Genomic DNA, 115,343 nt, shown 5'->3' with positions numbered 1-115,343 from the left:
ATTCTGTATGGCATAGAAGGGTCATTGGTGCTTTGTATCTCTATGTGTAGAATGGTATTATCTTCCAATTTAACAACCAAGTCAGCTTCTCTGGTTTTAACTATTTTAAGGTCAGTATCTTGAAGGAGCTGCCAGTTTACTTTTTTACCGAGGATTATCTCTATGAGTTTTGTTGCTGGGTTTTTAAATAGGTGTTTTAGTAATAAGTCGGTTTTAATTTTTTCCCTCTGTTTTGCTCTTGTAGGATTTTTTCAAAGATGATAGCATTATTTGTGTTAGTCTGATGTGTTTTTTATCTTACTTTCCAATAAAAAATAAATAATATGATAAAATATATTTTTACTATTGCACTTAGAGGTCTTTTATGCCAGAGAGACTTTATCAAGAAGAAAAACAAAGAGCTGTAAACGTTTTAAACGATTTAAAAATAAAACTCTACAACAAAGGCTGGTTTCCTGCAACAAGTGGAAATCTTTCCTACAAACTTCACGATGACCCTCTTATTTTTGCAGTTACAACCTCAGGAAAAGACAAAGGAACAGTTAGCCACGAAGATGTTATGTTTGTTGATAAAGATGGAAAACCCATAGAAAAAACAAGAATGAAACCGTCAGCTGAGACAATGATACACTCTTACATCTACAAAAAGACCGACGCAGGTTGTATTATCCACATACACACTCCAAACAACAACTTTATATCTTACGTATACGCTCAAGATTCAAAAGTGAAAATAAAAGATTTAGAGATGATAAAAGCATTAGATATATGGGAAGAAAACTCGGAGATAGAAGTTCCAATAGTAGAAAATTACTTTGATTTAAACAAGTTAGCCCAAGAGACAGGGAAAGTTATAAATCCAAAAGTTCCGGCAGTCTTAATAAAAACCCATGGTATCTACTGCTGGGGAAGAAACGAGTTTGAGGCAAAAAGACACGTAGAAGCCTTTGAGTTTATGTTTGAACTTATGAAAAATCTTATACTATTTAAATCAACTAAAGATATCTGGTAAGGAGGTTTATATATGGCAAAGTTAGTTTTTAGAAAAAGTGGTAAAGTTATAGAAAATCCAGAAGAGATAAAAACATTTTTAGAAAGGTACGGAGTAATTTACGATAGATGGGGAATAGACAGACTCGATGAAGAAGTAAGAAAAAATTACGATATAGACGAAGAAAACCAAAGAGTAATAATTGAAGCTTACAAACCGGAGTTAGATGAGTTAAAACAGAGGATGGGATACATAACAGAAGATATAGTTGTCCTATCAGAAAAAACACCAAATTTAGATGCACTTATGGAAAAGTTTAAAAGAGAACACCACCATATAGATGATGAAGTAAGGTTTGTAGTTGATGGTAGTGGAATATTCCCTGTAAAAATAGAAGACGATATAGTAGATATTCACGTAGAAGCCGGAGAGTTGATAGTCGTACCAGCGGGAGCAAGACATTGGTTTGAACTTGATGAAAATAAAAAAATAAAATGTATAAGAGTCTTTAAAACACCTGCAGGTTGGGAAGCAATATACAACGAAAACGAAAAAGCAACTATGGGAAGTTAAATGACGATGGAGGAAAGGGAAGAGCTACGGCTGTTTGTAGGTAAAAACGCAGATTACTATATAGCAAAATGGGAAGAGTTAGGAGAAGAAAATAAGATAAGCTGGAACTGGTCAGCCTTTTTCTTTGGACTTCTTTGGTTTGCTTATAGAAAGATGTATCCCTATGCCTTTGGTTTTATAGTGTTTAGTCTTATACTTCAATATATACAGATAGTTATGAAAACCCATCCTTTAGTGATAGGTATAACCAATATTTTAATATCTATATTTATAGGAATGTTTGGAAACTACCTTTATTACCAGTATGCAAAGTCAAAGATAAAACAGATAAAAGAAAGTATTCAAGATGAAAGACAAAAAACAGTGGAGATAGTCAGAGCTGGTGGAACAAGCCTATCAACTGCTATAGCTATAGGACTTATGTACCTTATAGCCTCATCAATTATTGATTACGGTTTACAGGAGGACAACAGTGAAAATTTTAGAGAACAAAAAAGCATTAATCCTTGGAGTAGCTAACGACAAAAGTATAGCCTACGGTATAGCAAAAGTATTTTACGAAAATGGAGCTACTTTAGGGTTTAATTACTTAGATGAAAGGATAGAAAAAAGGGTAAGACCAATAGCACAAGAGTTTAACTCAGACTTGGTTGTAAAATGTGATGTATCAAAAGATGAAGACATTACAAACTTGGTAAATACCGTTAAAGAAAAGTGGGGAAGTGTTGATATAATTGTCCACTCTATCGCTTACGCCAATAAAGAGTATTTAAAAGATTACTACTACAAAGTAGATAGACAATCATTTTTACAAGCTATGGATATAAGTGTTTACTCTTTTACAGCAATAGCAAGGGAGTTTCTTCCTGTGATAAACGAAGGTGGAAGTCTTCTTACTTTATCTTACTACGGAGCTGAAAAAGTAGTTTACAACTACAACGTTATGGGAGTTGCAAAGGCAGCTTTGGAAGCTTCTGTTAAGTATTTGGCAAGGGACTTGGGAGTGTTAAAGAAAGTTAGAGTAAACTGTATATCTGCAGGACCTATTAAAACCTTAGCTGCAATGGGAATATCTGACTTTGGAGATATTCAAAAGGTTGCTATAGAAAGGTCTCCTTTAAGAAAAGCTGTAAGTATAGAAGAGGTAGGAAACGCCGCACTATTTCTATGTTCAGACCTTGCTTCAGGAATAACAGGAGAAATATTATACGTAGATGCAGGTTATAACATCATAGGAATGTGAGGGTTTAAAATGAAGTTAATAGTAAACGGTGTAGAAAAGGAGTTTAATAAAGAGGAGTTGACAATTACAGACCTTATAAAGATACTAGAGATAAAATCTCCTGCTATTGCTGTGGCTGTAGGTTACGATGTAATACCAAAAGATCAGTTTAACACATACAAACTAAAAGAAGGAGATAAAGTAGAGATAGTCCATTTTGTAGGTGGAGGATAAATTGAGTAAGATACAGAAAGTCAGAGGATTTCAGGATATCTACGGAGAAAACGCAAAAAAGTATAGGTACATAGTTGACACATTTAGAGAAACTTTTGAAAAGTACAACTTTAAAGAGATAATACTTCCCTTTGTAGAGGATATATCACTTTTTAAAAGGTCAGTAGGGGAAGCTACAGATATAGTTCAAAAAGAGATGTACGTCTTTTTAGATAAAGGTGGTAGGGAAGTAGCACTACGTCCTGAAGGAACTGCAAGCTGTGTAAGGGCTTACATAGAAGAAAAGATGTACGCAGAAGGAGGATACCATAAACTCTTTTATGAAGGAGCTATGTTTAGGTACGAAAGACCTCAAGCAGGAAGATACAGACAGTTTCACCAAATAGGAGCTGAGATATTTGGAGTATCTTCCGTTTTAGCAGATACAGAGCTTATAAGTATGGTTTATAAAATCTTAAAAAAATTAAAAATAGATTTTAAACTTGAGATAAACTCTCTTGGAGACTTCCAATCAAGAAAGACTTACACACAGGAGCTTATAAAATATTTAAAACAGTATGAAAATGGCCTATGTGAAACATGTAAAAGCAGAATAAACACGAATCCCTTGAGAGTCTTAGACTGTAAAGTAGAAAGCTGTAAACAGATAACAAAAGATGCACCCAAAATAATAGATTATCTCTCAGAAGAATCAGAAAAAAGATTTACACAGTTAAAAGAGTATTTAAAAGCCTTAAATATAGATTTTGTAGAAAATCCAAGACTGGTAAGAGGACTTGATTACTACACAGACACTGTTTTTGAGTTTACAACAGACCAGATAGGAGCTCAAGGGACAGTAGCAGCAGGAGGACGCTACGACAACCTTGTAGAACAACTTGGAGGACCTCCTACACCTGCCTTAGGTTTTGCAGCTGGTATAGAAAGACTTATCTTACTTGTAAAAGATTTACCTTCAGAAAAACCTCTTATAACTGTAATACCTCTAACACCTGATTACAACATCCAAGCACTTTCTTTTTCAGAAAGTCTTAGAAACAGTGGAATAAAAACAGAAACTCTACTAAAAGAGGGAAGTTTAAAGTCCATGATGAAAACTGCAGACAAACTCAAGTCTGACTATGTAGTTTTCATATCAGATAAATACGAACTTAAAGAGATGAAATCAGGAAATCAAGAAATCTTCTACACTCCAGAAGATACTTTAGAAGCTGTAAAGGACAAAATATAGAGAATGTTTAAATTTCAACTTATAAAAAAAGAAGGTAATGCACGACTTGGAAAGATATACACACCTCACGGTGAGATAGAAACACCTATATTTATGCCAGTAGGAACTCAAGGAACTGTTAAAGCCATTACTGTTAAACATCTTGAGGAAGATATAAAAGCCCAAATCATTTTGGGAAATACTTACCATCTTTACCTTAGACCTGGTTTAGAGGTTTTAAAAAAGTTTAACGGACTTCATAACTTTTCTTCTTGGAAAAAACCTATCTTAACAGACAGTGGAGGTTTTCAAGTATTTTCCTTATCTATTGGAAAAGAAAAAGAAGGAAAACAAAAAGCACAAGTTGTAGTAACGGAAGAAGGAGTAAAGTTTAAATCTCATCTTGATGGGTCTTGGCACTTTTTTACACCTGAGTTTGTAGTAGAGATTCAAGAAATTATAGGTAGTGATATAATGATGCCCCTTGATGAATGTCCTCCTTACCCTTGTAGCCATCAGTATGCAAAAGAAAGTCTGGAAAGAACCGTTAGATGGCTAAAAAGGTCTAAACAAGCCAAGAAAAATCCAAATCAAGCACTTTTTGGAATAATTCAAGGATCTGTGTATGAAGACTTAAGGAAAGAAAGTACATTAAAAACCGTGGAACTTGATATGGACGGTTATTCTATAGGAGGTTTATCTGTAGGAGAACCAAAAGAGTTTATGTACTCTATGACAGAGGTGGTAACATCTTTACTTCCTGAGAATAAGCCCAGATACTTAATGGGAGTTGGAACTCCAGAAGACCTTCTTGAAGCTATAGACAGAGGCATTGATATGTTTGACTGTGTGATACCAACCAGAAACGGTAGAAATGGAACACTCTTTACCCACTTTGGAAAGATAAATATAAAATCAGCAAAGTACAAATTTGACGATACTCCTGTAGACCCCTTATGTGATTGTTATACCTGTAAAAACTTTTCAAAAGGATATCTACGACACCTTTACAACGCTGAAGAAATAACGGCTTACATTTTAGGAACAATACACAATCTAAGATTTTATCTAAAATTGATGGAAGATGTAAGAAACGCTATAAAAAATGAAAGTTTTTCAATATTTAAGAAAGAGTTTTTAGACTTATATAATTCAAATATTTAAACATTGTTATAATTGAAAATTGGCATAGATTGGGTTATACTATTTGAGCCTAATAAATTTTATTACAGGAGGTTTGTTATGAAGGTAAAAGTATCAGTTGACAAAGATCTCTGCACAGCATGCGCTCTTTGCTATGATGAAGTTCCAGAAGTATATGAAGATTCTGGAGACGGTATAGCTCAAGTTAAAGCAGAAGTAGGTGGTGATGGTGCTATCATAGAAGGAGATTTAGCTCAAAGAGTTCTCGAAGTAACTGAAGAGTGTCCATCTGGTGCATTAGTTACAGAAGTAATAGAAGAGTAATTATTTGACATAAATGGGGGCTTTAAAGCCCCCTATACACTATATTTTATCAGCTGGAATAGTTACTCTAACCACTCCTCTAAAATCACCTTCTTTATATCCTACAGCCTTATCGTTAGGATAAAGAGTTTTAATTTTTTCTAACAACTTCTTATCCATTAGGTTAGGGTCTCCGTGGCATGTTAAACAAACCCCTTCAACTTTTAAAGGTTTGTAATACCTATATACAACCTTTCCATTTTCGTTTAACGCCTGAATGTAGTAAGATGGCATTTTACCTTGCTTTATGCTTTCTTCAAAGTATTTTAGAGCTTCAGCTTCGTATTTATCAGGAGCATTAGATGGATTTCTGTACTTAAAAGTAGTTCTTTTCATTGAGTATCCTGTTTCTTTTTCTACTTGAGAAGTAATTTCCATAGCTTTTTTGTTACATACAGTTACAGCTTCATCAAGACCTCCTTTCTGCATAGCATTCATCAGCTCCATTCTTAAACCTTTAAGAAGTTTCATAGAAGCTTCTTCTCCTACTTGAGCTATTTTCTGTTCTTTCTCTTTTGGTACTTCTACCTTTTGAACTTGACTACAACCAAGTAGTAATCCTACCATTGCAACAACTGATAATCTTTTCATGTTTCTACCTCCTACAAAAATTTTTTACGTATTGTATTGCTTCTTCTTTTGTTTTTACTTCTCCTTTAAGTTGAGCTAAAATTAATTTTTCTTTTATAATTCCTACTTCTTTGGAAGGCTTTAAATCTAAAATTCTCATTATCTCACTTCCTGATAAAAGGGGTTCATCTACCACTTTACCTAAGTAATTTTCAAAATAATGTTTTTGGATATTGAGAATAAAGTCTTTAAATTGAGATTTAACAGCTAAAACCATTATAAAACTATAAATTGCCACATCTTTGTAATTATACCAAAAAAGGTTCATTTGAAAAAAGTCTCTATACTGACCTTTTAAAATTTCTACAGCTGCCTTCCTTGTACTCTTCATAAACTTAAATGGTTTTTCTGGTAGAAGTAATTTCTCCTTACACACTTTTTCAAACTCATTTTCATCAAGGTTAAACAAAAGTGCGTTTAACTTTAAAAAGGTTATATCTGTAAAATTTTGATAAAAGTAAATTTTTCCAAAATCTTCTTTAAGTCTTTCATCTATAAAATCAAGTTTTTTTTTAAGATTTCTTCTACATTTTTGTAGGTTGACAGTTCTTCTAAGCCTTGAGAAACTACTTTTGATAAAACTTTATTTTCTTTAAGTTTTTCTAATGTAGAGTAAGAGTTTTCATTTGATACTATTTTTAGAAGTTCATCTCTGATACGTTCTTTTGGGCTTTTTTCTAAAAGGTCTACATTATTTTTTACAAACTTTTCAAACTCTTTATCTAACTTAAAGTCTAACTCTAATGAAAGTCTATATCCTCTGAGTATTCTTACTGGGTCTTTTACTATATTCTCTAAAGATATCGGTCTTACAATACCTTCTTGAATATCTTTAAAGCCGTTTGAAGGGTCTATAAGGGTAGTATGGGAAGCACTGAGTCCAGAAGTATCATCAAAGTTAACAGCTATTGCATTTATAGTAAAATCTCTACTAAGTAAGTCTTGAACTAGTCTATCTAATATTTTTTCTTCCTTTTCTTCATAACTTAAATCAGATGAGATAATGTCTGATATATCAAGGTAAGAAAAATCAAATCTGTAGTTGTAGTCGTTCTCTTGAAAGATGAAGCTAACAACTGTTTTTTCTTTCTCAAACTGAAAGATAGAGCCGTTTATGTATTTTTTTAAATTTTTTGCTACTTCCATTGGAGGTGCTGTTACTATAAAGTCTATGTCTATATTTTTTCCAAGTGGTCTGTTGATAAGTCTGTCTCTTACCCATCCTCCTACTATAAAACAGAAAGAGCCTCTTGGAAGGGCTTTTGATAGAATATCAAAGTATGAGTTATAAAATATAAGACCATGTATGTAGTTTTCTTTAATCTGTAGGTCTAAATCTTCTTCTTTTTTCTTACTAAAAATCTTTTGTAAAAGCCTATCTATACCAAGCATTAAACTGCCTTGTATATATCAATTTCTCTTTTGAGGTTTTCTATAAATGAAATTAACTTTTCTGCTTTATCAATCCATCCTTGTATTATTTGACTTGTTTTTGGGAAGGCTTCTTGGAGCTCTCTATACTGGTTTATCTTTGAGTTTGTGTACTGAATTAGTAAATCTAAAAATTCTTTCATTTTGTCTATCTGTTTAGAGTAGTAAAAAAGGTCTTTTAACATCTCTCTTCTCTCTCTAACTGGAACATCAACTCCCAAAGTTAAACCTATATTTCTAATATCAAATCTTGATAGATATATTCCACTTCTTGAAGGAACTGTAAGAATTTTTAGTATTCTGTCAAACTCTCCTTCTTCTTTTAGAAAGTCAAACTGCTGTGCAAATTTTTCATTTGTCATAAAAGGATTTTTCATTAAATCTTTATCGTTTAGCATTTTAATACCTCTCAAATTTTTTATTTAACAATTATAACTTTTTATGGGAGTTTATCAAGTTTAAAAATTCTTCCCTTGTTTTTTGACATTCAAGGAATCTTCCTGTCAATTTACTTGTTACTGTAACTGAATCTGGATTTCTTACTCCCCTCATAGCCATACACAAATGAATAGCTTCCATTACAACAGCAACTCCTTTTGGTTGCAACTCTTTTTCTAAGAATTCTGCAATTTCTGCTGTTAGTCTTTCTTGAACCTGAGGTCTGTATGAAAATTTATTTACAACTCTAACTATTTTAGACAACCCACAAACTTTTTTATCAGGTATGTATGCAACGTGGGCTTTTCCAAAAAATGGTAATAAGTGATGTTCACAAAATGAGAAAAACTGTATATCCCTAACAACAACCATCTCATCATAACTTCCTACATCTTCAAATACGGTCATATTAAACTCTCCGTGGCTTTCAAACTCTTCCCACATTTTTGCAACTCTTTTAGGTGTATCTCTAAGACCTTCTCTGTTTGGGTCTTCTCCTATTCCTTCCAAAAACAATCTAATTGCTTGCTCAATCTTATTTTTATCTATAGCCATCTTTCATCTCCTACTTTCTTAGTAATCTTTGACATTCTACTTTCATACATCTATCGTAAATAACGTTATAACCTAAATTTGATAACTTTTCTGCAATTTCTGGGTTATATGTTCCAGGTTGAAACCAGAATGTTTTAAAACCTTTCTTTAATGCTTCCTCGGCTGTAAAAACAACATCTGCAGGCCTTCTAAAAACATCTACAATATCTATCTCGTCTGGAATATCTAGTATTGATTTGTAAACCTTCTCTCCTAAAATCTCCTGCCCTTCGTATTTAGGGTTTACAAAGTACATTTTAAAGCCGTAAGATTTAACCACTTCGCTTACAAAATAACTTGGTTTAGATGGGTCATTTGATATGCCTACAACTGCAACATTTTTGCTACTTTCTAAAATATTCTTTATCTCCTCATCTTTAGTTAGTATCGGCATAGCTATCTCCTATAGTAGCTAAATTATCTTCTCTTTCATAGCCTACTTTTGTAAGTTTAGATTTTACTATTGAGTTTAAAGGCTGGTCTGTTTTTATTTTCGCGTGGATATAGTTTCCTGTAAGTCCTATTTTGTAATCTTCTTTTTCCGTTATGATTAAAAACTCCATATCTTTACCTAAAAACTTCTTTCTAAAGTCTATACTTTTTCTCTCTCCTATCTCCCTTAGTATCTTTGTTCTCTCTTTTTTAACTTGAGGTGAAACTCTATCTCCAAACTTTACTGCTGATGTGTTATCTCTCATAGAGTAGGTAAATACGTGAATGTATGCAAATGGTATCTCTTCTACATTTTTTACAGTGTTTTTAAATGCTGTTTCATCTTCTGTAGGAAAGCCTGTTATTATATCTGTCCCGATAGCTGTGTCTGGTCTGTTTTTTAAAATCTTTTCAACCTTTTCTACATACTGTTTTACTGAGTAGTTTCTTTTCATATCTTTTAACACTCTGTCGTCAGCTGACTGGATAGACAGGTGAAAATGTGGAGCTATTTTTTCTTGGGTTGTTAAAAAGTCTATTAAATAATCGTCAAGCTCGTTTATTCCCATAGATGAAAGTCTTATCCTATAAAGTCCCTCAACATTCACAAGCTGTTTTAAAAGGTCTAAAAGATAACCTTCTTTATGGTCGTATCCAAACTGAGACAGCTGGGTTCCTGTTAAAACTATCTCTTTATATCCTTTGTCTACAAGGAATTTAACTTGATTAACAATATCCTGTATCTTTGCACTTCTTACTTTTCCCCTTGCAAAAGGGATTATACAAAAGGAGCAGAAACTGTTGCAACCTTCTTGGACTTTTAGTATAGGTCTTGACCCTTCGTAAAAGGTTGATATAAAGAATGTTTTAAAGTCGTTTTCTCTAAAAATGTTGTCTATAAAGACTTTATTCTCAAACTTTTCATTTATGTAATTTTCTACAATTTCTAAAACAGCTGTTTTATGGGAATTTCCTATAACTAAATCTATCTCTGGTATTTTCGCAAGTTCTTGGGGAGAGACTTGAGCATAACATCCTGTTGCAACGACGATAGCGTTAGGATTTCTTCTTTTTGCCTGTCTTAAAGTTTTTCTTGAGGTTCTATCTGCATCGTTTGTAACGGTGCAGGTGTTTACTATGTATATGTCAGCAACAGACTCAAAGTCCGTAATATCATACCCTTTTAAGCTAAACTGGTCTTCCAATGCGGATGTTTCAAACTGATTCATACGACAGCCAAGGGTTGCAAAAGCCACCTTTAACTTTCTACTTTCCAATCTCATCTACCGCTCTTTCTAAATCTCCATGTTTTAAAATCTCAATAAGTTTATGCTCATCAAAGGCTTTTGTCAATCTCTCTCCAGTTTTTAAATCAAATATGTAAAAAATCTCCTCTCCATAACTTCCTACAAAGTAAGTCCCTCTTCCTAGAATTACTCCTGCTAAAACAGATGACTTAAAATCCTCTGTAAGTTTTTCTCCAGTGTTTACATCATAAATAGCAAACTTCCCGTTTTTCTTTCCCCAAAAGTAATTACTCTCTCCTGTAAGAGCTCCTCTATCTCTTATCTTTTCAAAGAATTCTGTCTTTTGACCTTGTAAAGTAAAGAGAGCTTCTTTACCACCTTCTTCAACTTTATAGTAAATTGATTGGCCTTTTACCAGTCCAGCTGTATGTATCCAGCTGTGGTAATCTGTCTTTCTTTCAAAATTTTTATCGTAAATAGCCCACTTTACATTTTTTAGATGTTTTAGATAATCTATTTTGTCTTTTACAATCTCTTCTGTTGCTAAAAAGTATTCAGACTCTCCCTTTGGTAATCCTACATTAAAAACATATCCAAAATCTCTTGACTTTTTGCCATCGTATTGAAAATAAAAAACTAAATCAGTTTCTATAAGCTTCAACCAATACTCCTTTAAGGGTTTTAAAAGATTTTACAATCTTTACAGTCTAAAAAACTATGTTAAAAAACAGGTTTTAAAAATCAAAAGGAAGGGTAAAGGTTAAATCTACTGATTTTGCTTTGTTATCGTACAGTCTTAAAACAAAGGAACTTCTTTCTGTTAGTCTGTATCCTCCTTCGTAAAATCCATACTGGTTTATAATAGTTGTAGTAGAGAGAGGTTTTGAAAAACCTAAGTATATCTTCCTTGTAAGGTATTTTTGAACGTAAACACTAAAAGTAATACCTTGTACAGGGTTGTACGTTGGCAAAACATTTACGTTAAATCCTGTTCCAAAAAGTCCTTCTTCTTCTTCCCCTGAAGCTTTAAACGGTACAAGTAGTTTTGCCACGTTTCCAACTACAGAAAAAAGTCCAGATGATGCGAGTTGCTCAGGAGTTTTTTTAATAAGCAGTAAAGATAGTATCTCATCTTTTGATTTTGGTGGAGTAGAGAAAAAGTCATACTTTAAGTTATCAGCTGGTCCAGATACGTTAACGTATATGTAAATACCTGCTACATTAGTTGACAGTTTTCCGTTTACGTAAGTTTTACTGTCTGTAAGTTTTACATCTATAAAATCAATGTTATACTTGTTTTTGAGAAAGTCTACCTTACCGTAAGAAATTCTAAAATTACCGTTAACTATAGGTTTGTCTGCAGTTCCCTTTACATCAAATCTCCCTTCTCCGTAAGCCCTTCCCCAGCTTCCTTCCATAAATATAGGTGATAAAGTAGAAACTTTTAAGTTAAGATTTATATTTTTTAAAAATTCAGGTTTACTTCCTGCTTCTTTATTAAAATACTCAGGTTCTACTTTTGCTTTACCTGTTGTAAGTAGATTAGAGTTTATATAAACTTTATCTTGGACAAGCTTTATATCAGTGTTAGTAGAGACAACACCGTTGTATATGTTTTCATACTTTACAGGGAGAAGTTCAGAAAAGATAGAGATATTACCCTCTCTTTTCTTTAAGTTGTATTTGCCTGTTATTGTTATACTACTATCTCCGTAATATGACCTTGTACTGCCTTTTATGTCTATTAAAAGGTTGTCTTTTAAGGTTATATCAAATTTATCAAATGATATCACGTTTAAAGTGTAAGGTGTTCTAACACGTATATTATCTCCATAGAGTTTAAAAGATGCTTTTTCAAGGATGTCTTCAGGTTTACCTTTATATGCCATTACAAACTTAACTCTTCCATCTAAGTTTACATACTGAATAATCTGAGCTACATAATTTTTATCCATCTCTCCACTTACTGCAATCTCTAAAAGGTTATTTTCTAAATCAAATAAAAACTTTTCTACAACCCCTTTAAACGTTCCAGTAAAGACCTGTTTATCTGTAAAAATCTTCTTATCTAAGTAGTTAATCTTTAAATCGGAGAAGTTAAATAAAGTTATCTCTTTTTCTTTTACAAGAATATTTTTCAAAACAGCCACAGCAGAGCTTTTTTGAATGTCTTGTTTGTTAAAGTTTACTGTGAGTATAGACTCTCCCATATTAAAATTTAAGTCTTTATGGGAGATTTTAACATCTTTACCGTAAGCAACAAGCCTATCTTTATTTCCTTTAAAATCGTAGATAAGATTTACCTGTTTTTGATTTTTGATAATTGTAGATAATTTACCTTTGTAGTCGTTAAGGCTTCCTTCTGCGCTTAAATCTGCTTTAAGCTGTAGATTTTCATTTTCTAAGTTTGATAATACAGACAGATTAAAAATCTCTTTATCTAAGTTGTAGCTTCCAGAAGCTGATAAGTTAAATCTCTTATATCCTTCCAGTCCTTCTCCTTTTAAGGAAAATTTAAGGTTCTTGTTTAGAAGGTTTACATTTCCTATAATCTTTTTTAATGTATAGTTTTTAAATGTTAAGTTATCTTTGTTAAAGTTAACAGTAAGATTTATATCTTTTTCGTTTAGCTTTCCTGACAGATTACCTTCAATTGAGTTCTCAATATCTTTTAAGTATGCTTGGTAGTAGTTTAAGTTTAAATCTACGTTCCAATCTTTTTTAACTGATGTTATGTAAATACTTCCTTCTGCTGTTTTAGGAAGTACTCTTTCAAAAACTTCCTTAGAGTGTTTTAATAAAAATGGATATATTGGCGTAAGATCAAACTGTCTGTTTACGTTTAAAGTTAGATTTAGTTTTTCATTTTTTAAGTCGTATGTAAGGTTAGATTTTAAAGCTTCTCCGCTGTTTGCATTAACTTTAATTAAATCATTCTCAAAAGAAAAATCGTATGTTAGATTCTTAAGGTTTATGTCTTCGTAAGAGAAAGTTTGAGCATTACCGCTAAGTTTTATATGTAGATTACTTGAATCACCGTAAATCCTTCCGCTTGCGTTTAAGTTAGCTTTTATAGGAATGTCTTTTAGGTATGAAAGATTTTCAAGGATAAAGTTTGTTGTATTAAGATTAAAATCGTAAGATAGATTTTTTAAATCGTGAAAATTCTTTAAACGTCCTTTTACACTGATAGTCTGATTTTTACTCAAACCCTTTAAATCTGCGTCAATAAAGTAATCTTTTAAAGAGATATTCACTTTTCCAGATAAAGAATCGTAATTTAGACCTAAGACTGTAAAGTTTTTAGAATTAACCTGTATATCTGAAAAACCTTTATCTATAAAGTAGTCAGCTGACAGGGTAAGTTTACCGTCTAATGAATCTAAGATTTCATCTTTTTTTACCGGTAAAACGGATAAAACTTTTTTAATTGAAGGGATGTCAGCTTCTAAGTTTAATTTTTTGATTTTATCAATGTATTCAAAATCTCCAGTAGCTAACTTTAAGTCATACCTTCCTTTTAGTACAAGCCCGTCTTTATCTTTTATATCAGTAAATAAGGACAAATCTTTAAGTTCAATACCTTCTGACAGTAGAGACTCTATATTAACCTGAGCTTCACCGTCTAACTTTCCTTCTTTAAAATTAATTTCTCCTTTAAATTTACTGTTTAAAAGTTTTGTGTTTTGGTAATTCAGCTGAGTTAAAAATCCATTAAATTTTAAGTCTGTATCCTTTTTAACTTTAAGGTTTAAGTCCGCTCTCAATCCCGACAAGTTAATATTATTATAAGAATAACTTGGAGTATTTAAACTTGCTGATAGATTAATAACTTTATTTTCAAAAAGAGAAATATTTTTTACATCTAAATAGATAGAATCGTATGAAAGTTTTACATTTTCAACAACCATTTTTTTAGGAAGAATTTTTAATTGATAGCTTCCTATAGATGTAAGGGTTAGGTTGTAGCGACTACTGTCTTTAATAAGTATTAAAGCTGGCTGAGATTTAAGATAGACAAGATTTTGGTTGTTGTAGAGGGATATATTTTTTATATCTAAGTTTAAACCTTTTTCTACATTTTCCACAAAAAAGTTTCCATCTTTTAAATCAAGATTTACATACGATGTAAAAAGATATAGAGGAAATATAAACTTAAAACTTTCAGAAGGGGGAGCTGTCAAATCATTTATATACTTTCCTGTAAGTTTATCTACCTTTAGATTAACAATAGGTTTAAATTTTAAAAAATTGTAAAAATTAAACTCCCCATTAATATTTTCAAGTTTTACATCGAACTCTTTTTTATCTGTAATGTGTATAAAACTACATACTAATCTACCTTCTTCTACTTTACAATTATCTTCAACGTAAATACCAAACTTTTTCAGTATATCCTGATAACTTGATATAACATAAAAAACAGCTAAAACTATTAGAAAAAAGAGAAACACTACGAAAAAGGTTTCTATAGATACTTTAAGTAAAATTTTTACAAACTTATTGTTTAAGACTTTTTCTTTAAAAGACTTTCCCATTTAACTTAAATTTTAACATAAAAATGTGTTATCTTATATAAAACTACAAAAGTAAGGAGGCATTAACTATGACTTCAGCAGGTGAAGCTTACCATCTTCTTAACAAAGCCATCTACCACTATGAAAATGAAAATTTTGAGATGGCTATCACTCTTTTAGATGAAGCTCTTCTTCTTAATCCTGACATTCCAGAAGTTCACTTTTGGAGAGGGAAGGTTGCAACCCATGATCTAAACCAAGAAAGCCTTGAAGTAGCAATAGTTCACCTTTCAGAAGCTATAAGACTAAAACCTACCTATGCAGAAGCTTACTTTGAAAGGGGAAAAGTTTACATCCAAAAAGGAGAGTTTGAAGAAGCAAAAAAAGACCTTGAAGAAGCTGTAAAGATAGACCCCAAAATAAAAGAAGCCTACTCACTTTTAGCCCAAATAGAGCTTATGCACGGAAACGACCAGAAAGCAATGGAATACCTTAATAAAATATCAGGACAAGAAGGAGATGACAGGTACTACTACTCATTAGGAAAAATATTTTACAACGCAGGAAAGTATCAGCAAGCCATAGAACAGTTTAACAAGGTTATAGAAAAAAACAAGTATTTTGTAGATGCATACGTTTACAAAGCCCACTCTTTAGCCCATTTAGGACTTTATGAAGATGCAATAGAAAATCTAAAAAAAGCCGTTATACTTGTTCCAGAAGAGATAGAATACTTTTTAGACATGGCTAAATACCACTTTGAACTTGCAAAGAAACAGTTAAATGAAGGTAAAAAAATCCAAGCAGCTGAGAACTTTATAAAAGGACTACAAATAGATTACAACCTAAAAATAGAACCTAAATATATACCTGTGCTTATAGAAGCTGCAGAAGAGTTAATTGAGAAGAAAAACTTTAAAGAAGCAAACGACATAATAGACCAACTTGAACTTTTAGTAAAAGAGCCAGAATATCAAGAATACAAAGAACAGTTTGAAAAACTCAAGAAAAAGTTTATGAAAGTTTTACCTTTAAAAGATAAAGTGATAAAATTTATTACAGATATATACACAAAGTAAGGAGAGAAAATGCTGGATATAAGACTAATTAGAGAAAAACCTGACTTTGTGAAAGAGAGACTATCTACAAGAGACCCTTCTTATGCTCAGATGATTGATAAACTCCTTGAAATTGATGAAGAAAGAAGAAAAATAAAAAAAGAGATAGATGATTTAAGAGCAGAAAGAAACGAAAAATCTAAACTTTTCCCTATTTACAAAAAAGAAGGAAAAGATACAACCCAGATACAGGAGAGAGTAAAAGAAATAGGAGAAAGAATCAAGTACTTAGAAGAAAAGTTAAACACTGTAGAAGAAGAGTTTAACAACCTAATACTTTACATTCCAAACCTTCCTGCGTTAGATGTCCCTATTGGAAAGGATGAAAACGATAATGTAGAAGTTAGAAGATGGGGAGAGTCAAGGAAGTTTGATTTTGAACCACTGCCACACTTTGAGATAGGAGAAAGGCTTGGAATCCTTGATTTTGAAAGAGGAGCTAAACTCTCTGGCTCAAGATTTACTGTAATGTTTAAAGAAGCTGCAAGGTTAGAAAGAGCATTGATAAACTTTATGCTTGATGTACACACCAAACAACATGGATATACAGAAGTCTGGACACCTTTACTTGTAAAATCTAAAACATTACAAGGAACAGGTCAGCTTCCCAAATTTAAGGAAGACCTATACAAGATAGAAGATGAAGATTTATACTTAATACCAACAGCAGAAGTAACACTTACAAACCTACATGCCGACGAGATTATCCCAGAAGACCAGCTCCCTAAATACTATACAGCATACACACCTTGTTTTAGAAAAGAAGCTGGCTCCCACGGAAAAGATGTAAGGGGTATTTTAAGACAACACCAGTTTGATAAAGTAGAACTTGTAAAGATAGTTAAACCAGAAGACTCTTACAATGAACTTGAAAAGTTAGTCAACGAAGCAGAAAAGATACTTCAACTTTTAGAACTTCCATACAGGGTTGTATTACTTTGCACCGGTGATATGGGATTTTCTGCTGCAAAAACATACGACATAGAAGTTTGGATACCTTCCCAAAACAGGTACAGAGAGATATCTTCTTGCTCAAACACAGAAGATTTTCAAGCAAGAAGGGCTATGATTAGGTATAAAGACAAAGAAGGTAAAAACCACTTTGTACATACGCTAAACGGATCAGGACTGGCAGTAGGTAGAACCTTACTTGCCATTATAGAAAACTATCAAAAACCGGACGGTACTTTTGAAGTACCAAAAGTTTTAAGAGACTACCTGTGAGAGTTTTTTATTTAACTTTTCAAAACTTTCCTTTAGGTTTAGATTTTGAGACAGGTTAACTATATCTTCTAAGTTTTTTATAAAGTTAATATCACGGCTGAGGTTTAGATACTTCAAGCCGTGATAAAATGCTCTTTCATAATCTTTAAAAGAAAAGTATAAATCAGACAGGTATTTGTTAGCTTTGATGTTAAACGGATTTAAATCGTAAGCTTTTAAAAAGCTTCTAAAAGCATCTTCCATATTTTGATTTTCATAGTAGTACTCTCCAAGGTCTGTGTAAGCTTCACTACTTTGGTGAATAGTTGCCACTTTTTTTATAACTTTTAGAGCTTCTTTTTGATTCTCATCTTTAAGAATTCTAAAAAGTACTCTTCCTATATTTTCACCTTTTGTTTCATTCCAGTGATCTTTGACTATCTCTTTAAAGTAATCTCTATCTTCATTTGATAGTATATAACTTTCTAAATCGGAAATTACTTTTTCTTTGTAGCTTATATAATCAGAAATAACACCATATATTTTAGAAGTTTTATCTATAGATAAAATAAAGTTAATAAGACTCTCTACAGCTTTTTTAGTATCTTCTTGAGCTTTGTAAACTGTATAAAGTAAAAAATGATAATCTGGGTAAAACTTATCTATATTTAAAGCATCTTCTAACAACTTTTCAGCTTCCTTGTAGTTTTCTAAAGAGATATAAGTTCTTGTTGCATAAACGTAAAAATGTTTTTTAAAGGTGCTTTCATTTGGAATATTGTCTTTATATCTTAAAAATTTTTTTATGTACCTTAAACTTTTCTTGGAGTATTTTTTCAGATCAATAGCAGCTGCTAAAACACTGTAAGATTGGATAATGTAAAAGATGTTAACATAGTATTCTTTTTCGTTGTCTTTACAACTTTTCAACTCTTCAAAAAGTAGTCTTAGGTTTCTCTTTGCTTTCTCAATTTGGGTGTTAATTTCAGCGTATCCATAATGTAAAATATGAACTTTCATAGGAGGTATTAAAATAGTACTTGTCTTTTTATTTACTACCCTCTCGTGAATCTTCCCTTCCCAGACTATATCAGGATGTTTTTTATGAATGTGGACTGTAGAAGAGAGACTTTTTATGTTTCCATCTAATCCTAAGTTTTTGTAAACAGTGCCTATTCCTTCATACTCTGGATGGTCTTTTATGAAAAGTAGTATCCTTTTAAATCTTTCATACTCTTCTTCTTCTAACTCTGTATCTGCATCAAAAAACCATATCCAGTCTCCACTGGCCATATCTACAGCGTACTGCCTTGCATCTGCAAATCCGTTCCACTCTCTATGATAAACCTTTGCACCGTAAGACTTTGCTATCTCTACTGTTTTATCTGTTGAGCCTGTATCTACTAGCACTATCTCATCAAACTTCCCTTTAATACTATTAAGTAATCTTGGTAGATTTTTCTCTTCGTTTTTTGCTATTATACAAGCTGATACTTTTATATCCATATTTAAACCTTAGATTTCTCCAAGTATTCTTTTAAACAGTCCTTTAACTTTTTCTTGTTTACCGAGCATATTAGCCATATCTGTTAGATTATGAATTATATTCTCATCTATAGGATTCATTGTTGCAGCTTTGTAAAAGTACCTGTATGCATTCTCTTTATTACCACCGTAAAACTCTATAACTCCTAAGATATTATAAACAGGAGCTCCAGAGTAGAAAGATGCCACATCATTAATAGATACCATCACTTCTTGAGCTTTCCCTTCTTCTATAGCTTTTTCTATAGCTGTTATTAATTCTTGAGTTTTGTCTATCTGATAAAGTAAGTCTTTTATTTCATCTTGGGAAAAACCTTGGTCTTGTGTTAAAAGTTTTTTAGCTTCATCAAATAGTCCCATGTTGTAGTAAGTATTTACAAGCTTGAACATAGATACTTTGTTGTGAAGACTTAGAGCTGCCTGTCTGTAGTGCTGTGATGCATTAAAGTAATCTAAGTAATCTGATAAAATGTCTCCTATAGACGTGTAAGCAGTTGCTAATGCTAAATTTTCATTTTCCCAGTTGAGTCTTGGGAAAAACTTTTTTAAAGGATACTTTTTAATAGCTTTTCTCAGTGCATAACTTCTATAGGAAGTATCTATAAAAGTCTCAGGGTAATGGATAACAACATAGTTAAACTCTGAAAGTTTTAATCTAAGGTTATCTATATTTTGATACAAAAAGTTGTAAAACTCATAATCTTCAAACTCTTCATCAAACTTTCCAGTTTTGTTAAATAAATCTTTTTTTGTTATTATTCCGTATTCAGGAAAGTAATTTTCAATCTTTAAACTCATAAGCAAGTCAGTTTCTTTTTTATAAAGGTCTTGAAGGATGAACGTTGACTCTAAACCAGTGTTATCAACTATTACCATATTTGGGTACACTATATCTGTATCTTCGTAATCTTCAAACTGCTCCATCATCTCCGGAATCATATCAAACTCTAAAACTGTTGTATCCGATATCCAAAGAATGTAATCATTCTTTGCATTTTCTAATATGGCGTTTCTCATTACTGCTTTATTATCAGTCTCTAAATTTAGACACTGGGCTTGTATATCCGAATCTTCAAAGAAGCTCTCATCACCTGTAAATATGATTTGGTCAAAATACTCTAAGTTATCCTGAATACCCTCTAAAACTTCTTCTTTAACAGGGTTTTCTCCTTTGATTGTGTTTAAAATTCCAAGTGTAATTTTCATAAAAACACCTCCCTTTATATCAGTTTTAAAAATTTTTTATTTAAAATTTCACTTACAAATTCTAACATAACTTTTTGATTTTTTGGTTTTAAATATGCTTTTAAAAATAGATAATCAAACTTTGTATCAGAATTTACTTCTTTTAGAGAAGATTTTTCTAACTCTTTTAATCTATCTTTTACTATTTTCTTATCTAAAAAAATGTTTTCTTGTTTTCCTTTTATACCTTTATGATAGTCATAAACTGCCTTTAAAAAGCCTAATGAGTAATCAGTTCCCAAATTTATTGAGTTTATAAGCTCATTATGTAAGTAATAACTTAATGTAATATAATTACCAAACCCGTCTTTTTCATAATTATCGTATATATACAACTGATTTCTACAGATGTAATAGTAACTAACAGGGTTATAGTAGTATCCTTGTGTAGTTCCTCCTATTTTATGTCTTATAAATGTGAAAGGTGTATATACAACTTTTACACCCCTTTTTTGCATTTCAATAAACAGCTCGTTGTCTTCAAAGTATAAAAAGTACTCTTCGTTAAAAAGTGGATTTGGAAGTTTATCTAAGATTTGTTTTTTTATAAATATGTTTGAACCACTTAGTGCAGAAGGTATAAAAATACCGTAATCTTGATTGTTATCAATACCTTGAGTATAAACTCTCATTCCGTTGTACTGAATTTTGTCGTTGTCATACATTAAAATCTTACAAGTTGCAACATCAGAGTTTGTATATTCTACCGTTTTTATCAGCTCCAAAGGTGTGTTGTAGGATATAACTGTATCCGGATTTAGTATCCATACGTACTGTGTTTCAGGGAGATTTTGTTTTACAAACTCTACTCCAACATTGTTTCCGCCAGCATAGCCCGTATTTTTATTTTTTATTAGATAAAACTTTTTTGTAGTTTCATTTTTAAAAACATCTTTAAGAGTTTGGTCTAACTTTGAATACTCTACTTCATCCTCAGAGTTGTCAACTACTACAAGGTTTATATTTGGATAAGGATTTTTTACTATAGATTTAGCCAGATTACCTAAGTAATCTGAAGAAAAGTAGTTAACTGTTATGATTGTTATATACGGTTTTCTTTTAATTATATTTGCTTTCTCTTTAAAAAAGTTTTCATTTTTACCTTCATTGAACAAGTCAAAAACAAATCTGTATCTTCCATCTGATAAAGGAAAAGCATAAAAAGGTTGATTTCTTAATCCAACATCTTTAAAGAATAACTCAATAGGGGTTGGGACATTGCCGTATCCGTATGTTTTTACCAGTTTTTTTATAAAGTTGTATAAACTAATTTTATTTAGGTTTTCTGCGTTTTTCTTGTCCGTCTCAAAGGATTTGTGATTAAAATGTTTTACATAAACAGCCGGTAAGACTATCTGCTTTAAATTAGCGTTCTGCATCTTTAATGAAAAATCAAAGTCATCAAAACCTAAAATTAGATTTTCATCAAACTTTCCAAAGTTATAGAAAGTATCTTTCTTTATACCAATACAAAACCCCGATAGCAGCTCCGTTTCTATTTCTTTATTAGAGTAAAAAAGTTTTAAGTGTTTTTCAAGTGTTTCGTCATTTAACATATTTAAAAAGCTTGTATATACATTTACATTGTTTTTATACATAGCAACATCAGATACAGCTCCGACCATACCTACATCTTTATTCTTTAAGACATTATAAAACTGATTTAACCAGTCTTTGGATATGACTTTTGCATCAGGATTTAAAAAAACTAAATACTGGTTTTTAGATAGGTCTGCAGCTCTGTTTACAGCCTTTGAGTATCCTATGTTTTCCGGATTTTTAACTAATTTGATGTTAAGTTGTTTGTTTGATTTAATATAGTTTTCTACTATCTTTACTGTTTGGTCTTTTGAGTTATTATCAAATATAATTATCTCATCTTCTGTAGTTAGGAAGCTGCCATTTATAGAGTCTAAGCATTGTAATATAGTTTGACTGGAGTTATATGTAATGATAATTATACTAAATCCCGGTCTTGGTAAGTCTAAGTATTTAATATTTTTTAGAAAGTTTTCTTTATGGAAATCTAAGACATAATCAAGATAATCTCTCTTTGTTTCTAATATAACTTTTTCTATGTTGACTCTTCTTTCTATCTTACTTTTGTCTATACCTAAATCTTCCAAGAATCCTGTAGATAAAAAGTATAAGAGTTCTTTTTGTCCTTTAACATTTGTAGATAGTTGTAAATTGTCTTGAGCTTGATGAATCCTATACATATTTGTAAATTCATCGTATAAAAATATATACCCATCTTTTATTAAGCTCATCCACAAAAACCAATCTGCATTCGCTACAAACTCAAAGTCTTTATGTTTAAATAGTTCAAAGTTTACATCTTTTTTTCTAAACATAAATCCAGAGAATGAACCTAAAGCATTGGCAAGGATTTTTAAACTGTACTCTATAAATTCTTTTCCATTTACTTTTTGATTTTTAAAGTATTTTTTCTGGATTTTATAATGATTTAAAAAGACAGGAAAGTTAACAAGGTTTAAATTCTCATCTACGAATAAAGTCCTGCCGGCTGACACTTTTACTGTAGGGTCTTCCACTAAAGGTTTAACTAAAAGTTCTAAAGTTTTAGGACTTAGAATATCGTCATCTCCAAGAAAGTGAATAAAATCTCCTGAAGCAAGATAAAAAAGATTTTTATAATTCCCAGCTGGTCCTAAGTTTTTCTCGTTTTTATGATAAATCACAAATGGATACTTTTCTGAAAATTTCTTTACAACTTCATAATTTTTCTGACTTTCTTCGGGGTTTAGGTTATCATCTGCCACTATACATTCATAAGGTTTCAAAGTCTGATTTACAACACTCTCCAAAGCCTGCTCTAAAAAGTAAGGTCTGTTATATGTTGGTATTAAGACGGATATTTTTGGTATTTGCTCCATCTAAAAACTCCTTAAATAACTATATTACATTTTCTTAGTACTGAAATATATTCTTTAAATCCTCAATAAATCTTTTTGGTCCGTTTCTAATCACTTGCCTATAATAATCAAAATCCTTATATCTTTCTTCAAAGTTTTCAAAGCAATCCTTTATTTTTTTCACAATTTTTGGTATATTTTCTTCTTTATCCTCAAATTTATACTTGTCTGGGATTGATACATCCTCAAAAAATGCAGCTGAACCTCTTTTCCCAGTAATTACACAACAACCCATCATTGCAGCCTCTTTTGGAATTCTTTCTGGACCTGGAAAGAAACCAAAATCTATGTAAACCTTTGCTTTTCTAAGAGTTTTTATTACTTCTTCTCTTTTCATGTTTTCTATAGGTATAAATTGAATACTTTTGTCAAAATCTATTATTTTTTTTGTAAAAAAGAATCCTTTTTTGGGATTATAAACAACTATATTTTCTTTTTTGCTCAATTCTACATTAACTGATTCTTCGATAAATTTTAAGTTTATGTAATAGTCAGGTAAATAATAATTTGGCTCCAAATCTTTAAACCAAAGCATTCCTCTATAGGAGTTATTTATATAAAAGTTGGCTAACTTTAACAAATCATCATTTCTATAATCATACTTTTTTGCCAATTTTTCTAATTTATATTCTAAATATATATCTGAGAAAGAAGACCCCTTCTTACTTTTATTAAAATAACGATATTTACTGATGTAATAATAATCTACGCTTAAAAACCACACACCTTTCCTAATTTTTTTATATTTGGGAAGTAATAAAAGAGTTTCTATAACTTCTGGTACAATTAAAATATTAATTTTATCATCATCTTTGTCATCTATTTTTAGTACATAAGGAACATTATACATTTCATAATCAGGATGAACTGGAGTTTTAAACATATTTTTATCATAATTGAAATAATACATGTAAGCATCAACCTTTAAATCATTTATAAGATGATATACTAACTGATGTAAAATCTCAGGCCCTCCTGATGCAAAATTAGCAGGGTATGCTACAAAAATTTTAGTTTCTAGAAAAAGTTTTACACTCACTTACACCTCTCGTATACATACTTATTATCGAAAACTTTATAAAAAGTTTTAATCCTAAAAAGAAAAAAGTGCCTTCATCGCTTAAATTCCAAGTTAGAGTTTAGCTTCCTATCCAAGACATGATATATTCATAATCGGAAAGAAAATCTTTATCAATTTCACCAGATGACGATACGCCTGATCTTCTATATACAGCTATAGCTTTGTTAAGGTATTTTGGGTTAGAAACTTTCCAAAATCTAATATTTCTTTCATGGTCTGCCCATATCTTATATTTAGTATTATAAAGACCGTAAGTTCTAAACAGTTCTGATTTATAAAAAGTAGCTTGATGACATAAATTCTTAAAACGCAACTTATAGGATAAAAACTTTCCATCATAAATTTCTGCACTATCCCTAAAGATTGCATTACCATAAATTAACTTGCTGTTTTTTATATTATCTATTTCTTCAATGAAAATAGATGAAAATACAGTTTCTAGAATAACTTCATCGTCTGATCCTAAGAAGTAAAGATAATCTCCTAAAGAACATATAATTCCTTTATTCATCGCATCGTATATTCCTTCGTCTTTTTTGCTTACCCAATAGTCTATAAAATCTTCATATTTTTTGATAATATCAATTGTACCGTCAGTAGAACCACCATCAATGATTATATACTCAATATTAGGATATATTTGATTGATAACACTTTGTAAAGCTTTCTCCAAATGCTCTTCTGCGTTAAAAGTTGCTAATATAACGGTTATAAGAGGTAAATTTGTAATGTAAGGATGTATAGATTTCTTTTTATTTTGAATTTTTAACTTCAAATCAAAGGGAACATTCTTTTCATAATAATCTAAGTAAGTGTTTATAAAATTATTTATATCTTCTTCAAGCTCCTTTGGAGCTGTCATAGTAGGATTACCTTCAAGGTCTGTAATCCACCACTTCCCTTCATTCCATACATAGCTAAACTTGAAATATCCCTTTGTTCTTAATCCGCCTTCTTCTTTTCTACCTTCACCTTCTAAAAGAAAGAGTGTAGTTTCATATTTATCCTCAGGTTTTTTAATAAGTTTTGAGTTTTGGATTTTTAGTTCTGGAAGGTTAATGTTAAACTTGTAATCTGGTAATATTTTTCCGTCAGCTCCTAAAAATCTATCTTCTAAAAGCTTGACTTTAAGCTTAGTATTCATATTTTTTTACCTCATTTTTAATCTTTATAGGTTTACTCATATAAAAATCACTTACCTTTCTTATACCTAACTTTTTAGCATCGTTTTTATACTTAAAAAGATGAAACAGTAAAAGAGAATTTAATTTAGGTATTAAATCTGGTCTATAATTTTCAACGAAATAAGCTTTTGCAATATCGTATAAAAGTGCTAATATACCCTCTTCCGTTTTTATTGTAATAGAATCATTGTGAGCTCTGAAAAAAGATAACTTTTCGTTAATAAAAGCAAACTTAGTATATCTTGTTGCTGTAATAAGATAGATGAGTACATCGTTTCCTATGGCATGCATTGAAAAATCACTGTTAATTTTGTTTGGTATGTTTATGACTAAACTTTGTTTTAAATCTTTTAGTCTAAAAAGTGCACATCCAGGTGAAACTGGATAGTTTGAGCCAAACAACACACCTTCAATATAATTATCAATATCATAAATTCCTGTTTCCCCTATAAAATAAGCATTCATTTTATTACTCGTTCCGTCTACAAAAATCTCTGTGCCTGTAAACACAAAACCAACATCTTCATTCTTTAGATGAGGAACAGTTTTTTCTAAAAATGTTGGAGCAATTAAATCATCAGACCATAGTATTTTTCCATAGTCTCCTGTAGCGTACTCTATACATTTAAGCCAGTTTCTAACCGGACCTATATTTTTATCATTTCTGTACAGTTTAATATTTTCATATTTTTCAGTATAATTCTTAACGATTTCATATGTACGGTCTGAACTATTATTGTCAACCACTATAATCTCAAAGTTTTTATACGTTTGATTCAATGCGCTTTGGATTGTTTCCTCTATTAAATTTTCTCTGTTGTAAACAGGAATTAATATACTAACTTTTTTACTTTCATTATTCATAAAACAACTCCAAAAAATTATTTACTATAAGCTGACTCTATCCATTCAACCATTAACTTAATTCCTTCTTCCTTTGAGACTTTTGGTTGCCAACCTATTAGTTTTTTAGCTTTCGTTATATCTGCTACAAAAACTTTTTGGTCACTTTTTCGTGGGAAAAGTTTTTCATAATTCATTTTAATATCCAACATTTTTTCCAACACATCAAGAAGCTCTATCAAAGATAAACTATTTTCAATACCACCACCTATATTAAAAGCTTCACCCTTTACTTTTTCAATGTTCTCTACTGTTTTGAAATACAAAGATACCATATCCCGAGCGTGTAAAACATCTCTAACTTGTTTTCCATTTCCATGAATTGTAAAAGGTTCTTTTAACTTAGAGTTTTTAATCTCAATAGCCTTTAAACAAAACCAGCCAATCCATCCTTGGTCGTAAGTTGAAAATTGTCTACCCCCATACATAGAAGAATGTCTAAAAACAACAGTCCTTATTCCATAAGTTTTATAAAAGTCAAGTATATACTGGTCTGCAGCACCTTTTGAGCAACCGTACGGTGTACGAAAATCAAGAGGAATACTTTCAGGAAACCTATTGGGAAAATCTACGGCTATATATCTTGTTTCTGTCTCTTCATATTCGACCCACTCTAAATCCCCATAAACTTTATTAGATGAAGAATAGATAACTATACTTTCCGGAGAAAATTTTCTTACTACATCAAGTAAGTTAAAAGTTCCCCATGCGTTAACTTCAAAATCTAATCTTGGATTTTCTAATGAAGTTGTCATAGCTACTTGGCCTGCTAAGTGAAAAATTACATCTGGTTTTTCGTTTTTAATCAAAACTTCTATATCTTCTCTATTTCTTACATCACCGTGAATAAACTTAAATTCTCCTTGTGTTTTTAGCCATTCTAAGTTTGCATAAGAACCTACTCTGTAAAGATTATCAAATATAATCAACTCTTCATTTCTTTTTAAAACTTCGGCTGCTAAGTTAGACCCTAAAAATCCACATCCACCTGTAATGAGATATTTCATTTAACCATAGCTCCTTATAAACTTTTTGAATGTGTCAATAATGTATATTATATCTTCCTCTTCTACTCCGGGCCATACACCTATCCAGAAGGTGTCGTTCATTATTTTTTCCGTGTTTGGTAATAATCTGTAGTGTTCTTCTGATAATTCATTTGATATTATTATACCAGAGTCTCTAATTCTTAATTTTATACTACTTTCTGTAAATATAGGCTGCCTTAATATATTTCCTGCAAATAACTGCCTTGTACCTATTTTATTTCTTTCTAAATATTTAATAAGGTCTAATTTAGAAAAAGGTAGATTTTCTCTTAGAGTTATAGGAAACCCAAACCACGAAGGGTCGCTTTTTTCTGTAGCTTTAGGAAGTATGAAGTATTTTTCAAGATCTTTTAATCCTTCGTATATGAGTTTAAAGTTTTCTTTTCTTTTTTGGACAAACTTAGGTAATTTATTTAATTGTGCCAAGCCTAAGGCTGCTTGCCAGTCTGTAATTTTGAGATTATAACCAAGGTGTGAGTATGTGTATTTGTGGTCATAACCCTTAGGAAGTTTACCTAACTTCCACTTGAATCTTCTTCCACAAGAGTTATCCTTACCGGGTGGACACCAACAGTCTCTTCCCCAATCTCTAAAGGACATAATTATCTTATAAAGTTCATAATCGTTTGTTAAGACAGCTCCTCCTTCTCCAATGGTTATGTGGTGTGCAGGGTAGAAACTCAAGGTTGATATATGTCCAAATGTACCTGTAAACTTTCCATTGTAGGTAGACCCAAGTGCATCACAGTTGTCTTCTATAACCCATAGGTTATACTTTTGAGCTATTTCTAACACTTTATCTACGTTAAACGGGTTTCCAAGTGTATGAGCTACAAAAATAGCTTTTGTTTTTTCTGTGATAGATTCTTCTACTTGATTTACGTCTATATTGTAAGTTTCTATCTCTACATCAACAAAAACCGGAATTAGATTATTTTGAATAATTGGTGCAATGGTAGTTGGAAAACCTGCAGCAACAGTAATAACCTCATCTCCTTCTTTTAATTTTCTTTCTCCTAATTTGTAAGAAGTTAAAGATGATATGGCAAGTAAATTTGCAGAAGAACCGGAGTTAGTGGTTAAGGCATACTTTACACCTAAAAAATCTGCTATTTTTTTCTCAAATTCGTCGTTAAATCTTCCAGCTGTTAACCACATATCTAAAGAAGCTTCTATCATATTATAAACTTCTTCTTCATCTAACACCTTTCCTGAAGGTGGTATGTAATCCTTATTTTTTTCTTTTTTACAGAGTTGAAAATACAATTTGGCAAGTTGTTTTATGTTGTTCCTTAAAATTTTATCTAATTTATCTTTATCTTTTATATCTTTTAAATTTTTTATCTTTTCTTCATTAAGAAGATTAAGGTAGTTTTCCATGATCAACTCCTGTTGCCCAAATTAGATTTTCTTTTTTTGCAGAGTTAATGTAGTTATAAAGTTGTTTCAATGTATAATTATAAATATTTTCGGGATTATTAAAATATTCTTTGTACCAGTTTACAGTTTCTTTTAAAGCAATTTCTATGTTATAAACAGGTCTCCACTTTAGGTAAAAACGAGCTTTACTTGTATCTAACTTTAATAACTTTGACTCGTAAAACTTTTTATCTAAAATTACTTCATACTCTCCTTCTCCCCATAGGTGTATTACTTTTTTAACAATATCTTCTACAGTAAGTATATTCTCATCATCAGGACCAAAGTTCCAACCTTCACTATACTTTGTTGGGTTAATCCACAATAAAGCTCCAAGCCAAAGATAACCAGATAAAGGTTCTAATATGTATTGCCACGGTCTAATAGCTTGTGGGTTTCTTATATATATTTTTTCTTTTTTAGATAGTGATCTTATACAATCAGGAATAAGTCTATCCGCTGCCCAGTCTCCACCTCCAATAACGTTTCCTGCTCTAACAGATGCTAAAGCTACACTGTGTGTTTTCCCATAACCTTCAGGATTGAAAAAAGAATTTCTGTATGCAGTTGTAAGAAGTTCGGCACATCCTTTACTTGAACTGTATGGATCATATCCACCCATAGGGTCGTTTTCTCTGTATCCGTAAACCCATTCTTTATTTTGATAACACTTATCACTTGTAACATTTATAATCACTTTTACACTGTCAGTTTCTCTTACAGCTTCAAAAACATTAAGAGTACCTATTACGTTTGTTTCATAGGTTTCTTTTGGGTTAATGTAAGAGTATCTAACTAATGGTTGAGCTGCCATGTGTATAACGATTTCTGGTTGGTACTTTTTAAATGTTTCTTTTAGTTTTTTTTCATCTCTTACATCTCCTACAATGTGGATTATTTCTTTTTCTAGTTTTAATGTTTCAAATAAACTTGGATTTGTAGGTGGATCAAGAGAATAACCTATTATATGAGCACCCATTTCTTTTAACCACAAGGCCATCCATGACCCTTTAAAGCCGGTATGTCCGGTAATTAAAACTCTCTTGTTTTTGTATACACCGTTAAATAAATCTTTCATTTAAGTTTTCCTTATACCACTGTACCGTTTTTTTCAGACCTTCTTCTAAAGAGTAATAAGGTTTCCAGTTAAAATCTGTCTGTAGTTTTGATATATCTGCTTGTGAGTACATTACTTCATTCTCTCTATAAGGAATGGCACCAAAGTTTAAGTACGTGTTTTCGTTATTTGTTAATCTTTTTACTATCTGAACAAACTCTCTTATCTCAATTGCTTTTCCACTTCCAACTTCATACTCATAAAAACCTTTATTAAACTTATCACTGTTGTTAAAAATGGTATAGTAAGCATTACATACATCTTCAACATAAATAAAATCTCTTTTTTGTTTTCCTTCTGTAAGTTGGATTTTTTTATGATTTTTTAAAAGGTTGACTATTAACCAAGGTACAAATTTTGTAGTATCGTCTTTCTCACCGTACATATGCTCAAGTTTTAAGTTAAAAATTTTTATATCTTTAGAATAAACTTTAAGCCAATCTATTAACTGTTTTTTTGAAAGTGTGTAACGATTTAAATAACCAAATAATGATGTGTCTGTATTGAAAAATGTGTCTGTATTGAAAAATGTGTCTGTATTGAAAAATGTGGCAATTTCTAAAAGTTTTAGAGGAAACAATAGATTTGTATATACTATATCAGATGTTTTTTCATTTTTTCTACCGTATAAAGTTGCAGTGTGAATTATAGCATCAATTTTGTTTTCCTTAAATGGAGTTTCTAAGTCAGTTTTATCTATGTTGTAAAATAATATTTCTTGCTTCAAATTATGAAGTCTCCATAGATTTGAAAAACTTCTTTTTAATACTATAACTTTATGACCCTCTTCTATAAATTTTTTTACTAAAAAACTCCCTAGAAAACCTGTACCACCTGTTATTAATACCGTCTTAGATGGGATTTTCATCTTACTCCTTTTAATCTTCCCATATTTTCCACGGTGGGTTTCCAGACTGCCATAGAAGTTCTAACTCTCTTTTGTCCCTTAGTGTATCCATAGGTTTCCAAAAACCTGTATGTTTGTATGCCATAAGCTGACCGTCTTTTGCCAAGTTTTCAAGAGGCTCTTTTTCCCATATCGTCTCGTCTCCTTCTATATAATCAAAAATTTGAGGTTCTAAAACAAAAAAGCCACCATTAACCCAAGCACCATCTCCTTTAGGCTTTTCTTCAAACTCTTTAACTTTGTCTCCTTCTAAGTGTAATGCACCAAATCTTCCAGAAGGTTGAACAGCTGTTAAAGTTGCATATTTCCCATGACTTTTATGGAATTCTAAAAGTTTTTTAATATCTATATTTCCTACACCATCTCCGTACGTTAACATAAAAGTTTGATTTTCAACAAATGGCTTTATTCTCTTTATTCTTCCACCTGTCATAGTGTTTAATCCAGTGTCTACAAGTGTAACTTTCCAAGGCTCAGCTTTTACACTGTGAACTTCTATTTTGTTGTCTTTAAGGTCGATCGTTACATCAGATGTATAAAGAAAATAGTTTGCAAAAAACTCTTTTATAATGTATCCTTTATATCCAAGGCAAATTATAAAATCATTAAATCCGTATGAAGAGTAAATCTTCATAATATGCCATAAAATTGGCTTTCCACCTATCTCCACCATAGGTTTTGGTTTTATATCTGTCTCTTCACTAAGTCTTGTACCAAAACCACCAGCAAGTATAACAACTTTCAAGATTTTACCTCTATTATGTATTTTTTATGTAAAATTCATACGTCCTTTTTATCCCCTCTTCCAAACTCGTCTTATATTTCCATCCAAGCTGATTTATCTTACTCACATCTAACAGTTTCCTTGGTGTACCATCCGGTTTAGTCCTATCGTATACTATATCACACTCAGCTCCTACAATATCTCTTATCATAACCGCTAAATCTTTTATCTTTATATCCTCTCCTGTTCCTATATTTACAAAATAATCTGCACAAAGTTTTTGCATATCTTTCGCATCTATATTCTCCATCAGGAAAACACAAGCATCTGCAAGGTCGTCAACGTATAGAAACTCTCTGTAGACTTCTCCACTACCCCATAAAGTTATTTTTACTTTTCTACTGTCTGTGTAAGTTATACCAATCTGAGATAGTATTTCTAATACTGATTTGTCGTCGTTGAAATCTATTTTTTTATCAAGACCAAAACCAATGGTGTGTTTTTTAAAGTCTTTCTTTATTCCTTCTATATCTCCTTCTTTTAGTAGTTTTGCTAAATGAAACTTCCTTATCAATGCTGGTAATACATGAGATGTCTCTAAGTTAAAGTTATCTCCCGGTCCATATAGATTGCTTGGCATTGCTGAGATAAAGTTGGTTCCGTATTGCTCGTTATAGTATCTACAAAGTTTTATTGCTGATATCTTTGCTATAGCATATGGCTCGTTGGTTGGTTCTAATGAGTCTGTTAGTAGATACTCTTCTTTCATAGGCTGTGGTGCATACTTTGGATATATACAAGATGAACCAAGGTTTAAAAGTTTTTTCACTCCGTATTTGTATGCTGAATGAATCACATTCAGTGCAATTGATAGATTTTCGTATATAAAGTCTGCTTTGTAAGTGTTGTTTGCAAGTATTCCTCCTACCTTAGCAGCTGCGAGGAATACATACTCTGGCTGGTAGTCTTTAAAAAATTTTTCTGTTTCTAACTGGTTTGTAAGGTCAACTTGAATGAGCTTTATTTTCTCAAAATTGGGTTTTCTACTTTTGTATGTACCAATTATATTCTCATAACCTTTTTCAATAAGTTTTCTAACTATAGCTCCTCCAACAAGTCCGCTTGCTCCTAAAACTACTATCTTACTTTCTTTATCCATGCTACTAACTCTGGGCGTTTTCTGTGTTTGGTATGTATGTTACATCATGATCTGTATAACCAAAGCCTTTATCTTGGCTAATTTTTATACCTTCGCCAACTGGTTTTAGATTAAGCCTTTTTAGGTCATAATCAACCATAATCATAATTAATTCTTCAAATGTAGTTCTTGGTTGCCAGCCAAGTTTCTCCTTGGCTTTTGTAATGTCTGCTTGTAAGTGTTCTACTTCTGTAGGTCTAAAGTATTTAGGATCTATCTCTATAAGTACATAACCCGGTTTTAAGATAGTAGTCTTTAGTTTTTCTAACATAGGTGGTTGAATAGTTGATAATATTCTTTCATCAACAGATACAACTATTCCTTTTTCTTCAACTCCTTTTCCATGCCACTGTATATTTATACCGACGTAGGAAAAGGCTTTTTCAACAAATTCTCTTACTGAGTGGGACTCTCCCGTTCCAACCACATAATCATCTGGTTCTTCTGCTTGTAGCATGAGCCACATCATCTCTACATACTCTGGGGCAAATCCCCAGTCTCTTTTGGCGTTAAGATTTCCAAGGTAAAGTTTATCTTGTTTTCCTGCAAGTATGTGGGCAATAGCACGGGTAATTTTCCTTGTTACAAAGGTCTCACCTCTACGAGGGCTTTCGTGGTTAAAAAGTATGCCATTACATGCAAATAGGTTGTATGCTTCTCTGTAGTTTACTGTCATCCAGTAGGAGTAGACTTTGGCAGCTGCGTAGGGACTTCTTGGGTAAAAAAGTGTTTTTTCGTTTTGTGGGGGTGGGGAAGCTCCAAACATTTCTGAAGAAGAGGCTTGGTAGAATTTTGTTTTAATTCCACTTCTACGAACTGCTTCAAGGATACGAGTTGTTCCAAGGCCGGTTATATCTCCTGTGTATTCTGGAATATCAAAGCTTACACGGACATGGCTTTGGGCACCAAGATGGTATATCTCATCTGGTTGGATGTTATATATTAAATGCGTTAATTGGCCTGAGTCTGATAGGTCTCCGTAGTGAAGGAATAGTCTTGCTTTTGGGTCGTGAGGGTCTATGTAAATATGGTCTATCCTGTGAGTGTTAAAGGTACTTGACCTTCTGATTATGCCATGCACCTCGTACCCTTTAGACAGTAAAAACTCGGCTAAGTAAGACCCATCCTGCCCTGTAATACCTGTTATAAGAGCCTTTTTCATAGTTTATCTCGAAAAATATTGCCTTTATTTTTTAAGATAAAGGCCGGGGTGGGAATCGAACCCACGTATAAGGGATTTGCAGTCCCCTGCCTTACCACTTGGCTACCCGGCCATTTAAGATTAATATATTATAGCATAGTTTTTAAAAAGTTCTAATCAGATTTTATCTTTTTTATTTTTACTTCTAAAACTCTTCTTTTTTCTATCTTTAAGACTTCAAACTGGTAATCTCCGATATGTATAACCTCGTTTTTCTTTGGCATTCTTCCAAGTATATAGGTTATCATTCCATTTACAGTCTCATAGTTTCCTTGTGGTAAATCTATATCTATAAGAGTTTTTAACTCTTTTACTTCCATTAAACCATCAACTACTATCTCATCTACCGATTGTCTTTTTAATTTTGGTTTTTCCTTTTTTACAAAGTCATCTTTTATCTCTCCAACTATCTCTTCTAAAACATCCCTTAGTGTTATTATGCCTATAGTAGCTCCTCTCTCATCAACAACAACGGCTATATGGTCTCTATAATGTTTAAAGCCTTTTAAAACATTAGGTAAGCTTGTAAACTCTGGAATGTACCTTATACCTTTTATATACTTTGTTATGGGGTCATTTGGTTTTGCAAGGAGGAGGTCGTAAGACCTTACAAATCCTATTATCTGGTCTACTCTTTTCCTATAGACTGGTATTCTTGTGTATCCTGACTCCTTAAATACAGGAACAACTTCCATTACTTTTTTATCGTCAGAAACAGCAACCACGTCAGATAAAGGTATTACAATCTCTGATATTCTCCTTTCACTAAATATAAGAATATTTCCTATGATTTTCTTTTTGATTTCATCTATATCTTCTATTTGTAGTAAAAGGTCAAGTAGTTCTTCTTTTGTGTAATACTTATCTTGTTTAGATTTTATTCTAAATAGAAAGAAAACTACTTTATTTATCCCTTCAGCAAACCATAGGAAAGGTTTAAAAACTTTCCTAAAAAATTCTAAAAACTCAACTATTATATAAATTAGTTCATCTGCATAGTGTTGGAAAACACTTTTTGGTATTATTTCTCCAAACAAAAGTGTAATAATCACTATAGCTTCTGCGAAGATTTCTTCTTTACTTTTTAAAAAAGGAAAATATGTAGACATATCGTGTAGCATAGCAACAAAGGTAGAAGTAGCAAGGGTTATACTTAAAATCGTTCCTACAAGTCCAACGTATATATACTGTTTATAGTATTTCTCAAGTAAGTTATAAACTTTCTGTGCTTTTTTATCTCCTTCAGAAGCTTTATACTTTAACTTTGTTTTATTTACAGAAAATAATGCTATCTCACTACCAGAAAACAGAGCTTCAAAAAATACAAAAAGAATTATTAAAACTATATAACTAAACATTTTCTATTTTAACCTCTTCTTCTTGGGCATCTTGAAGTTTTTCTATCTGCACTTTTTCTACTCTGTTAAAGGACATTTGAAGTACAGTAAACCTATAGTTTTTGTAATCAAAGTACTCTCCTTCATGTGGAAACCTTTTAAACTGGTCTAAAAGAAAGCCTGCTACTGTATCGTAGTCGTAATCTTCAGGAAGATCTATACCAAGCTCTTCCTTTAGAAAATCCACGTCTGTTTTTCCAAGGACAATCCAAGTATTTTCGTTTATCTGTCTTATAGCTGGTTCTACAGGTTCAAACTCCTCTGGAATATCTCCAACTATAGATTCTATTATATCTTTGTAGGAAAGAAGTCCTACAGTAGTTCCGTGTTCGTTTACTACTATTGCCAGATGTTGCTGGGTTTCGTTGAATTTTTTCATAGCTTCTAAAAGGGTTGTAAATTCAGGTAAAAATAAAGCAGGTTTTATAAAGCTATCTATCTTTTCTTCTTTAGCTTCTAAAATTAGGAAAATTATATCTTTTAGATGAAGTATTCCTACTATGTTGTCCAAATCTCCATCATAAACTGGTATTCTACTGTAATCTTTATCCTCAAGTAGTTTAGTTAACTCTCTTATGGATATACCTTTCTCAACGGCAAATATATCTCTTCTTGGTACCATAACCTCTATAACTGTCTTTTCCTCTAACTCAAAGGTGTTATCTATAAGCTCTTTCTCTTCTGTTGTGATGATTTTTAAATCACTGGCATTGTGGATTAAAAATTTAAAGTCCTCTTGGGTTATTTTATGCTCTTCTGTTAGTATCTGGATACCAAACTTATTTAACGTCCACTCTGTTATTTTTAAAAGAATAAATCTAAACGGTGTTATTGCAATATAAAACAAGTAAAAAGGTCTTGCTATAGTTAAAGCGTACTTTTCAGGATAGTTTGTACCTATTATCTTAGGTGTTATATCCCCAAGACTTAAAAGAAGTAAAGCACTTACAAAAGAACCAATTAGTAAATACTCTTTTCCAAAATAGTTAATTGTCAGTGATGCAACTGTAGAAGTGGCTGCAACATTTGCAAGTTCGTTTCCTATTAAAAATGTTATAACTAACTCTTTTGGACGGTTTCTCAAAAACTCTACTATCTTTGCAGGTTTATTTCCTTTTTCTACTAATTTTTTTATCTTAATTCTATCAAGGGAAAAAAATGAAGACTCAACAGCTGCAAAAAGTCCTGCTATAAGAACAAAGAAAAATGTAAGTAAAAAGTAAAACAGAAAGTCAGACAAAATGGCAGTAAACCTGGTTAACCAAAGTGTATTATAGATTCATACACTCTGGGCTGGGGTATTTGTATTCCGCCTTATTCAGATGCAAGCTATCCCCAGCTGGCGGTATTTCGCTTGCATCATAGCCCCTACCCCAAGAAGTAGGAACTATCCCTAAATCGTGTTTCAAATCTTCTATTGCCTCTTTGGTTTTGAAACACGATTTATTTACTACCCTATCCCAATCCCCATCTACCAGTATTGGCTTTAAGGGTGATAAGTCCCTGCTAATAGACTTACCTAGAATAGGGATAGTAAGGGCTACCTTTACAACTTGCCACAGTTTATAGCTTGTCCAATACAAGCCCCTCATCTGTTCCTTCCTCTGGTTTACAGCCTCTTGGGTCTGTGGCTCACTGTAAAGGCTTTGAATTATTTTTAGGTTCTTATTTAACTCTTTTAGTTTCTTTTCTATTGGTTTTCTTTTATACTGATTGTTTTCTGTTTTTAACTTTTTTTGTGTTTTTTGTTTTTCTTCTTGTAGTCTATCTTGTGCAAAGTTTAAATACTCTCTGTCTGTTATTAGTTTTTCGTAATTCTTAGGTAGTTTTTCTTTAAATCCTAATGCTTTTCTTCCTATTACAAATGCTCCTGCTATGTCTTTGTCTAAACTATACTGTGGTGCATACTTTAATGACCCTACAATAGATGTGTATGCTGGATTTACTTGTATTACTTGTATTCTCTTTCTTTTGGCAAGTATTTTTATCTTGTCTAACAAGCCTTTGTATATCCATTGTTGTTTTATTTTTCTCAGTTTCTTACTCCCATCTCCTTTACTACCTTTTGGTATGTCTTTTAAGTTTTCTATTGCTATTGCCTTATTTCTTTCTTTAGCAATGTCTGTTATTTGGTGTGCTATTTGCCAAGATATGTATTCTCTTTGGTTTTTTGTCTTGTTTAAAAGATTGTGTAAGGATATTTTCTCTATACTTTCTAAATTGCCATCTTTCTTTACAAAAGCCATTGCTATGTGAAATGGATTTGCGTTTATGTCTATCCCTATTACTCCGTTGTCTTTTGTTATTATTGGTTCTTCTGTCTTTATTTCTTCGTAGTTTATAAATGCGTAGAAATCGTTGTTTATCTTTCTTATCTCTACTGAGTATGGGAAATACTGGTTTGTTTGGTTTGCTTGTATTAGGTCTGCTATGAAGTTAGTCCATTTATCGTTTTGTCTGTATACTGTTCTTTTTATGTTTGCTTTTATCCAGTTTCTTTCTCCTGTGTTTATTCTTAATATTATTTTATCTTTCTCAAATTCTATTCTTGTATTTAGGTTTCCTTTTTTAGATTTATCTCCTCTTGAGTATAGGCAGTGCTTTCTTCTATCTTGCCATTTTTGTTTTAGTTTTTCTCTGTATTTTCCGTTTATGTGTTTGTTTTTAAGGAGTTGAAATAGTCTTTTACCTCCAAATATAACTTTTTTAGGATTTTGTTCTCTTTCTATACAGTTGTTTATTAGCCACTTTGCTTTGAATATTGCATCGTCTACGTATCTTGAGTTTATGTTAAACATTTTTTGTAAATCTTTTTTAAGGTCTTTTCTTGAGTGTCCTTCAAGTAGTCTGTTGTATGAGTATTTAAAGCAAGAAGAGAATTTTCTCATTAGGTTTATCAATGTTTGTTTGTCTTTTTCGTTTTCAAAAGTTAGTTTGCAGTGTAGTGTTATCATTTTATTTTTCCATTTCCTATAAACTCACAACCTTCATAGGTATTTATATCCTCTTTTACATTAACAAAAGGTTTTCTATACTTAGGGTGAGATGGAGGAAGACTTTCAAGTAAAAGTTTTGTATAAGGATGTAGAGGGTTTTTTATCACTTCTTCTTTATTTCCCTTTTCCACTATCTTTCCCTTGTATAAAACAACTATGTAATCTGCAATGTGTCCTACAATGTTTAAATCGTGGGATATAAAGATAAAACTTATACCTTTCTCTTCTTTTAACTGTTTTATTAGTTGTATAATCTGAAGCTGAACACTTACATCTAAAGCGGAAGTAGGTTCATCCGCAACTACCAATATAGGGTCTAATATAATAGCCCTTGCTATAGCTACTCTCTGTCTTTGACCGCCTGACAGCTCGTGAGGGTATCTGTCTAAAAATGTCTCATCAAGACCTACACTTTTTATAGTTTTTAATACTGAATCTTTTCTATCAGATTTTGGATATTTATGGACTATTAAAGGTTCTTCTAAAATATCTTTTATTTTAAATCTTGGGTTTAGAGAGGTTCTTGGGTCCTGAAAGATGATAGAAATCTTTTTTCTGTCTTCTTTTGATAGGTTGTTTGTAATGTCTTTACCAAGTAGGTATACTTTACCACTGTCTGCCTTTATAAGGTTTAGAATAATCTTTCCAACTGTAGATTTACCACTTCCTGACTCCCCTACCAGACCTACTATCTGGTTTTTCTCTACAGAAAAACTTACCTCAGATAAAGCCTGAAAGTACTCCTTTTTAAATAAACTACTTTTAACTACGTATCGTTTTGTTAAATTTTCAGCCTGTAGCAGCTGCCTACTACTATCCATAACAATTTTTTGTTTTCACTGTTTTTTTTAATACTCCGCTTATATGTTAAAATAATTATACCACAAAGGTTTTATATAATTTTATGACGGAGGTTTTATGTTAGCAAGTAGATACTTTATGCCAACTTTAAAAGAAAACCCATCAGAAGCTCAAGTTCCATCTCATATATATTTAATAAGAGGCGGATTTATAAGAAGTTTAGCAGCTGGAATATACGAATACTTACCACTTGGTTTTAGAGTTTTGAAAAAGATAGAAAACATAATAAGAAAAAGGATGGATGAAGCAGGGGCTTTAGAACTTCTTCTGCCTATACTTACTCCTGCTGAACTTTGGAAAGAAACGGGAAGGTGGGATGTTTACGGAAAGGAGCTTTTTAGATTAAAGGACAGGAAAGATGCAGATTTTGCCTTAGGTCCAACCCACGAAGAAACAATAACAGATTTAGTAAGAAAAAATGTAAGGTCTTACAAAGACTTACCTCTAAACTTTTACCAAATTCAAACAAAATTTAGAGATGAAGCAAGACCAAGGTACGGACTTATCAGAGGAAGAGAGTTTATAATGAAGGATGGATACTCCTTTGACGTATCAGAGGAAGATGCAATAAAAACTTATGAAGTTATGAAAGAAACTTACCACAAAATATTTCAAGATTTAAAGTTAGATTACCTTATGGTTGAAGCTGATGTAGGAGCAATAGGTGGAAAGTTTTCCCATGAGTTTGTTGTTAAAGTCCCTTCGGGAGAAGCCCATATAGTTTACTGTGAAAACTGTGGATACGCTGCAAACGTAGAAGCTGCAAAATTCCATCATCACAAATTACCTGTAGAAAATTTAAAACCTTTAGAAAAGGTTTACACTCCTAATGTATCTTCTGTAGAAGAAGTTGCAAAGTTTTTAAACTTACCTACTGAAAAAATAGTAAAAACTTTAATTTATAAGGCTGATGATAGATTTGTTGCTGTACTAATAAGAGGAGATAGGGAAGTTAACGAAACAAAACTTGCCAACTTGCTAAAGGCTTTAGATGTAAGACCTGCAACACCAGAAGAGTTAAAAGACCTTGGTATAGTAGAAGGTTTTGTAGGACCTATGGGATTAGACCTACCTATATACGCGGACTACTCAATAAAAGAGTTATACAACTTTGTTGTAGGAGCAAACGAAAAAGATTACCATTATATAAATGTAAATTTAGGAAGAGATGTTAAAGTAGAAGAGTTTTACGATTTAGCTACCGCTAAGGAAGGGGATCCTTGTCCTGTTTGTAAAAACCCTTTAAAAGAAACCACTGGACTTGAAGTAGGACACATATTTTTACTTGGAACTAAGTACTCCCAAGCTATGAAAGCTTACTTCACAGACAAAGACGGAAAAGAAAAACCTATTATTATGGGATGTTATGGAATAGGAGTAAGTCGTTTAATCTCTGCAATAGTAGAACAGTACCACGATGATAAAGGAATAATCTGGCCTGATGTAGTTGCACCTTTTGACCTTCATATCCTTGTTTTAAATGTAAAAGATGAAAAAAGTCTAAAAGCAGGATTTGAGATATACGAAAAAGCTAAAAGACAGGGTTTAGATGTTTTACTTGATGAAAGAGATATTTCACCGGGGTCAAAATTTAAAGATGCAGACCTTATAGGAATACCTAACAGAATTGTTATAGGGAAGTCTTTAAACGAAGGAAAGGTAGAATATCAAAGAAGAGATAAAGTAGAGGAAAAACAACTTGTAGACTTATTGGAAATAGATAACTTTTTAAACTCTTTAAAAAGGTAGTATTATGTCTTTAACAAAACCAACTGACTTTACCATAGGTATTCTTGGTGGTGGTCAGCTTGCAAAAATGACCGCTATAGAAGCAAGGAAATTAGGTTTAAACGTAGTCTGTTTAGACCCACACGAAAACGCTCCCGCTTCTATGGTAAGTTATCATATAGTAGGAAGTGTTAACGACAAAGAAAAGCTACATAAATTAAATGCTCTATCTAACGTTATAACCTACGAGATTGAACATATCAACACTGATATATTAAAAGAAGCTCTTCCACAGGATAAAGTATTTCCTTCTATACAAGTGTTAGAAACTCTACAGGATAAGTATAAACAAAGAACTTTCTTTCAAAAATTTAACATCCCTATGCCTAAGTTTAAAGAGGTTAAATCTCTTCAAGATCTAAAAGATTGTATTCCTTGCGTCCAGAAGGCAAAAGTAGGAGGATATGACGGAAGAGGAGTTGTAGTATTAAAAAAAGAAGAAGATTTAGAAAAGGCTATAAAAGAACCCTCATACATTGAAGAGATGGTTGAGATAGAAAAAGAACTTGCTGTTATAGTTGTTAGAAATCTAAACAAGGATGTAAAAGTATACCCTGTAGTTGAGATGGTTTTTAATCCCGATGGAAATCTCTTAGATTACCTTATATCTCCGGCTGATATAGATGAGTTTACTTCTAAAGAAGCTCAAGATATAGCTATAACTGCGGTTGAATCCCTAAACGGAGTAGGTGTTTTTGGAGTAGAGTTATTCTTAGACAAAAAAGGAAGAGTTTTACTAAATGAAGTTGCTCCAAGGACTCACAACTCTGGACACTACACTATAGAAGCCTGTGAAACAAGTCAGTTTGAACAACTTGTAAGAGTTTTAACAAACCTTCCTTTAGGGTCAACCTACCAATACTTACAAGCTTCCACTGTTAATCTTTTGGGAGAGTTTGGATATAAAGGAAAGCCTATCTATGAAAATCTTGATAAAGTTTTATCTATAGATGGTGTTTACGTTCATATATACGGTAAAAGAGAAACATTTCCCCTTAGGAAGATGGGACATATAACAATTTTAGATTCAAACAGAGAAAGGCTACTGGAAAAAACTGTAAAAGTTAAAAACTTAATAAAAGTAAAAGGTGAGGTTAAGATATGATAGGAATTATTATGGGAAGTGATTCAGACCTACCTGTAATGAGTAAAGCCGCAGAAGTTTTAGAAAAGTTTGGCATAGATTACGAGATAACAATAGTATCTGCCCATAGAACTCCCGATAGAATGTATACTTACGCAAAACAGGCAGAAGAGAGAGGCATTAAAGTTATAATAGCAGGAGCAGGTGGAGCCGCCCATCTTCCCGGTATGGTGGCATCTTTAACCCATCTTCCTGTAATAGGAGTTCCTATAAAAACATCATCTTTAAACGGTTTAGACTCTCTTTTATCAATCGTTCAAATGCCAGCTGGAATACCCGTTGCAACAGTAGCTATAAACAACGCAGAAAACGCAGCTCTCTTAGCTATCTCTATACTCTCTACTTCTAACCCTAATATAGCAGAAAAATTAAAAGAATACAAAAACACTCTTAAAGAGATGGTAGAAAACAAAGCCAAAAAGTTAGAAGAACTTGGTTATAAAGAGTATTTAGAATCGATGAATGGATAAAATAGAACATCTAAAAAACTTTAGTCTTAAAGATTTTTGCACTATAAAAATAGGTGGAGTAGGAAAAGTTGTTTTTTTTCCTAAAAATGTTGAAGAAATCTCATTTCTAATAAGAGAGTATGGAAAAGAAAATATCTTTCCCCTTGGAATAGGAAGTAATTTAATTTTTTCAGATGGGTTTATAGATAAAGTCTTTATCCACTCTAAAAACTTAAAAAAATGCGAGATAACCCAAGAAAACGATATATTTTACTTGACCTTAGAAGCAGGGGTTAGTTTTAAAACTATTAACAATATAGTAAAAAAGTACAATCTTGAAGGATTTGAAAATCTCTCTGGAATTCCTGCCACGGTTGGTGGAGCTGTTGCGATGAACGCAGGCGCCTATGGGTCAGAGATTTTTGATATTTTAGAAGAAGTTTGGTGGATAGATAAAGACGGTAATTTAATACATTCAAAAAAGCAGGATATAAAGCACTATTACAGGTACTCCCAGTTTCAAGAAGAAGGATTTGTTTACAAAGTAAAAATAAAGTTAAAAAAAAGTAATAAAGATATTTCCAGCATCATCAAACAGCATCTTTTAGATAGAAACAAAAAACAACCCCTTGACTTACCAACAGCAGGCTCTACATACAAAAATCCACCACAAACCTATGCAGGAAAACTTATAGAGCAGGTAGGACTAAAAGGTTATAGAATAAATGATATAGGTTTTTCCTCAAAACACGCAAATTTTTTAGTTAACTACAAAGATGCAAGATTTAAAGACTTAATAAATCTCCTTGAACTTGCCGAAAAGAAAGTATACGAAAAATTTGGAATACAACTTGAAAGAGAGGTAAAGATAGTTGAGTAAAAAGATAGCTCTTCTTTACGGAGGATATTCAAGAGAAAGAGAAATATCTATAAAAAGTGGAAAAGCCGTTGAAGGAGCTCTACAAAGGTTAGGATACACTTATAAAGTATTTGACCCTGTTGAAAGAGAAAAATTCTTAGAAGAAATTGTAGATTATAAACCTGATTTAGCCTTTATAGCCCTTCACGGAAAAGGGGGAGAAGACGGAACTATCCAGTCTTTATTAGAGTTTTTAGGTATCCCCTACACAGGCTCAGACCCAAAAACAAGTATGATTTGTATGGATAAGGTACTAACAAAAATGTATTTAGAAAAGTTTAATATTAACACACCTAAATGGAGTTTCTTTTTAAATATAGAAGATGCATTATCTTTTTACCCTGAATTTCCAGTTGTTGTAAAAGCCCCAAATGAAGGCTCTTCCATAGGTGTATACATCGTAAACAACCAAGATGAGTATAAAAAAGCCGTTGAAGATGTTTTTAAGTTGGACGAAAAAGTATTAGTAGAACAGTTTATAAAAGGAAGAGAACTTACAGTTGGAATACTTGACGATGAAGTGTTTGATATAGTGGAAGTAGTTGTAGAAGAAGGATTTTATGACTATCAAAATAAATACATAACAGGAAAAACAAAGTATATCTGTCCTGCACAGCTCCCACCTGAAGTTTACAAAACTGTGCAAGATATAGGATATAAAACATACAAATCTTTAAACTGTAAAGGACAAGCAAGAGTTGATATAATATTAGATTATAGTTTAACGCCATACGTTTTAGAAGTTAACACTGTTCCAGGGATGACGGAGTTTAGTTTACTACCAAAAGCAGCTGCTGTAAAAGGAATTTCTTTTGACCAATTGGTAGACAGAATAATAAAAAGTGGTTTGAAAAATGATAAATAAGATTATAGTTATTACTTTATGGATTAGTATATGTGCAGTGGTAGGGTATATGTCCCCCACTTTACCCCTTGTTAAAGATGTTATATCTATAAAAACGGTAAACGTAAAAGGTACCGACAAGTTTAAAGAAGAGGAGATAAAGCAGATTTTCAAAAGTCAAAACTGGTTTTTTCTAACAGAAAGTGATATTAATGAAAAATTGAAAAAATATCCTTTTGTAAAAAATGTAAGACTCTACAAACCTCATATAGGACAGATAGATTTAGTAATAGAAGAAAGAAAATTTTTTGCCATTTTATCTATAAATGGTAAAAATTATATAGTCGATGATGAAGGTAAAGTATTAGATGAAAAAAGTTTCAGTAAAGAAAATTTACTTAAGATAAACGTTGTAGACCAAAAATTTGTATCTTATAAAGATGTTTTCCCAAAAATAGAGAGATTAGTAAGCAATCTTGGTATTAAACCAAAAGAGATAACCATTTCTAAAGCGGAAATATCGGTATTAACAGAGAAAGATAGTTTATTGATATTTTCAATAGAAAATTTAGAAGAAGAACTTAAAAAAGCAAAGATCTTTTTTGCAAAAAATAGTATAGCAAACTATACTTATTTAAACTTTAGTTTTGATGAAATGGTAATAGCAAAAAAATAAATGGAGTTTTCAGATGGCAAAGAGTAAGATTTTTGTTGCTTTAGATGTAGGAAGTAGTAAAATATCTACAATATTTGGAGATTTAGATGAATTAGGAAACATATACGTTATAGGTTCGGGAGAGTCTACATCAAAAGGTATAGAAAAAGGAACAGTAATTAATCCATCAGATGCTATAAGATCTATAAAGGAAAGTGTAACAGCTGGAGAAAATGCATCTGGATTTAAAGTGAATGCGGTTTTAGTTAATATTGGAGGACAACATATAGAAGCAAAAAAGGAGAAAGAGAATATATCTTTTTCAATGCCTAACAAAGAGATAGACAAAGATGATGTAAACTCTTTAATAGAAAAGATAAACTCAAAGTATCAAAGTGACTCTACAACAATCCTTCATATTATACCTACAAAATATATTTTAGATGATGAAGATATTGTATACGATCCTATAGGATTGATGGGTAACAAATTAACAGGAGAGTTTACAGTTATTACAATAAAAACTAGTACTTACAACAACGTAAAAAAAATTATTGAATCTACAGGATTAAAAATTATAGATACAGTAGTTAATCCATTGGCATCTGCAACATCTGTATTGTATCCTGAGGAAAAGGAATTAGGAGTTGCCCTTATAGATATAGGTGGAAGTTTAAGTGATATAGCAGTATATAAAAATGGATCTTTAGAAATGCTTAAGTCTATACCGCTGGGTGGGTCTTTAATTACAAAGGATATAGCGTTTAGATTTAAAATATCGAAAGATCTGGCAGAAAGTTTAAAAATCCATTACGGAATGGCTAGCACAGACTTTATAGAAGTAAATGATTATATAGATATACCTTTTAGAGAAGATGAGGAAAATATAAGAATCGAAAGAAAAGATTTAGTTGAAACTATAGAATGGCGTTTAACAGAAATATTTGAGCTACTTAGAAAAGAACTTGAAAAATCGGGATTATATGATAAATTAACCAGTGGTATTGTTTTAACAGGAGGTGTTGCAAACACACCATATATTAAAGATTTGGCTGAAAGAATATTTGAGAAAGACGTTAGAATAGGAAAACCTAAAGATTTTAAATGTTTTAGTGAAAAGCTTTACAGTCCACAGTATGCAACAGCAATAGGAATGTTACAGTTTATGTCAAATACTTTAGAAAAAACTGAAATACAATATAATAGTGATAAAAATTTATTTAATTTTGAAGAAATGATTAATAAATTGATAGGTAAGATTAAAGAATTGTTTTAAGGGAGGAAATTATGGAAATTAACTATGATGCAAAAAATCCAACGAAGATAAAAGTTTTTGGTGTAGGGGGTGGAGGAAGTAATGCAGTTGCAAGAATGTACCAAGAGGGATTACAAGATGTAGAATTATATATAGTAAACACAGATCTACAACATCTAAACTTTTTACCTGTTCCCAACAAAATTCATATAGGAGAGAGTATAAGTAAAGGATTAGGAGCTGGATCAAAACCGGAAATAGGTAGAGAAGCTGCTCTTGAAAACTTAGATAAAATAAGAGAAGCCCTTGAAGGTGCAGATATGGTATTTATTGCAGCTGGTTTAGGAGGAGGTACTGGAACTGGTGCAAGTCCCGTAATAGCGCAAGCTGCAAAAGAGATGGGGATACTTACAGTAGCAGTTGTTACAAAACCGTTTAGTTTTGAAGGTAAAGTTAGACAAAAAATAGCAGAAGAAGGTTTAGCGGAATTAAGAGAAAAGGTTGATACTTACTTAGTGATTCATAATGATAGACTATTACAAGTTGCTGGAAAAAATGTATCATTTGCTCAAGCTTTCAAACTTGTAGACAGTATACTTTATAAATCAGTTAAAGGTATAACAGACCTTATACTGGTACCTGCATTAGTAAACCCTGACTTTGCAGATGTTAAAACTGTAATGGAAAATGCAGGAAAAGCACTTATTGGTGTTGGATCTGCTAAAGGAGATAACAAAATAGAAGATGCTGTTATGTCAGCTACAACTTCTCCTTTACTGGAAGGAACTTCTATACAAGGTGCAAGAAGACTTCTTATAAATGTAGAAGTTAGCCCAGACTTATCTTTCCAAGAGGTTAACGAAGCTGTCTCCCAAATAAGAGAACTTGCCCACGAAGAAGCTCACATAATCTTTGGAGCTGCAATTATGAATGATACTGAAGATGAAATAAAAATTACTGTTATAGCTACTGATTTTGAAAGTGAAGCAAAAAAAGAAGTTAAACATGATCAATCTAAATTGAAAAAATCCATTGTAGAGAAAAAGCCTTTTGATGAAAAGAAGGAAGAGATAATAAAATCAGATGTAAAATCTGATGAACTTTCTTTTGATGATCTTGAAATTCCACCTTGGATAAGAAAGGGAAGAGGTAGTTAATATTGTCCATAGGTTTAGCTAATCTAATTACACTATCTAGGTTAGCTTTAATACCGTTTATAATGTACTTTATATTAAATGATAAATACTTAATATCCGGAGTTTTAGTTTTACTAGCCATTATTTCAGATTACCTTGATGGGATAGTGGCAAGACTGTCAAACGATGTAACGAAACACGGAGAACTTTTAGACCCAGCTGTAGATAAAATATTTACGGTATCTGTACTTACCGCCTTTGTATCAAAACATTACATATCTCCTTTTGAGGTTTTTCTTATAGTATCTCGAGAGATGTTGGTAACTTGGGTTAGGAGTGTTATGGTAAATAAAGGTATTGTTATACCTGCATTTTTTCTTGGAAAAGTTAAAACAACTCTTCAACTTGTAGCAATTTTACTTTTAGCTGTTAACTTTGTAGATTATGGTAAGATCCTTTTATGGTTTTCCATATTTGTTGCTTATATAAGTGGATTTGAGTATTTCATGGTATTTTATAGGGAGAAAGCGTGGAAATAAATAGTTTTTTTATATACGTATTAATAACTTATCTGATAGGATCGATTCCTTTTGGATTGATAGTAGGAAAAATCTTTGGTAAAGATGTAAGAAAAGAAGGTAGTGGAAACATAGGAGCAACTAATGTAACAAGAGTTATAGGTAAAAAGGCAGGAATTTTAGTTTTACTTTTAGACGCTTTAAAAGGATTTTTTCCAGTTTACATTGCAAAGTATTACTTTCCTTCAAAATATGTATCTATAATTGCATTAACGGCAGTTATTGGACACTGTTTTTCCATTTACCTTAAGTTTAAAGGTGGTAAAGGTGTAGCTACAGCTTTTGGAGTTTTACTTGCACTTTCTTTAAAGGTAGCTTTAATAGTCTTGACTTTTTGGTTAGGTGTTTTTTTAACTACTGGATACGTTTTTTTAGCATCAGTACTTTCGGCCGGTATTTCTTGGTCGGTGATTTATGTTTTATTAGATGATATATATTATACTTTTGCCGGTTTTTTTATAGCTATAATTATAATATTTAAGCACAAAAGTAATCTAGATAGATTTTTAGAAGGCAAAGAAAATAGGTTTATATACAAGTAGGAGGTATAAAATGAGTGCAGATTTTACAAAGGCTGGAAAAGACAGAGGTGATATAGAGGCTGAATTAAAAAATATGATAATATCAGCTAAAGTTAATTACAATGCCTATATTGCGAATATAGATGACCTTTCAAAGGAAGAGTTAGAATCAGATCTTTTAGAGTACACAAACCAGTTATCAAAATATGTTATACCTGTAATAAAAAGAGCAGAAAGTACTCAAGACCCTAAGATAATCAAAATGGCCCACGAGTTAAGATCTTTGTACGAAGAATTAATGAGTACTATAAAGAAAAAATTAGAAACCTCCCCTTAAAGGGAAGGTTTTATTAGATTAAGCAAAGCTATAACCATAACTCATTTTTCTTGCTAACTCTTCTAATCTTCTTATTCTCTCTTCTGTAGGAGGGTGTGTAGAGAATAGCTTCATTATTGTATCAGCTCTTAATGGATTTACAATCATCATATGGGCTGTACCTGGGTTAACTTCTTGGGTTGCTACTTGTTGGAGTTGAGGGTTGTTAGCTATCTCTTCTAGTTTTCTTAAAGCATTTGCAAGACATAGAGGACAACCAGATATTTTAGCTCCTGTCTCATCTGCAATAAACTCTCTAGACCTTGAAATAGCCATTTGGATTAAAGTTGCTGCCAGTGGAGCAACAATAAAGAGAATGATAGAACCTATAATATTTGCAATAATATTGTTGTTTTCTTCATCTCTACCACCTAAAAAGGCTGTATAGTATGCCATATTAGCAAGCATAGATATTGCACCACCTATTGTAGCAGCTATAGAAGATATGAGTATATCTCTGTTTTTTATATGTCCTAACTCATGGGCTAAAACACCTCTTAACTCATCTTTATTAAGTATTTGTAAAATACCTGATGTAACGGCTACTGCAGCATGATCTGGATCTCTTCCAGTTGCAAAAGCGTTAGGTACATGTATAGGTGCTAAGTAAATTTTAGGTTTTGGTATACCAGCTTTTCTTGCCAACTCCTCAACCATCTGATGAAGCCAAGGAGCTTCTTCATAAGGTATTTCCCTTGCACCATACATAGCTAACGCCATTTTATCAGAGAAAAAGTAGGCAAAAAAGTTCATTATAAGTGCAACTACAAAAGCTATAATCATACCTTGTTTTCCTGCAACTAAATGTCCTATTGCAAGGAACATTCCTGTAAGGACACCAAGGAGTAAAACTGTTTTTAACTGGTTTACCATCTAATGACCTCCTTTTGCTATTTTTCCCAAATAAATATAAAAGGGAAACCGGATTTTTTCAACCGATTCCCCTCATAATTTTTGTAAATGTATTGTAAACTATTAATGTACTTCAGGGTTTATTACGTCTCCACCTTCTTGGCCACCTTGACCGTAGAGTTTAGATGCAAACTTGTTAGCTACGTTTTGTAGTTTATCCATAGCAGACTGAATTGTAGCTTTATCGTTAGATTCTATAGCCTTTTTAGCTTCAGAAATTACTCCTTCTGCTTCTGCTAACTCTTCTGGAGTAAACTTAGCTTTGTTTTCGTTGAGTGTTTTTTCAAAGCTGTAAACTAACGCATCTAATTGGTTTCTAAGCTCTACTGTTTCTTTAAACTTCTTATCTTCTTCTTCATGTCTTTTTGCTTCTTCTATTATTTTTTCTATATCTTCTTTTGTTAATCCACTTGAAGGTGTAACTTTAATAGATTGGGATTTTCCTGTTGCTTTGTCTGTAGCTGTTACGTGTAGTATACCGTCTGCGTCTATATCAAAGCATACTTCTATCTGTGGAACGCCTCTTGGAGCTGGTGGAATGTCTGTAAGTTTGAAACTTCCAAGTAGTTTGTTTTCTCTTGCTACGCTTCTTTCTCCTTGGTATACCGCTATTTCTACTGTAGTTTGATTATCTACTGCAGTTGTGAATATTTCACATTTTTTAGTAGGTATAGGTGTATTTCTTGGAATTAATACAGTCATTACTCCACCTAAAGTTTCTATACCAAGGGATAAAGGTGTTACGTCTATAAGTAAAACATCTTTAACTTCTCCTTGTATTATTCCACCTTGGATAGCAGCTCCTACTGCAACAACTTCATCAGGGTTAACTGATTTGTTTGGTTCTTTTCCGAAAAACTCTCTTATTCTTTGTTGAACTAAAGGTATTCTTGTAGAACCTCCTACTAGTACTACTTCGTCTATATCTGAAGGTTTTAGTTTGGCAGCTTCCAATGTTCTTTTAACTATTTCCATTGTTCTGTCAACAAGGTCTTTTATCATTTCTTCTAATCTTGACCTTGTGAGTTTTTTCTGTAAGTGGAGTGGTTGGTTTGTGTTAGGGTCTATTGTGATAAATGGAAGGTTAATTTCTGTTTCCATCTTAAAGGAAAGTTCTTTTTTGGCCTGTTCTGCAGCTTCTTTTAATCTTTGGAATGCTGTTTTATCATTTCTTAAATCAATTCCATGTTCCTTTTTAAATTCTTCAACTATCCAGTTAATTATTCTTGCATCTATATCTGAACCACCAAGGTGGGTATCACCATCTGATGCTTTTACTTCTATAACTCCATCTCCACCTTCAAGGATTGATACGTCAAATGTACCACCACCAAAGTCATAAACAAGTATCTTTATGTCTGATTTCTTGTCTAATCCATAAGCTAAAGCAGCAGCTGTAGGCTCGTTTATTATTCTTTTTACTTCTAATCCTGCTATCTTACCTGCATCTTTTGTAGCTTGTCTTTGTCTTTCGTTAAAGTAAGCTGGAACGGTAATAACGGCTTCTGTTACCTTTTCTCCAAGGTAGCTTTCTGCAGCTTCCTTTAATTTTTTAAGAATGTACGCACCTACTTCCTCTGGTCTTACAATTTTTCCTGCATTAGGAACGTCAAAAGCAGCATCTCCTTTTTCGTCTGCAACTACTTTGTAAGGAACGTTCTTAATTTCGTTTAAAACTTCATCATACTTTCTTCCTATAAATCTTTTTGATTCGTAGATTGTGTTTTCAGGGTCTAAAACAGCTCTTCTTTTTGCAGGCTCTCCTACAAGGATTTCTCCTTCCTTAGTCCAAGATACTATAGATGGAGTAGTTCTAAAACCTTCTTGGTTTGCAATAACAACAGGTTCACCACCTATCACCACAGATACTACAGAGTTAGTAGTTCCAAGGTCAATTCCTATTACTTTTCCCATTTTCTTACCTCCCTGAATTTTTTACCTTATAATATAATAATACTTTAGTGTATTCTTGTCAACCTTTTTTATATTAATATAATCAATTTAAACTATTAAAAAGTTTGCTATAATTTTTTAGGATTATAAAAAAGGATAAGAAAATGTACTGTTATATCGATTATGTAGAAAATGAAAACAACGAATTAAGATTTGGAGTTTTAGTCGTTGATAAAAAATTAAAACCAGTAGAGTTTAGAATAACATCAAAGATAATATTGGAAGACATTCAAAAGATACTCTACGGAGAAACCTTGAAAGAAACTTTGTTTATAGAAAAAATCGGCAATGAAATTCTAAATAGTGTAGAAAGTAATTACGATTATATCTTTTGCAAAGATAAAAGTTTTTTACTTTTAAGAAATTCTACTTCTAAACCAATTTTTTTATTAGAAAAGTTTGATGAGTTTAAGCCAAGAGATAGATACTCGGTTAAACTGGTATCCCCTTTAGGTAAGTTTGATAATATTTCTTTAAAATACTTATCAAACGATGAAAAGTATATATCTTCTATAACGAAGGAACTTTTAGAAATATTTAAATATGCAGACATTATGGAACCTTTTAAAAGAATTGAAAAAGCGATAAATTACATAGATAAGTCTGGATTGTATGATTAAGATATATAACATACCTATTAATTATTTAAAAGCTTTAAAGATAGAAAAGGTTTATATAGATTTAAAGTTTAACGTTAGTCCTAACTTATTTAACGAAATAGAAAATATAAAGTCAAAAGGAAAGATTTACAATCTTAAAGAGAGTGTAATAGAAAATTTATCTAAAAAAGTCAATAAGAAAGATAAAAAATCTTCATCAACTTATAAAAACCTGTCTCTTTTTGATCTTATAAAACCTATATTAGCTGCTGAAATAAATTTAGATATTCCTTCTGATTTAAACTTTCCTTCAAAACTTTTTGATTATCAGATTCAAGGAATAAAATTTCTTTTAACAAATAATGCAGCTCTACTGGCAGACCAGATGGGAACAGGCAAGACTGTAATGAGTACAACTGCTTTAAGGATTTTCTTTATAAAAGGTTTGGTAAAAAAGGCTTTGATAGTAGCACCTTCAAACCTTTTAAACGTTTGGGAAGAACATCTTGAAAAATGGGCACCAGAGTTGCAATTTTTAACTTTAAACGATACAAAAGAGATAAGAGAGTTATTATGGGAAGTAAAATCTCATGTGTATTTGGTAAGCTATGACACACTAAAAAATGATTACAAGGATAAATTTTTTACATTAAAAGAATTTTTTAAGGATTTAGATATTATTATTTTAGATGAAGCTCACAACATAAAAAATAAAGATACCTACAAATCTAAAGCGATAAAAACTTTGGCAAAAGAAGTTAAGTATAAATGGGCATTATCAGGTACGCCCCTTCAAAATAACATAAAAGAACTTGTATCACTTCTTGAGTTTTTACTTCCAAAAGAAAAAGAGTTAGATAAAAAATCACCTGATGAATTGAAAGAGATTTTAAAACCTATAATGATAAGAAGATTAAAGAAAGACGTTTTGAAAGATCTTCCTGAAAAATTACCTCCTGAAATTGAGAAGTTTGATTTATCTCCAGTTCAAAGGGAATACTACGAAAAGTACTTATCCTTTGAAAGAAATAGATTGATAGACATATACAAAAGATTTAGAAATGAGAAAAACTTCCAAATAATGTTTAAACAAAACATAATTTTTTCACTTCAAAAATTAAGACAGATATGTAATTTTCCTCCAAATTCTTACCATAGTCCAAAAGCTAATCGGTTAAAAGAAATTGTTAAAGAACTTACAGAAGATGGAGAGAAAGTGATAGTATTTAGCAACTTTATTCAAGAAGGCATAGGGAAAATATACAAAAATCTAATAGAAGTACTGCCTCAAAGCAGTATAGTTTTGTATCACGGGTCTTTAAATCAAAAAGAAAAACAAGAAGCAGTAAAAAGATTTATGAAAGATAAGAACTGTATGGTATTCTTAGGTTCTATAACAGCTGCTGGTGAAGGATTAACTTTAACAAGTAGCAGTTATATAATTTTCTTTGACTTACATTGGAATCCAGCTAAAGTATGGCAAGCAGAAGATAGAGTACATAGAATAGGACAAACAAAGGCTGTTAATATTTATAATTTCGTAACTAAAAACACAGTAGAAGAAAAAATTATTCAAAAGTTAGAAGAAAAGAAAAGTATTATAAATAACCTTATAGACGATACAGTTTCAGAAATTGAATCTGTTTCAATAGAAGATTTACTGGATTTAATTGGATTAGGTAATCAAAACATTGTATAATAATCAATCATTATTTCTCTAAAAGGAGTTTAGGTTGAAAAAGATTTTAACTTTTATTCTTTTTTTTGTAAGTTTGTCTAAAGTTTTCGCAGACAGTTTAATAGTAAACAACAAAGATTTATCTACTTATATACAGTACTCCCAGTTTCTCCTTGCTCAAGGTGAGACTGTAATAGGTCCTATCCAGCTTCTTCCAGTTGGTAAAGTTGATTCTGTTCTTATAAAACCTACTGATAAAGATGTGAAAGTAGTAGGATACGTTGTTGAACCAACAAAAGAAAACTGGGTTGAGAATCTTGTAGGAAAAACCATCTCCATAGAAGGTGAAGGAAGGTTAGTAAGAGGGACAGTTATATCTGTGAAAGATGGGTATATAACGATAGACACAAAAAACGGTGTAGTAATTACTACTTTGCCTGTATTTCCAAACAGGCTGTCTTCAGCTTTAAAATGGCAGGACCTTATGGCTCCAAAAATCACTATAAAGTTGTACTCTGAAAAACCTTCTTCAAGTGGAATAAACATTCTTTATCCTGTATCTGGTTTTGAGTGGAATGTAATTTACAACGCAGAAATTCAAGAAGATAAAGTGGTTTTAAAAGGATTTTACGAGATAAAGAATAATACAGCTGTAAGATTGACTGATGTTTCACTGTATATTAAAAGTGGAGAGAGAACAATAAAACTCTATGATAAAACAGTTATAGAACCATACACATCAAAGTTGGTTTTAATAGATAAGTTTGTTTTAAACAAGGCCAAAGAAGTAAAGGTAGAAAGTAAAAAATTTCTTCCTGATGGTAAAGTTTCAGTTTATAAAAACAGTACTTTTATAGGGTACGGTAATCTAACAAATGGAGTCTTAAGACTGCCTTAATGAAAAAACTTTACGTCATTGCAACACCTATAGGAAACCTAAAAGATATAACCCTTAGAGCTTTAGAAGTTCTAAATTCAGTAGATGTAATAGCAGCTGAAGATACAAGACATGTACAAAAACTTTTAAAACATTACGGAATATTTGGGAAAAAACTTGTAAGTTATCATAACTATAACGAAGAAGAAAGAGCAGAAAAATTAATAGAGATTTTAAAAGATAAAGATGTTGCTTTAGTATCAGATGCAGGCACGCCCTGTATATCAGACCCAGGATATAGAATAGTAAAAAAAGCCCGTGAAAAGGGTATAGAAGTAATACCAATACCGGGTCCTTTTGCCGCAGCTGTAGCCTTATCTGCTTCTGGACTTCCCTCTGATAAATTTCTTTTTGTGGGATTTTTACCTAATAAAGAATCGGAAAGGGAAGAAGATTTAAAATACTATATCGACCTAGGTTTTACTTTTATTCTATACGAAAGTCCAAAAAGAGTCTTAAAAACCTTAAAAACATTAGAAAAATTAAACCCTATGGCAGATGTAGTAGTAGCAAAGGAGCTGACTAAGATACACGAATCTTTTTTTATAGGTAAGCCTGAAGATATTATTAACCTTTTGGAAGAAAATCCAGATAAACTTAAAGGTGAGTTTGTAATACTGGTTCATCCTAATCAAGAAAAAGTTATAGATATAGATTCAATATTGACGGAAGCAAAGCAGTTAAAAAATCAAGGTATGAAAACAAAAGAGATAGCCTCTCTTCTATCTAAAAAGTATAAAGTATCTAAAAACGAGATTTACAAGAAAATACTAAATCTGTAATTTAAATATATCCTTTTTAAATACCAGTTTTGGAGTTTTTTTCATTCTTATCTTTTTCCCAAGAATGTACCTTATATGACCACTTTCTTTATTTAAAGCGTCTATTATTTGGTCTTCATCCTTTAAAGCAGAAACGTAAATATCAGCTTGACTTAAATCTGCTTTTGTGTCTATAACACTTATGGTTATAAAATTCTCCTGCCCAATCTCGTATTCATGGAAAATAATATCTGATATTTCTTTTTTCAAGAGACTGTTTATTTTTTCCATTCTGTGAGATTTTTCTTTCATCTTTATCACCTTTTAAAATATTTCTTTTGATACATCTATGTGGAGCTCTGGAAAGTTGCTGTAAATAAAGTTTACCACATTTTGGAGAATACTCTCTACCTGATTTTTGTCTGGAGCAACTGTTACAACAGCAACGGTAGCAAGTTGCCATAAATCTTGATTATCAACTTCTGAAACAGATACATTAAACTTACTTCTGAGTTTTTCTTTTATTGACCTTATTACCATTCTTTTTTCTTTTAAAGACCCTGCATCATGAATGTGAATCTGCATCACCAAACTTCCTATCATCATTTTTTACTACCTCAAACAGTCTAACAAAATCTTCTACATTTAACTCTTCAGCTCTTAATGTAGGTTTAATGTTGGCTTTTTCAAGTATTGACTGGTCTAACTTTGACCTTATCATCTTTCTTCTGTCAGTAAAAAGGTGAGAAACGAAGTTTTTATACTTTTTAATATCTTTTATACCAAATCTGTTATAAGGCGTAAGCTTTACTACAGCTGACGTTACTTTTGGTGGTGGAGAAAAGAACCTTGCAGGAACGCTCATTATATATTTAATATCAAAAAATGTTTGCATAAAAACTGATAAAAATGTGTAGGACTTTGTTTTTGGTTTTGCTATAAGTTTTTCAGCTACTTCCTTTTGTATCATAAAAACGCAAAAATCAACAACTTCCATATTAAAAACACAGTTTATCATTATTAATGAAGCTACATTGTAAGGTAAATTACCTACCACTTTAAGTTTTTTACTTGCAGCAATCTCTTTTATATTAACATCAAAAATGTCTGATTTAACAAGCTCAAAGTTTTTGTATTCTTTAAACTTCTCTTCAAGAAGTGGATAAAGAGATTTATCTATCTCTACGCTGTAAAGTTTATTAGGGTTTCTTTTTAAAATTTCTTCTGTTAAGATACCAGTTCCAGGACCTATTTCAAGAATAGTATCATCTTCCTTAATATCTACTTCATCAACTATCTTTTTAACAACATCTTGAGATTTTAAAAAATGTTGTCCAAACTGTTTTTTAGCTTTGACCTTGTTCAACTTCTTTACACTTTTCCTTTAACATTTTAATAAATTCTTCTTTTACATCTTCTCTTTCTAATGCGTAATCTAATATAGCTTCTAAATAGCCTATTTTATTACCTGTGTCATGTCTTATTCCTTCTATATCTTTTGCGTATATAACTTCTTTTTTCCTTAAATTAATAAGTCCGTCTGTAAGCTGCAGCTCTCCACCTTTACCTATAGTAGTTTGTTTTAAAGATTCAAAAATGTTAGGTGTAAGTACGTATCTACCTATGATTGCTGAAGTAGATGGTGCTTCTTCAATAGCTGGTTTTTCTACAAGCGTTTCTACTAACTTTATACCGTTAATCACTTCTTTTCCTGCAACAATTCCATATTTACTAACGTCTTCCTTTTGTACTTCCATAGTACCAATAACGGATTTTCCAAATTGATAGTATATATCTATAAGCTGTTTTATCCCTGGGTTTTCATCGTTTTTTATAATCTCATCACCTAAAAGGACTACAAAAGGCTCATCTCCCACAAGTCTTTCAGCAGTTAAAACTGCATGTCCTAGGCCTAGCTGTTCTTTTTGACGTATATAAACAAATTCAGCCATATTACTTATCTGTCTCAATTTTTCTATCTCTTTCTCTTTACCTGCTTTCTTTAAAACTTGTTCGAGTTCCGGATAGTAGTCAAAATAGTCTTCAATAGCTCTTTTATGTCTTCCAGTCACGAATATTATGGTTTCTATTCCAGAATTTACAGCTTCTTCAACTATGTAGTGAATGATAGGCTTGTCTATAAGTGGCATCATCTCTTTAGGTGTGGACTTTGTAGCAGGTAAAAATCTTGTTCCAAAGCCAGCTACTGGGATAACTGCTTTCCTAATCTTTTTCATTTTCAATCCTCCTTAATACTTCTTCATAGAATTTTGCTAAATCTCCAAGGTTAAGTCTGAATCTGTCTTTATCCATTCTTTCTCCTGTTTTTGCATCCCAAAATCTACAAGTATCAGGAGATATCTCGTCTGCTACTACAATATTTCCATCTTCTTTCTTCCCAAACTCGAGTTTAAAATCTACAAGTATAATATCGTGTTTTATAAGTATATCTTTAAGTATCTGATTAACTTTAAAGGCAAGTTCTTTTATAGTTTTAATTTCTTGGTCGTTTGCAAGATTTAAAGCTAGTATATGCTCATAGCATATTATAGGGTCTCCAAGTTGGTCATTTTTTAGATAAAACTCAATTAACGGTGGATTAAATGGTGTTTTTTCAGGAATACCTAACCTTTTGACTATACTTCCTGTTGCAAGGTTTCTAACCACTACTTCAACTGGTATTATTTGGGTTTTGTATGCAAGCATTTCTCTATCAGAAAGTTGTTTTACAAAGTGGGTAGGGATACCGTGTTTTTCTAAGATTTGGAAGAATATAGAGGATATTTTGTTATTTATTACTCCTTTTCCTTCTATCACGTCTTTTTTTTGAGCGTTGAAAGCTGTTGCTTCATCTTTAAAGTATATAACTACTTTATCTGGGTCTTGAGCTTTGTAGACTATCTTTGCTTTTCCTTCGTATAACTTTTCCACTTCACTCTCCTATAGATTTTCTCTTGCTAAGATTGAAAAGTATCTGTAATCTTTCTTTTCTTTTATCTCGTTAAATATTTTTTCAGCTTCTTGGTAATTACCTTCTTTTTTGTATATCAGTCCTAAGGTTGCTTGAGCGGATATATAGTTGTACTTATCCTTATCAATAGATTTTAAGATTTCTTTGGCTTGATTAGTGTTATTCTGTTTTAGTTTTAAGTATGCTGTATACTCTTTAACTCCTTCTAAAATTTGAGTGTTTAATTTTTCTTTTAAGGCATTGGCTAATTTTTCATCTTCTTTACCTTCATCTTTAGCCATCATTATCTTGTATGAAAGAATAACTTTGTAAAAGTTTGTATCTTTATATTTTTTTTCAAACTCATCAATCAATTTTCTTGCTTCTTCTTTTTTGTCTTCTGATAGTAAGTTGGCTATTTTTGATACATACACAGATGCCTTTTCGTTTTCTTCCTGTTTTTTCTTGGTGTATAGGTAGTATCCTAGTGAGCCTATTAATAGGATTACAACAAAAGCTAATATGATTTTAAGATACTTTTTTACTTTATCCCACAGGTGGTAAATCTTATACTCAAGTTCTATATCTACATCTTTTTCTAAAGGTAGTTTTTCTTTACTCATAACCTTCTCCCTTCTATACTTTATTTTATCATATCTTAACTCTGTATTCTAAAGCTTTTGATAGGGTAAAGTCGTCTGCGTTTTCTAATACAGACCCAAAAGGAAGACCGTAAGCCAGTCTTGTAATGTTTAAAGGATACTTTTTTAAAAGGTTGTATATATAGTTTCCAGTAGCTTCTCCTTCTACTGTTGGGTTTGTGGCTATTATTACTTCTTTTACTTGATACTTTTTTATTCTCTCTATAAGGGTCTTTATATTTAGCTTTTCTGGTCCTATACCTTCTAATGGGGATAGTCTTCCCCCTAGGACATGGTAAACACCTTTAAACTTCCCAGTTTTTTCTATAGCGTAGGCATCAAAAGACTCTTCTACTACACAGATGTGAGTTTTGTCTCTCTCTTCACTAGAGCATATAGGACAGATTTCTTGGTCTGTGTAAATTCCACACTCTTTACAAGGGTGGATTTTGTCTAACATCTGGGCTATATGTTTTATCAAATCTACAGCTTCGCCTCTTGGCAACTTTAAAAGGTTTATGGCTAGCCTTTGGGCTGATTTTTCTCCATAACCGGGTAAGTTTGATATATCTTCTATAACTTTTTTCAAGATATCAGGTATGTAGTTCAAAACAGACCACCAAATTTAGAGAAACTTGAAGGTAATCCTGAAGCTTCTGTAAGTTTTTGTGTCATTAACTCTTTAGACCTATCTGATGCTTCATTTACAGCTGATATGAGAAGGTCTTTTAAAACTTGATACTCTTGTTCATTTAAAAGAGATTTATCAATCTCTATATCTACTATTTCTCCAAGACCATTACTAACTACTTTTACCATACCTCCACCAACTTCTACTACTACATTCTCTTTTTTTAACTCTTCCTTTGCTTTTTCTACATTTTCTTTTATCATTTGAAACTGTTTCATAAGTTCTGCGAGATTTCCAAAGTTAAACATCTATTTTTCCTCCTTTTCTTTGTAGGTTAGTATTTTTGAGCCGGGGAAAAGTTCTAACACTTTATCTACGACTTCATCTCTCTTTTTTTCTTTCTTTTTTTCTTTGGATTGGGGAGCTGATGTGTGTATATTTTTATCAGGAAAGTATTTTTTTAATAAATCAATATGTGCATTTAAAATTTCTTCTTGTTCTTTGTTTTTGAGTTTTATGTAAATGTTATTTTCATCTTGAGTTATCTCAGCTTCTTTTATTACTACTGATATCACTTTCTCGTTTTTTATTATTTGGGCTATTATTTTTTCTACTGGTAATTCTTTTTTTTCTTCTGCTCTTTCTTTGGGCTTTTCTTCAGTGGTTTGAGGGGTAGTAGCTTTCTCTTCTTTTGTTTCAGTCTGTTTTTGTAGTTGTATATTTCCTGATAAGAGCTGACTTATGGATTTTATAGAGTCTAAGTAGTTTAGCTTGAGTATGTAAACTTGGTATATGTCTTTTGGGTTTATAAATGTTCTTGCTTCGATAAATGCTTTGTTAAACATATCTTTTATGTAAATGAGAGATTTTAGGTCTTCTTGAGAGAATATTTCATCAGGGTTTTCCATTGCAATGTTGATAAGAGATTTTTGAAGGTTTGTTAAAAGTTCTTTCCAAAAGATGTTAAGGTCGTATCCAAGATCCTCAAGTTCATCTAACAGTTTTATAAATGGTTGTACTTCTTGATTTTTTATGTAATTTAGGGCTTTTTTGATGTAGTTTAGAGGGACTATACCTAATATTTCTTCAACAGATTTTACTGTTAGTCTTCCTTCTGAATAAGTAACTGCTTGGTCTAATAGACTTGCAGAGTCTCTCATACCTCCTTCTAACTCTTGGGACAATAAATCAACTGCTTGGTCTTCGTAGGGTATTTTTTCGTTTTCAAGTATTCTGAGTAAGTAGGCTTTGATTTGGGATTTTGTAGGTGGTTTGAATAAAAAGACTTGACATCTTGATTTTATTGTCTCTGGTATTTTATACAGCTCAGTAGTTGCAAGGATAAAGATGTTTTTTGGTGGAGGTTCTTCTAATGTTTTTAAAAGTGCATTAAATGCCTCTTTTGTAAGCATATGGGCTTCGTCTATTATGTATATTTTGTACTTACCTTTTATAGGTTGGTAGTTTACGTTGTCTCTTATGGTTCTTATATCGTCTATTCCACGGTTGGAAGCTGCGTCTATCTCGTACATATCTGGGAAAGAGCCTTTTTCTATCTCTAAACAGTTTTCACATTTGTTGCAAGGTTCAAAGTCTTGGGGATTGAGGCAGTTTAGGGTTTTTGCGAGGATTCTGGCTATTGTGGTTTTTCCTACACCTCTTGGACCAGCAAATATGTAAGCATGGGAAACTCTGTTCAGTTTGACTGCGTTTTTCAGGGTTTTGACTACAAAATCCTGACCTATAACTTCTTTAAAAGACTTAGGTCTATACTTTCTTGAAAATGCTTCGTAAACCAAACTTAAAATCTCCGAAAAGTTGTGATGATTATTATATATTAAAAAGTAGGTCAATATCAAAATCTTTCAACAAATCAGACAAATTCCCTCATAGTCGGGAGAAAACGAAGTAGCAGTAATTGATGAAATCGAGGGTAGAATTCTTCAATTCTTTCATAGTCGGGAGAAAAACCACCTTCCTGTTGAGATTGGGCTTCTACATCTACAAGTTTCAATTCCTCATAGGCACTCTAAAAACAACATCAATAACAATACATATAATGAATATCAAACAAGTTTCAATTCCTCATAGGCACTCTAAAAACAACATCAATAACAATACATATAATGAATATCAAACAAGTTTCAATTCCTCATAGGCACTCTAAAAACACACATCATTCATAATTCATATAAACACATCATTCAGTTTCAATTCCTCATAGGCACTCTAAAAACCTTTATGCGAATATTTGAATATTCAAATAATGCAGTTGTTTCAATTCCTCATAGGCACTCTAAAAACCCACAAGTTTTATCTACAATATTACCTTTCTTTATGTGTTTCAATTCCTCATAGGCACTCTAAAAACTTTTTTATGGTACCTATATATTTTTTATTAACTATAATGTTTCAATTCCTCATAGGCACTCTAAAAACTCAGGCGTGAAAATCAAATTTGAAGGTGAAGGTCCGTTTCAATTCCTCATAGGCACTCTAAAAACCTACACTCTGATTTTTGATGATGATGAAGGAACAGAAGGTTTCAATTCCTCATAGGCACTCTAAAAACCTGGTTCGGGTAAGAGCTACTATGCTGTCTACCAAAGTTTCAATTCCTCATAGGCACTCTAAAAACTAATAGACAGCATAATAAACGCAACCATAAAACAACCAGTTTCAATTCCTCATAGGCACTCTAAAAACCTTCTTTTAGCCTATTCTATTGTCAAGGTTTAAATCCTTTATTATCAACTATCAAACATTATAGTACACTTTTCTAAAAAATGCAACCGGAATGTATTTTTTCCTGTCGACCTCCAATCCTGCAAAAATCCCCGGAGATCGACAGTGATTATTTTTCAATAACTTAATTTAATTAATCTCAATTAACCCATTCTAATTGAGACTCAAAAACTGCCATTTTTGATAGGACGACGTCTGCAATTCGGTAAGTAAAAAAAATTAAAAATAAATATACTTACTAAAAACTTTCAACAATTTTATCAACAGAATTGTCAAACTCTCTGTAAACTGTAATATACTCTCCTGTCTTCTCAAATAAAGCCCATATAATATCGCTTATTTTATGATTAACTTCTATCCAGTCGTAGTTATTTCTTAGTCTTATTCTCAGTCCTACATCAGCTTCTACATCATCCGGAATGTTAATAAGCTCTATATTTTCAATACCTTTTATTTTTATTAATTCATTTAACAGTTTTGTAATAAGCTGTATTTCTTTAATTTTTGCCATTATTAATTACCTCTTTTACAACTTCGTATATAAATATAAGCTCTCTTTTTTCTTTTTCTGTAAGATCTTCATCTAAATAGTCGGCTTTTAATCTGTATTGGTATAAGTCTTCATAAATTTTGGATATTTTTCTCAATGTTAATTTATCTAAGTAATTTTTTTCTGTGCAGATTTTTAGAAAAAATTTTAATATTCCTATGTGCTTCCATCTTCCTTCAGGAGCTTCACCTAAAATAGACTGCATGTAATTAAATAAAGCAAAGTATAAAGTAGAGCCTAAAGTGTTTATTTTTCCAGCTTCTATTTGCCAGTGTGCTATCTCTAATCTTTCTAAAGCTTTTTCTTTAGCTACAGTTTTCATTTCTAAACCTTCCAGTTAAGGAGCTCTATATCAAGAGCTTTTACTCTTTCATCTTCACCCTCATAGTCGGGAAAAAACGGTATTAAACAATTAAAATCAAAGGAGGCATTATTACTTCAATTCCCTCATAGTCGGGAGAAAACCCCTTATTTTTCAATTACTTAATCCTTTCTAATATACTTCAATTCCCTCATAGTCGGGAGAAAACCTGATTTACCTGATTTGGCATAGCAGGTTTTGCTATCTTCAATTCCCTCATAGTCGGGAGAAAACCAAAATACAGAGTAAACAAAGATTTATCATTGACTGCCTTCAATTCCCTCATAGTCGGGAGAAAACTTTCATTCGCTGAAAGCTCTAAGATCTTAATTTTTTCTTCAATTCCCTCATAGTCGGGAGAAAACTTTTGTTTGACAAAATGCTTGAGCATCTAGATCGGGACTTCAATTCCCTCATAGTCGGGAGAAAACTTTTGATTGTTATTAATTTTATTAACAGAATCCCGACTTCAATTCCCTCATAGTCGGGAGAAAACTCTCTTTGTTTATAAAGAGTAATAGCTTCTTCCTGATGTTTGAAGAGTTTTATTGTCATATTACACCTCCTATAATTAGTTTTGTTTGATAAAACTTCAATTCCCTCATAGTCGGGAGAAAACCCGTTAATTTTTCAAAAATCAAAAAAGCCATTAATCAAGTAATGACGCTACTTTGCAGGCAATTTTTATTTTCGTTAACCACTCGCAAATTGAGGTTAATTGCATCGTAGCTCGCATAATGCAAATATATTTTCTATTATATTCCCACTTTCACCCGCATCACTACTTGAATATTACAATAATATATTTTCTGTTTTCACGATGCAAAACTAAATGATACTTAATATCAAATAACAAAATTCCCTTATTTTCCAAAAATTTAAGTGAGGGTTATCTTATTCAGCTGTCAAGGTCTTTTTTTTACTATAAAAAGTATAACAAATTTTTCTTTTTTATGCAACATCTTTGGAAATTAGATTAAAACTTATCTATAATAGGTTAAATGAAAATTTTATGGTTAGTAGAAAATTAAATGAGTTATCCTTTATTTATCGGTAAGTTTGAAGGTGATTTTTTGGTTTTGACAGATGATGAGTATCATCATGCAGTTAAGGTCAGGAGACTGAAAGAAGGAGACAAAGTAGAGGTTAACGACCTTCAAGGCAACATATACTTAGGAGAAATCTTAAAGATTGAAAAAAACAAAGCATTAATCAAACCAATCCAAAAACAAGATATTAAAATCCCAGATTACAAAATAACACTTTATCAATGCATGCCAAACCAACTCTCAAAAATTGACGATATAATAGAGCCTATATCTCAACTTGGAGTAGATAGATTTGTCCCAGTTTTATCTAAAAACTCTGCAGTTAAACAGTCTGATGTAGAAAAAAAGATACAAAAGTGGGAAAAGATAGCTTTAAACTCTATAAAACAGTGTAGAAGACTATATCCAGTAAGTATTGACAAACCTGTAAAGTTAAGTAATATTAATAGTTATGATGACTTAAAAGTTGTTTTTTATGAAAAAGAATACGAAAGAAAAACAAAAGACCTAATAGGAAAAACTTTTCAAAACTGTAGCATAGTCATTGGGAATGAAGGTGGTTTTAAAGAAGATGAGATAAACCTACTGGTTGATAAAGGTTTTTTACCACTTAGTTTAGGAAACTATATATTAAAAATGGAAACTGCTATAATAGTAGGAATATGTCAGATTAAAATAATTTTAGAGAGGTGAGAAAGATGAAAAAAGTAGTAGCGCTGACACTTGCAGGTTCAATTTTATTGGCAAGCTGTGCCGAATATTACAGACCTTCTCAGTCAACTTACGAAGGTGGATTAATAGGTGCCATAACAGGTGCTACAGCTGGTGCTATCTTAACACAAAATAACAAATGGAAAGGTGGTGTTATTGGTGGTGTTATCGGTGCAATTGCAGGAGCAACTATTGCTGAAATATCAAAAAGAGGAGCCGTAGAAGCAGTTCAAACCGGACAACCTGTAAGATACCAAACAGAAGATGGAAGGGCAGTTTATGAAGCAAAACCTTTAGGATATGACGCAAAAACAAGATGCCACAAAGTTCAAGAAAAGATATATGAAAACGGAAAACTTGTAAAAGACCAAATTAAAGAGGTGTGTGAATCTGAAAAAGTAGAACAAAAGTACTAAGGAGCTTTTTTATGGGTTTTCCTATAAACAGGTATAGAAGATTAAGAAAAAATGAAAATATTCGCCGTTTAGTAAGGGAAACAACCCTTTCTGTAGATGATCTAATTTATCCCATTTTTATAGAAGATGGTCAAAACATTAAAAAAGAGATACCTTCTATGCCCGGAATTTACCGGTGGTCGTTAGATAGAATTAACGAAGAGCTTGATGAAGTAGTATCCCTTGGCATTCCTGCTGTTTTACTTTTTGGTATTCCTTCCTACAAAGATGAAGTAGGCTCTGATACATGGAACGATGAAGGTATAATCCAAAGAGCAATAAAACATATAAAGAAAAACTATCCTAATCTTTATGTAATAACTGATGTGTGTTTTTGTGAGTATACTTCCCACGGTCATTGTGGTGTTTTACATAATCATGATGTTGACAACGATTTGACCCTTGAAAATACAAGAAAACAAGTTATATCCCACGCAAAGGCAGGAGCTGATATGGTAGCTCCATCTGGAATGATGGACGGAGTTGTAAAAACTATAAGAGAAGCTCTTGATTCTGCCGGATTTTATGATATTCCTATAATGGCTTACTCTGCAAAGTATGCATCATCTTACTATGGGCCTTTTAGAGAAGCTGCTGACTCAACACCTGCATTTGGAGATAGAAGAACTTACCAAATGGATCCTGCAAATAGATTAGAAGCTCTCAGAGAAGTAGCACTTGATATAGAAGAAGGTGCAGACATAGTAATGGTTAAACCTGCTTTAGCTTACTTAGATATAATAAGAGATATAAAAAACAACTTCAATATACCACTAGCGGCTTACAATGTAAGTGGTGAGTACTCAATGATAAAAGCAGCAGGAAAATTAGGATGGATAGATGAGAAGAAGGTTATGATGGAAACACTTACATCTATAAAGAGAGCCGGGTCTGACATAATAATTACATACTTTGCTAAAGAAGTTGCGAGAATACTAAAAAATGGATAAAAAACTTTTACTTGTAGATGGATCTTCTTACTTATATAGAGCTTACTATGCCCTTCCACCTCTTTCAGCTCCTGATGGAACACCTACAGGTGCAATTTACGGTTTTGTAAGAATGCTTTTAAAACTTATATCAACCTTTAACACTCCCTATATTGCTGTAGTTTTTGACCGTCCAGAAAAAACGGTAAGACACAAAATATACAAAGAGTATAAAGCCACAAGAAAAGAGACTCCAAACGACCTTCAAGTCCAAATCCCAAAAATAAAAGAAATAATAAAACTTTTAGGAATAAAAATATTAGAAATCCCCGGATACGAAGCTGACGATATAATAGCCACTTTATCTAAAAAAGCAGAAAATCGTAGTTTTGAAGTTATAATAGTTACTCCAGACAAAGATATGAATCAGCTTATAGATCAACATATAAAAATATTTAACCCTATGAAAGAAGAGATAGTAGATACCCAAAAAGTCATTGAAAAATACGGTGTTAGTCCTCAGCAGTTTATAGATTACTTGGTTCTTGTAGGAGACAGTATAGACAACATTCCCGGAATAAAAGGAGTAGGCCCTAAAACAGCGGCTTCTTTACTTCAAGAGTTTGGAAGTATCGATAGGATATTAGAAAATAAGGACAAATTAAAAGGAAAATTAAAAGAAAGTTTTGCAGCTGTATCAAAAGAAGATATACAGTTAGTTAGGTCTTTAGTAAAACTACATCAAGATATTGATATTCCCGTAGAAATAGAATCTTTAAAGAAAGATAAGCCGGATCTAATAAAATTAAAGGAAATTTTTGAAAAATTAGGATTTAAATCATTGATAAAAGAGATAGAAAAACCTAATTTAGAAAAAAAACAAACGATAGTACAAAAAAGTTTATTCTAATGGCTAATTTTACAGAGAAAGAATTAATAGATAGGTTAAAAAAACACTTTCCACAACCTTGGATAGATTTAAACTTTGAAAATCCTTACCAGTTAACAGTTGCAACAATTTTAGCAGCCCAATCTACAGATAAAAAAGTAAATCAAATAACACCTATTTTCTTTAAAAAATTTCCCACACCACAAGATGTAGCAAAAGCACCTTTAGAAGAGATAGAAGAAATAATCAAATCTATAAACTACTACAAAAGAAAAGCAAAATTAATAAAAGAGTGTTGTAAAAAAGTCGTTGAAGAGTTTGGAGGAAAAATCCCAGACAATATGGAAGAGTATCCCTTTGCATAGACAGATATTCCTAAGAATACCCATCTATACATCGGGTTAAGGAACTATCACTCAAATAATCCTTAAAATACGGATTTTGAGTGAGTAAGCTCCGTGCCTTACTCCAGAGGCACTTATACCGCTCAGATTACAAATTGCTTATCAATCTGTAATCCAAGGGCTGGCTTCCTGTTGTGTATAAGCACTCTCTTATTCTATTTTTCTATCTTGCCAAAACGTTTGGCAAGGTATCTTAGTGCTTACACTTACAACATTCTACTCATTATATTCATTATGATAAAATAACACATCTAAGTAAGTTTGTGTATGAGTTCTATACATCGTGAACACCTTCACCTAAAAATTTTATCATACTCCATAAACAATGTCTGCTGGTCTTTTGTATCCTAAAGAATGATGTGGCCTTATAAAATTGTACTTCCTTACATACTTCCTTAACTTCTTATTCATCTCCTCTAATGTGTAATCTAATCCCTCTATCAACCATAACTCCTCTTCTATTGTCCTTATCAATCTTTCTACAACACCATTAGTCTTTGGACTCCTTGGATAGCTAAAGTAATGCTCCACTCCTATATCCGTTAAATACTTGTTAAACTCCCCTAAAAACTCACTCCCGTTATCTGTTTGTACCCTCTTTATCTCAAATTCAAAATACTCATTTAACTCAATATAAAATTCTTTTGTTTTCTTTGAATTTTTACTTTCATATACCCGTGCAAAACAAAATCTGCTATACTTATCTATAGCTGTGAATTGGTAATATGTTGCACCTGCGATGTTCAGGTGTTTTACGTCTATTTGTACTACATCCCCTGGGGCTTGTGCTTGCAAGCCTCTTTTTGTCCTTTTCTTCTTTATACTCTTTTTTCTTTTGTTTTGTATTTTAATTGATTTTGTTCTCTCTATTAATCCTTCTTCTTTTAATACTTTATACACTGTAGATGGTGATACTTTTATGTTTTTTTCTTCTTGTAGATATGCCGATATTTTTTCTTTGCTCCAAGTTGGGTTTTGTTTCCTGACTTTTATTATTTGTTCTCTGTACTGATTTCTTATAGTTGGTTTTCTTGTGTTTTTTGGTGTTTTAGGTCTATCAAGAAGTCCTTCAAGTCCGTCTTTTTTGTATCTTTCAAACCATTTATAGAAGGTAGTTCTTGATATTCCGAAGTATCTGCAGGTTTTGGATATATTTTTTGTATCTTGGTAGTGCTGTATCCATTTTAGTCTTTTTTTGGCTTCTTTTGTTAAAGGAATGTCTTTAATCTTGTTTGATAGTTTTTTAGGAAAGAGTGTTGTCATATACATAGGGGGTTCCTATAATACCTTTCATATAACCTACCTCCTGTTTTTGTTGAAATTATTTTAAAGGGGTAGGTGTTCACTGTGTATTGAAACTTATACATAATTTTGATAACCAGTTTCAAGACTCAAAATATCAAATGGAAAAACCCCTGAAAAAATAGAAAAAGATTTATCAAAATTCTTTTCAAAAGATATATTGGATATATACTCTAATTTCCAATTTAAATAATTTTAAAACAAACCAAGACAAGTAGCAAAACTTAAAGCTAAAATGAAGAAGTTTATCTTAGCTTTAAATCCTTCTAAAGATACTGCCCTGATATCCTCTATTCCCATATAGTATAACTTGCTAAATACTGTCTCTATTCTCTTCCTTACTCTCTTTAAAAACTCTTGTTTATCCTTTTGTTTGTGATGTACTTTCCCCTTCTTTCTTATAGCCTCTAACTCTATTCCTAAACTCTTAAATTCTTCTTTTAAATCCTTTGAATTAAAAGCTTTGTCTGCTATTATTGTCCCTTTGTTTAATATATCTATCAAAACACTGTCCTCTTTTACTTCCTTTAAAAAGTTTATATCATGCTTTGAAGCTGGAATAATCTCATATCCTATCGGTCTTTTGTAATAATCCACTATTAATCTTATTTTAAAACCAAACCATTCTCTTGCTGCATTGTTTCCTTTGTATAACTTACCAGAAACTTTCTTGTTTCTTTTCATTCTTTGATTTTTACAAACAGGTATTGGTTTTGTATCTGCTATGTATACTGTGGTTATCTTCTCAGAAAATAAATTTGTAAGAATGATTGAGATTACTTGAGCAAGTTTATATAGTTTTTTAGCTCTTTTTACTATTGCTGGTAATTGAGGAACATAAGGGAAAAGGTCATTGTAATTCTCTTTAAATTCCTTAAGTGTTATTTTGTAATCACCTTTTCTATAGCTCATAGAAAATATGATGAGAGTTATAAGCTCTACATCAGAGAATTTAGGCTTATTTGTTTTATGTTTATGTTTTATGAGTTTTAGGATTTCATCTGTCAGAATATAAACGTTTATGATATAATCTCTAAAAGTCATGATTTTACCTCCAGTGGTAGTTTTACTTTATGATACCACTGGAGGTTTTTTATTTCATCTTTTTTTCGAATTGGAAATTAGGGTTGGATATATATATATAACTAAAATTTTTTAGTAACTCTTGACAAAATGCAGTTAAATGATTACTTTAATTGTATGAAACCACAAGAAAAAATAAAAAGAGTTTTTACCATAAGAGTAGGCGGAAAAGAAAGAAAAAGAAAAGTAAGAACTCTACTCTTAGACCTTGCTCACTTTAGAAACATACTTACAATTCTTATCACAAAATATTATACCCTTTATAAAGAACATTTACTAAACCAATCTATTCTCTATGGTCTTGTTGCAAAAAACTATACAGGTAAATACAAAGAAGAGTTTGAAAAGGTCTTAAAAAATATAGAAAGTAATCCTGAATTAGCAGACCTACTTATAAAACTTAAAAATCAGAAAGAGAAAGTAGATAATCCTCACTACATCCAATACATCATCCGTCAGACTATAAAAGACTTTAAAAGCTTTTTCAAATCTCTTGAAAGCTTTAAAACCAATCCTGAAAAATTTAAAGAAATACCAAGACCACCTAAAGCTAAAAAACTTAAATATCTTATGAACTTTTCTGTAGAAGGAAATGTTAACACCTTTAAGCAAGAAGGAGATAAAATAATAATCAGGCTCAAAAACAATAAGTATCTTAAAGTTAAATTACCTAAAGATTTCCCTTATAAAATTTCCTCACTAAGAATAAAACTCTTTGGAGATGACCTTTATGTAGATGCTGTTTATGAGTATCCTTTAAAAGTAGAACAGCCAGAAGGAGAATACAAAGCAGGAATAGATATAGGATTAAATGAACTCCTTTCTGTCGTGAGTGAAAATCCAGAGTTAAAAAGTTTTATAGTATCAGGAAAAGAAATAAAAGCTTTCAATCAGTGGTTTAACAAAGAAATGTCAAAACTTAGAGCTGAAATAGACAACTTAAAAAACTCTGTCAAGAAAGGTTTTATTGAAAACCAAGTTGCTACTAAGAAGATTTATGAATTAGAATTAAAGATGAAATCTCTATCTTCCCACAGAAAGAGATGGCTTGACAATAACTTTCACAAAATAGCAAGGAAACTGGTTGATTTACTCCATGAAACAGGACATAAAACCATCTACATAGGAAAAAATGCAATTGAAAGTAAAAACGGCATAGACTTAGGAAAGAAAACTAATCAAGAGTTTGTATCTATTCCTTTTAGAAGGTTGATAAAGTTAATAGAATACAAAGCTTATGAGTATGGGATGGAAGTTATAGAGGTTGATGAGAGTTATACATCTAAAACATCACCGTTAGCTAATATATTTGAAGTAAAAGAGACAAAAAATAAAGAAGTATGTCAAGGAAAAAGGGATGGAGATATATTTAAAGATAAAGTTTTAAATAAAGTATTTCACGCAGATTTAGTGGGAGCAGTGAATATTATTAGAGTAGGAGCCAAGCTCCTGAGACTTAGGTTTTACGAAAATCTTAAAACTTTCTTTATAAAGCTTTGCAATCCTGTAAAGCTTAAGTTGATTGATTTGTTTTACAAAGTATCTCCTGAGTCCTTATGGATAGGGAGTAGTAGGTGGGGAGCATCATTCCCTGCAGGGTGGATGGAAAAATCAGGTTATTTGAATACATTTGGAACTTAAAATCTGGTTTTTCTATACCTGCCCTTACGAAAAAAAGAAGTTGTGAGGTGGTAAGATGGAAAAAACAGTTCCTGTAATAGAAAGATTAAAAAGAGAAGAAAAAGATATACTCATATTTACCCATGAAAATCCAGATGGTGATGGAATAGGCAGTATGATAGCCCTTTATCTATTTTTGAAAAAATTGGGTAAAAATGTAACAATGGCAATGAAAGACGATGTTCCATACGTTTACAACTTTTTACCTCATGTAAATGAGATAAAAAAATTACCTATAAACCATAAATTTTCAGTAGCTATACTTGTAGATGCAGCTCACAGAAAAAGAGCAGGAACTGAGATACAAGCCCATGAACTTATAAGAATAGACCATCACGTTGGAGGAGAGTTTGAAAGTATTTACGACTGTGTAGATGATTACAGCCCTTCAACTACAGCTTTAGTTGCAGAACTACTTAGAACTTGGGATGAATCTTTAGTAGACAAAGATATAGCAACCTGTCTTTACACAGGACTTATTACAGATACAGGGTCTTTTAAGTACAACAATACAACATCAAAAACATTTGAAATAGCAAAATTTCTAACAGAAAAAGGAGCAGATCCACATTACATATCAAAGATGATTTTTGAAAGAAACAAAGTAAATGTATTACTACTACTCCAAAAAACCCTATCGACTTTACAATTATATGATAATGGTCAAATAGCTGTTTTGACAGTATTTAGGGAGTTTTTAAACGAAACAAACACAACAGAAGAAGATACAGAAGGTTTTGTAAACTTTGCAAGAAGCATAGAAAGTGTAAAAGTAGCAGTTATTATGATTCAAAGAGAAGATTTAAAGACTTGGAGAGTATCTTTAAGAGGAAAAGGAGAGGTTGATGTTCAAGAGATAGCCAAGTACTTTGGTGGTGGTGGCCACAAAGATGCAGCCGGATGTAGGATAATCGGTGAGTATGAAAAGGTAAAAGAAAGTCTTATTGAGAAAATATCAGAGAGTGTAAATAGAAAAGTAGAAGTTATGAGATAGAATTGTTATTTAAATTCTCTCTCAAACTTTTTTACTGATATTTCTGATTTTGTTCCTAAAAATACATATATACCCAAAGATATCAAAACAAAACCAACAGATGCAATTATACCCATTGAGTAGATTAACTTTGAAGGATCAGATATTGTAAATTTAAATACGAGCATTAAAGCTTCGATGGATATAGCTATAATTATAGATGCTAAAAATCTAGTTAAAGTTTTTCTAATTTCTGAATGTCTTCGTGGGTCTTTGTATAAAAGGACTTCTTCTTCAAAGATCGTTTTTGATAAATCAAATATTGCAATGGCAAGTGTAACAAGAATTACAGATTTAAAAATATGCTCTGGGTTTGGGTCTATAATAAAAAGATTTAAACTACCCCACAAAACGAGTTTAACACTTATAAGTCCTAAAAAAATACTAAATACTGTGTAAAATATTTTTGTAATTTTTTCAAATTTATCTTTTGTATAAAAATGCTTATCTGACTGTAAAAGTGCTATTAAATCTATATCAAAACATAATATTTTCTTTATTGATCCATTTTCATCTATTATTGGAATAGCAACTGTAGCAGATATTTCTGAACTGGATACAGATTTGTAAGGTTTTGTTACTATACATTTTTTCTCTTTGACTACTTCCAAATAGTAAGGCCTTGAAGACCTATCAGCACCTTTTCCAAATCTACTTACTTTCTTTATATAAAGAGGATTTATAACATTGTCTATTATCTGAATTCCATTACCATCTAAAATATAAAAAAGTTCTATAAAAGGGAATGAGACAAAAAGGTTTTCTTGAAATCTTTCATCTTCATAGTTCTCAAATCTTTCCAGAAAACTTTTTAACTCTTCACATAAAGTATTTTTCATCTCACTTAAAACATGTTCAAACTTTTCCATAACTACAACACCTTTTTAAATTTTAACTCTATTCTATAATATGCAAAATTCATGCCTGACTTTTCGTAAGCATCTATGAGTGAAAATTTATTTATCTGCATTAAAACATAGCTTTTGTATCATAAGGTTGCACAAAAAGAAGGCATCTAAAAGAAAAATTTTAGATATTTTAAAATGAAAAAATATAAAAAATACAGATTTTAGAAATATTTAGTATGATTGGCATAATTTTTGGTTTAAGATTTGATGTGTATTAAACAAGGAGGTTTAGCAATGAAAAAGGTAGAAGCGATTATTAAACCGTTTAAGCTGGAAGAAGTAAAAGATGTTCTGGCTAGTATTGGAAATTTTGGTATCACTGTGTCAGAAGTTAGAGGCTTTGGTAGACAAAAGGGACACACAGAGTTTTATCGTGGAGCTGAGTACACAATCGATTTTTTACCAAAACTTAAGATTGAAGTTGTTGTAGATGATGAAATGGTAGAAAAAGTTGTTGAAGCTATCGTATCAACTGCAAGAACCGGAAAGGTGGGAGATGGAAAGATTTTTATTATCCCTGTAGAAGAAGCTATAAGAATTAGAACAGGGGAAAGAGGTCCGGAAGCTTTATAAAATTAAAATCAGGAGGTGTTATGATGAGACGTTTAGCATTTATTTTAGGAACATCTATTCCTACTTTTGTTTTTGCTGGTGAGGCTCAAAAAATTGATTCTGGAAACACAGCTTGGATAATTGTTGCCACTGCATTAGTTATGCTTATGACTCCGGCAGGATTGGCTCTGTTTTATGGAGGTATGACAAGGTCAAAGAATATCCTTAACACTATTGCTATGAACTTTTTAGCATACTGTGTTGCATCTATTATCTGGATTTTTTGGGGGTATACATTAGCTTTTGGAACAGATATATCTGGAATAATTGGAAGTTTAGAGCATTCTTTTTTAATGGGAATATCTGTAAATGATGTATGGTCAACAGGAAATATACCAACATTACTTTTTGTTGCCTTTCAGATGACTTTTGCAGCGATTACAGTAGCATTAATAAGTGGTGCTATCATAGAGAGGGTAAAGTTTCAATTTTGGTTGTTATTTACTGTTTTTTGGCTTACTTTCGTTTATTCTCCAATTGCTCACTGGGTATGGGGAGGGGGATTTTTATCTAAACTTGGTGCTTTAGATTTTGCAGGTGGTACTGTAGTACATATAAATGCTGGTATTGCTGGTTTAGTCTTAGCTTTATTGGTAGGAAAAAGAAAAGATTATGGTAAAAAGGCAATTTTACCTTCTTCAGTTGTCCTTACAGTATTGGGAGCTGTTTTACTATGGTTTGGATGGTTTGGATTTAATGCAGGTAGTGAGCTTGCAGCAGATGGTATAGCAGCGAATGCATTTTTAGTTACTAACACTGCAGCAGCATTAGGTGCTATATCTTGGATGATTACAGAATGGATAATTTACAAAAAACCTACTTTACTTGGAGCTGCTTCGGGAGTTGTTGCTGGATTAGTAGCTATAACACCTGCAGCCGGGTTTGTTGATTTGTTTGGTAGCATAGTTATAGGTGTTATCTCAGGAATATTAGGATTTATAGGTGTGTTCTGGCTTAAAAAGAAATTTGGATACGATGACTCTTTAGATACATTTGGAGTTCATGCTTTAAACGGTATATGGGGAGCTATTGCAACAGGTATTTTTGCAAATCCTTCGGTTAACCCTGCAGGAAAAGGCCTACTTTACGGTAATGCTACACAGGTTTTGATACAAATAGAGGCTGTTTTAGCAACAATAGTTTATACTGCAATTTTAACAGGAATATTATACTTTATAGTTTCGTTAATTACAAAAGGTGCAAGGGTAGATGATGAATCAGAGACTACAGGTCTTGATGAAGCTATTCACGGAGAGAGAGGCTTTGAACTTTAAAAAAATTGTTTTATTGGAGGTGCTACCATGAAAAAGTTAGTTTTATCAACAGTACTTACAGCTACAACCATGGCAAACGCAGGTCAAATAACAGCACTAAACAGTAATATCGAACTTAGTGGCGGTTTGACAACTGGCTACTTTTACTCAACCAATACTGGAACATCTAACCATGACAACTTTAAAGTAAGTAATTTTATTATCTCATTGTCTTCACAGACTAAAGATAGAGGAATAGGATTTACTACAATGTTTGGTAGTATATTACTGCCAACTCTATACGATGGTGGAATTACAGACAATAAGGCTATTTTAAATCAAAATTTTGGTGTTTTAGCAGGATATCTTACTTATCTTCCTTTTGAAAATGTTTCTGTAGATGCGGGACTACTAACTACAAATATTGGGTACGAAATAGCAACATCCTATGCAAATCCTAACATAACTTACGGTAGTGTGTTTAATGCTCAACCTTTTATCTATCCGGGAGTTAGAATTACCTATTCTTACAAAGATTTTAAATTCTACGGAGAAGTTAACAAAGATAAAGGATATTTAAATGGTAGTTCTTCTTTACAAACATCTGGAGCTTACGCAGTTGGGACATTAGGTAGTCTTTACGGTATTAACTATGCACTTTCTTACTACGATTACACTGCTTATAAAAACCTTATTGATTTAGTTTTATCAAAATCTTTAAATCAAAATCTTGATATTGCTTTAAACGTAGACTATCAATGGCTTGACAACACTGCAAAGCAACAAGGACACGATAAATATGGATATGGTATTGCTTTTTACATTATTCCTAAGTTTGAAAATATATCCCTCCCTGTTAGAGTTGAATATATAAAAGACGGTTCAAAAGGAAAAGAGAGTGGTATATACAACAGTGTAGCATCTGGATACAGTTTTACAATCACTCCTACATTCAAACCATCAAAGAATACTTTCATAAGGGTAGAAACATCCTACTTTAAAACAGATAACAAGGTATTTCAAGATAAATCTGGAAATCAAAAAGATTCAAAATTATCCGGTGCTGTAGAACTGGGTTTACTGTTTTAAGATTTTTACAGGAAGCTACTCCCCCAAGGAGTAGCTTTTTATCATTTATCATAAAGAAATATAAAAATACCTCAAATCTTGCTATAATATGTCTATACTCTATACTTAAGCGGAGGTTTTATGCTTAGATTTTTAAATGCTGGAGAATCTCACGGTCCAGCCTTAACTGCAATAGTTGAAGGCTATCCATCGAATGTTAATGTCTCTTCTGATAGAATAAACCATGAACTTGCAAGAAGACAAAAAGGATACGGTCGTGGCGGCAGAATGAAGATAGAAAAAGATACAGTCGAGATTTTGTCAGGTGTTAGATTTGGTATAACACTTGGAACTCCAATAACACTTATGATAAAAAACAAAGACTGGGAAAACTGGACAGACATTATGGCAGTAGAAGGACAGCCAATAGATAAAAGACAGATTTTGGAACCAAGACCTGGACACGCAGACCTTATTGGAGGTATAAAATACGGTTTTTATGACCTTAGAAATGTCTTAGAGAGAGCTTCTGCAAGAGAGACTACTACGAGAGTAGCTGTAGGAGCTCTATGTAAAATCTTACTTGAAGATATAGGAATAAAAATAGGTAGCTACGTTTTATCCATAGGAGAAAAAAAGATATATAAAGAAGAGATAAAAAACCTATCCTACGAAGAAAGATTTGAAAATGCAGAAAATTCAGAAGTTAGAATTCCTGTCTTAGGGAAGGATGAAGAATTTAAAGAATATATAGATAAAATGAAAGAAGAAGGAGAGAGTTTAGGAGGTGTTTTTGAAGTTTACGCTTTAAATGTTCCTATTGGACTTGGTAGCTACTCCCAATGGGATAGAAGGTTAGACGGTATCATTGCACAAGCTATAATGAGCATTCAAGCTATTAAAGGTGTAGAAATAGGAGAAGGTTTTAACCTTACATATACAACTGGATATAATGCCCATGACGAAATATTCTGGAGTAAAGAAGAAGGGTTTTACAGGAAGACAAACAGAGCTGGAGGACTTGAAGGTGGTATGACAAACGGAATGCCAATAGTGGTTAGAGCTGCCATGAAACCCATTCCAACACTAATGAGACAAAAATCCTTAAAATCTGTTAACGTAAAAACAAAAGAGCCTTTTGACGCTGCAAAAGAAAGGTCTGATATAACAGCAGTTCCGGCAGCTGCCGTCGTAGCAGAAAGTATGCTTGCTTTTGTCCTTGCAAGAGAGATACTCCAAAAGTTTGGCAAGGACAACTGGATTGAAATAAAAAAGAGAATAGAAGATTACAGAGAGTATGTAAAAAGTTATTAGAGGGTAGAATTGTCTATAGAAAAACAACCTCACGATTGGTTTTTTAAGATAGTGGTGGGAAGAGATAGGAGGTGAAGAGAAGATAATGACTTTAACAGAAAAATGGAAAATGGAAGGACTTCAACAGGGACTCCAACAGGGTATTATAGAGGGTTTGAAAGAAAGCATACTATACACCATAGAGTTAAAGTTTGGTTCAATTCCAAATGATTTTAAAGAAAAACTAAATAATATATCTGACGCTAACAGATTAAAAGAGATACAGAAAAAGGTTGTGTTTGCAAATAGACAGTTTAGATTATATACTTTTAGAGTTAAAAGGAGAGTGATTGAAAGTTTTACAAGTTGTTGACGGAACAGGCTGGGGTGGGACAAAAGAGCAAGTTTACCTAACTACAAGAGAGTTAAAAAAGTTAGGTGTAGATGTTCATATAGCACTTAACTTTGAATATAACCAAATGATAGAAAAGTTAAAACCTTACGATGTATCTATCCATTTTTTTGAAGAAAACAAGCCAAATGCAAGATATAGATGGTCTAACTACAAAAGATTAATAGAGATAATAAAAAATAACGATTTTGATATAGTCGTTGCTAACTCACCAAAAGCTATGGATTATGTTAATATAGCTTACCTTTTCCTAAAACAAAAACCTAAACTTGTAGCCGTAAGAAGGTCTGGAAGAGTACCTTCTTTTATCTCAAAACATCTAAAGTATTCTAAATCTGATAAAATTGTGGTAGTTTCAAAGCAAGTGGCAGATATCTTAAAAGAAAATAACTTTTTCCCTGAAAAGCTTGTAGTTATTGAAAGTGGTATAGATTTAGAAAGGTTTAAACCTTACCCCGAAGAAAAGTTAAAACTTAGAGAAAGCCTAAACCTTCCCAAAGACTATAAAATATTTATAAATGTGGCAAACTGGCAGCTTCAGGTAAAAGCACAAGATAAGCTAATACAGGCGTTTTCTATGTTAAAATGTGATAACTGCTTACTTTTATTAGTTGGTTTAGATACAGACAAGTACGCTTTACAGTATGCAGAAAAGTTTGGAGTAAAAGATAAAGTGATAGGACTTGGATTTAGAAGTGATGTTCCAGACTTACTCAATGCTAGTGATTTCTTTGTTTTATCTTCAAACTTAGAAGGTATTGCTGGGGCATTACTCCAAGCTATGGCAACAGGAAAAGTTTGCTTATCAACATTGGCAGGAGGAATAGGAGAGTATTTAGTAGATGGGTATAATGGTTTTGCTGTAGATATAGGAGATGTAGAAGCAATGGCAAAAAAGATGGAAATAATGCTAAATCTATCTACCAAAGAGTATGAAACCATATCAAAAAGAGCCGTTGAAACTGCCAGAAACTACTCTATTGAAAACACAGCACAAAAGTACATAAAACTTTTTAAAGAGCTTACTAATGGCTGAGCTGTTTGTAATTTACTATCATAAAATTCTTCCAAAATGGGGATTTGACGTTTACTATAAAACCTTTGAAAGAGAAGTTAAGATATTAAAATCCTTCTATAACGTTATAACACTTGACGACGTTTACGATTATATCAAATCTGGTAAAACTCCAGATAAACCTTCTGTGGCTATTACATTTGATGATGGTTATGTAGACAACTTTGTATATGCCTACCCTATTTTAAAAAAACATGGTTTAAAGGCAACAATTTTTCCAATAGTATCACGACTTATAAAAAAAGACTTTGTAAGACCTACTCTTTTTGATTACTGGGAAGGAAAAGTTAGTTTCAAAGACCTTCATCAACCTAAGACTATGGCAGAAGCTAACTTAGAGTATTTAAAATACGGACACAGTCAAGATTTTTTAACAGTAGAAGAACTAAATAAAATGAGGGATGTGTTTGATATTGGAGGTCATGCTTCTATCCACAGTAGAGTGTTTTACTCAGATGAGATTGTAGATTTTTACGATGGCAAAAACGGACACTGGAGCTTCCTATACGCTTATGAAGAAGACCCACAGATAGGTTTTCCCATTTTCCCATCCTTAAACAACCTTGCAGTAGAAAGGTCTTTCGTGAAAAAAGAAGTTAAAGAATACATAAAATCTTTAGATAAATCCTTTTTTAACCAGAAAAACTGGAAGGATATTCTAAGACAGAAAATAAAAGAAACCTTTAGTAGTTTAGTAAACGTAGAATCTAAAGAAGAAAGAAAAAACAGAGTTTATCAAGAACTAAAACAATCAAAAGAAGAACTTCAAAATCTCCTTGGCATAAAAATAAGACATTTTGCCTATCCTTTTGGTCATTACGATGATGTTTTAGTAGATATAACAAAAAACTTTTTTGATACTGCATTTACAACAGAAAAAAAAGCTATTAAAGTAAATACAGACTTACACAAAATCCCAAGATTTGCTATTGCTAAAGACTTTACAAGTTTTTTAGCAGTTTTAGGAAAAGCAAAGTTTAAGAAATAGACTCGTCTTCCTCTACTTGCTTTTTTACAAACTCTCTACTTTTATACTCTATATAGTCTTGACTTTTGTAAACGTATCTAAATGTAACAACGTATCCTATAAAAGCTGAGGTATGAAATGCAAGCTGAACAGGAGATAGCAACCCTTCATCAAAGAAAAAGCTTAAAAGCTCAGACACTAAAACTGCAAAAAATAAAAATAATAGTGTTATCCCGTAAGCTAACGTTATTCTTCTATTTAAGATAAAGTCCTTTTCTGTGTAAAGATTTTTTGCTTTTTGTTTTTCTTCTTCTGTAAATTTCTCTACAATTCCAGCCTGTTTTTCCTTCATTCTTAGTATAAAAATAACAGCACTGCTGTATAAAGTGGTAGATATTACAACCCATACCGCTTTAAAAAAGTCTGCTTTTTCTGTTATGATTTCATTTTTATAGATAAAGTTAATCACTGATAAACCAAGAATAATTAAAAACGAAAAAATCAAAGTTGTTACAAAAAGTAGCATAAGTTTTAGTTTAATCATAGCCATCCTCTCTTTTTAAAGAAGTAAAGAGGTACAGTAGCAGTTAAAACCATCAAAAGTAAAGAGAAGTAATAACCATACTTCCAGTGAAGCTCAGGCATATTCTCAAAGTTCATTCCGTATATACTTGCTATTAATGTAGGCGGAATAAAAATAGTTGCAATTACTGTGAATATCTTTATAACCTTGTTTTGCTCTATGTTCAAAAGTCCCAAAAATGTGTTTTGTAGATAGTTTAATCTTTCAAAGTTAAACTTTGTATAGTCTATAAGTGAGTTCACGTCTTTTATAAGTATCCTTATCTCTTCTCTTACATCTGGTGGAAGTTTATAACTTTTTAATAAAGAGGATAAAACTCTCTGTTTGTCAATTAAAGACTCTCTTATCGTCATGTTTAAATCTTCGTAGTAAGAGATTGACTCAAACACTGTCTCAGTTACGTCAAGATTTCCTGAAGAAACCACTTTCCCTAACTTGGATATCTCTTTAGAAACATTTTCTAAAACATCAGAGTCAGATGCTATCTTTATTTCCAGTATAGATGAAAAAATGTGATAGCCTGTTTTATATACGCTGGGATTTGTCATAAGTCTTCTTGCAAACTCACTAAATGTTTTTAACTCTCTGTATCTAACTGTTATGATGTAGTTGTTTTTTATAATAAATGAGACTGTTTCGTTAAATGCGTTTTCTCCTTCTCTTATAAGAAAAAACGTGTTTATAGTTACACTGTCTTCCTCTTCCCAGTACCTTGAACTTATCTCTATATCTTCTCTTTCTTGAATAGAAGGAAACTCTATGTTGAAGTTTTCTACAACCCAGTTTATCTCTTCTTGTGATGGATTGTATACATCTATCCAAAGAATGGGAGATTTATCTTCAACCGGTTTTAACTCTTTACACTGGTAAGACCGAATAATTAAGCCTTCTCTATAGAAAATTCTAATCATGAATATAATTATACACTTGCACCGGCTCTATGTAAATTTCTTCGTAAGGTTCTTCTTGATAAAGATTGATTTTATTATCATGATTTAAAAATAAAAGGGCTACAAAGGCTTGAGGTTTGTTTGGATAGTTAAGCTGGGAAAACTTTATTACTTCTTCTACTTGTTTTAACTCTTCTTCTAAATACTTTATTGCATCTTCTAAAACTGCTTTTGCAAGTTTGTAATCAAAAGTGTTTTGTTTTCTTACTGAGCTTTTTCTTTCGTATGGCTTTCTTTCTTTTTTAGGTTTTGTCTCTATTGGTGGTGAGACGTACTCTTTAAGAATGTGGGCTATCTCTTCTATTGTATAAAATCTTTTTATCCCAAATAACCTTTTTCTACTGGTATTTTGACTTTCTTCTTGCTGGTCTAAAGTTTCTGCTTTCATCTTAAGTAGTAGTGCTGCAACCACTAAAACTTTTGAAGCTGCTGCCAAGTCTGGGATATACATATTTTTTATTTCCTGTAAAAATTTATCTGCCAAAACTGTGATATCTATGTTCCAAGGGTCTATCTCACCTTTTAAAACCAGTTTTAAGATAACATCTAATGGGTTTTTTGTTTCCATAGTTTTTCTTCTATAAAGTTATAAAACTCTTTCGGTAAAGTTAGTTTATAACTTAAGGCGTATACGTTTTCAAGATTATCTATTTTTATTATATCCTTTTCTGTTGTGAGGTATGTTTTATCCTTATCTACTTTAAAGTCTTCATAATCGTAGTGGTCTGGCAGTGGAATAAAATCTTCTATAAAAAATCCATACTCTTTTGAAAGATGTTCTAAAGCTACAAAAAACTGTTTATTATTTCCAAGTCCTGAAAAAACTACTACAGACTTTCCTTTTAGGTAAGATATATCTTTGTAGTTTCCTTTTGTATCAACAAGGTTTTGGAAGCTCTCTTGGGTTATAAAAAATGGTTTGTTGTAAGTTTTTAAGTGTTTTATAAAATCCTCTTTTTTTTCTATTAAATTAAATCTATTTACAATAAAACAGTCTGCAAATTTGTAAAAACTCTTTGGTTCTCTCAAACTCCCAGCTGGTAGAAGTTTATCTTCCCAGAAGGGTTTTGTTGCGTCTATCACTAATATGTTTAAGTCTCTGTGGAGCTGATAGTGTTGGTATCCATCGTCAAGGACAAAAACATCTACTGGTGAGGTTTTAAGGTACTCTAATCCTGCCTTGTATCTATCTTTACCTACAACCACTTTAAGGCCTTTTTTCACCATTAAATAAGGTTCATCTCCACATGTTTCCCAATCTTTATTTTCATCACAGAATAAAAATGGTTCTTTGCTCTTTCTTTTATAACCTCTTGAAAGTATGACAGGATTTAGACCTTTTGATTTTAGATATTGGGCAATTTCTATGGTTAAAGGTGTTTTACCACTTCCACCAACAGATAGATTTCCTACAGATATAACTTTTTTAGGCAGTTGCTTTTTCTTCAAAAAATCTAACTGATACAAAAACCTTCTTAAAGAAGCTAAAGACCCGTATATTAAGCTAAGAGGGTATAAAAACCTATGATACATTAGGAAAGTACTTTCTTATCTCATCTAACACTATATCTTTGTTTTTGCCATACCTTCTTGAGAAATGAAACACTATAAGGTTTTTTACGTTTGCAGAGTTTGCGATTTCTGCTGTCTGGGTAGTAGTTAAATGATAGACTTTTTCAGCTTGATCTTTATCCCTCTCTAAAAACACTGCCTCACAGTAAAGATAATCAGAGTCTTTTACAAGTTCAATTATTTTCTTTCTGTTTTTAGGGCTGTATAAAACGTCTGTTATATACGATATCTTTATTCCCTTTTGAATGTAGGTATACTCTTGTCTTAAATAGTCATAATCATACTCTTTATCTCCTATCTTATAAGTTTTACCTTTATTAGTTTCATCAGATAGCCAATTTTTAAACTCTCCTATCTCTTTTCCTTTTAGTGGAAGCTCTTGGACTTTTTCTTTTTTTAAATAAAGTTTGTCTTTGTACTCAAAAGAGTATCCCATAACTTTTATTTTATGGTCTAATACAGCGTATTTTATCCTGTAGTGTTCATTTTCGTAGATTACGTTATCCTCTGCTTTTTCTTCTTTTATAAAGTCTTTTGCAAACTTTCTTTTTATATTAAATTCGTAATACTCGTATAAATCTTCTTTAAGGGATTTTACTCTAAATATTAACTCAGGTTCAAACTCAACTAAATTCCAAGTGTAGCCTTGAAGTTTTGAGTAAACGTTGTGAGACAAAGGATCTATTCCAAAGATTTCAACTATCTGAGATCTTCCCAGTTTATTTCTTAGCATAAAGTCAAAGCCAATAAAGTGGTCCATATGGGTATGGGTTATAAAAATTTTATTTATCCGCCGTATTAAATCCCTGTCTAACTTATATATGTTTCCTACATCAAAAAGTAAGTATTCGTTAAGAGAAGGTATCTCTATAACAATTCCGGGGTCTTCATACTTTTCATTTATTAAGTAATGTTTTATCCTTGGTTCTGACATTTACTTTAAAAAATCTCCCAAAGTGTTTTCATAAAGTTTTCTAAGTTCAGATATAGGTGTGTTTATAACTTCTTTACCATTTATTTTAACTGTAAGGTTATCTTCCTGTTTAGTTTTTCCTACCAGTTTAAAGTCTACCTCTAACTCTTTTGCCAGTGCTTGCAACTTCTCTAAATCTTTCTCTTGGAAAGATATTACAACTACAGACCTAAGCTGGTCGAAAAGTTCAAAATCCGGTCTGTAGGATGTTTGTAAGTCAACATCTAAACCTAAAGTTTTTTCTTCTTTAAATGCAGGTTCTAAAAGTGCTGTTATAAGGCCTCCATCTGATACATCGTGAGCTGACTTTATTAAACTTTTTCCTTTTTGTATAAATTCCATAAGTTTTAACTCTGTTTGTAGGTCAACTTTTCCAATATCTCCTGCTACTATGCCAAACACTTCTTGTAAGTACTCACTTCCTGCTATGTTAGGTTTTTCGTTAACCTGTCCTACTATTGCTATTAAATCTCCTTCTTTTTCGTAGAAAGATGGGATAGCCTCTTCCACTTTGTCTAAAACACCTACTGCCACTACTATAGGTGTTGGGTATATGTTTACTCTTTTATCTGATAAAACTGTTTCATTGTATAAAGATACATTTCCACTAATAACAGGGACGTTTAAGGTTTTGCAGGCATCCGCCATGCCTTTTGTAGCTTGTTCAAACTGCCACATAATTTCTGGGTTTTCAGGGTTTCCCCAGTTTAAACAGTCTGTTATAGCCAGTGGTTTAGCTCCTGTTATGTAAACATTTCTAACAGCTTCTACTACAACCCTTTTACCACCTTCGTAAGGGTCTAAGTATACGTACTTTCCATTTCCATCAGAAGATATTGCAATACCTTTTTGGGTTTTTACTTCTGGTCTAACAGCCCACTTTAACCTTAAGACAGCTGCATCATGTCCCGGTTTAAACACAGTGTTAGTCCCTACTTCGTGGTCGTACTGGGAGTAAATCCAAGATTTTTTAGCTACAGTTGGAGAAGATAAAACTTTTTTAACAGCTTCTAACAAATCAGGTTGTGGCAGTGTATCTTGATTAAAGGATTTTACTTCTTGTAGATAGGAAGGCTCTTTTCTAGGTCTGTTGTAAACCGGAGCATCATCTACAATGGCAGATATTGGTAAATCAGCAACCTTTTCTCCTTTGTAAAACACCTCCATTTTACCTGTATCAGTTGTCTCTCCAATTACTGCAGCTTCCAATCCATGTTTTTTAGCTATTTTTAAAACTTCTTCAACATTTTCTTCGTTTACTGCGTAAAGCATCCTTTCTTGAGATTCTGACAGTAAAATCTCGTAAGGAGTCATACCTTCTTCTCTTAAAGGAACGTTTTCAAGGTAAACTCTAACGCCCATTTTAGATTTAGCACCAAACTCTGAGGTAGACCCTGCCAGTCCTGCAGCTCCAAAGTCTTGACAGCCTTCTATTAAACCTTTATCCATTACCTCCAATGTACACTCTATTAACCTTTTACCAAAGAATGGGTCTCCTATCTGAACGTTAGGTCTTTTTGACTCTGTCTCTTCACTAAACTCAGCAGAAGCCATAGTAGCTCCGTGGATTCCGTCCCTTCCTGTAGAAGAACCTACCATAACCATCTTTTGACCTACTTTAGTAGCCCTTGCTCTAAACATCTTATCTTTTTCTAAGACACCTATACAAAAAGCGTTTACAAGAGGGTTTCCTGCGTAAACCTCATCAAAAACAGCCTCTCCCCCTACAGTAGGAACGCCTATACAGTTTCCGTAAAATCCTATTCCTTCAACTACTCTCTTTACTATTGGTTTTGTATCTTTTATCCCTTTTCTACTTCCATCTTTCCTAATATCTCCAAATCTTAAACTGTCAAAAAGGGCTATTGGTCTTGCACCCATTGAAAGTATATCTCTTATAATGCCACCTACACCTGTTGCAGCTCCATGAAAAGGCTCTATATAAGAAGGGTGGTTATGTGACTCTATTTTAAATGCAACTGCATACTTATCGTCTATCTCAACTACACCAGCGTTTTCTCCCGGACCTTGAATAACCCATTCAGCCGTTGTAGGGAAAACTTTTAAAAATGGTTTTGAAGATTTATAAGAACAGTGTTCACTCCAAAGAGCTCCAAAAACACCCAGCTCAACTTCGTTAGGCTCTCTTCTTATTAACTCTACGATTCTTCTATACTCTTGTAATGTTAAACCGTGAGCTTTTAAAAATCTCTCTTCCATCTTTTTCTCCGATGAATAAAAAAGTATTGCAAATATTATAACATCTATGGATATTTATAAATAAGGTTAGGACAAAATTAGAATATGAGTTTAACATTGTTAAAAAACTTGACAATTATAAAGTAAAGGTATATATTTATATCAGTATCAATTAAAAAACTTTAACAGGAGGTAAGGGACATGGACAGAAGATTAGTACCAGCATTTGCAATCTCACCATTAAGAGAACTTGCAAGAATTGAAAACGAGATTAACAAATTTCTAAAGGAGTTTATGCCACAGGAAATTACAACAGAAGTAGTAGCATGGAAACCAAGAGTAGACGTTTATGAAAAGGATAACAACATAGTAGTTGAAGCAGAGATTCCAGGAGCTAAGAAAGAGGATATTGAAGTAAAAATAAAAGATAATGCCGTTGTAATCAGAGGAGAAGTTAAGAAAGAAGAAGAGAAAAAAGAAGAAAACTATTACAGAAGCGAGAGGTTCTACGGTAAATTTGAAAGAGTTATACCTCTTCCAGCAGATGTAAAAGTAGAAGAAGCAAAAGCAGAGTACCAAGATGGAGTTTTAAAGTTAACTATACCAAAAGCTACATCTGAAAAAGAAATTAAAATTGAGGTAAAATAGTAGAGAAAGGTGGGGTTAAAATCCCACCTTTTAATTCATGTTAAAAAGGGTAAAGGCTTGAGTTTAAAAGAAAAGTATAAAAAACTATTAGAACCTCAAAAGATACATGAAAAGTTAGGAGATTTATTTGAATTCTTTGAAGATGTAATTATATCCCTTTTAACTCTACTATTGTTCGTTCTCAGTATCATTGCTATCTTTGACTTAAGTAAATCCCTACTTAGTGAAGACCATACTTTTATGGATTTTGTGCCAAAATTTCTATATCTATTCATTTTAGCAGAGTTATTTAGATTAAACATAGTCTATTTAACCGAAAGAATAATAGATACTTCCTTAATTGTTAAAACTACTCTTATTGCTGTTTTAAGAGAGATAATCATTAAAGCTCCACAGTTGAAGTTTTTAGACTATATTGGTGTATCTGTTTTGTTGGCTGTTTTGGCTTTGACTTATTACATTCCCAAATATGTATTTAAAAAAGAAAGAAAATTTGGAATAAGAAAGAGGAGAGTTATTAATAAAAGAGATAATAAAAAACAAAGTAGTGATTAATCTATGGTAAAATTTAGAATAATTAATACTTTATTTTTGGTGTGATAAGATGGAAACTGAAAGCAGCTGGTTTGAGTTGGCGGGTATTATATTTTTCACATGGATGGTTATTATCGTAGGTTTACTTTGGGGACTGTCTATAAAGGCTAGCTACAACGAAGAAAAGCAGAAACAAAAACAGATGGAAGAATCAAATGGAAACCCAGACAAAAAAGACACCTAACTATCCATTTATAATTCTAACAGGATTTGGAGTAGTTGCAACTTTAATATTTGTCTTTCTTTTTGTTTATCAACTCTCTGTTGGAAAAGTAAGACAAGAAGCCCTCATTGAGTATGCATACCCGAAGATAACTCCTCAAGAGTACTTTAACGAGCTTAAAGTTGTCTGTCAAAAAAATAAATTTGAATTTAGAGAAATCATAGTAGAAGAAAATTACTTTTTAGTCCAACTATACTCAAGAGAGTTTATAGAAAAAGCCAAGTCTCTCTCTCCTTCCGTTGTACCTTTAGTAATAGTAAATCTAAGTATATCTCCCTTGCCTGATGGAACGGCAGTAGTAGGAAATAACCCGTATCTATGGAGAGTAATGATTGAAAATAAACAAGTAGACTCGTTTGCAAAAGATTACGCTGAACTTGTAAAACTACTACTAAATGATGTATATTACTCTGTAAAACAAAAGAAAAAGACAATTTAGGGAGAGTATTATGATAAAGTTTGGAACTGATGGATTTAGAGCTATTATAGGACAAGATTACACTTTTGATACAATAGAGAAGATAGCCCAAGCTCAAGCAGACTCTTTAAAAGAAAGGGGAGGAAAAAAAGTAGTTATAGGTTATGACACAAGGTTTTTGTCAGAAGACTTTGCTTTATCTGTTGCAGAAGTATTTTCTTCCAACGGTTTTCAAGTGTTTGTATCTAAAGGAAACTGTACAACGCCAGCCTTGTCCTATGCAGTAAAGTCTCTGGGAGCTGATGAAGGAGTTATGATTACAGCTTCCCACAACGGTTATAAATACAACGGATATAAAATAAAAGGAAATTACGGAGGACCTGCTACTGTAGATATAATAAAAGATGTTGAAAGTAGGTTTGGAAAATCAGCTGTTTTAAAAGGAAAAAAAGAGTTTGAGTTTTTAGACCTTACAAACCACTATTTAGAAAAAGTAAAGTCTTACTTTGACTACTCTATATTTAAACAACAAGAGTTAAAAGTAGTCCACGACCCAATGTTTGCAACTTCAATAGGTTTATACAATAGACTTTTGGAAGACACTTTTATTGATGTAGTTGAGATAAACCATTTTAAAGACCCTTACTTTGGAGGGCATCATCCTGAACCTATAGACAAAAATCTATCTTTACTAAAAGCAAAAGTAGTGGCTTTAGAAGCTGATTTAGGTATAGCAAACGATGGAGACTCTGACAGGGTAGGAGTTGTATCAGAGACAGGAGAATTTGTAAGCACTCAAATTTTGTACGCACTTTTACTACTACATACAGTTAGAAACAGAAAATTTAAAGGAAGTGTAGTAAAAACAGTATCAACAACATATTTAGCAGATAGGATTGCCCAAAAAGAAGGTCTAAAGCTACACAAAACTCCTGTAGGATTCAAATACGTAGCTGACATTATGCTAAATGAAACAATTGCCTTTGGAGGAGAAGAGTCAGGAGGATACGGGTTTGGTTTTCACATACCTGAAAGAGATGGTATACTTTCCGGAATGCTTATGTTAGAGATGTTGATGCTTTATGGAAAACCTTTAAATGAAATTATAAAAGACCTTTTTAAAGAGTTTGGAGAGGCACACTACAAAAGAGAAGACATTAAAGTAGAAGGAACTCAAGGTTTAGACTTAGTAAAATCTTTTAAAGAGAAAGATATAAAAGAGTTTGCAGGACTCAAAGTAAAAGAAAAAGATACAACTGATGGAGTAAAACTGATTTTTGAAGATGATAGCTGGCTACTACTTAGAGCTTCCGGAACAGAACCAGTTTTAAGGATATACGCAGAAACGCCTTCATTAAAAATAACAGATAAGTTAATAAATGAAGCAAAAAAACAAATTCAATAAAGGAGTTTAAAAATGGAAAACATTTATCAGCCTTATGAAGTGTTAGAAACAGAAGAAGGAGAAATCGTTATACTTGTAGAACCGGACAAACATCTTCTATCTATTGTAGAAAGTCAAAGTGAGAATGTAGAGTTAGATGTTGATGTAGATTACGACGAAGAAGATGAAGAGTTATACATTTTAATGACAGTTTACATTGGAGACAGTGAAATATTCTTTACTCTTCCTTATGGTGAGTCTTGGGATGCAGTAATAGATAAAGCTTCTTTTTCTATAGCGTTTATATCTGAAAAAGATTTTGAAAATAAAAACTACGACCAAGTTCCAAGTATGACTATTCAACTTGACGACCTTACCCTTGGGTTTATAGAAGGTTGTAAAAGAACTGCAGAAGTCCTTTTTGGAGAGGATGAATTATTTGAAGAATGATACTTAATTACATTCGTAAGATTAACTTTTATGAAACAGATGCTCAAGGGGTAGTCCATCACTCAAACTACCCCAGATACTTTGAAGAAGCTCGTGGTTTTTATTTAGAACATATAGGTCTTCCTTATCCAAAACTCAGGGAAGAGTTAAAGATAGATGTTGTTTTACTCTCTCTAAATGTAGAGTATCTAAAACCTGTCAAGTTTGGAGATGTAATTAATATAAAGTTTTCATTATCAGAATCAGACAATTACTTTTTTAAGTTTAATTATCAAGTTTATGTAAACGATACACTATGCGCAAAAGGTCAGACAAAACACTGCTGTATAAACAGAGATTCAAGAAAAGTTATAAAAATTCCCAGAGAGTTAAAACAAAAGATGAGGTAAAAGTATGATTGAAAAAGTTGTAGATATAGCAGAGAAAAAGTTAAAAGGTTATCAGTGGGAGATTTTTTACTTAAAAAATAAAAAGTTAAAAGCAGAGTCAAACGACTTTAATTTAGAGAAAGTATCTTCCGCAGAGGACAGTGGTTTTAGCGTAAGAGTTTTAAACGGAAATTCACAAGGTTTTGCATACTCAACATCATTTACAGAAAAGGCTATAGAAGAAACTATAGAGACTGCAAAACAACTCTCCCAGATAACTTCTTCCGATGAAGGAAACTATCTACTTGATAAACTACAAGAAACAGAAAAAGTAGAGTACTTTGACACTTTCGCCGTCAATCTACCAATTGAAGAAAAGTTAGAAAAAGCTATAGAGCTGGAAAAGTTAGTAAAGTTAAAAGATGAAAGAATAAAAGCCGTAAGAAGCTCCACATTTATAGAAAACATTGTTTACACAACTTTGATTAACTCAAATGGTATAAAAATAGAAGAAAAGGGAACTTACTACACTGCTATGGTTTCAGCTGTTGCAGTAGATAAGGGTGATTCCCAGATTGCATGGAGTTATAACTCTACAAGATTTTTAGGAGATTTAAACTTAGAAGAGATAGCCTCAGAAGCTGTATTTCACTCAACCTCCTTATTAAATGCAACTACTATTGAAACAAAGAAAATGACTATTTTACTTGCACCTCACGCCATGACAGAACTGTTATCTACATTCTCTTACGCTTTCACAGGAGATGCACTGATAAAAGGAAAAACACTGTTTAAAGATAAAATAGATGAAAAAATCGCTAGCCATAAGATAACTATCGTTGATAATGGAAGATATCCAAAAGGTCTATACTCTTCTTCTTACGATGCTGAAGGTGTAGTAAAGAAAAAGAATGTTTTAGTTGAAAATGGTGTGTTTAAAGGATTTTTACACAACCTTTACACAGCTAAAAAAACAGGTCAATCTTCTACAGGTAATGCTGTAAGAAGAGATTTTAGGTCACTTCCAAGTGTTGATATTACAAACTTCTATGTAGAGGCAGGACAAGATAACATAACACAATTCTTAAAAGAAGCTGATGAAGTTTTATACATAATAGACCTTATGGGATTACACACAGCAGACCCAATATCAGGAGAGTTTTCACTGGGAGCTTCTGGAATTATCTACCACAAAGGAGAGGTCTTAAAATCTGTAAGGGGTATAACCATAGCAGGAAACTTTTTAGATATACTTAAAAACGCTGTACTTGTAGGAAACGATTTGAAGTTTTACGGTAATGTTGGAAGTCCTTCTGTTGTTGTTGAAGGGTTGACGGTAGCAGGAGAATAGATTTAAAGAGTGCCCAGGGTGGGATTTGAACCCACACGCCCTTGCGGGCACTGTCCCCTCAAGACAGCGCGTCTGCCAGTTTCGCCACCTGGGCATTTAATAGATAAATATTATATATCGTAGGAGATTAATTTGCAAGTTGTAATTTTAGATGAAGGGTCAGACTTAGACGCTTTTTCATCTGCTTACGGTTTGACGCTACTTTTTCCAGATACTTACATAATCCTTCCAAACAGTTATGACTACAAACTAAGAAAAACTTTAGAAATTTTTCAAGATAGAGTTAAACAAAAAATTTTAAAAAAGCAAGAAGTAGATTTTTCAAAAGTTAAAAAAGCTTTTGTAGTTGACAGTCAGACTATTCCAGACTTAGACATTCCTATTGAGATTTTTGACCACCATCCTAAAAAAGACTTAAAAAATAAAAACATCAAAATCTATATTTACAAAACAGGTTCTTTATCTACCATTATAGTAGAAAAAATAAAAAAACAGAAAGTAAAGTTAGACACTGAAGATGCAACAATCTTAGCTTTGGGAATATACGAAGATACAGGAGGGTTTAAATTTTTAGGAACTACCAGTAGAGATTTAAAAGCTTACAACTACCTTTTAAATATTGGAATTGATTTAGTTAAGTTAAAGTATATAGTGTCTGATACTTTTGATTTAGAAGACTCAGAAGTATTAAGGGAAATCATAAAAAACGTTGAAACATTACCTGTAGAAAATAAAAAAGTTTTAATATCTAACCTTATAAGAAAGTACAGTAAAGATGTTGCTTGGATTTTGAAGTATGTAAAACCTTTTGAAGAAGCTGACGCCTACTTTTTAGTTATAAATCAAAAATCAAAAAAAACTATTATCGGAAGGTCAAAGGATAAAGATATAGACCTAAGTAAAATAATGTCCCAACTTGATGGAGGAGGACATCCTTTTGCAGCTTCTACTACTATTGTAGGCTTTGATTACAACGAAATAAAAAACTTCTTAACATACCTAATATCAGGTAAAGATAAAACCATATCCCAGTTTATAAAAAACGACCTTCCAGTTGTAGAGTCAAACTTAAGTTTAAATCAAGTAAAATCAGTTATGGGTAGGTATAAGTATGTAGTTGTTTTACAGTCAGGAAAGTATGCAGGAATACTTACAGATAAGATAATAAACAACGCTATAAAACACGGTTTAAAAGACGAAAAGGCAATTACCTTTACAGAAGACTTTATAACCCTAAACCCTAACACAACTTTCCTCCAGCTTCTAAAACTTACATCAAATTACGAAACAGACATCTTTCCAGTTGTAGAAAAAGGATTTTACAAAGGAGTTATATACAAAAAAGATATTGTAAACACCTTAGCAGGATTAAGTGATGATAAACCCTTATTTAACTTGTCTTCAAAAGTTAAAACGGTTAACTACTTAGAAAGACTAAAAAGGTTCTTTCCTAAAGATGTGTTGGATTTACTAAAAGATATAGGACAGTTTTCAGAGAAGTTAGGATACAAGTCTTTTATAATAGGAGGAGTTGTAAGGGACATAGTTTTAGGAAAACAAAGTTTAGACATAGATATAATAGTTGAAGGTTCTGCAATAGACCTTATAAAAAGGTATGCAAAAGAAAACAACTTAACCTATCACGTTTATCCAGAGTTTATGACAGGAAATATAGTTTTTCCAAATGGTTTAAAGCTTGATTTTGCAACTGCAAGAAAAGAAGAATATGACTCACCAGGTTCATACCCTAAAGTAGAAAAAGCAACTCTCTTTGAAGACCTCTACAGAAGAGACTTTACAATAAACACACTGGCAATAGAGATAACCTACTCAAACTTTGGAAAGCTTATAGATTATTTTAATGGTCTTGTAGATATAAAAGAAAAAAGAATTAGAATACTACATACACTTAGCTTTGTAGAAGACCCTATCAGGATTTTAAGGGCTTTAAGGTTTGCTGGAAGACTGGAATTTAAGTTAGAAAAAAAGACAGAAAGCCTTTTAAAGCACGCCGTAGAAAAAGACCTTTTGAACTTTGCACCTACAGGAAGGATAAACTTAGAGTTAAACCTAACTTTTAAAGAAGAAAAGGTTTTAGATATACTAAAACTGATGGATAAGTACAAAGTTTTATATAAACTATTTGGAATTACGTTAGACAAAGAAAAAGAAAAACTCCTTGTTAAACTCCAAGACAACTTTTTAATATTAAAAGAGATTTTAAATACAGACTTTCCTACTTCTTCTAACTACCTGTATGTACTTTTATCAAACTACCCCCAAGAGATAGTTTACAATCTTTTAAAAAAATATCACTTTGAGAAAGAGGCTAAATACATAGATGAGTTTCTATCAGCTTTTAAAATAGTAAAAGAATCTCAAAACAAGTACACTTTATATAGAATATTAAAATCTTTCAATAAAGAGTTTTTACCAGCTTTAATGTCCTTTTTAGACAGTAATAAATTTAAAGGCATAATAGATGTACTGAAAAAAGAAAAAAATCCCCTAATAAAAGGAGAAGACCTTATTGAACTTGGATTAAAACCTTCTCCTGAATTTAAGACTATATTAGAAGATATTTTTGTAAAATATTTAAATGACCAATTTAAAAACAAAGAAGAGGCTGTATCTTATATTAAGAATAAATATTTGAAAGAGGTTAAGTAGCAATGAAAGTTCTTTTAGTAGAAGACAATATAGGACTTAACGCATCATTAAAAGAAATTTTAGAGTTAAATGGTTATATAGTAGATGGAGCTTTTGATGCAGATGAAGCTCTCAACTTTTTACAAAACTCGTTTTACGATGTTATAATCCTTGACGTTATGCTTCCTGATATAGATGGTTTTACACTACTAAAACTTATCAGAGAAAAGGGAATAAAAACACCTGTTATAATGCTAACGGCAAAAGACCAGTTAAGAGACAAAGTAAAAGGATTAGAACTTGGAGCTGACGATTACATAACAAAACCTTTTGAAGTAGAAGAACTACTTGCAAGGATAAAGGCAGTAGCAAGAAGGTCTTCTGTTGAAAAATCTGATGTAGTAAAGATAGATGATTTAGAGGTAGATCTGTCTTCAAGAAAAGTTAAGAAAGATGGAAAAGAAATAGACCTAACTCCAAAACTTTTCTGCATTTTAGAACAACTTGTAAGAAACAGAGGAAAAATAGTAACTTACGAGATGCTTTACAGTAAATGTTGGGAGATAACAGAAGTTCCTTCAAATGAAACACTTAGAGCAAACATAAAACTCCTTAGAAAACTGATAGACCCGGAAAAGAAAATAATAAAGACTATATCTGGAGTAGGGTACAGGATTGATTAACTTTTTAAGTAAGTTAGACGAAATAGATAAAATAAGAATAAAAATAACAGCTTTTCTTATATTCATATCCTCTATCATAGTTTTTATGCTTTCACTTTCTATCTATTTAACATACGAAAACCAAAAGTTTGTTGAGATAGAAGACAAGTTAAAAAGTAAACTTTTTGAGATTCTACCCATCTTAGACCAAGACTTAGGAAAAGTTTTACAGGTAGATTTAGAAGAAGGAACATTTTTATGTGTATACATATTAGATACTCAAAAAAAATTATGCATAAATAAAATAAACGGAATAAGCTACAACTTTTCTAACTTTGATAAAAACAATCTTGATATAACCGTAGGAACTAAAGTAGTAGAAAACTTTTATCAAATAGGATACTTTCATAAATCATCTAAAGAGTACTATATAAGAATAGGTCAGAATATAAACAAAGTTAATGAAGACTTAAAGAAGCTTAGGAACTCTATAATATTATCATCAATAGCAGTTATTTTTCTATCTGGATTTTTAGCCTTTTCTGTATCTGGAAGGCTTCTTGAACCTATAAAAAAACAGAAAACTAACTTAGAACACACACTTAGCATTATTTCTCACGATTTGAAAACACCTATATCTGTAATCAATACAAATCTTTACATTATGAAGCAAAAAAATTTCCAAAGCATAGAAAATAATCTAAAGCAGATTGAGAAAAATTTAGATTATATTAAAAATATCATTTCCAACGTAGATGCCCTAAGAGATGTTTCTACAAAAGATTTAGAAGACATAAATATCTCTAATTTAATTGATGATATCTTAAAAAAATTTGATTTAAAACTAAAAGAAAAAGAAATATCATACGAAATACAAAAAGAAGAAGATTTAGTTGTAAAGGCAAATAAAATAGATTTAGATGTATGTTTTACAAACCTAATAGATAACGCAATAAAGTATAACGTAAAAAACGGTCAAATAATTATAAAAGTATCAAAAAATAAAGTCTCAATATCAAATACAGGAAAACCAATTAAAGATATAAAAAAGATTTTTGAAAAGTTCTACAGAGAAGACTTATCTGGAACAACGGAAGGTTTAGGTCTTGGTTTGTCTATAGTATACAATATATGTAAAAAGTACAACTGGAAAATAAAAGTAGAAATAGATGAAAAGCTAAATACTTTTACAATTGAATTTATTTGAAGGAATCATCTACCATCAAAAGGTCTTAAAAAACCTTTCAATGGTAGGATTAATAAACTTTATTTTTATTTTTTCTCTTCAGTTTGAAATTCTATAGCGTCATCTTTACATACATACTTTTCACCACTTATCTTCTGAACAAGGGGATCAATCTTACATGAGATTTCTTCAACTTTTCCAGCTAATTCCTCTTTTGATTTTTTAACAAAGTAAACAACATAAGCAACCATACCTAAAGTAAAAAGAATTAGAAACAGAACATACATTTCCATGATACACACCTCCTAATTTTTTTATTAATTTTAATTATAAATTTTATTTTAAAAAATGCAAATATATAAAGAATTTAGAATATGTTTATAATCATAATGTATTAAAACACCTATCCCCTGCGTCTCCTATTCCGGGAACTATATAACCTTTATCGTTAAGTATAGGATCTACAGCTCCTATGTAAAAAAAAACATCTTTAAATTTGGATACTCTTTCTAATCCTTCTTTTGATGCTATCACGTTAAGGGATATTATCTTTTTTGGATTTTTTGATTTTATTATTTCTATAGCTTTTATAAGGGATCCTCCCGTTGCTACCATTGGATCGGTTATGATAACTGTCTTATTTTCCAACTCTGGGAGTCTTTCATAGAAAACTTTACTTTCTAAAGTTTCTTCATTTCTCTTAATAGCAAGAAAGCCGACTTTTGCATCTTCTAATACTTCTAAACAACCTTCCATCATAGGCAGTCCTGCTCTCAAGATTGGGACTATTACATAATCATCTTCGTTTATAACGGGAAAATTATCCATTGTAAACCAAGTTTCTATCCGTTTTAATTTAATATCTTCATTTTTTAGAGCTTCTATTAGTAAAACTTTTCCAATAATAGATAAATGTTTTCTTACTAAAGATGGTTTTAAATCTTTATCTCTTATTTTTGTAAGAGAGTTTTGTAATATAGAATTGTCAACAACAAAAACGCGTTCCATTACAACTCCGTAAAATTTGTTATAATTATGTATTATAGCATTTTGGAGAAAACTTTGAAATTAGCAATCTTTAAGGGTTTTGGTTTTGGATTAACGTCTGGTGTAATAACAACACTTGGAATGATAATAGGCTTATATACTACAACGGAAAGTAAATATGTGGTTATAAGTGGAATACTTTCTATAGCAATAGCAGATTCAGTATCTGACGCTTTAGGAATGCATTTGTCTGAAGAATCAGACACAACAAAATCATCAAAACATATATGGATTGCAACCTTATTTACCTTTTTATCAAAGTTCATAATTACAGTTAGCTTTATTGTACCGGTCTTGTTATTTAATTTAAATTTAGCAATTTTAATAAGTATAATCTGGGGGGATATTTTTAGTCTCTATTTATAGTTTCAAAATTGCCATTGAAAGAGGCGAAAATCCATATAAAGCTGTTTTTGAACATCTTTTAATAATGTCTATAGTCTTGACTATAGTTTACTTTACGGGTAAAACTCTATCTATGATAGAATAATAAATCATCAAAAAATAGGAGAATGGGCTTGAAAGTTGATGCGAAAATAAAACTGTTGGTAATCTTTTTAGTTTTAGTTGGATCTATTTATGTTATGATGACTAAAACACCTAAACTTGGTTTAGACCTACAAGGAGGAATAAGTATTACTCTTAAAGTTGATATAGACAAAGTTATAAAAGACCAGTACTTAAACGTGGCAAAAGATATAGAAAAAAAATTTAAAGAAAATAATATAGAACTTTTAAGCTCAAAATTAGAAAATGATACTTTAAAGCTTATCCTTTTAGACCCTACAAAAATAGATAAAGCAGTAGAAGTCTTAAAAAAAGAGTTTCCACAACTTGTAGTTGAAAGCTCGCAAGACAGTATAACAGTTAGATTTACAGATTGGGAATTAAATAGAATAAAAACCCAAACAATGAAACAAGCTGTAGAGACTTTAAGAAACAGGATAGACCAGTTTGGTACGTTATCCGCTAACATAGCTCAAAAAGGAAAAGATAGGATATTAGTGGAAATACCCGGAGTAATAGATATAGAAAGGGCAAAAGCTATAATAGGAAAAACTGCTCAACTTGAGTTAAAAGAAGTTGTAGATTCTGCCTATTCAAAGGAGGAACTCCTTAAAAAGTATCCAAATGGTATACCAGATGATTTGGAACTTTTAGAAGGTCAGGAAGAGGTTGTTAACGGTCAAACAGTAAAAGAGTGGTTTTTAGTTAAAAAGACTCCGGTAATAACTGGAGCAATGTTAAAAGATGCAAGGACTGCATTAGATCAAGGAGGAAACCCTGCAGTTAACTTTGAACTAACTTCGGAAGGAGCTGAGATTTTTGGAGAAGCAACTCAAAAGATGATAGGTAAAAGACTTGCTATAGTCCTTGACGGTAAAGTAATGTCAGCTCCTGTTATAAGGTCAAGAATAACGTCTTCAGGACAGATAACTGGAAGATTTTCAACAGAGGAAGCAAATGACCTTGCTGTAATCTTAAGAGCAGGAGCTTTACCTGCGCCTGTCAGTATAGTAGAAGAAAGTGTTATAGGTCCCACATTAGGAAAAGAATCTATAGATAAAACATTAATGGCAGGTATAGTTTCATTTACCTTAGTTGGTCTTTTTATGATCTACAGGTACGCTTTATCAGGTTTTGTAGCTGTGATTGCTTTAGTATTTAACTTAATGCTACTGTGGGTTGCTATGCTTTTATTTGATATTACATTAACATTACCTGGTATTGCTGGAATTATTTTAAACATTGGTATGGGTGTTGACGGAAACGTTGTAATATTTGAAAGGATAAAAGAGGAACTCCATCAGGGAAAAACCCTTAGAGTTTCGTTAGAAGAAGGTTTCAAAAAGGGTTTCCAAGCTATATTTGATTCCCACGTAACAGTTATAATAGCTGCTCTTGCACTTTTAGAGTTTGGAAATGCACCTTTAAAAGGGTTTGCTGCAACGTTATCAATAGGTACATTTATAAACCTGTTTACAGCTGTATTTTTAACTAAGATGATGCTTGACTTTACGATCGGTGGTAAAAAATACCTAAAGTACGCTATATAAGGAGATAAAAAGATGAGAAACTTTTTAGTTGAAGCACCGAATATAGATTTTCTTAAAATTAGAAAAATTGGCTACTTAATCTCATTTTCACTACTTGTTATCAGTCTTTTTTTATTTTTTACAAAAGGGTTTAACTTAGGACTTGACTTTACAGGTGGAACTTCTGTACAGGTAAAGTTTAATCAACCTGTAAAGATATCAGATATAAGACCACTTTTAAAAGAAGTAAAACTTGACGACGCTTTAATTCAAGAAGTTGGAACAGAAAAGAAAGAGATAGAGATAAGAGTCTCTACAAAAAAAGGAAGTTCTTCTATGGTAGTAGAAAATATAAAGAAAGCTCTTGATGGAAAGTATAAAGGTCAGTACGAGATAAGAAAGATTGAGTTTATAGATGCTTTAGTAGGTAGTGAGATGGCAAGAGCCTCTATATACTCTATTGCATTTGTTTTCTTAGGAATACTTCTTTTTGTAGGATACAGGTATGAACCTTTATTTGCTATTGCAGCAGTTATACCTCTCTTTCACGACGCTATAATAACTCTTGGACTTTTTTCGTTAATTGGTAGAGAGATAGACTTAACAGTTGTCGCTGCTATTTTAACTGTTTTGGGATACTCCTTAAACGATACGATAATAGTTTTTGACAGAATAAGAGAAAATATTAAACAAAGAGGAAAGAAAAATTTACGCACTATAATAAACAAAAGTATAAATGAAAACTTAGGAAGAACTATAATAACTTCTGGCACATCTTTATTCTCAGTTTTAGCACTTTACTTTTTTGGTGGAGAATCTTTAAACAGTTTTGCACTGGCTCTTTTAATAGGTATAGTCTTTGGAACTTACTCTTCAATATACGTTGCAGCTCCTTTAATATTAGAAGTTGAGAATCTACTTAGGTCAAGGGTAAAAAAAGAACAACTATCAGGAGTGTAAAAGATGTATCTAAAGAGACTGGAAAACTTAAAAGCATACAAAACTGAGACTACACCTTGTAAAGTAAAGCTATCTTCAAACGAAAGTCCCTTTGATTTATCAGATGAACTAAAAGAAAGAATAAAAGAAGAGATTGTTAAAATAAACTTTCAAAGGTATCCAGACCCCCACGCAAAAGAGTTAAAAGAGGCTCTATCTGACTTTATATCTTCTGAGGAAGGAGTAGAAGTATCTCCTGAGAATCTTGTTTTAGGAAATGGGTCAGATGAAATTATACACCTTTTGATAACAGTTATAGGAGATTTAAAAAATCCAGTGATGTATCCAGTTCCTACATTTCCTATGTACCAAGTCTCAAGTGATGTTGTAGGAAGACCAAAGGCAGAGTTTTTTTTAGATGACAACTTCCAGCTTACAGAAGAGAGTATAGAAGAAGGTTTGAAACAAAATCCTCATATCGCATTTTTTGCATCTCCAAACAATCCAACAGGAAACAGCTTTGACAAAAACTTAATTATGAAGGTAATTGAAAAGGGCATATTTACCGTTATAGATGAGGCTTACATACACTTTTCTGATAAAGAAAATTTCTTGAAACAGGCTCTTGAGTATGAAAATGTGGTAGTTTTAAGGACTATGTCTAAAGTAGGACTTGCTTCTATAAGACTTGGCTACATGATAGGGAAAAAGGAAGTAGCAGCTGCCATAGATAAGGCAAGACTTCCTTTTAACATTACCTACCCTACACAAGTTATAGGTAAAGTAGTTTTAACACAAGGAAGACAAGAGTTGAAAAATCAGATAGAAAATGTAAAACGAGAAAGAGAAAGAGTTATAAATGAGGTCTCCAAAATATCAGCTGTAAAGGTTTACCCTTCAGATGCTAACTTTTTCTTAATGAAAACTCCCGACGCAAACAAAACCCACCAAGAACTGATTAAAAGAGGTGTCCTTACACGGAATATGTCTCATCTACCTAAAATGGAAAACTGTATAAGAGTATCCATCGGTAAAAAAGAAGAAAACGACGAATTTATTAAGGCTATGAAAGATATATTTGGGTAATTTTTGCGGTTTTAAAGTATGGAGAGGAGATAAAAGAATTTGAAGAGTTGAGTGGTGATTTTGTTGAATAGAGGAGATATATAATTTATCTGATTAAGTCCTCTATTTTTCTTTTTGTGGCTAACTTTCTCAACTTCTTTAAAAGTCTTATCTCTATCTGTCTTACTCTTTCCCTTGATATACCTACTATATTTCCCACTTCTTTTAATGTCTTAGGCTCTTCACCGTATAAGCCAAACCTATGTATCAATATCTGTTTTTCTCTTGGAGATAGTGTATCTAACAGCTCGTCAATAAATTTTAAAATATCTTCATCTATTAACTTCCTTTCTATATCTTCCGTTCCTGAATTAGATATGGTGTCTGATAGATGAATATCTTCATCTTGACTTAAAATAGGTTCATCTAAACTGATAAAATGTTGGTTGAAAAAAAGATAATTTTCAATTGTATCTTTTTCTACTTCTAAACCTTCTCTTAAAAGAAAAGAATGAATTTCATCAACACTTGGCTCTCTGTTTAGAGAATCTTTTAGATAGAAGTAAGCATTACTAATTTTTTGAAATAAACTCTGGATTTTAGTAGGTTTTCTTATTATATCTCCTTCTTGGCTTAGGGTGTTTATAATTGACTGTTTTATCCACCATATAGCGTAAGATATAAACTTTACACCTTTAGAAGGGTCAAACCTTTTGGCAGCTTCTATTAAACCTATGTTTCCTGCTGAGATTAAATCCTGTAGAGGTATTCCATAGCCTGCATATCTTTTTGCTATGTTTATCACAAACCTTAAGTTTGAAAGAATTAACTTTTGGAAGGCCTCTTTATCCCCTAACTTTATTTTCTCAAGGATTTCTTTTTCTTGCTCAGGTGTTAAAAGAGGGATTTTATATATTGATCTTATGTAATATTCAACGCCTTCTTCATAGTTAAATTTTCTCATCTTTATCCATCGTATAGAATAACCTTATGTTAATATTTTTTGTGATAGTTGTCAATTACTAACTTTTCTCTTGAGCTACAACAGTAATAGTCTTTACATTCTTATTAGATATTACTTCAAACTCTATCATATCTCCGGGTTTAACTCTTCTAAACATCTTCTTAAAATCTTTTGAATTTCTTATTAAGTTTCCGTTAAATTTTGTTATTATATCTCCTTCTTTTATTCCAGATTCGTCAGCTGGGCTTTTTTTCTTTACTTTTAAGACTATTACACCTTGATCAATGTCCATCTTTTCTTTTAACTCTTCTGATAAGTCTGCTATCGTTATTCCTATGTATCCCCTTGAGACTTTACCGTACTTTATAAGCTGATTTACAACATCATTTACAACATCAGAAGGTATAGCAAACCCAAGTCCTTGTCCCGACTGAACAGTTGCTATATTCATACCTACCACTTTTCCATCTAAGTTTAGTAAAGGTCCTCCTGAGTCCCCCGGGTTTATCGCTGCATCTGTCTGAATGTACCCTTCAATCTCAGATATACCTACTTCTCTGTCTAAAGCTGATACTATACCAAATGTGTAAGTATGTCCTAAGTTGTAAGGGCTACCAGCTGCTAATACAAACATACCGGGTCTTACATTTTCAATATTCTCAAACTGCAAAGTTTTTACATTTTTATTTAAATGGTTTAACTTTAACCTTAAGACTGCTATGTCTGTAGGATTATCAATCCCTACAATTTCAGCTTTCATTACCCTATCGTTATAAAACCTTACAAAAACTTGGTTAGCTTTTTCTATAACGTGGGCATTTGTTGCAATGTATATATAAGTTTGAGTTTTTTTAAAAACAAATCCAGAACCTACAGACTCGTCCTCAAAATCTTTAAATAAGATTTGTTGATTTTGTTTAGGCTTTGTGAATATTGTAACGATAGAGGGGGTTGTATCTTTTATTACACCTTCTACTCTTTCTTGAAGTCTTTCGTAAACGTCTTTTTCTTTTTTCTTTTCACATGATGATAGAACGGATAATAATATAATTGTTAAAACAATGAGTTTTAATCTATACTTTATAACATCACTGTCCATATATAACCATTAAACCCCCGAAAAAAGTTATAAAATATTATATATCACAAAGTGGAGTAAAAATATGAGTAATTTGTTTAAGTTTGAAACATTAAAAAAAGATTTTTTAGACAGTCTAAATCTCAGCCAAAAGCAACTTCTTAGTAAACTAGCCTACTTTTCTTCCTGTATATCAGATTTTTTATTTAGGCATCCTGAAGAACTTTTTTACATAGAAGAAAATTTAAACCAGCCACTACTTGGTAGAGATAAATTGATTCAAGAGGCTATTACACTTTTAAATGTTGAAAAAGATGAGGACTTTATCCCAAAACTTACTTACTTTAAAATGAAACACTTTAGTAGAATAGTAGCAAAAGATATATACAAAAAGCATCATCTTATAAAACTTACAGAAGAGTACTCTTACCTTGCCGATGCTTGCTTTGAAGTAGCATACAGAAGGGCTTACAAGAAACATTTACAAAAGTATGGACAGCCTGTAGATGAAGCTACAGGGAAGGTTGCAAGCGGGTCTGTAATAGCACTTGGTAAACATGGAGGAACTGATTTAAACTACTACTCTGATGTTGATGTGATGTATATATACTCAGGAGAAGGAAAGACAGAAAAAGGAATATCAAACAGGGAATTTTTTATTAAAGTCTTTACAGATGTAAATATCTACCTTACAAAGAGAAACTTTGAAGGTATGACTTGGAACGTAGATTTAGACCTTCGCCCTGAAGGAAAGAAAGGACTACTTGCTTACAGTATTCCGTTTATAGAAAGCTACTACTGGTCAGTAGGTAGAACTTGGGAAAGACATATGTTAATAAAAGCAAGGCATGCAGCTGGAGATGAAAATGTATCAAAGGAGTTTTTATCTATAATAACACCTTTTGTTTACAGAAAAAGTCTAAGTAAAGATTTAATAGATGAAATTTTCAATATGAAGAAACTTATAGAAGAATCTGCAAAATCTAAAAAAGCTGATGAGATAGATATAAAAAAATGTGAAGGTGGAATAAGAGAGATAGAGTTTATAACCCAGATATTTCAGCTCCTACATGGAGGACAAAACCCTGATTTAAGAGAAAGAGAAACTGTTAAAGCAATAAGAAAGTTAAAAGAACATGGAATTTTACCAGAAGAAGATGCTGATAAATTGGAATCTGCTTACATTTTCTTAAGAAATTTAGAACACGTGATACAGCTTAAAAACTGTACTCAAACTCAAATTTTCAACTTAAAAAATGCAGATGAGTATGCTGACAAACTGGGTTTTTCAGACACTCAAGAGTTTTTAAGCGTTTTTAACAATCACAGAAAAAACGTTAAATCAATATTTGATAAAATAGCAGGAAAAGAAGAAAAACACTACACACCTTTACAATCTTACATAATGACAAAACAAAATGAAGAAGAAGCAGTAGAGTACTTAAAACAACTTGGTTTTAAAGATGGAAAGTGGGCATTAAACGTTATTTTAGAGATATTTAACAACCCAGAGTATCTACTACTATCTGAGAAAGAAAAAAACCTACTTTTTGATTACATTTCAAAACTTGAAAAAGAAATTAAAGACTCTCCAGATAAAGAAGAATTTATCATTAATTTAAATAAACTTTTTGTAGAAGGAAACATCTACAGAATATTTTTGACTGCCTTAGAAAACAAATCAAAACTGATAGACTTTATCTTACAAATCGGAAGAACATCAGACTATATAACAAACATAATTTCAAAAGATACAGAGATTATAGATTTAGCATTTTCTTCAGGTAGACCCCTTGTAAATGAAAAAGACTTTTTAAAAGAACTGTCTATACTCAATATAGAAGACCCTATAGAAAAACTTAAAAAACTTAAAAAAATTGTGGAAGTTTTAGGAGCGTTAGATTACTTTGCACGAATAAAACTAAACAGCCCTGTAGCAAGATTAAAAAAGCTAAACAACATAATTACAAACCTTGCAGACTTTATAATAAAACAGCTCTATACTCTAAACGAAGGTAGCGGATTTGCCATTTTTGGGCTTGGAAAACTTGGAAGTAAAGAGATGAATATAGGCTCAGACTTAGACCTGATATTTGTCTTTAAAGATGAAGAGTCAAAATTAAAGTATTTAAAAATACCTCAAAAGATAGTTCAAGATTTAACAAAATACACAAAAGAAGGACAGTTGTACCAGATAGACCTTAGGTTAAGACCTTACGGAAAGGCTGGAGAGTTATCACCAACTATGGATTTTTACAGAAAGTACTTTTCAAAAGAAGCAAGGGTATGGGAAGTTTTAGCATGGACAAAATCAAGATTTATAGCCGGTGATGAAGATGTAAAAAACGAGTTTGAAAGCCTTATAAAAGAATTTCTATTTAGTAAAAAAGTAGACAAAGCTTTTAAAGAAGAAGTTTTAGATATGAGATTAAAGTTAGAAGGAATAACAAAAGAAACAGAAAGTATGTTAGACATAAAACTTGGGAAAGGTGGAATAGCAGATATAGAGTTTATGGTTCAACTTTTTTACCTTGAAAACAAAGATAGAAGGACAGGTATATTAGAAGGTTTGTTAGATTTTGATCCTGACGTAGTAGACGATTACATATTTTTAAGGGAGATAGAAACAAGACTTAGATTAGTTAAAGGTTTATCAACATCTAAACTTACAAAAGATGATACTATAACAGGTAGAATTGCAGATACATTTGAGTTAGACACAAAGACTTTTTGGAATACATTAAAAGAAACAAAAGAAAGAGTAAGAAATCATTTTTACAGGTACTTTAAGTGAGAGAGTTTTATTTAAATTTAAACATAGATAAACCATACATAGTAGTTGGAGATGTACATGGATGTTTTGATGAATTTTTTGAACTTGTCAATATAGCTGAAGAAAAATATGGTAAAGATTTAATTATTTTCTCTGTTGGTGATACAATAGACAGAGGAGATTACAATCTAAAAACACTCAACTACTGTATGCAGCTACAAAAAGAAAATAGATTTTATGAAGTTAAAAGTAATCATCTTGATAAGTTTTATAGATATTTAAAAGGAAATAAAGTAAAAATATCTTTTGGAATGCAAAAAACCGTTGATGAGTTTTTAAAACTCTCTGAAGAAGAAAAAGAAAAATTACGTCAAGAAGTTATATCTTACTATGAAAATCTTCCTCTTTATATAGTGATAAATCAAAATGTAGTAGTCTGTCATGCAGGAATAAAAGATGAGTATATTGGTAAAACAGATGAAAAAGTAAAGAGTTTTGTTTTATATGGACAGACTACTGGTAAATATACAGAAAAAGGCTTTCCAGAACGTTTAGATTGGACAAAAGAAAGGCATTTAAAACCAGACAGCCCAAAAATTATATACGGTCATGTAGTTTATGATGAACCTTATATAAACAATCTTTGTTATGGAATAGATACAGGCTGCGTTTTAGGTAATAAACTTACAGCTTACAATCCCATTACCGACGAGTTTTTATTTGTGAAAGCAAAGAGACAATACTATTCTTTTGATGATTAAAAGAGGGCATACAGCCCTCTTACTTATACTTTATTCTACTTTAAATGAGATTATGTTCTTTGTACCATCCCACTGAACAACTTCAACAGCTTTCAAGTCCCCATTTTCTTCCTCAACGTAAATCTCTGTTGGTTTGTGTATTAAGTGGTCGTGTCTCTCAGCTGCAACTTCAAACACATCATCTTTAGGATCGTATGATAAACCTATTAATTCTTGCCAAAAGGTTTCTGTATGAGTTCTATACATCGTGAACACCTTCACCTAAAAATTTTATCATACTCCATAAACAATGTCTGCTGGTCTTTTGTATCCTAAAGAATGATGTGGCCTTATAAAATTGTACTTCCTTACATACTTCCTTAACTTCTTATTCATCTCCTCTAATGTGTAATCTAATCCCTCTATCAACCATAACTCCTCTTCTATTGTCCTTATCAATCTTTCTACAACACCATTAGTCTTTGGACTCCTTGGATAGCTAAAGTAATGCTCCACTCCTATATCCGTTAAATACTTGTTAAACTCCCCTAAAAACTCACTCCCGTTATCTGTTTGTACCCTCTTTATCTCAAATTCAAAATACTCATTTAACTCAATATAAAATTCTTTTGTTTTCTTTGAATTTTTACTTTCATATACCCGTGCAAAACAAAATCTGCTATACTTATCTATAGCTGTGAATTGGTAATATGTTGCACCTGCGATGTTCAGGTGTTTTACGTCTATTTGTACTACATCCCCTGGGGCTTGTGCTTGCAAGCCTCTTTTTGTCCTTTTCTTCTTTATACTCTTTTTTCTTTTGTTTTGTATTTTAATTGATTTTGTTCTCTCTATTAATCCTTCTTCTTTTAATACTTTATACACTGTAGATGGTGATACTTTTATGTTTTTTTCTTCTTGTAGATATGCCGATATTTTTTCTTTGCTCCAAGTTGGGTTTTGTTTCCTGACTTTTATTATTTGTTCTCTGTACTGATTTCTTATAGTTGGTTTTCTTGTGTTTTTTGGTGTTTTAGGTCTATCAAGAAGTCCTTCAAGTCCGTCTTTTTTGTATCTTTCAAACCATTTATAGAAGGTAGTTCTTGATATTCCGAAGTATCTGCAGGTTTTGGATATATTTTTTGTATCTTGGTAGTGCTGTATCCATTTTAGTCTTTTTTTGGCTTCTTTTGTTAAAGGAATGTCTTTAATCTTGTTTGATAGTTTTTTAGGAAAGAGTGTTGTCATATACATAGGGGGTTCCTATAATACCTTTCATATAACCTACCTCCTGTTTTTGTTGAAATTATTTTAAAGGGGTAGGTGTTCACTGTGTATTGAAACTTATACAGATACTAACCTCCTCTCCCGGGGCTATTACCTCGGGAGCTTTTTAATCTCAAATACAGCTACATCAGGAGGACAACCTATTCTAATTGGAGGACCTCCTGTTCCAACACCTCTACTTACGAATATATAACTACTTCCGATATTGACTAATCCAAAATCAGCTATAAAAATCTTTCTTAAAATGTATCTAACAGGAAATAAAACTCCCCCGTGAGTATGTCCTGAGAGCATTAAATCAAACTCTCCAACAAGAGTTTTGTCTAACTTTGGTTGATGTTTAAGGAATATTACAAACTTTGTTTTATCTAATCCTTTAAATAAGTCCTTTTCCGGATATTCTGCTATGTACCCAAGCCTTACACCATCTATATCATCTACACCAATAATTGCAACATTAACTTTATCAATAGATGTAGTCTCATTTCTAAGGAGCTGAAACCCTGACAAGAGATGAAATTTTACAGCGTCGTTTATATCCGTATAGTACTCATGATTTCCAAGTATGGCGTACTTACCAAGTGGTGGGTTCATATTTTTTAGGAGCTCTACGTAGGACTTTCTGTAAGAGACTTTACCATCTACAAGGTCTCCAGTAGATATAACAATATCAGGCTTTTCCTTGTTGTAGACATCTAAAACAAGTTTGATTTTGTCTTCTCTCATAACTTGGTTAAGATGAAGGTCTGATATGTGAAGTATTTTAATGTCTCTTGGAATTTTATCTGAGTATATCACAAATCTGTAAACCTTTAAATTCAAGGTTTCATAGTATCCGTATACTAAAGATGAAATTGTTAAAAATAAGATAAAAACAAAACTAATCTTATTTCTTATAGATGGAAGTGGATTTATACCAAAAACCTTATTAAAGGCTTTGATTAAACCATGGTAAAAATCAATTAAGATATAGTAGATAAAAAATAGCATTATAAAACCCATCCACATTAAAATAAAAAAGGATAAGTAATAAAGGTCATAACCAGCTCTGTCATACATTCTATAGAATAAAGGAGAGAATATAAAAGTTGGAGATACTAAGTATAGTGTTAAAACATTTAAATTAAAAGCTTTTTTCAGCTTATAAATAAAGTATAAGTGCATAAAAGCGTACAGAGAAAAAAACACAACGTAAAATAACATTACTAAAACCTCTTTGTTTAAAATGAAATAAAATATATACCATATAAATTAAATTAAAGAGGTGTTTTAATGATAGGAAAAATTATCTGGGAAGCGTTTTCGATTGCTTTACTACTATACGGTCTGTACCTAACTTATGTATTTATGTGGTTTAGTATATTTAGGATTTTTAATATGGAGATGGAAAAAGCAAAACTTATAGCCGGAACCATAGCATTAATAATACTAATTGTATCATCTGTAAAATGGTTTATGAAAAAACAAAGGGAATTAAAGCAGGTGAAAGAGGAAAGCTAAAATGTTTCAAGAAATTGACGATAATATGTATATACTTTTAAATAATGTAGCTGGAGTAAAGTTAATAGAAGAAAATGGTAAATACCACTGGCTTTTTTACACTAACTACCCCCAGCCTTTAAAATCAAAGCCATTTAATACAAAAGAAGAGGCTGTAGTTTGGTTTAAAAATTTAAAGTATAACTTTTATAGGAGTAAAGAATAAAAAAATAGATGAAATTTAAAGAAAGTAAAATTTGCTTTAAAATAAATTACTTTGTAGAGAATGTTTTAAAGGTAAGGTCTTTTGCAACAAAAATAACATTAATGTTTTTAGCTTTGTCCACTATTTCTACAATAATCTCATTCGGAATTCTATCGTATTATCATATACAACAAAGCTTTAAAGATGTAAAAAAACACATTGACCTTGCAACTACAATAAGACAAAATCTAAGTCAACAAAAATTAGAGATTTTTACCGAAAAAATAGAAAAAATGTTGAAAAATAAGTTAATTAGTGAGATAAAATCAGACCCTAACATAAAAGTTTTTAAAGAGATTAATGAACCGATAAATAAACCTTTTAAATACTTTTACGAAAATGGAATTATATACCATTCCTATAAATTTGGAGAAAGCTTTTACTTGATAGGTATTGATGAAAAAATGCTCTACGATATAATAATGTCTAAAGCAGGTATAATATCTATTTATAATCCTGACTTTTACATATCAAAAACAGTTTCAAACAATGAAATCTGTAGTGGTAAAAAGTATGATAACTCTGATTTTTACCTTGTTGGATGTATTAAAAATGAGACTGTTTTAAAAATAACTTTAGGTAATGTTTTTAAAGATTCTATAATTTTCTCCTCAAGCTTTATTTCTATTTTATTACTATCTTTTTTCGTAGTAAGAAAATTTATACTATTTCCATTGACATTTCTGACATATCAGTTAGAAGAAATAAATGAAAAAGGATTAGAAAAATTTAAGTTTACTTTACAATATTTTGGAAGTGATGAACTTGCAAGGGTATCTTCTCTCCTAGAAGAGTTTAGAAAAAGTATAGTCAAGTCTAACCATAAGTTTAAACTTATTTTTGAAACAGTAACGAAGATGATATCGATATCAAACAATTTCAATAAATTTGCATATTACACTTTAAACAGAATAGATAAAATACTAAATATGGAAGGATCTGTTTTAATTTCTGTATCTAAATTTTCAAAAAATGATATTCTCTATTCAGAGAATGCAGAAAAAAAAGGAATTTTAATAGATGTAAACCAAGTTATAGAAAAATTAAATAATAAGGAGAATTTCATAGATGTAAATAACGGTAAATTTATAATAGGAGGTTGATGATGATCTATCTTTAATTTTTATAGGATTTTCAAAAGAAAAATTGAAAGAAGAAGATTTGCAGTATCTGGATGTAATCTTGTCAAACTTTGTTTATAAAATAAACATTTACAACCTTGCCACTTTAGACTTTTTAACAAAAATACCAAATAGAAGAAAACTAATGATGGATTTAGAAAAAGAAATTCTAAGAGCAAAAAGATTTAATAGGCCTTTATCTATTGCACTGATAGATATTGATGATTTTAAAATTATAAATGATTCTTTTGGACATGATGTTGGAGATCTTGCACTTTTACATGTTGTTGATATTCTAAAGGACTCTATAAGGTTAACTGATATAGTCGGAAGATACGGTGGAGAAGAGTTTTTAGTAATAATGCCTGAGACTTCACTTGATGGAACCCTAAAAGCAGCAGAAAAAATAAGAAAAAATATAGAACAATCTTCATTTATAATAAATGATACAAAAATTCCTTTTACTGTCAGTATAGGAATAGCGAGTACGGAATTACATGGTTATGACTCTCAACTTTTACTAAAAGCAGCAGACCTTGGTTTATACAAAGCAAAAAAAGAAGGTAAAAATAGGGTCGAATTTTTAACTAAAGATGAGATAGAAAGTTTAATATCAAGTGAATTTGAATCAAAAAATATATTAGTATCGGCTATAAAAGAAGACAGGATAGTTCCATTTTTCCAACCTATAGTAAAGTCAGACACTTTAGAAATAGTTGGTTACGAAGTTTTAGCAAGAATATACATTCCAGAGGAAGATAAATATTTACCGGCATATAAATTCATTCCAGAAGCAATTAGGTATAGGGTTTTAGAAAAGATTGATAAGATAGTTCAAGAAAAAGCTATTAGATACATATCTGAAAAAAATAAAAAAAATATTTTAATCTTTTTCAACATGTCTAAAACTTTTTTTGAAAAAGTAAGCAATTTAGATGATCTTTTATTACTTTTAAATTCTAATGATGTTAATCCTAACAATATATTCTTAGAAGTGACTGAAGAGGAAGCCTTATCTGATTTAACAACCCTCAAGGAATACATAAGGTATGGAAAAACCCTTGGTTTTAATTTTGCAATAGATGATTTTGGTGCAGGTTACTCCAACTTTATATACTTAAAACATTTTCCTATAGACCTTGTAAAGTTAGACGGTTCACTAATTAGTGATATAGATAAAGATGTAGACGATCAAGTCATAATTGAAAGTATTATAAAAATAGCAAGACACAAAAATATAAAAGTCCTTGCAGAGATGGTAGAAGAAAAAGAGGAGTATGAAACTTTAAAAAGACTCGGTGTTGACTATCTGCAGGGATACTATTTTGGTAAGCCAACACCGTACATAAATTAAACTTTTGCAGCTTCTCTTTTGTGCTCTTCTATAGGGTTTTCAACTTCAACCATAAGGTAAACTTTATCACCTTCCCTAACTCTCTCAACTGTCTTTAACCCTACTACAGTTCCTCTCTCTGCTACTTCGATGTTCTTTCTATCTATCTGCATAGATTCTACCTTTTGTCTAACTACACCTGTATTTTTTCCCACTATATGTATTGTATCTCCTATTTTCATAGGGTTATTTACTATCCTTACCTCTGCAACACTTATTTTTGGATAGTACTTTATTACTTCTCCTACATAAACTTTTTTTTCTTTGGCTACAGATTGGTTTAGACCAAATAATCCTTGTCCAAAGTAAAAGCCACTGTCCCACTGTCTATGGTATGCCCTCTCTAAAAGATCCCATAAATCTTGATAACCTTTTGTATTCCACTCTCCGTTTAAAATTCTATCCCTTGCTTCTCTATATGAATATGTTACAAGGTATGCGTAATCTGGGTTTTTATTTCTTCCTTCTATCTTCCAGCTGTCAGCCCACATAAGTTTATCTACAAAGTTAAGAGTAACAAGGTCTCTTGCAGAGAGTACATAATCAGACCCAAGTATAAAGTCTGTTCCTGTGTTTTTTGAAGTTATCTTTACCTCAAACTCATGTCTACAAACCTGATAACACTCTCCTCTATTTCCAGAAGTTTCAAAAACATCGTGGCTTAAAAAACATCTTCCAGAAACTGCCATACACATAGCACCGTGAACGAATATTTCAATCTCAAGGTTTGTCTTTTCTTTCAGCTCCAGTAAACCTTGAAGTTTTACTTCTCTTGCAGGAACGATTCTTTTTACTCCCAACTCTTCATAAAATTTAGCTGCTTGGGTATTAGATACAGAAGCCATAGTAGACAAGTGGGTAGTAATACCTCTTTTTATAGAGCCTGTTATTACAGCCATATCCCAACCAATAACAGCATCTACACCTATCTCTTTAAGTTGGTCTAAAGTCTCGTTTACCCAAGGAAGGTCATCTTCAAACACGATAGAGTTTAAAACTATGTACTGTTTGACTCCTTTGTCTTGTGTTATCTTTCTTATCTCTTTTACATCGTTTATGTCAAATTCACTTTTTAAAGCTCTTTGATTTAACTTTCCTACACCCATGTATATAGCATCAGCTCCTGCTTTTATAACAGCTGCAAGTCCTTCATAATGTCCTACAGGCGCTAAAATTTCAGGTTTATTCAAAGCAACTTACCTCCACTTTAATTTTTCAAAGAATATACATATAAAAACCTATATCAAAAATGATTTTTATCATTAGATAGAGATGTACCTTAACTTTAAAGCATTTAGAACAACAGTTATAGAACTAAAACTCATTGCAATTCCCGCATACATGGGATTTAAAAGAATACCAAAAAACGGATAAAGTAGCCCACCTGCTATAGGAATACCTATAATGTTGTAGATGTAAGCCCAAAAAAGGTTTTGTTTTATAGTTTTTAAGCCTTTTTGACACAAGTTTATAGCTTTTACTACTCCTCTTAAATCACTTTTTAAAAGTACTATACTTCCTGATTCTTTTGCTAAATCTGAAGCTGTCTCAACTGCAATTCCTATATCACTCTCTACCATAGATGGAGCGTCGTTGATTCCATCTCCTACAAACACAACCGTAAAACCTTTTTCTTTTAAACCTTTTATAAAGTTATACTTATCGATGGGAGTTAAGTCATAGTAAAACTCTTCTATACCTACTTCTTTAGCTACTTTTTCTGCAACCTTTTGATTGTCTCCTGTAAGCATTACAACTTTTATGCCTTTGTTTTTTAACGTTTTTATCACTTCTTTACTCTCTGGTCTTACACTGTCTGATATTGAAAAAACTCCATAAACTTTACTATCTATAACTCCAAAGATAACTGTATTTCCCTTTTCTTTACTTTTTAGGTAAAACTCTTCAAACTCTTTTTCTAAAGGAATATTAAGCTCATCTAAAAATTTTTTATTACACATGATAACCTTAATACCTTTGTAAGTCCCTACAACACCTTTACCAACTATTACCTGTTTGTCTTTAATCTCTACCTCTTGAGATGGAATCTGTAAAATGCTTTGGGCAACAGGATGATTTATACCTTTTTCCAAAGATACAAACACAGAAAGAAAGTCTTTAACTAAATACTCCTCTACTTTCATCTTTCCTTCTGTTAATGTTCCTGTTTTGTCAAAAATCACATAATCTATTTTTTCTGACTTTTCTATAACTTCAGGGTCTTTAAAAAGAAGTCCTTCTTTTGCACCTCTTCCAACAACATTTACAATTGTTATAGGAGTTGCAAGTCCTAAGGCACAGGGACAGGCTATAACCAAAACAGAAATTGCA

The 115,343-nt window shown here is 31.8% G+C and carries 118 protein-coding genes, 2 tRNA genes and 1 CRISPR repeat array (2 of these 121 cut by a window edge); of the genes, 60 read left to right on the top strand and 60 right to left on the bottom strand.

What is annotated here, in order from left to right:
- A protein-coding gene (locus SULAZ_RS09080) for a hypothetical protein (RefSeq protein WP_012674217.1) crosses the window boundary here: on the bottom strand, positions 1 to 80 show its beginning. The gene continues 85 nt to the left of window position 1, outside the view; 80 of the gene's 165 nt are visible here — the first part of the coding sequence; it begins with the start codon at positions 78 to 80; the stop codon falls past the left edge of the window.
- Between the two features lie 284 nt (positions 81 to 364).
- Between SULAZ_RS09080 and SULAZ_RS06040 the strand changes: the two genes are divergently transcribed.
- The 8 genes from SULAZ_RS06040 to SULAZ_RS06005 are packed head-to-tail and all read left to right on the top strand — an operon-like array spanning position 365 to position 5,697.
- On the top strand, positions 365 to 1,012 hold the full coding sequence (locus SULAZ_RS06040) for a methylthioribulose 1-phosphate dehydratase (protein ID WP_012674946.1): 648 nt from the start codon (positions 365 to 367) through the stop codon (positions 1,010 to 1,012).
- A 12-nt stretch (positions 1,013 to 1,024) separates the two neighbouring features.
- Positions 1,025 to 1,564, top strand: coding sequence for a 1,2-dihydroxy-3-keto-5-methylthiopentene dioxygenase (locus tag SULAZ_RS06035; RefSeq protein ID WP_012673981.1), 540 nt, complete (start codon positions 1,025 to 1,027; stop codon positions 1,562 to 1,564).
- Positions 1,565 to 2,083: a DUF2628 domain-containing protein gene (locus tag SULAZ_RS06030; RefSeq protein ID WP_041675867.1), complete on the top strand. Its 519-nt coding sequence runs from the start codon at positions 1,565 to 1,567 to the stop codon at positions 2,081 to 2,083.
- The gene (locus SULAZ_RS06025; RefSeq protein ID WP_012674857.1) at positions 2,037 to 2,807 is read left to right on the top strand and encodes an enoyl-ACP reductase FabI; all 771 of its coding nucleotides are present in this window, start codon (positions 2,037 to 2,039) and stop codon (positions 2,805 to 2,807) included. The genes SULAZ_RS06030 and SULAZ_RS06025 overlap by 47 nt, the downstream gene beginning before the upstream one ends.
- 9 nt (positions 2,808 to 2,816) lie before the next feature.
- On the top strand, positions 2,817 to 3,020 hold the full coding sequence (gene thiS, locus SULAZ_RS06020; protein ID WP_012674128.1) for a sulfur carrier protein ThiS: 204 nt from the start codon (positions 2,817 to 2,819) through the stop codon (positions 3,018 to 3,020).
- Between the two features lies 1 nt (position 3,021).
- Complete coding sequence (hisS, locus tag SULAZ_RS06015) at positions 3,022 to 4,251, top strand: histidine--tRNA ligase (protein WP_012673456.1); 1,230 nt, start codon at positions 3,022 to 3,024, stop codon at positions 4,249 to 4,251.
- Between the two features lie 3 nt (positions 4,252 to 4,254).
- A complete protein-coding gene (gene tgt / locus SULAZ_RS06010) occupies positions 4,255 to 5,394 on the top strand; it encodes a tRNA guanosine(34) transglycosylase Tgt (RefSeq protein WP_012674188.1) in 1,140 nt (379 codons plus the stop codon).
- Between the two features lie 12 nt (positions 5,395 to 5,406).
- Positions 5,407 to 5,697, top strand: a complete 291-nt coding sequence (locus SULAZ_RS06005) for a ferredoxin (RefSeq protein WP_323145353.1) — start codon at positions 5,407 to 5,409, stop codon at positions 5,695 to 5,697.
- A gap of 39 nt (positions 5,698 to 5,736) precedes the next feature.
- On the opposite strand, the gene SULAZ_RS06000 is transcribed toward SULAZ_RS06005, so the two are convergent.
- From SULAZ_RS06000 to SULAZ_RS05960, 9 genes are all read right to left on the bottom strand, one after another.
- Entirely contained in the window at positions 5,737 to 6,327 is a 591-nt protein-coding gene (locus SULAZ_RS06000) for a Tll0287-like domain-containing protein (RefSeq protein ID WP_012675073.1), read from the bottom strand.
- A gap of 4 nt (positions 6,328 to 6,331) precedes the next feature.
- A complete protein-coding gene (locus tag SULAZ_RS05995) occupies positions 6,332 to 6,775 on the bottom strand; it encodes a poly(A) polymerase (RefSeq protein WP_012673858.1) in 444 nt (147 codons plus the stop codon).
- Positions 6,776 to 6,858: 83 nt separating this feature from the next.
- Positions 6,859 to 7,758 carry a tRNA nucleotidyltransferase/poly(A) polymerase-related protein gene (locus SULAZ_RS05990; RefSeq protein WP_012674832.1) on the bottom strand — a complete coding sequence of 300 codons (900 nt, stop codon included), beginning with the start codon at positions 7,756 to 7,758 and terminating at the stop codon, positions 6,859 to 6,861.
- Complete coding sequence (locus SULAZ_RS05985; RefSeq protein ID WP_012673466.1) at positions 7,758 to 8,195, bottom strand: hypothetical protein; 438 nt, start codon at positions 8,193 to 8,195, stop codon at positions 7,758 to 7,760. The genes SULAZ_RS05990 and SULAZ_RS05985 overlap by 1 nt, the downstream gene beginning before the upstream one ends.
- A 31-nt stretch (positions 8,196 to 8,226) precedes the next feature.
- Positions 8,227 to 8,790, bottom strand: a complete 564-nt coding sequence (folE, locus tag SULAZ_RS05980) for a GTP cyclohydrolase I FolE (protein WP_012674414.1) — start codon at positions 8,788 to 8,790, stop codon at positions 8,227 to 8,229.
- A 10-nt stretch (positions 8,791 to 8,800) separates the two neighbouring features.
- Positions 8,801 to 9,223, bottom strand: coding sequence for a CoA-binding protein (locus tag SULAZ_RS05975; RefSeq protein ID WP_012675021.1), 423 nt, complete (start codon positions 9,221 to 9,223; stop codon positions 8,801 to 8,803).
- Entirely contained in the window at positions 9,207 to 10,544 is a 1,338-nt protein-coding gene (gene mtaB / locus SULAZ_RS05970; RefSeq protein WP_012674245.1) for a tRNA (N(6)-L-threonylcarbamoyladenosine(37)-C(2))-methylthiotransferase MtaB, read from the bottom strand. The genes SULAZ_RS05975 and mtaB overlap by 17 nt, the downstream gene beginning before the upstream one ends.
- Complete coding sequence (locus SULAZ_RS05965; protein ID WP_012674672.1) at positions 10,528 to 11,169, bottom strand: hypothetical protein; 642 nt, start codon at positions 11,167 to 11,169, stop codon at positions 10,528 to 10,530. The genes mtaB and SULAZ_RS05965 overlap by 17 nt, the downstream gene beginning before the upstream one ends.
- A gap of 73 nt (positions 11,170 to 11,242) precedes the next feature.
- Positions 11,243 to 15,046: a translocation/assembly module TamB domain-containing protein gene (locus SULAZ_RS05960; protein ID WP_012673992.1), complete on the bottom strand. Its 3,804-nt coding sequence runs from the start codon at positions 15,044 to 15,046 to the stop codon at positions 11,243 to 11,245.
- A gap of 68 nt (positions 15,047 to 15,114) precedes the next feature.
- On the opposite strand from SULAZ_RS05960, the gene SULAZ_RS05955 reads away from it, so the two are divergent.
- Together SULAZ_RS05955 and serS are read left to right on the top strand one after the other, a co-directional pair.
- Positions 15,115 to 16,104 (top strand): tetratricopeptide repeat protein, encoded by a 990-nt coding sequence (locus tag SULAZ_RS05955; protein WP_012674534.1) that lies wholly within the window; start codon positions 15,115 to 15,117, stop codon positions 16,102 to 16,104.
- Between the two features lie 9 nt (positions 16,105 to 16,113).
- Entirely contained in the window at positions 16,114 to 17,367 is a 1,254-nt protein-coding gene (serS, locus tag SULAZ_RS05950; RefSeq protein WP_012673586.1) for a serine--tRNA ligase, read from the top strand.
- Here the strand turns inward: serS and SULAZ_RS05945 are convergent.
- The 18 genes from SULAZ_RS05945 to SULAZ_RS05860 all read right to left on the bottom strand — a co-directional run bounded on the left by SULAZ_RS05945 (position 17,350) and on the right by SULAZ_RS05860 (position 39,069).
- Positions 17,350 to 18,852 carry a tetratricopeptide repeat-containing glycosyltransferase family 2 protein gene (locus tag SULAZ_RS05945; protein WP_012674096.1) on the bottom strand — a complete coding sequence of 501 codons (1,503 nt, stop codon included), beginning with the start codon at positions 18,850 to 18,852 and terminating at the stop codon, positions 17,350 to 17,352. The genes serS and SULAZ_RS05945 overlap by 18 nt on opposite strands.
- Before the next feature lie 9 nt (positions 18,853 to 18,861).
- Positions 18,862 to 20,097 (bottom strand): glycosyltransferase family 2 protein, encoded by a 1,236-nt coding sequence (locus SULAZ_RS05940; protein WP_012674337.1) that lies wholly within the window; start codon positions 20,095 to 20,097, stop codon positions 18,862 to 18,864.
- A gap of 14 nt (positions 20,098 to 20,111) precedes the next feature.
- Positions 20,112 to 23,033 carry a glycosyltransferase family 2 protein gene (locus SULAZ_RS05935; protein WP_012673779.1) on the bottom strand — a complete coding sequence of 974 codons (2,922 nt, stop codon included), beginning with the start codon at positions 23,031 to 23,033 and terminating at the stop codon, positions 20,112 to 20,114.
- Between the two features lie 34 nt (positions 23,034 to 23,067).
- Positions 23,068 to 24,111, bottom strand: coding sequence for a hypothetical protein (locus SULAZ_RS05930; RefSeq protein ID WP_012674576.1), 1,044 nt, complete (start codon positions 24,109 to 24,111; stop codon positions 23,068 to 23,070).
- A gap of 100 nt (positions 24,112 to 24,211) precedes the next feature.
- A complete protein-coding gene (locus SULAZ_RS08725; RefSeq protein ID WP_012674471.1) occupies positions 24,212 to 25,297 on the bottom strand; it encodes a glycosyltransferase family 2 protein in 1,086 nt (361 codons plus the stop codon).
- Positions 25,287 to 26,201, bottom strand: coding sequence for a glycosyltransferase family 2 protein (locus tag SULAZ_RS05920; protein WP_012675075.1), 915 nt, complete (start codon positions 26,199 to 26,201; stop codon positions 25,287 to 25,289). Before SULAZ_RS05920 ends, SULAZ_RS08725 begins: the two co-directional genes overlap by 11 nt.
- A 17-nt stretch (positions 26,202 to 26,218) precedes the next feature.
- Positions 26,219 to 27,247 (bottom strand): NAD-dependent epimerase/dehydratase family protein, encoded by a 1,029-nt coding sequence (locus SULAZ_RS05915; protein WP_012674632.1) that lies wholly within the window; start codon positions 27,245 to 27,247, stop codon positions 26,219 to 26,221.
- Positions 27,248 to 28,669 carry a lipopolysaccharide biosynthesis protein RfbH gene (rfbH, locus tag SULAZ_RS05910; RefSeq protein ID WP_012673677.1) on the bottom strand — a complete coding sequence of 474 codons (1,422 nt, stop codon included), beginning with the start codon at positions 28,667 to 28,669 and terminating at the stop codon, positions 27,248 to 27,250.
- Complete coding sequence (rfbG, locus tag SULAZ_RS05905; protein ID WP_012673883.1) at positions 28,653 to 29,786, bottom strand: CDP-glucose 4,6-dehydratase; 1,134 nt, start codon at positions 29,784 to 29,786, stop codon at positions 28,653 to 28,655. Before rfbG ends, rfbH begins: the two co-directional genes overlap by 17 nt.
- The gene (locus SULAZ_RS05900; RefSeq protein WP_012674090.1) at positions 29,770 to 30,693 is read right to left on the bottom strand and encodes an NAD-dependent epimerase/dehydratase family protein; all 924 of its coding nucleotides are present in this window, start codon (positions 30,691 to 30,693) and stop codon (positions 29,770 to 29,772) included. The genes rfbG and SULAZ_RS05900 overlap by 17 nt, the downstream gene beginning before the upstream one ends.
- 10 nt (positions 30,694 to 30,703) lie before the next feature.
- Positions 30,704 to 31,477: a glucose-1-phosphate cytidylyltransferase gene (rfbF, locus tag SULAZ_RS05895; RefSeq protein ID WP_012674359.1), complete on the bottom strand. Its 774-nt coding sequence runs from the start codon at positions 31,475 to 31,477 to the stop codon at positions 30,704 to 30,706.
- Positions 31,478 to 31,490: 13 nt separating this feature from the next.
- Positions 31,491 to 32,615 carry a GDP-L-fucose synthase family protein gene (locus tag SULAZ_RS05890; protein ID WP_012673475.1) on the bottom strand — a complete coding sequence of 375 codons (1,125 nt, stop codon included), beginning with the start codon at positions 32,613 to 32,615 and terminating at the stop codon, positions 31,491 to 31,493.
- A 4-nt stretch (positions 32,616 to 32,619) separates the two neighbouring features.
- On the bottom strand, positions 32,620 to 33,816 hold the full coding sequence (gmd, locus tag SULAZ_RS05885) for a GDP-mannose 4,6-dehydratase (RefSeq protein WP_012674183.1): 1,197 nt from the start codon (positions 33,814 to 33,816) through the stop codon (positions 32,620 to 32,622).
- Between the two features lie 40 nt (positions 33,817 to 33,856).
- Positions 33,857 to 33,928, bottom strand: a tRNA-Cys gene (locus tag SULAZ_RS05880).
- Between the two features lie 40 nt (positions 33,929 to 33,968).
- Positions 33,969 to 35,213 carry a hemolysin family protein gene (locus SULAZ_RS05875; protein WP_012674943.1) on the bottom strand — a complete coding sequence of 415 codons (1,245 nt, stop codon included), beginning with the start codon at positions 35,211 to 35,213 and terminating at the stop codon, positions 33,969 to 33,971.
- The gene (locus tag SULAZ_RS05870; protein WP_012673678.1) at positions 35,206 to 36,492 is read right to left on the bottom strand and encodes a hemolysin family protein; all 1,287 of its coding nucleotides are present in this window, start codon (positions 36,490 to 36,492) and stop codon (positions 35,206 to 35,208) included. The genes SULAZ_RS05875 and SULAZ_RS05870 overlap by 8 nt, the downstream gene beginning before the upstream one ends.
- A gap of 31 nt (positions 36,493 to 36,523) precedes the next feature.
- Positions 36,524 to 38,206: an IS200/IS605 family accessory protein TnpB-related protein gene (locus SULAZ_RS05865; RefSeq protein WP_012674640.1), complete on the bottom strand. Its 1,683-nt coding sequence runs from the start codon at positions 38,204 to 38,206 to the stop codon at positions 36,524 to 36,526.
- On the bottom strand, positions 38,203 to 39,069 hold the full coding sequence (locus SULAZ_RS05860) for an ABC transporter ATP-binding protein (protein WP_012674263.1): 867 nt from the start codon (positions 39,067 to 39,069) through the stop codon (positions 38,203 to 38,205). The genes SULAZ_RS05865 and SULAZ_RS05860 overlap by 4 nt, the downstream gene beginning before the upstream one ends.
- Before the next feature lie 97 nt (positions 39,070 to 39,166).
- Here SULAZ_RS05860 and SULAZ_RS05855 point away from each other — a divergent pair, with 97 nt between their 5' ends.
- From SULAZ_RS05855 to SULAZ_RS05805, 11 genes are read left to right on the top strand one after another with little or no spacing between them, the layout of a single operon-like run.
- Positions 39,167 to 40,858 (top strand): proline--tRNA ligase, encoded by a 1,692-nt coding sequence (locus tag SULAZ_RS05855; RefSeq protein WP_012674837.1) that lies wholly within the window; start codon positions 39,167 to 39,169, stop codon positions 40,856 to 40,858.
- 4 nt (positions 40,859 to 40,862) lie between these two features.
- Positions 40,863 to 42,002, top strand: coding sequence for a 5-(carboxyamino)imidazole ribonucleotide synthase (locus SULAZ_RS05850; protein ID WP_012674131.1), 1,140 nt, complete (start codon positions 40,863 to 40,865; stop codon positions 42,000 to 42,002).
- Positions 41,999 to 42,511 carry a 5-(carboxyamino)imidazole ribonucleotide mutase gene (gene purE / locus SULAZ_RS05845; RefSeq protein ID WP_012674828.1) on the top strand — a complete coding sequence of 171 codons (513 nt, stop codon included), beginning with the start codon at positions 41,999 to 42,001 and terminating at the stop codon, positions 42,509 to 42,511. The genes SULAZ_RS05850 and purE overlap by 4 nt, the downstream gene beginning before the upstream one ends.
- Positions 42,504 to 43,370 carry a UDP-N-acetylmuramate dehydrogenase gene (gene murB, locus SULAZ_RS05840; RefSeq protein WP_012673801.1) on the top strand — a complete coding sequence of 289 codons (867 nt, stop codon included), beginning with the start codon at positions 42,504 to 42,506 and terminating at the stop codon, positions 43,368 to 43,370. The genes purE and murB overlap by 8 nt, the downstream gene beginning before the upstream one ends.
- Positions 43,363 to 44,274: a D-alanine--D-alanine ligase gene (locus SULAZ_RS05835; RefSeq protein WP_012674390.1), complete on the top strand. Its 912-nt coding sequence runs from the start codon at positions 43,363 to 43,365 to the stop codon at positions 44,272 to 44,274. Before murB ends, SULAZ_RS05835 begins: the two co-directional genes overlap by 8 nt.
- A complete protein-coding gene (locus tag SULAZ_RS05830) occupies positions 44,264 to 44,929 on the top strand; it encodes a cell division protein FtsQ/DivIB (RefSeq protein ID WP_012673566.1) in 666 nt (221 codons plus the stop codon). The genes SULAZ_RS05835 and SULAZ_RS05830 overlap by 11 nt, the downstream gene beginning before the upstream one ends.
- A 13-nt stretch (positions 44,930 to 44,942) precedes the next feature.
- Positions 44,943 to 46,184 (top strand): cell division protein FtsA, encoded by a 1,242-nt coding sequence (gene ftsA, locus SULAZ_RS05825; protein WP_012674935.1) that lies wholly within the window; start codon positions 44,943 to 44,945, stop codon positions 46,182 to 46,184.
- A gap of 11 nt (positions 46,185 to 46,195) precedes the next feature.
- Entirely contained in the window at positions 46,196 to 47,320 is a 1,125-nt protein-coding gene (gene ftsZ / locus SULAZ_RS05820) for a cell division protein FtsZ (RefSeq protein WP_012675010.1), read from the top strand.
- 2 nt (positions 47,321 to 47,322) lie between these two features.
- Entirely contained in the window at positions 47,323 to 47,838 is a 516-nt protein-coding gene (gene pgsA, locus SULAZ_RS05815) for a CDP-diacylglycerol--glycerol-3-phosphate 3-phosphatidyltransferase (RefSeq protein ID WP_012673898.1), read from the top strand.
- A complete protein-coding gene (gene plsY / locus SULAZ_RS05810; RefSeq protein ID WP_012674841.1) occupies positions 47,829 to 48,419 on the top strand; it encodes a glycerol-3-phosphate 1-O-acyltransferase PlsY in 591 nt (196 codons plus the stop codon). Before pgsA ends, plsY begins: the two co-directional genes overlap by 10 nt.
- A gap of 10 nt (positions 48,420 to 48,429) precedes the next feature.
- Positions 48,430 to 48,735 carry a hypothetical protein gene (locus SULAZ_RS05805; RefSeq protein ID WP_012674517.1) on the top strand — a complete coding sequence of 102 codons (306 nt, stop codon included), beginning with the start codon at positions 48,430 to 48,432 and terminating at the stop codon, positions 48,733 to 48,735.
- Positions 48,736 to 48,753: 18 nt separating this feature from the next.
- On the opposite strand, the gene htpX is transcribed toward SULAZ_RS05805, so the two are convergent.
- Positions 48,754 to 49,647, bottom strand: coding sequence for a zinc metalloprotease HtpX (htpX, locus tag SULAZ_RS05800; RefSeq protein ID WP_012675039.1), 894 nt, complete (start codon positions 49,645 to 49,647; stop codon positions 48,754 to 48,756).
- 102 nt (positions 49,648 to 49,749) lie between these two features.
- Positions 49,750 to 51,600, bottom strand: coding sequence for a molecular chaperone DnaK (gene dnaK, locus SULAZ_RS05795; RefSeq protein ID WP_012674219.1), 1,851 nt, complete (start codon positions 51,598 to 51,600; stop codon positions 49,750 to 49,752).
- Between the two features lie 143 nt (positions 51,601 to 51,743).
- Here dnaK and SULAZ_RS05790 point away from each other — a divergent pair, with 143 nt between their 5' ends.
- From SULAZ_RS05790 to rsmI, 4 genes are read left to right on the top strand one after another with little or no spacing between them, the layout of a single operon-like run.
- Positions 51,744 to 52,259, top strand: coding sequence for a hypothetical protein (locus SULAZ_RS05790; RefSeq protein WP_012674232.1), 516 nt, complete (start codon positions 51,744 to 51,746; stop codon positions 52,257 to 52,259).
- Entirely contained in the window at positions 52,252 to 53,937 is a 1,686-nt protein-coding gene (locus SULAZ_RS05785; protein WP_012674987.1) for a DEAD/DEAH box helicase, read from the top strand. The genes SULAZ_RS05790 and SULAZ_RS05785 overlap by 8 nt, the downstream gene beginning before the upstream one ends.
- A 34-nt stretch (positions 53,938 to 53,971) precedes the next feature.
- Complete coding sequence (locus SULAZ_RS05780; RefSeq protein WP_012674542.1) at positions 53,972 to 54,814, top strand: hypothetical protein; 843 nt, start codon at positions 53,972 to 53,974, stop codon at positions 54,812 to 54,814.
- A complete protein-coding gene (rsmI, locus tag SULAZ_RS05775; protein WP_012673844.1) occupies positions 54,814 to 55,635 on the top strand; it encodes a 16S rRNA (cytidine(1402)-2'-O)-methyltransferase in 822 nt (273 codons plus the stop codon). The genes SULAZ_RS05780 and rsmI overlap by 1 nt, the downstream gene beginning before the upstream one ends.
- Here rsmI and rbfA read toward each other — a convergent pair.
- The 11 genes from rbfA to SULAZ_RS05720 all read right to left on the bottom strand — a co-directional run bounded on the left by rbfA (position 55,624) and on the right by SULAZ_RS05720 (position 63,453).
- A complete protein-coding gene (gene rbfA, locus SULAZ_RS05770; protein ID WP_012673832.1) occupies positions 55,624 to 55,926 on the bottom strand; it encodes a 30S ribosome-binding factor RbfA in 303 nt (100 codons plus the stop codon). The genes rsmI and rbfA overlap by 12 nt on opposite strands.
- Before the next feature lie 12 nt (positions 55,927 to 55,938).
- The gene (locus tag SULAZ_RS05765) at positions 55,939 to 56,199 is read right to left on the bottom strand and encodes a DUF503 domain-containing protein (RefSeq protein WP_228357438.1); all 261 of its coding nucleotides are present in this window, start codon (positions 56,197 to 56,199) and stop codon (positions 55,939 to 55,941) included.
- The gene (gene rsmA, locus SULAZ_RS05760; protein WP_012673635.1) at positions 56,180 to 56,980 is read right to left on the bottom strand and encodes a 16S rRNA (adenine(1518)-N(6)/adenine(1519)-N(6))-dimethyltransferase RsmA; all 801 of its coding nucleotides are present in this window, start codon (positions 56,978 to 56,980) and stop codon (positions 56,180 to 56,182) included. The genes SULAZ_RS05765 and rsmA overlap by 20 nt, the downstream gene beginning before the upstream one ends.
- Complete coding sequence (galU, locus tag SULAZ_RS05755; protein ID WP_012675008.1) at positions 56,961 to 57,851, bottom strand: UTP--glucose-1-phosphate uridylyltransferase GalU; 891 nt, start codon at positions 57,849 to 57,851, stop codon at positions 56,961 to 56,963. The genes rsmA and galU overlap by 20 nt, the downstream gene beginning before the upstream one ends.
- Positions 57,838 to 58,545 carry a phosphoribosylaminoimidazolesuccinocarboxamide synthase gene (gene purC, locus SULAZ_RS05750; protein ID WP_012673685.1) on the bottom strand — a complete coding sequence of 236 codons (708 nt, stop codon included), beginning with the start codon at positions 58,543 to 58,545 and terminating at the stop codon, positions 57,838 to 57,840. The genes galU and purC overlap by 14 nt, the downstream gene beginning before the upstream one ends.
- 9 nt (positions 58,546 to 58,554) lie before the next feature.
- The gene (locus tag SULAZ_RS05745) at positions 58,555 to 59,187 is read right to left on the bottom strand and encodes a tetratricopeptide repeat protein (RefSeq protein ID WP_012674521.1); all 633 of its coding nucleotides are present in this window, start codon (positions 59,185 to 59,187) and stop codon (positions 58,555 to 58,557) included.
- A gap of 28 nt (positions 59,188 to 59,215) precedes the next feature.
- On the bottom strand, positions 59,216 to 59,815 hold the full coding sequence (recR, locus tag SULAZ_RS05740; RefSeq protein WP_012674514.1) for a recombination mediator RecR: 600 nt from the start codon (positions 59,813 to 59,815) through the stop codon (positions 59,216 to 59,218).
- On the bottom strand, positions 59,812 to 60,144 hold the full coding sequence (locus tag SULAZ_RS05735; RefSeq protein ID WP_012673590.1) for a YbaB/EbfC family nucleoid-associated protein: 333 nt from the start codon (positions 60,142 to 60,144) through the stop codon (positions 59,812 to 59,814). Before SULAZ_RS05735 ends, recR begins: the two co-directional genes overlap by 4 nt.
- Complete coding sequence (gene dnaX, locus SULAZ_RS05730; protein WP_012674331.1) at positions 60,145 to 61,635, bottom strand: DNA polymerase III subunit gamma/tau; 1,491 nt, start codon at positions 61,633 to 61,635, stop codon at positions 60,145 to 60,147.
- Between the two features lie 1,184 nt (positions 61,636 to 62,819).
- Positions 62,820 to 63,092 carry a hypothetical protein gene (locus tag SULAZ_RS05725; protein ID WP_012674266.1) on the bottom strand — a complete coding sequence of 91 codons (273 nt, stop codon included), beginning with the start codon at positions 63,090 to 63,092 and terminating at the stop codon, positions 62,820 to 62,822.
- Complete coding sequence (locus SULAZ_RS05720) at positions 63,079 to 63,453, bottom strand: HEPN domain-containing protein (RefSeq protein ID WP_012674250.1); 375 nt, start codon at positions 63,451 to 63,453, stop codon at positions 63,079 to 63,081. The genes SULAZ_RS05725 and SULAZ_RS05720 overlap by 14 nt, the downstream gene beginning before the upstream one ends.
- Positions 63,454 to 63,566: 113 nt before the next feature.
- Positions 63,567 to 63,988: direct repeats of the CRISPR family, unit length 29 nt; unit sequence CTTCAATTCCCTCATAGTCGGGAGAAAAC.
- A 535-nt stretch (positions 63,989 to 64,523) separates the two neighbouring features.
- Here SULAZ_RS05720 and SULAZ_RS05715 point away from each other — a divergent pair.
- Genes SULAZ_RS05715 through SULAZ_RS05695 form a run of 5 tightly spaced genes read left to right on the top strand, consistent with a single transcriptional unit; the run spans position 64,524 to position 67,890 of the window.
- A complete protein-coding gene (locus tag SULAZ_RS05715) occupies positions 64,524 to 65,234 on the top strand; it encodes an RsmE family RNA methyltransferase (protein WP_041675864.1) in 711 nt (236 codons plus the stop codon).
- A 5-nt stretch (positions 65,235 to 65,239) separates the two neighbouring features.
- Positions 65,240 to 65,668 carry a YMGG-like glycine zipper-containing protein gene (locus SULAZ_RS05710; protein ID WP_012673894.1) on the top strand — a complete coding sequence of 143 codons (429 nt, stop codon included), beginning with the start codon at positions 65,240 to 65,242 and terminating at the stop codon, positions 65,666 to 65,668.
- A gap of 11 nt (positions 65,669 to 65,679) precedes the next feature.
- A complete protein-coding gene (gene hemB, locus SULAZ_RS05705) occupies positions 65,680 to 66,657 on the top strand; it encodes a porphobilinogen synthase (RefSeq protein ID WP_012674839.1) in 978 nt (325 codons plus the stop codon).
- A complete protein-coding gene (locus tag SULAZ_RS05700; protein WP_012674129.1) occupies positions 66,650 to 67,546 on the top strand; it encodes a 5'-3' exonuclease in 897 nt (298 codons plus the stop codon). Before hemB ends, SULAZ_RS05700 begins: the two co-directional genes overlap by 8 nt.
- Positions 67,546 to 67,890 (top strand): endonuclease III domain-containing protein, encoded by a 345-nt coding sequence (locus SULAZ_RS05695; protein ID WP_012674728.1) that lies wholly within the window; start codon positions 67,546 to 67,548, stop codon positions 67,888 to 67,890. The genes SULAZ_RS05700 and SULAZ_RS05695 overlap by 1 nt, the downstream gene beginning before the upstream one ends.
- A gap of 348 nt (positions 67,891 to 68,238) precedes the next feature.
- Here SULAZ_RS05695 and SULAZ_RS05690 read toward each other — a convergent pair whose 3' ends face one another.
- Both SULAZ_RS05690 and SULAZ_RS05685 read right to left on the bottom strand, forming a co-directional pair.
- On the bottom strand, positions 68,239 to 69,192 hold the full coding sequence (locus SULAZ_RS05690) for an IS481 family transposase (protein WP_187145710.1): 954 nt from the start codon (positions 69,190 to 69,192) through the stop codon (positions 68,239 to 68,241).
- 234 nt (positions 69,193 to 69,426) lie between these two features.
- The gene (locus SULAZ_RS05685) at positions 69,427 to 70,275 is read right to left on the bottom strand and encodes an IS982 family transposase (protein ID WP_012673626.1); all 849 of its coding nucleotides are present in this window, start codon (positions 70,273 to 70,275) and stop codon (positions 69,427 to 69,429) included.
- Between the two features lie 156 nt (positions 70,276 to 70,431).
- Here SULAZ_RS05685 and SULAZ_RS05680 point away from each other — a divergent pair, with 156 nt between their 5' ends.
- A complete protein-coding gene (locus SULAZ_RS05680) occupies positions 70,432 to 71,955 on the top strand; it encodes an RNA-guided endonuclease InsQ/TnpB family protein (protein ID WP_012674743.1) in 1,524 nt (507 codons plus the stop codon).
- 55 nt (positions 71,956 to 72,010) lie between these two features.
- Positions 72,011 to 72,988, top strand: coding sequence for a DHH family phosphoesterase (locus SULAZ_RS05675; protein ID WP_012674259.1), 978 nt, complete (start codon positions 72,011 to 72,013; stop codon positions 72,986 to 72,988).
- A gap of 5 nt (positions 72,989 to 72,993) precedes the next feature.
- Here SULAZ_RS05675 and SULAZ_RS05670 read toward each other — a convergent pair whose 3' ends face one another.
- Entirely contained in the window at positions 72,994 to 73,896 is a 903-nt protein-coding gene (locus SULAZ_RS05670) for a PDC sensor domain-containing protein (protein WP_012674568.1), read from the bottom strand.
- Positions 73,897 to 74,169: 273 nt separating this feature from the next.
- Here SULAZ_RS05670 and SULAZ_RS05665 point away from each other — a divergent pair, with 273 nt between their 5' ends.
- From SULAZ_RS05665 to SULAZ_RS05635, 7 genes are all read left to right on the top strand, one after another.
- Positions 74,170 to 74,508 carry a P-II family nitrogen regulator gene (locus tag SULAZ_RS05665; RefSeq protein WP_012674761.1) on the top strand — a complete coding sequence of 113 codons (339 nt, stop codon included), beginning with the start codon at positions 74,170 to 74,172 and terminating at the stop codon, positions 74,506 to 74,508.
- A gap of 23 nt (positions 74,509 to 74,531) precedes the next feature.
- Positions 74,532 to 75,821, top strand: coding sequence for an ammonium transporter (locus SULAZ_RS05660; RefSeq protein WP_012674391.1), 1,290 nt, complete (start codon positions 74,532 to 74,534; stop codon positions 75,819 to 75,821).
- 27 nt (positions 75,822 to 75,848) lie between these two features.
- Positions 75,849 to 76,889 carry an outer membrane beta-barrel protein gene (locus SULAZ_RS05655; protein WP_012673827.1) on the top strand — a complete coding sequence of 347 codons (1,041 nt, stop codon included), beginning with the start codon at positions 75,849 to 75,851 and terminating at the stop codon, positions 76,887 to 76,889.
- 120 nt (positions 76,890 to 77,009) lie between these two features.
- Entirely contained in the window at positions 77,010 to 78,182 is a 1,173-nt protein-coding gene (aroC, locus tag SULAZ_RS05650; RefSeq protein ID WP_012673988.1) for a chorismate synthase, read from the top strand.
- Between the two features lie 85 nt (positions 78,183 to 78,267).
- Entirely contained in the window at positions 78,268 to 78,534 is a 267-nt protein-coding gene (locus SULAZ_RS05645; protein WP_012673657.1) for an RpnC/YadD family protein, read from the top strand.
- The gene (locus SULAZ_RS05640; protein WP_012674244.1) at positions 78,512 to 79,609 is read left to right on the top strand and encodes a glycosyltransferase family 4 protein; all 1,098 of its coding nucleotides are present in this window, start codon (positions 78,512 to 78,514) and stop codon (positions 79,607 to 79,609) included. Before SULAZ_RS05645 ends, SULAZ_RS05640 begins: the two co-directional genes overlap by 23 nt.
- Positions 79,602 to 80,636 (top strand): polysaccharide deacetylase family protein, encoded by a 1,035-nt coding sequence (locus tag SULAZ_RS05635; protein ID WP_012674020.1) that lies wholly within the window; start codon positions 79,602 to 79,604, stop codon positions 80,634 to 80,636. Before SULAZ_RS05640 ends, SULAZ_RS05635 begins: the two co-directional genes overlap by 8 nt.
- On the opposite strand, the gene SULAZ_RS05630 is transcribed toward SULAZ_RS05635, so the two are convergent.
- The 6 genes from SULAZ_RS05630 to purL are packed head-to-tail and all read right to left on the bottom strand — an operon-like array spanning position 80,626 to position 86,913.
- The gene (locus tag SULAZ_RS05630) at positions 80,626 to 81,159 is read right to left on the bottom strand and encodes a hypothetical protein (RefSeq protein WP_012673449.1); all 534 of its coding nucleotides are present in this window, start codon (positions 81,157 to 81,159) and stop codon (positions 80,626 to 80,628) included. The genes SULAZ_RS05635 and SULAZ_RS05630 overlap by 11 nt on opposite strands.
- Positions 81,156 to 82,109, bottom strand: coding sequence for a magnesium/cobalt transporter CorA (corA, locus tag SULAZ_RS05625; protein ID WP_012674968.1), 954 nt, complete (start codon positions 82,107 to 82,109; stop codon positions 81,156 to 81,158). The genes SULAZ_RS05630 and corA overlap by 4 nt, the downstream gene beginning before the upstream one ends.
- A complete protein-coding gene (locus tag SULAZ_RS05620; RefSeq protein WP_012673673.1) occupies positions 82,102 to 82,716 on the bottom strand; it encodes a segregation/condensation protein A in 615 nt (204 codons plus the stop codon). Before SULAZ_RS05620 ends, corA begins: the two co-directional genes overlap by 8 nt.
- Positions 82,695 to 83,681 carry a tetraacyldisaccharide 4'-kinase gene (gene lpxK / locus SULAZ_RS05615; protein ID WP_012674567.1) on the bottom strand — a complete coding sequence of 329 codons (987 nt, stop codon included), beginning with the start codon at positions 83,679 to 83,681 and terminating at the stop codon, positions 82,695 to 82,697. Before lpxK ends, SULAZ_RS05620 begins: the two co-directional genes overlap by 22 nt.
- The gene (locus tag SULAZ_RS05610) at positions 83,671 to 84,654 is read right to left on the bottom strand and encodes an MBL fold metallo-hydrolase (protein ID WP_012673468.1); all 984 of its coding nucleotides are present in this window, start codon (positions 84,652 to 84,654) and stop codon (positions 83,671 to 83,673) included. The genes lpxK and SULAZ_RS05610 overlap by 11 nt, the downstream gene beginning before the upstream one ends.
- The gene (gene purL / locus SULAZ_RS05605; protein WP_012674397.1) at positions 84,655 to 86,913 is read right to left on the bottom strand and encodes a phosphoribosylformylglycinamidine synthase subunit PurL; all 2,259 of its coding nucleotides are present in this window, start codon (positions 86,911 to 86,913) and stop codon (positions 84,655 to 84,657) included.
- 180 nt (positions 86,914 to 87,093) lie between these two features.
- Between purL and SULAZ_RS05600 the strand changes: the two genes are divergently transcribed.
- Genes SULAZ_RS05600 through SULAZ_RS05570 form a run of 8 tightly spaced genes read left to right on the top strand, consistent with a single transcriptional unit; the run spans position 87,094 to position 92,328 of the window.
- Entirely contained in the window at positions 87,094 to 87,540 is a 447-nt protein-coding gene (locus tag SULAZ_RS05600) for an Hsp20/alpha crystallin family protein (RefSeq protein ID WP_012673756.1), read from the top strand.
- 57 nt (positions 87,541 to 87,597) lie between these two features.
- Positions 87,598 to 88,095: a phosphate-starvation-inducible PsiE family protein gene (locus tag SULAZ_RS05595; RefSeq protein WP_228357436.1), complete on the top strand. Its 498-nt coding sequence runs from the start codon at positions 87,598 to 87,600 to the stop codon at positions 88,093 to 88,095.
- A 49-nt stretch (positions 88,096 to 88,144) separates the two neighbouring features.
- Positions 88,145 to 88,318: a hypothetical protein gene (locus tag SULAZ_RS09030; RefSeq protein WP_012673911.1), complete on the top strand. Its 174-nt coding sequence runs from the start codon at positions 88,145 to 88,147 to the stop codon at positions 88,316 to 88,318.
- The gene (locus tag SULAZ_RS05590) at positions 88,290 to 88,796 is read left to right on the top strand and encodes a hypothetical protein (RefSeq protein ID WP_012674795.1); all 507 of its coding nucleotides are present in this window, start codon (positions 88,290 to 88,292) and stop codon (positions 88,794 to 88,796) included. Before SULAZ_RS09030 ends, SULAZ_RS05590 begins: the two co-directional genes overlap by 29 nt.
- A gap of 10 nt (positions 88,797 to 88,806) precedes the next feature.
- A complete protein-coding gene (locus SULAZ_RS05585) occupies positions 88,807 to 90,180 on the top strand; it encodes a phosphoglucomutase/phosphomannomutase family protein (protein ID WP_012674146.1) in 1,374 nt (457 codons plus the stop codon).
- Between the two features lie 12 nt (positions 90,181 to 90,192).
- Positions 90,193 to 90,609 (top strand): hypothetical protein, encoded by a 417-nt coding sequence (locus tag SULAZ_RS05580; protein ID WP_012673595.1) that lies wholly within the window; start codon positions 90,193 to 90,195, stop codon positions 90,607 to 90,609.
- Positions 90,606 to 90,998, top strand: coding sequence for an acyl-CoA thioesterase (locus SULAZ_RS05575; RefSeq protein ID WP_012674326.1), 393 nt, complete (start codon positions 90,606 to 90,608; stop codon positions 90,996 to 90,998). Before SULAZ_RS05580 ends, SULAZ_RS05575 begins: the two co-directional genes overlap by 4 nt.
- Positions 90,999 to 91,002: 4 nt before the next feature.
- A complete protein-coding gene (locus tag SULAZ_RS05570) occupies positions 91,003 to 92,328 on the top strand; it encodes a TldD/PmbA family protein (protein ID WP_012673762.1) in 1,326 nt (441 codons plus the stop codon).
- 10 nt (positions 92,329 to 92,338) lie between these two features.
- Here SULAZ_RS05570 and SULAZ_RS05565 read toward each other — a convergent pair.
- Positions 92,339 to 92,422: transfer RNA gene (locus SULAZ_RS05565), tRNA-Leu, on the bottom strand.
- Positions 92,423 to 92,460: 38 nt separating this feature from the next.
- On the opposite strand from SULAZ_RS05565, the gene SULAZ_RS05560 reads away from it, so the two are divergent.
- From SULAZ_RS05560 to SULAZ_RS05550, 3 genes are read left to right on the top strand one after another with little or no spacing between them, the layout of a single operon-like run.
- Positions 92,461 to 94,998 carry a CBS domain-containing protein gene (locus tag SULAZ_RS05560; RefSeq protein ID WP_012674950.1) on the top strand — a complete coding sequence of 846 codons (2,538 nt, stop codon included), beginning with the start codon at positions 92,461 to 92,463 and terminating at the stop codon, positions 94,996 to 94,998.
- Between the two features lie 2 nt (positions 94,999 to 95,000).
- Positions 95,001 to 95,660 (top strand): response regulator transcription factor, encoded by a 660-nt coding sequence (locus SULAZ_RS05555; protein WP_012674182.1) that lies wholly within the window; start codon positions 95,001 to 95,003, stop codon positions 95,658 to 95,660.
- Positions 95,653 to 96,846 carry a sensor histidine kinase gene (locus SULAZ_RS05550; protein WP_012674544.1) on the top strand — a complete coding sequence of 398 codons (1,194 nt, stop codon included), beginning with the start codon at positions 95,653 to 95,655 and terminating at the stop codon, positions 96,844 to 96,846. Before SULAZ_RS05555 ends, SULAZ_RS05550 begins: the two co-directional genes overlap by 8 nt.
- Positions 96,847 to 96,911: 65 nt before the next feature.
- On the opposite strand, the gene SULAZ_RS05545 is transcribed toward SULAZ_RS05550, so the two are convergent.
- Positions 96,912 to 97,118: a DUF3149 domain-containing protein gene (locus tag SULAZ_RS05545; protein WP_012673874.1), complete on the bottom strand. Its 207-nt coding sequence runs from the start codon at positions 97,116 to 97,118 to the stop codon at positions 96,912 to 96,914.
- 91 nt (positions 97,119 to 97,209) lie between these two features.
- Positions 97,210 to 97,833 carry a uracil phosphoribosyltransferase gene (upp, locus tag SULAZ_RS05540; protein ID WP_012674865.1) on the bottom strand — a complete coding sequence of 208 codons (624 nt, stop codon included), beginning with the start codon at positions 97,831 to 97,833 and terminating at the stop codon, positions 97,210 to 97,212.
- A 54-nt stretch (positions 97,834 to 97,887) separates the two neighbouring features.
- On the opposite strand from upp, the gene SULAZ_RS05535 reads away from it, so the two are divergent.
- The 4 genes from SULAZ_RS05535 (at position 97,888) to hisC (ending at position 101,933) form a co-directional block, all read left to right on the top strand.
- Positions 97,888 to 98,238, top strand: coding sequence for a hypothetical protein (locus SULAZ_RS05535; protein ID WP_012673884.1), 351 nt, complete (start codon positions 97,888 to 97,890; stop codon positions 98,236 to 98,238).
- A 146-nt stretch (positions 98,239 to 98,384) separates the two neighbouring features.
- Positions 98,385 to 99,929: a protein translocase subunit SecD gene (secD, locus tag SULAZ_RS05530; RefSeq protein ID WP_041675861.1), complete on the top strand. Its 1,545-nt coding sequence runs from the start codon at positions 98,385 to 98,387 to the stop codon at positions 99,927 to 99,929.
- Positions 99,930 to 99,941: 12 nt separating this feature from the next.
- Positions 99,942 to 100,868, top strand: a complete 927-nt coding sequence (gene secF, locus SULAZ_RS05525; protein ID WP_012674644.1) for a protein translocase subunit SecF — start codon at positions 99,942 to 99,944, stop codon at positions 100,866 to 100,868.
- Positions 100,869 to 100,871: 3 nt separating this feature from the next.
- Positions 100,872 to 101,933 carry a histidinol-phosphate transaminase gene (gene hisC, locus SULAZ_RS05520; RefSeq protein ID WP_012674173.1) on the top strand — a complete coding sequence of 354 codons (1,062 nt, stop codon included), beginning with the start codon at positions 100,872 to 100,874 and terminating at the stop codon, positions 101,931 to 101,933.
- 85 nt (positions 101,934 to 102,018) lie between these two features.
- On the opposite strand, the gene SULAZ_RS05515 is transcribed toward hisC, so the two are convergent.
- Positions 102,019 to 102,876 (bottom strand): sigma-70 family RNA polymerase sigma factor, encoded by an 858-nt coding sequence (locus tag SULAZ_RS05515; RefSeq protein ID WP_012674395.1) that lies wholly within the window; start codon positions 102,874 to 102,876, stop codon positions 102,019 to 102,021.
- 58 nt (positions 102,877 to 102,934) lie between these two features.
- Positions 102,935 to 103,975: a S1C family serine protease gene (locus tag SULAZ_RS05510; RefSeq protein WP_012673912.1), complete on the bottom strand. Its 1,041-nt coding sequence runs from the start codon at positions 103,973 to 103,975 to the stop codon at positions 102,935 to 102,937.
- Between the two features lie 64 nt (positions 103,976 to 104,039).
- Here SULAZ_RS05510 and glnE point away from each other — a divergent pair, with 64 nt between their 5' ends.
- Together glnE and SULAZ_RS05500 are read left to right on the top strand one after the other, a co-directional pair.
- On the top strand, positions 104,040 to 106,748 hold the full coding sequence (glnE, locus tag SULAZ_RS05505) for a bifunctional [glutamate--ammonia ligase]-adenylyl-L-tyrosine phosphorylase/[glutamate--ammonia-ligase] adenylyltransferase (protein ID WP_012675053.1): 2,709 nt from the start codon (positions 104,040 to 104,042) through the stop codon (positions 106,746 to 106,748).
- Entirely contained in the window at positions 106,745 to 107,488 is a 744-nt protein-coding gene (locus SULAZ_RS05500; RefSeq protein ID WP_012674221.1) for a metallophosphoesterase, read from the top strand. Before glnE ends, SULAZ_RS05500 begins: the two co-directional genes overlap by 4 nt.
- A gap of 30 nt (positions 107,489 to 107,518) precedes the next feature.
- On the opposite strand, the gene SULAZ_RS05495 is transcribed toward SULAZ_RS05500, so the two are convergent.
- The 3 genes from SULAZ_RS05495 to SULAZ_RS05485 all read right to left on the bottom strand — a co-directional run bounded on the left by SULAZ_RS05495 (position 107,519) and on the right by SULAZ_RS05485 (position 109,957).
- Positions 107,519 to 107,734 carry a DUF5335 family protein gene (locus SULAZ_RS05495; protein WP_012674087.1) on the bottom strand — a complete coding sequence of 72 codons (216 nt, stop codon included), beginning with the start codon at positions 107,732 to 107,734 and terminating at the stop codon, positions 107,519 to 107,521.
- A 27-nt stretch (positions 107,735 to 107,761) separates the two neighbouring features.
- Positions 107,762 to 108,715 carry an IS481 family transposase gene (locus SULAZ_RS05490; protein WP_187145710.1) on the bottom strand — a complete coding sequence of 318 codons (954 nt, stop codon included), beginning with the start codon at positions 108,713 to 108,715 and terminating at the stop codon, positions 107,762 to 107,764.
- A 129-nt stretch (positions 108,716 to 108,844) separates the two neighbouring features.
- Positions 108,845 to 109,957 (bottom strand): metallophosphoesterase, encoded by a 1,113-nt coding sequence (locus SULAZ_RS05485; RefSeq protein WP_012673721.1) that lies wholly within the window; start codon positions 109,955 to 109,957, stop codon positions 108,845 to 108,847.
- Positions 109,958 to 110,026: 69 nt separating this feature from the next.
- On the opposite strand from SULAZ_RS05485, the gene SULAZ_RS05480 reads away from it, so the two are divergent.
- Genes SULAZ_RS05480 through SULAZ_RS08720 form a run of 4 tightly spaced genes read left to right on the top strand, consistent with a single transcriptional unit; the run spans position 110,027 to position 112,973 of the window.
- Entirely contained in the window at positions 110,027 to 110,254 is a 228-nt protein-coding gene (locus tag SULAZ_RS05480) for a hypothetical protein (RefSeq protein WP_041675858.1), read from the top strand.
- A gap of 1 nt (position 110,255) precedes the next feature.
- Positions 110,256 to 110,459, top strand: a complete 204-nt coding sequence (locus SULAZ_RS05475; protein WP_012673636.1) for a hypothetical protein — start codon at positions 110,256 to 110,258, stop codon at positions 110,457 to 110,459.
- Between the two features lie 8 nt (positions 110,460 to 110,467).
- A complete protein-coding gene (locus SULAZ_RS05470) occupies positions 110,468 to 111,601 on the top strand; it encodes a hypothetical protein (RefSeq protein ID WP_012674124.1) in 1,134 nt (377 codons plus the stop codon).
- 43 nt (positions 111,602 to 111,644) lie between these two features.
- A complete protein-coding gene (locus SULAZ_RS08720) occupies positions 111,645 to 112,973 on the top strand; it encodes a putative bifunctional diguanylate cyclase/phosphodiesterase (RefSeq protein ID WP_012673905.1) in 1,329 nt (442 codons plus the stop codon).
- On the opposite strand, the gene SULAZ_RS05460 is transcribed toward SULAZ_RS08720, so the two are convergent.
- Positions 112,970 to 114,202 carry a peptidase U32 family protein gene (locus SULAZ_RS05460; protein ID WP_012674480.1) on the bottom strand — a complete coding sequence of 411 codons (1,233 nt, stop codon included), beginning with the start codon at positions 114,200 to 114,202 and terminating at the stop codon, positions 112,970 to 112,972. The two genes, SULAZ_RS08720 and SULAZ_RS05460, sit on opposite strands and share 4 nt — an antisense overlap.
- A gap of 72 nt (positions 114,203 to 114,274) precedes the next feature.
- A protein-coding gene (locus tag SULAZ_RS05455) for a copper-translocating P-type ATPase (protein WP_012675103.1) crosses the window boundary here: on the bottom strand, positions 114,275 to 115,343 show its 3' portion. The gene runs 773 nt beyond the window's last position; the window shows 1,069 of its 1,842 coding nt (coding positions 774-1,842); its start codon lies beyond the right edge, outside the window; it ends in the stop codon at positions 114,275 to 114,277.

The sequence above is a fragment of the Sulfurihydrogenibium azorense Az-Fu1 genome, assembly GCF_000021545.1.
GTDB lineage: Bacteria > Aquificota > Aquificia > Aquificales > Hydrogenothermaceae > Sulfurihydrogenibium > Sulfurihydrogenibium azorense.
This window is presented reverse-complemented; position numbering and strand designations above follow the sequence as displayed.

What these genes read in the sequence shown, in the direction of transcription:
- SULAZ_RS06040 (WP_012674946.1), top strand. Translation starts at nt 365, where the DNA reads ATGCCAGAGAGACTTTATCAAGAAGAAAAACAAAGAGCTGTAAACGTT.
- SULAZ_RS06035 (WP_012673981.1), top strand. Translation starts at nt 1,025, where the DNA reads ATGGCAAAGTTAGTTTTTAGAAAAAGTGGTAAAGTTATAGAAAATCCA.
- SULAZ_RS06030 (WP_041675867.1), top strand. Translation starts at nt 1,565, where the DNA reads ATGACGATGGAGGAAAGGGAAGAGCTACGGCTGTTTGTAGGTAAAAAC.
- thiS (WP_012674128.1), top strand. Translation starts at nt 2,817, where the DNA reads ATGAAGTTAATAGTAAACGGTGTAGAAAAGGAGTTTAATAAAGAGGAG.
- tgt (WP_012674188.1), top strand. Translation starts at nt 4,255, where the DNA reads ATGTTTAAATTTCAACTTATAAAAAAAGAAGGTAATGCACGACTTGGA.
- SULAZ_RS06000 (WP_012675073.1), bottom strand. Translation starts at nt 6,327, where the DNA reads ATGAAAAGATTATCAGTTGTTGCAATGGTAGGATTACTACTTGGTTGT.
- SULAZ_RS05990 (WP_012674832.1), bottom strand. Translation starts at nt 7,758, where the DNA reads ATGCTTGGTATAGATAGGCTTTTACAAAAGATTTTTAGTAAGAAAAAA.
- SULAZ_RS05985 (WP_012673466.1), bottom strand. Translation starts at nt 8,195, where the DNA reads ATGCTAAACGATAAAGATTTAATGAAAAATCCTTTTATGACAAATGAA.
- folE (WP_012674414.1), bottom strand. Translation starts at nt 8,790, where the DNA reads ATGGCTATAGATAAAAATAAGATTGAGCAAGCAATTAGATTGTTTTTG.
- SULAZ_RS05975 (WP_012675021.1), bottom strand. Translation starts at nt 9,223, where the DNA reads ATGCCGATACTAACTAAAGATGAGGAGATAAAGAATATTTTAGAAAGT.
- mtaB (WP_012674245.1), bottom strand. Translation starts at nt 10,544, where the DNA reads ATGAGATTGGAAAGTAGAAAGTTAAAGGTGGCTTTTGCAACCCTTGGC.
- SULAZ_RS05960 (WP_012673992.1), bottom strand. Translation starts at nt 15,046, where the DNA reads ATGGGAAAGTCTTTTAAAGAAAAAGTCTTAAACAATAAGTTTGTAAAA.
- SULAZ_RS05955 (WP_012674534.1), top strand. Translation starts at nt 15,115, where the DNA reads ATGACTTCAGCAGGTGAAGCTTACCATCTTCTTAACAAAGCCATCTAC.
- serS (WP_012673586.1), top strand. Translation starts at nt 16,114, where the DNA reads ATGCTGGATATAAGACTAATTAGAGAAAAACCTGACTTTGTGAAAGAG.
- SULAZ_RS05945 (WP_012674096.1), bottom strand. Translation starts at nt 18,852, where the DNA reads ATGGATATAAAAGTATCAGCTTGTATAATAGCAAAAAACGAAGAGAAA.
- SULAZ_RS05940 (WP_012674337.1), bottom strand. Translation starts at nt 20,097, where the DNA reads ATGAAAATTACACTTGGAATTTTAAACACAATCAAAGGAGAAAACCCT.
- SULAZ_RS05935 (WP_012673779.1), bottom strand. Translation starts at nt 23,033, where the DNA reads ATGGAGCAAATACCAAAAATATCCGTCTTAATACCAACATATAACAGA.
- SULAZ_RS08725 (WP_012674471.1), bottom strand. Translation starts at nt 25,297, where the DNA reads ATGAATACTAAGCTTAAAGTCAAGCTTTTAGAAGATAGATTTTTAGGA.
- SULAZ_RS05920 (WP_012675075.1), bottom strand. Translation starts at nt 26,201, where the DNA reads ATGAATAATGAAAGTAAAAAAGTTAGTATATTAATTCCTGTTTACAAC.
- SULAZ_RS05915 (WP_012674632.1), bottom strand. Translation starts at nt 27,247, where the DNA reads ATGAAATATCTCATTACAGGTGGATGTGGATTTTTAGGGTCTAACTTA.
- rfbH (WP_012673677.1), bottom strand. Translation starts at nt 28,669, where the DNA reads ATGGAAAACTACCTTAATCTTCTTAATGAAGAAAAGATAAAAAATTTA.
- rfbG (WP_012673883.1), bottom strand. Translation starts at nt 29,786, where the DNA reads ATGAAAGATTTATTTAACGGTGTATACAAAAACAAGAGAGTTTTAATT.
- SULAZ_RS05900 (WP_012674090.1), bottom strand. Translation starts at nt 30,693, where the DNA reads ATGAAAATCCCATCTAAGACGGTATTAATAACAGGTGGTACAGGTTTT.
- SULAZ_RS05890 (WP_012673475.1), bottom strand. Translation starts at nt 32,615, where the DNA reads ATGGATAAAGAAAGTAAGATAGTAGTTTTAGGAGCAAGCGGACTTGTT.
- gmd (WP_012674183.1), bottom strand. Translation starts at nt 33,816, where the DNA reads ATGAAAAAGGCTCTTATAACAGGTATTACAGGGCAGGATGGGTCTTAC.
- SULAZ_RS05875 (WP_012674943.1), bottom strand. Translation starts at nt 35,213, where the DNA reads ATGTTTAGTTATATAGTTTTAATAATTCTTTTTGTATTTTTTGAAGCT.
- SULAZ_RS05865 (WP_012674640.1), bottom strand. Translation starts at nt 38,206, where the DNA reads ATGATAACACTACACTGCAAACTAACTTTTGAAAACGAAAAAGACAAA.
- SULAZ_RS05860 (WP_012674263.1), bottom strand. Translation starts at nt 39,069, where the DNA reads ATGGATAGTAGTAGGCAGCTGCTACAGGCTGAAAATTTAACAAAACGA.
- SULAZ_RS05855 (WP_012674837.1), top strand. Translation starts at nt 39,167, where the DNA reads ATGTTAGCAAGTAGATACTTTATGCCAACTTTAAAAGAAAACCCATCA.
- SULAZ_RS05850 (WP_012674131.1), top strand. Translation starts at nt 40,863, where the DNA reads ATGTCTTTAACAAAACCAACTGACTTTACCATAGGTATTCTTGGTGGT.
- purE (WP_012674828.1), top strand. Translation starts at nt 41,999, where the DNA reads ATGATAGGAATTATTATGGGAAGTGATTCAGACCTACCTGTAATGAGT.
- murB (WP_012673801.1), top strand. Translation starts at nt 42,504, where the DNA reads ATGGATAAAATAGAACATCTAAAAAACTTTAGTCTTAAAGATTTTTGC.
- SULAZ_RS05830 (WP_012673566.1), top strand. Translation starts at nt 44,264, where the DNA reads ATGATAAATAAGATTATAGTTATTACTTTATGGATTAGTATATGTGCA.
- ftsA (WP_012674935.1), top strand. Translation starts at nt 44,943, where the DNA reads ATGGCAAAGAGTAAGATTTTTGTTGCTTTAGATGTAGGAAGTAGTAAA.
- ftsZ (WP_012675010.1), top strand. Translation starts at nt 46,196, where the DNA reads ATGGAAATTAACTATGATGCAAAAAATCCAACGAAGATAAAAGTTTTT.
- SULAZ_RS05805 (WP_012674517.1), top strand. Translation starts at nt 48,430, where the DNA reads ATGAGTGCAGATTTTACAAAGGCTGGAAAAGACAGAGGTGATATAGAG.
- htpX (WP_012675039.1), bottom strand. Translation starts at nt 49,647, where the DNA reads ATGGTAAACCAGTTAAAAACAGTTTTACTCCTTGGTGTCCTTACAGGA.
- dnaK (WP_012674219.1), bottom strand. Translation starts at nt 51,600, where the DNA reads ATGGGAAAAGTAATAGGAATTGACCTTGGAACTACTAACTCTGTAGTA.
- SULAZ_RS05790 (WP_012674232.1), top strand. Translation starts at nt 51,744, where the DNA reads ATGTACTGTTATATCGATTATGTAGAAAATGAAAACAACGAATTAAGA.
- SULAZ_RS05785 (WP_012674987.1), top strand. Translation starts at nt 52,252, where the DNA reads ATGATTAAGATATATAACATACCTATTAATTATTTAAAAGCTTTAAAG.
- rsmI (WP_012673844.1), top strand. Translation starts at nt 54,814, where the DNA reads ATGAAAAAACTTTACGTCATTGCAACACCTATAGGAAACCTAAAAGAT.
- rbfA (WP_012673832.1), bottom strand. Translation starts at nt 55,926, where the DNA reads ATGAAAGAAAAATCTCACAGAATGGAAAAAATAAACAGTCTCTTGAAA.
- SULAZ_RS05765 (WP_228357438.1), bottom strand. Translation starts at nt 56,199, where the DNA reads ATGCAGATTCACATTCATGATGCAGGGTCTTTAAAAGAAAAAAGAATG.
- galU (WP_012675008.1), bottom strand. Translation starts at nt 57,851, where the DNA reads ATGAAAAAGATTAGGAAAGCAGTTATCCCAGTAGCTGGCTTTGGAACA.
- SULAZ_RS05745 (WP_012674521.1), bottom strand. Translation starts at nt 59,187, where the DNA reads ATGAGTAAAGAAAAACTACCTTTAGAAAAAGATGTAGATATAGAACTT.
- SULAZ_RS05735 (WP_012673590.1), bottom strand. Translation starts at nt 60,144, where the DNA reads ATGTTTAACTTTGGAAATCTCGCAGAACTTATGAAACAGTTTCAAATG.
- SULAZ_RS05725 (WP_012674266.1), bottom strand. Translation starts at nt 63,092, where the DNA reads ATGGCAAAAATTAAAGAAATACAGCTTATTACAAAACTGTTAAATGAA.
- SULAZ_RS05720 (WP_012674250.1), bottom strand. Translation starts at nt 63,453, where the DNA reads ATGAAAACTGTAGCTAAAGAAAAAGCTTTAGAAAGATTAGAGATAGCA.
- SULAZ_RS05715 (WP_041675864.1), top strand. Translation starts at nt 64,524, where the DNA reads ATGAGTTATCCTTTATTTATCGGTAAGTTTGAAGGTGATTTTTTGGTT.
- SULAZ_RS05710 (WP_012673894.1), top strand. Translation starts at nt 65,240, where the DNA reads ATGAAAAAAGTAGTAGCGCTGACACTTGCAGGTTCAATTTTATTGGCA.
- hemB (WP_012674839.1), top strand. Translation starts at nt 65,680, where the DNA reads ATGGGTTTTCCTATAAACAGGTATAGAAGATTAAGAAAAAATGAAAAT.
- SULAZ_RS05700 (WP_012674129.1), top strand. Translation starts at nt 66,650, where the DNA reads ATGGATAAAAAACTTTTACTTGTAGATGGATCTTCTTACTTATATAGA.
- SULAZ_RS05695 (WP_012674728.1), top strand. Translation starts at nt 67,546, where the DNA reads ATGGCTAATTTTACAGAGAAAGAATTAATAGATAGGTTAAAAAAACAC.
- SULAZ_RS05690 (WP_187145710.1), bottom strand. Translation starts at nt 69,192, where the DNA reads ATGACAACACTCTTTCCTAAAAAACTATCAAACAAGATTAAAGACATT.
- SULAZ_RS05685 (WP_012673626.1), bottom strand. Translation starts at nt 70,275, where the DNA reads ATGACTTTTAGAGATTATATCATAAACGTTTATATTCTGACAGATGAA.
- SULAZ_RS05680 (WP_012674743.1), top strand. Translation starts at nt 70,432, where the DNA reads ATGAAACCACAAGAAAAAATAAAAAGAGTTTTTACCATAAGAGTAGGC.
- SULAZ_RS05675 (WP_012674259.1), top strand. Translation starts at nt 72,011, where the DNA reads ATGGAAAAAACAGTTCCTGTAATAGAAAGATTAAAAAGAGAAGAAAAA.
- SULAZ_RS05670 (WP_012674568.1), bottom strand. Translation starts at nt 73,896, where the DNA reads ATGGAAAAGTTTGAACATGTTTTAAGTGAGATGAAAAATACTTTATGT.
- SULAZ_RS05665 (WP_012674761.1), top strand. Translation starts at nt 74,170, where the DNA reads ATGAAAAAGGTAGAAGCGATTATTAAACCGTTTAAGCTGGAAGAAGTA.
- SULAZ_RS05660 (WP_012674391.1), top strand. Translation starts at nt 74,532, where the DNA reads ATGAGACGTTTAGCATTTATTTTAGGAACATCTATTCCTACTTTTGTT.
- SULAZ_RS05655 (WP_012673827.1), top strand. Translation starts at nt 75,849, where the DNA reads ATGAAAAAGTTAGTTTTATCAACAGTACTTACAGCTACAACCATGGCA.
- aroC (WP_012673988.1), top strand. Translation starts at nt 77,010, where the DNA reads ATGCTTAGATTTTTAAATGCTGGAGAATCTCACGGTCCAGCCTTAACT.
- SULAZ_RS05645 (WP_012673657.1), top strand. Translation starts at nt 78,268, where the DNA reads ATGACTTTAACAGAAAAATGGAAAATGGAAGGACTTCAACAGGGACTC.
- SULAZ_RS05635 (WP_012674020.1), top strand. Translation starts at nt 79,602, where the DNA reads ATGGCTGAGCTGTTTGTAATTTACTATCATAAAATTCTTCCAAAATGG.
- SULAZ_RS05630 (WP_012673449.1), bottom strand. Translation starts at nt 81,159, where the DNA reads ATGATTAAACTAAAACTTATGCTACTTTTTGTAACAACTTTGATTTTT.
- corA (WP_012674968.1), bottom strand. Translation starts at nt 82,109, where the DNA reads ATGATTAGAATTTTCTATAGAGAAGGCTTAATTATTCGGTCTTACCAG.
- SULAZ_RS05620 (WP_012673673.1), bottom strand. Translation starts at nt 82,716, where the DNA reads ATGGAAACAAAAAACCCATTAGATGTTATCTTAAAACTGGTTTTAAAA.
- lpxK (WP_012674567.1), bottom strand. Translation starts at nt 83,681, where the DNA reads ATGTATCATAGGTTTTTATACCCTCTTAGCTTAATATACGGGTCTTTA.
- SULAZ_RS05610 (WP_012673468.1), bottom strand. Translation starts at nt 84,654, where the DNA reads ATGTCAGAACCAAGGATAAAACATTACTTAATAAATGAAAAGTATGAA.
- purL (WP_012674397.1), bottom strand. Translation starts at nt 86,913, where the DNA reads ATGGAAGAGAGATTTTTAAAAGCTCACGGTTTAACATTACAAGAGTAT.
- SULAZ_RS05600 (WP_012673756.1), top strand. Translation starts at nt 87,094, where the DNA reads ATGGACAGAAGATTAGTACCAGCATTTGCAATCTCACCATTAAGAGAA.
- SULAZ_RS09030 (WP_012673911.1), top strand. Translation starts at nt 88,145, where the DNA reads ATGGAAACTGAAAGCAGCTGGTTTGAGTTGGCGGGTATTATATTTTTC.
- SULAZ_RS05590 (WP_012674795.1), top strand. Translation starts at nt 88,290, where the DNA reads ATGGAAACCCAGACAAAAAAGACACCTAACTATCCATTTATAATTCTA.
- SULAZ_RS05585 (WP_012674146.1), top strand. Translation starts at nt 88,807, where the DNA reads ATGATAAAGTTTGGAACTGATGGATTTAGAGCTATTATAGGACAAGAT.
- SULAZ_RS05580 (WP_012673595.1), top strand. Translation starts at nt 90,193, where the DNA reads ATGGAAAACATTTATCAGCCTTATGAAGTGTTAGAAACAGAAGAAGGA.
- SULAZ_RS05575 (WP_012674326.1), top strand. Translation starts at nt 90,606, where the DNA reads ATGATACTTAATTACATTCGTAAGATTAACTTTTATGAAACAGATGCT.
- SULAZ_RS05570 (WP_012673762.1), top strand. Translation starts at nt 91,003, where the DNA reads ATGATTGAAAAAGTTGTAGATATAGCAGAGAAAAAGTTAAAAGGTTAT.
- SULAZ_RS05555 (WP_012674182.1), top strand. Translation starts at nt 95,001, where the DNA reads ATGAAAGTTCTTTTAGTAGAAGACAATATAGGACTTAACGCATCATTA.
- SULAZ_RS05545 (WP_012673874.1), bottom strand. Translation starts at nt 97,118, where the DNA reads ATGGAAATGTATGTTCTGTTTCTAATTCTTTTTACTTTAGGTATGGTT.
- upp (WP_012674865.1), bottom strand. Translation starts at nt 97,833, where the DNA reads ATGGAACGCGTTTTTGTTGTTGACAATTCTATATTACAAAACTCTCTT.
- secD (WP_041675861.1), top strand. Translation starts at nt 98,385, where the DNA reads ATGGGCTTGAAAGTTGATGCGAAAATAAAACTGTTGGTAATCTTTTTA.
- secF (WP_012674644.1), top strand. Translation starts at nt 99,942, where the DNA reads ATGAGAAACTTTTTAGTTGAAGCACCGAATATAGATTTTCTTAAAATT.
- hisC (WP_012674173.1), top strand. Translation starts at nt 100,872, where the DNA reads ATGTATCTAAAGAGACTGGAAAACTTAAAAGCATACAAAACTGAGACT.
- SULAZ_RS05515 (WP_012674395.1), bottom strand. Translation starts at nt 102,876, where the DNA reads ATGAGAAAATTTAACTATGAAGAAGGCGTTGAATATTACATAAGATCA.
- SULAZ_RS05510 (WP_012673912.1), bottom strand. Translation starts at nt 103,975, where the DNA reads ATGGACAGTGATGTTATAAAGTATAGATTAAAACTCATTGTTTTAACA.
- glnE (WP_012675053.1), top strand. Translation starts at nt 104,040, where the DNA reads ATGAGTAATTTGTTTAAGTTTGAAACATTAAAAAAAGATTTTTTAGAC.
- SULAZ_RS05495 (WP_012674087.1), bottom strand. Translation starts at nt 107,734, where the DNA reads ATGTATAGAACTCATACAGAAACCTTTTGGCAAGAATTAATAGGTTTA.
- SULAZ_RS05490 (WP_187145710.1), bottom strand. Translation starts at nt 108,715, where the DNA reads ATGACAACACTCTTTCCTAAAAAACTATCAAACAAGATTAAAGACATT.
- SULAZ_RS05485 (WP_012673721.1), bottom strand. Translation starts at nt 109,957, where the DNA reads ATGTTATTTTACGTTGTGTTTTTTTCTCTGTACGCTTTTATGCACTTA.
- SULAZ_RS05480 (WP_041675858.1), top strand. Translation starts at nt 110,027, where the DNA reads ATGATAGGAAAAATTATCTGGGAAGCGTTTTCGATTGCTTTACTACTA.
- SULAZ_RS05475 (WP_012673636.1), top strand. Translation starts at nt 110,256, where the DNA reads ATGTTTCAAGAAATTGACGATAATATGTATATACTTTTAAATAATGTA.
- SULAZ_RS05470 (WP_012674124.1), top strand. Translation starts at nt 110,468, where the DNA reads ATGAAATTTAAAGAAAGTAAAATTTGCTTTAAAATAAATTACTTTGTA.